We start from the raw sequence: 86788 nt of genomic DNA, 5'->3' as shown, positions 1-86788 counted from the left end.
CGAGCGCGAGCACCGGCTGATCCTCGCCGGGGGCGGCGGGCTTCGGCGCGACCAGCGCCGCCTTGCGATCGGCGGAGGGCTGGGTCGCGGTGCCGTCGCGGCGCGAGGTGAAGGTGGCGAGCGCCGATTCCGCCTGCCGCGCGGCATTGGCGACCTCGTCGAGCTTCTTCTCGAGCGACTGGCCGGCGCGGATCTGGTTCTGGTTGAGCCAGGCCGAGCGCATCGCCTCGACCGAGGCCTTCAGCGCCTGCGCCTCGGCGCGCATCTCGCGCGCGGTGCGGGCGGTGACCGCGGCGACCCAGATCATCACGACGGGCAGCACGATGCCGACCACCGTCATCACCAGCGAGGCGGCGTCGATCCCCGAACCGCTATGCGGCACGAAAAGCCAGAACAGCGCGACGAGGCCGAGCCAGACGGCGGAAAGCAGCAGCGCCAGCCATTCCGTCGCGCTGACCCGCGCGGCCTCGGGCGCACGCGGGGAAAGGCCCGCGACCGGGGCCTTTTCCATCGGTTTCTCTGCCTTGGGCTCGCTCATGCCGGTGCCCTTCGCTCAGGTTCGTCAGATGAAGCGGACGGTCAGAATCTCATAGCTGCGCTCGCCGCCCGGGGTGCGGACCTCGACGCTGTCGCCTTCGTCCTTGCCGATCAGCGCGCGCGCGAGCGGCGACTTGATGTTCAAGAGGCCGCGTTCGAGATCGGCCTCGTGCTCGCCCACGATCTGATAGGTGCGTTCTTCGCCGCTGTCCTCGTCGACGATCGCGACGGTGGCGCCGAACTTGATCGAGCCCGAGAGCTTCAGCGTGTCGATCACCTCGGCGCGGCCGAGCACCGCCTCGAGTTCCTTGATCCGGCCCTCGACGAAGCTCTGCTTCTCGCGGGCGGCGTGATATTCCGCGTTTTCCGACAGGTCGCCATGTTCGCGCGCCTCGGCGATCGCCTTGATCACCGTGGGGCGTTCCACCGTCTTGAGCGTCTTGAGTTCGGCGTCGAGCACGTCATACCCGGCGCGCGTCATCGGTATCTTTTCCATGAATGCCTGCCTGCGCTATGCGATTTCCGTCCGGCCTGGTCAGTGTAAATCCGCCTTGCCGCAACAAAGTCAAGAGCGTGGCCCGAATTTCGTCATGATCCGCGGCTAGCAGGGAAGCGGTTTCCCCCGTCAAGGTCCGCCGCATGAAACAGATCCTTCTCGCCGCACTCGCCTATCTCGCCGTCACGCTGGCGCTTGGCCTCGCCCTCGCGCCCGGCGGGCAGGCGGAAAGCGCCGCGACGGTCGCGCGGACGCTGGCGATGACCGGGCAGTTCCTCGGGCAATGGACGGGATTCGGTCTCGCGCTGATCGGCGTCGCCGTCGCGCTGGAGCGGCGCCGGCTGATCGAACGCGCCGGGCCGATCCTGATGATGTTCGCCGCAAGCCTCTGCCTGCATGTCGGATTCGTCTTTCTCAAGGGCACGATCCCGGCGCTGATGCCCTATTGGGCCGATCCGGCGCTGGCCGATCTCGAGCGCGGGATCCTCGGCACCGACGCCTGGCGGATCGCCCATGCGCTGGTGCCGCAGCTGCCCGGCTGGATGCCGGATTTCTACCTCGGGATCTGGGCGCTCGCCGCCGTCGGCTTCCCGATTGCCCTTGCCGCGCTCGACCGCGACGCGCAGCGGGCGCAGCGCTACCTCTGGCTCTTCTTCGGCGCCTGGGTCGTCGTCGGCTGGGCGATGGCGGTGCTCGGCGCCTCGGTCGGGCCGGTGTTCTACGACCGGCTCGAGGGCGGCAGCCGCTTCGCCGATCTCACGGCCGCACTCGCCGCGAGCGGCATCGCCGGCTCGAAGATCGGCGCGGTGCAGGCGGATCTCTGGGCGGCCTGGGAAAACGGGCGGCAGAGCTTCTCCCCCGCGATGTCGGCCTTCCCCTCGATGCATGTCGCGGTGGCGACGGTCACCGCGCTCTACCTCGCGGAGCGCTCGCGGCTCCTTGGCCTTCTTGGCGCGGCCTTCTGGGCGGTGGTGATGTTCCTCTCGGTCTATACCGGCTATCACTACGCGCTCGACGGTATCGCGGCGACCGCTGCGGTCCTTGCGCTGCGCGCCGCGATCGGGGCGCTGCAGAGCCGCGATCTTCCGTCGCGGAACCCCGCGATTTACGCAAGAATGTTGCGCGCGATCGCTGCGTCACAATTGCTTCGTTCCGTCAGGTAAGCTAGTCACTTCGGCGAAGCGCAAGCAATCCGAAGGAGCCAGCCATGGCCGAGATCGAACGGGAATCGATGGAATATGATGTCGTGATCGTGGGCGCGGGGCCTTCGGGCCTTTCGGCGGCGATCCGGCTGAAGGAGATCGATCCGGAGCTCACCGTCGTCGTGCTGGAAAAGGGCTCGGAAGTCGGTGCGCATATCCTCTCGGGCGCGGTGCTCGATCCGGTCGGCATCGAGGCGCTGTTCCCCGACTGGAAGGAGCGCGGCGCGCCGATCAAGACCGAGGTGAAGAAGGACAATTTCTACATCCTCGGCCCGGCCGGTCACATCCGCATCCCGAACTGGCCGATGCCGCCGCTGATGTCGAACCACGGCAAATACATCGTCTCGATGGGCAATGTCTGCCGCTGGCTCGCCGAACAGGCCGAGGCGCTCGGCGTCGAGATCTTCCCGGGCATGGCCTGTTCGCAGCTCGTCTGGGGCAAGGACGACAAGGGCAATGACGTCGTCGCGGGCGTGGTCGCCGGCGAGATGGGGCTCGAGGCCGACGGCACGCCGGGCCCGAATTACGAGCCGGGCATGGAGCTGCGCGGCAAATATGTCTTCCTCGGCGAGGGCGTGCGCGGCTCGCTCACCAAGGAAGTCATGGCGAAGTTCAACCTCTCCGAAGGCCATTGCCCGCAGAAGTTCGGTCTCGGCATGAAGGAGATCTGGGAGATCGACCCGGCGAAGCATCGCGAGGGCACGGTGACCCACACGATGGGCTGGCCGCTCGGCGGCAATGCGGGCGGTGGCTCGTTCATCTACCACGCGGAAAACAATCAGGTTTTCATCGGCTTCGTGGTGCACCTGAACTACGAGAACCCCTATCTCTATCCCTATATGGAGTTCCAGCGCTTCAAGCATCACCCGATCGTGGCGGATCTGCTCGCAGGCGGCAAGCGCGTGGCCTATGGCGCGCGCGCGATCTCGGAGGGCGGCTGGCAGTCGATCCCGAAGCTGACCGCGCCGGGCGTGGTGCTTCTGGGCTGTGCGGCGGGGCTCGTGAACGTGCCGCGCATCAAGGGCAACCACAACGCGATGCTGTCCGGCATCGCGGCGGCGAAGGCGGCGGCCGAGGCGATCAAGGCCGGTCGCTCGGGTGACGAGCTCGTCGCCTACGAGGCCGATCTGCGCTCGGGCCCGATCGCGGCCGACCTGAAGAAGGTGCGCAACGTCAAACCGATGTGGTCGCATTGGGGGATGATCCCCTCGCTGATCCTCGGCGGGCTCGACATGTGGACGAACAACCTCTTCGGCTTCTCCTTCTTCGGCACGCTCAAGCACGGCAAGAACGATGCGGCGCATACCGGCGAGGCGAAGAAGTTCAAGCCGATCGAGTACCCGAAGCCCGATGGCAAGATCAGCTTCGACCGGCTGACGGATGTGAGCTTCTCCTTCACCAACCACGAGGAAAGCCAGCCCTGCCACCTGAAGCTGACGGATCCGACGATCCCGATCCGGGTGAACCTGCCGAAATACGCCGAGCCCGCGCAGCGCTATTGCCCGGCGGGGGTTTACGAGGTGATCGAGGGCGAGGAGGGGCCGCGGTTCCAGATCAACTTCCAGAACTGCGTGCATTGCAAGACCTGCGACATCAAGGATCCGTCGCAGAACATCACCTGGACCACGCCGCAGGGCGGCGACGGCCCGAACTACCCCAATATGTGACGCTGAAAATCGTCACAACGACGTGTTGCGGGGGGCCTCTTGTGCCCCCCGCATTGCCTTGACGGCACCGGCTCGTTACCTTCGGCGCAAGTCTCGGAAAGGATTGCCCCTTGCCCTTCATGCTCCGGCCGCGTGCCGCCGCTCTCCCGCGCCTCGCCCTGATCGCCGGCCTGCTTGCCTCTGCCGCCGCGCTGCCCGCGCGGGCCGATCTCGCCGGCCCCTATCTCGCCGCGCGCGCGGCCTCCGCGGCCAATGACTATGCCGCCGCGGTGACCTATTACGACCGGCTCCTGCTCAATGCGCCCGAGGATCTCGACGCGCAGGAAGGCGCGCTGATGACCCATGTCGCGCTTGGCGATTTCGACCGGGCGGCGGCGCTGGCCGATGTGATGATCGGGGCGAAGGATCCGTCGCAGATCGCGGTGCTCGTCGCGCTCGCGCAGGATGCGAAGAGCGGCGATTTCGCCAAGGGCGTCGCGCTGCTCGACGGTGGCGCCGATGGCGGGCAGCTCGTCTCGGGCCTTTACCGGGCCTGGGCGCTGGTCGGTCAGGGGCAGATGGCAGAGGCGACGAAGGCCTTCGACGCGCTCGCCAAGGAAAAGGGGCTGATCGGTTTTGCCAGCTATCACAAGGCGCTCGCGCTGGCGATGGTGGGCGATTACGAGGGCGCGGACGAGATCTTCTCGGGCAAGCTTGCCGATCTTCTGCATGGCACCCGGCGCGGGGTGCTCGCCCATGTGCAGATCCTCTCGCAGCTCGAACGCGATCCGGATGCGGTGAAGCTGCTCGACAGCGCGTTCGGCTCCGGGCTCGATCCGGAACTGAAGGCGCTGCGCGAGGGGCTCGTCGCCGGCGAGACGCTGCCCTTCACGGTGATCGGCTCGGCGACGGATGGCGTGGCCGAGATCTTCTATGCCGTGGGGCAGGCGCTCAACAGCGATGCGCCCTCGCCCTTCGCGCTTCTGCATGCGCGGCTCGCCACCTGGCTGCGCCCCGATCACGTGGAGGCGGTGCTGCTGACCGCCGCGATCCTCGAGACGGAACAGCAATACGATCTGGCGATCGACGCCTATGCGCAGGTGAAGCCGGAGAGCCCGGCCTTCCACGCCGCCGAGCTTGGCCGGGCGGAGGCGATGGTCGCCGCCGGGCGCAGCGATGCGGCGATCGAGGTGCTGGAAAAGCTCTCGCGCACCCATCCCGATCTGCCCGGGGTCTGGACCTCGCTTGGAGACAACCTGCGCCGCGAGGAGCGGTTCAAGGAGGCGGCGGAGGCCTATGACAAGGCGATCGCGCTGATGGGCGAGCCGAAGCCCGCGGACTGGTTCGTCTATTACGCGCGCGGCATCGCCGAGGAGCGTTCGGACCAGTGGGCGAAGGCCGAGCCCGATTTCCGCGAGGCGCTGAAACTCAGCCCGGATCAGCCTTCGGTGTTGAATTACCTCGGTTATTCCTATGTCGAGAAGAAGCAGAACCTCGACGAGGCGCTCGGCATGATCGAGCGCGCCGTCGCTGCGCGCCCCGATGCGGGCTATATTCTCGACAGCCTCGGCTGGGCGTTCTATCGCCTCGGCCGCTATGACGAGGCGGTGGCGCAGATGGAAAAGGCGGTCGAGCTCGAACCGGCCGAGCCGCTGCTCAACGATCACCTCGGCGATGTCTATTGGGCGGTCGGGCGCAAGCGCGAGGCCGAATTCCAGTGGCGCCGGGCGCTCAATCTCGGGCCGGGGGAGGCGGGGGAGCTCGATCTCGACCGGGTGCGCCACAAGCTCGAATTCGGGCTCGATCAGGTGCTGAAGGACGAGGGGGCGCCGCCCTTGCACCCCGCGCAGGCCGATGCCGCGGAGTGAGGTCTTCGCCCCGGCCAAGATCAACCTCGCGCTGCATGTGACGGGGCGGCGGGCGGATGGCTATCACCTGCTCGACAGCCTCGTCGCCTTTGCGCCCTTCGGCGACCGGCTGACGCTCACGCCCGACGACGGGCTCTGGCTGCGGGTGACCGGGCCGGAGGCGGCGGGGGTGCCTGAGGACGCCAGCAATCTGGTGATGCGGGCGGTCGATCTGATGGGGCCGGGGACGGGCGCGCGGATCACCCTCGACAAGCATCTGCCGGCGGCCTCGGGCATCGGCGGCGGTTCCACCGACGCGGCGGCCGCGCTGCGCGGCATGGCGGCGCTGCGCGGTGACCCCGCGCTGCCCGCAGGGCTCGAACGGCTTGGCGCCGATGTGCCGATGTGCCTCGATCCGCGCCCGGCGCGGACCCGCGGCATCGGCGAGGAGCTGACGCCCGTGACCTTGCCGCCGCTGCCTGCGGTGCTGGTGAACCCGCGCGTCGAGGTTTCGACCCCCGCGGTGTTCAAGGCGCTCGCCTGCCGCGAGAACCCGCCGCTGCCCGAGATCCCGCGCTTCGCCACGGTGCGCGATTGCGCGCGCTGGCTTGCGGCACAGCGCAACGATCTCGAAGTGCCGGCGATGGGGATCGCGCCGCAGATCGCCGAGGTGCTCGCCGCGCTCGGCGCGACCGAGGGCTGCCTGCTCAGCCGGATGTCGGGCTCCGGCGCCACCTGTTTCGCGCTTTACGAAAGCGAGGCCGCCGCCGCCGAGGCGCAGGCCGAAATCGCCGCCGCCCGCCCCGATTGGTGGAGCGCAAGCGGCACGCTCGGCGATCAGTCCGCCGCAGCGCGCCCGCGCCAAGTCTAAGTTTCTACAGAGAAAAATATCCTCGGGGGTCCGGGAGCAGAAGGCCCCCGGTCTATTTCACCCGCGCGACGACGTAATCGGCGAGATCGGAGAGCATCTCGCGCAGCGGATGCTCGGGCAGCGCCAGCAGCGCGGTACGCGCCTTGCTCGACCAGGCCAGCGCCTCGTCGCGCGTCGCCTCGAGCGTGCCGTGCCTGCGCATGATCTCGAGCGCCTGCTCGAGATCACCGTCGCGCTGGTCGCCCTTCTCGATCACGCGGCTCCAGAAGGCGCGTTCGGTCGCATCGGCCGCCGCCACCGCCTTGATCACCGGCAGCGTCAGCTTGCGCTCCCGGAAATCGTCGCCGGTGTTCTTGCCGATCACCTCGCTCGCCCCGCCGTAATCGAGCAGGTCGTCCGCCATCTGGAAGGCGATGCCAAGCGCGTCGCCATAGTCGAACAGCGCCCGCACCGCCGGTTCAGGCGCGCCCGCGATCACGCCGCCGACCTCGGTCGCGGCGGAAAAGAGCGCGGCGGTCTTGCCGCGGATCACCTTGAGATAAGTCTCCGCATCGGTGCGCAGATCCTGCGCCGCGGTGAGCTGCAGCACCTCGCCCTCGGAGATCACCGCCGAGGCGTTCGACAGGATCGAGAGCACCCGGATGTTGTTGGTGTCGGTCATCAGCTGGAAGGCGCGCGCGAGCAGGTAGTCGCCCACCAGAACCGAGCTCTTGTTGTCCCAGAGCAGATTCGCCGTCGGCCGCCCACGGCGTTGCTTGCTCTCGTCGACGACGTCGTCGTGGAGCAGCGTCGCGGTATGGATGAATTCCACCGTCGCGGCGAGATACACGTGGAACGGGCCCTCGTAGCCGCAGACGCGCGCCGCGGCGAGGGTGAGCATCGGGCGCAGCCGCTTGCCGCCGGCCTCGACCAGATGGGCGGTGATCTCGGGGATGCGCGGTGCATGTTCGGAGCGCATCCGGTCCTGGATCAGCGCGTTCACCGCCTCCATATCCGCGGCCAGGGCCTGCGCCAACCGGTCGTGCGGCTTTGCCGTCTTGTCGTCGAGGCTCATCATTCTTCCCTTCCGAACTCCCGGCCGGATCGCCGGCCGCATTCCCCGGCTCGACAGGCTGTTACACTGCCCTTAAGTCAGGGGGTATGAAAGAGCTTCTGCGCACCACGAACCCGGTGAAACTCGCCATGGCGACGGCCCTTCTCAAGGGCGAGGGTATAACGGCCTTCGAAATGGACGTCCATATGAGCGTGCTCGAAGGCAGCCTCGGGATCCTGCCGCGGCGCCTGATGGTGCGCGATGGCGACATGTTCATGGCGCAGGCGATCCTGCGCGACAATGAGATCGGGTCGGATTGATGTTCGCGCCGGGCGAGCTGACGCGCGACCGCTTTCTCGACGGGCGGCTTTTGGTGGCGCAGCCGCGGTCTGGCTATCGCGCGGCGATGGATCCGGTGCTGCTGGCGGCGGCCTGCCCGGCGCGGCCGGGGCAATCGGTGCTCGAACTCGGCTGCGGCGTGGGGGTCGCCTCGCTCTGTCTTGGGCGGCGGGTCGCGGGGCTGCGACTCACCGGGCTCGAATTGCAGCCCGAATATGCAGCACTGGCGCGTGAAAATGCCGCAGCCAATGAGATCGGTCTCGAGGTGGTCGAAGGCGATCTCGCTGCGATGCCGCATGAATTGCGGGGGCAGAGCTTCGATCATGTGATCGCGAACCCGCCCTATTTCGCCCCCGAAAGCGGCACTGCCGCCGCCGATCCGGGGCGCGAGACGGCGCAGCGCGAGGCGACGCCGCTCGCGGCCTGGATCGCGGCGGGGTATCGGCGGCTTGTGCCCGGGGGCTGGATCACGGTGATCCAGAATGCCGATCGGCTGCCCGATCTCCTTGCCGCATTGGCGCTTGGCGGTGGCTCGATCGCGGTGCTGCCGATCGCGCCGCGCGCCGGTCGGGCGGCCGGGCGGGTGATCGTGCAGGCGCGCAAGGGTGGGCGTGGGCCCTTCCGCCTGCTTGCGCCCTTCGTGCTGCATGCGGCGCCCGATCACGCCGGCGATGCCGAGGATTTGACAGATCTTGCGCAGGCGGTGCTGCGCCGCGGCGAAAACTTGCCCGTTTCCGATTAAAGCTTTCGCAAGATTTCGCGGGCCACCCTGTCACCCGTGCGCGAGCATTGCGACAAACTCGTGACACGACTCAAAAAACGTGCTGCACTTCACTTACTGAAACAGAGAGGAGACTGCCATGTCGCTTGGTTCGCATATCACCGAACTGCGCAAGAAACATGAAGCCCTGTCGGTCGAGGTCGAAAGAGCGACCCGGAGTCCCGGCTCCGATGACCTTCAGATTTCCGAACTGAAGAAGCAGAAGCTCCGCATCAAGGAACAGATCTCGCGCCTCGAGGCCGCCGCGATCTGACCTCGGAGCCCGCCCGAGGCGGAAGAATTAGCGCGATTTGCTCGCCATGGCGGCAAGAAAGGCCCCGGCAGCGATCATCGCAGCGGCCAGAATCAAGGATGAGCTGGCCGCTGCGACGCCCGCCCCCACGAGGGCGAGCGTCGAGAGGAGCGGGGCCGCGTAGGAGGCCGTTCCGAGGAGTTGAATGTCGCCGCGTTTGACGCCGACATCCCAGGTGTAGAAGGCAAGGCCCACCGGCCCGATCCCCAAAGCGAGAACCGAAGCCCAGCCCGTGGCCGTTGCCGGCCAGAGGGTGTCTTCGAGGGCGAGATGCGCGAGGGTGGAAAGCGCCGCCGTCGCAAGGCAATAGACCGCGACCGCCGCCGTCGGCACCGCGCCGAGGCGACGCGAGATCAGCGAATAGCCCGACCATGTCAGCGCGCAGAGAAAGGCGAGCCCGTAGCCCGGCAGCGCCGAGGCGCTGGCCGAGACGCCGCCGCGGGCGACAATCAGCGCCGCCCCGGCGAAGGCGATCAGCGCGCCGAGGATATGCAGCGGGCGCAGGCGCTCGCCCGGCAGCAGGCCGGAGAAGAGCACGATGAAAAGCGGCCAGAGATAGGCGATCAGGCTCGCCTCGGCGGGCGGGGCGAGGCGCAGTGCGGTGAAATAGAGCAGGTGATAGCCGAAGAGCCCCACGGTGCCGAAAGCGTAGACCTTCCTGGAGATCCGGCCGAGCACCGCGAAACCATCGGTCGCCGCGACCCAGATCAGACCGATCACGCCGCCGATGGCGAAGCAGATCGCGTTGAGCTGCAATGGCGGCACCGGCGCCGAGCCGACGGTGAAGAGCGCCAGCAGCGCCCAGAGTGCGACGGCGGAAAATCCGATCAGCGTGGCCCGATTGCGCGACATGTGCCCCCCGAATGAAAGAGGCCCGCAAGATGCGGGCCTCGGGAGCGTTTGCCAAGGGCGAAAGCGCTCAGGTCAGATATTGGCCGCCATTCGCGGTAATCGTCGAACCGGTGATGAAGCTGGCTTCGTCCGAGGCGAGGAAGACGACACAGCGCGCGATGTCCTCGGGTTCGCCCAGACGGCCGACCGGGATCGTCGCGATGATCGATTCGCGCACCTTCTCCGGCACCGCCATCACCATTTCCGTCGCGATATAGCCCGGGCAGATCACGTTCACGGTGATCCCGGCGCGCGCCCCCTCCTGCGCCAGCGCCTTGGTGAAGCCGATGTCGCCCGCCTTCGCCGCCGAGTAGTTCGCCTGACCGAACTGGCCCTTCTGCCCGTTGATCGACGAGATCGAGATCACGCGGCCGAACTTGCGCTCGCGCATGCCGGGCCAGAGCGGGTGGGTCATGTTGAACAGACCCGAGAGGTTCGTGTCCATGACCTGCTGCCACTGCTCGCGCGTCATCTTGTGGAAGGGCGCGTCGCGGGTGATGCCGGCGTTGTTCACCAGCACGTCGACCGGGCCGAGATCGGCCTCGACCTGGGCGATGCCGGCGGCGCAGGCGTCGTAATCGGCGACCGACCACTTGTAGGTCTTGATCCCGGTCTCGGCGGTGAACTTCGCCGCGGCCTCGTCATTGCCGGCGTAATTCGCCGCGACGGTATAGCCCGCGTTCTTCAGTGCCATCGAAATGGACGCGCCGATGCCGCGCGACCCGCCGGTAACCAGTGCAACTCTGGACATGATTCCTCCTCCGGATATCCCTTTGAAATCCTGTTACCGAAAAGAACCTTGACGCGCAACAATGTTGCGCGTCAATTTTGCATTTGCAGCGAGCCCGCTCAGAGCCCTTCGAGGCACATGGCGACGCCCATGCCGCCGCCGATGCAGAGCGTGGCGAGGCCCTTCTTCGCGCCCGAACGCTTCATCTCGAAGAGCAGCGTATTGAGGATGCGCGCGCCCGAAGCGCCGATCGGGTGGCCGATCGCGATCGCGCCGCCGTTCACGTTCACCTTCGAGACGTCCCAGCCCATGTCGCGGTTCACCGCGATCGCCTGCGCGGCGAAGGCCTCGTTCGCCTCGACGCGGTCGAGATCGGTGGCCTTCCAGCCGGCCTTTTCCAGCGCCTTGCGCGAGGCCGGGATCGGGCCGGTGCCCATGATCTTCGGGTCGACGCCGGCGGTGGCGTAGGAGGCGATGCGCGCGAGCGGGGTCAGGCCGCGTTTCGCCGCCTCTTCCTCGGTCATCAGCAGCACGCCCGCGGCGCCGTCATTGATGCCCGAGGCGTTGCCGGCGGTGACGGTGCCGTCCTTGATGAAAGCGGGACGGAGCTTTTGCATCGACTCGAGCGTCGCGCCCTGGCGGATGTATTCGTCCTTGTCCATCACGATGTCGCCCTTGCGGGTCTTGATCGTGAAGGGGACGATCTCCTCGGCGAACTTGCCGGCCTTTTGCGCGGCTTCGGCCTTGAGCTGGCTCGCGAGGGCGAATTCGTCCTGCTCCTCGCGCGAGATCTGCCACTGCTGGGCGACGTTCTCGGCGGTCTGGCCCATGTGATAGCCGTTGAAGGCCTCCCAGAGGCCGTCCTTGATCATCGAGTCGATCATCTTCATGTCGCCCATCTTCTGGCCGGCGCGCAGATGCGCGACATGGGGGCTGAGCGACATGCTTTCCTGGCCGCCGGCGACGACGATCGCCGCATCGCCGCACATGATGTGCTGCGCGGCGAGCGCGACCGAGCGCAGGCCCGAGCCGCAGACCTGGTTGATGCACCAGGCGGCCGATTCGATCGGCAGGCCGGCGTTGATATGGGCCTGACGCGCGGGGTTCTGGCCCTGGCCGGCGGTCAGCACCTGGCCCAGGATGGTTTCGGAGACATCGGCCTTCTCGATGCCGGCGCGGGCGACAAGCGCCTCGATCATCGCGGCGCCCAGCTCATGCGCCGGGATGTTCGCGAAGGAACCGTTGAAACTCCCGACGCCCGTACGGGCCGCCGAGACGATGACGACATTGGTCATGAATCCTCTCCTCACAGGATGCGGGGCGCGCGCGCTTGCGTAACGGCCCCTAGCCGGTGCGCAGCATGCCCCAAGGAAAGGGCAGGTCAAGCAAATTTGCCATGTTTGCGCCAGCGGTGCGGCAATATTCTTTCGCGCCGGATCGGTCACGCAAGACAGCCCGCCCCGGCCGATGGCGCGGGAACGGGGCCGGCTTCGACCCGGCCGGGATGCCGGTTGTCAGGCGCGCATCGCCTGCTGCGACGGTGTCTTCCACGGCGGCATGATCGTCGGCGCACCGAAGTAGAAACCCTGCATGCAGTCGACCCCGACCCGGGTCAGATATTCGGCATCTTCCGCGCTTTCGACCGCCTCCGCCACGGTGAACATGTCGAAGTGACGCGCGATCGACAGGATCGCGTCGGTCAGCACCTGATTGTCGGGGTTGCGCGAGATGCCGGTGATGAACTGGCCGTCGATCTTGAGAATGTCGAAATAGAACTCGCGCAGGTAGCGCAGCGAGGTATAGCCCGCGCCGAAGTCGTCGAGGGCGAAGGAAACGCCGCGCATCTGCAGCTCCTTCATGAAGACGGCGACGAGCTCGGGCATCGTCATCGCCGAGCTTTCGGTGATTTCGAGAATCAGCCGTTCGGCCACGGTATCCTCTCGCGCGAGGCCGCGTTCCAGCACCTTCGTCCAGCGCCCATAGCCGATCGAGCGGGCCGACATGTTGACCGAAAGGCGCAGGTGCAGATCCTCGGCGAGGGCGGTCAGGCCCATCTCGAGGGCGAGGCAGTCGAGTTGACGGCCGAGCTCCGTGCTTTCGACCGGCTCGATGAAATCCTTCGCCGGGATGATGCGGCCGGTGTCGTCGAGCACGCGGATCAGCCCCTCGTAGAATGCGGGGCGATCGGGGCGGGCGGTCTGCACCACCGGTTGAAACGCGAGCACCACGTCGCGGCGCTCGACGGCCCGGCGCACCATGCCCAGCGTATCCTTGTCGCGCTGGGCCACGGCAAAGTTGAGCGGGCTCGAGACGCTCGGGTCGAGGGGTTCCTGAAACGGATTCTCGCGATGCGACATCTGCCTCTCCATTCGGTTCCTGCCCAGATTCGGACAATTGACCTAACAAGGTGTAAAACATCGAATTTTCCGGGTTCCGTGGTTAATGCGATGGCCCGCGCTCATAAACCTGTTGCTAACGATGTGGCGCTAGCATGGGGGCAGATGATGGATCTCCGGGGTTCCCATGAACGTTCAGACAGGTATCGCGCCCGCCCAGTCCGGCGAAGTTCCCTTCGGTTTCGACGAGCTGTTTTATTCCCGCACCGATTCGCGCGGGGTGATCCGGGCGGGCAACCACGTGTTCCAGCGCGTCGCCGGCTATGACTGGAGCGAGCTGCTCGGCGCTCCGCATCGGGTGGTGCGCCACCCCGACACGCCGCGCGGGGTGTTCCGCATCCTCTGGGATGCGCTGGGCAACGGCAACCCGATGGGGGCCTATGTCAAGAACCGCACGAAATCGGGGGGTTACTACTGGGTCTTCGCGGTGCTGATGCCGATCCCGGACGGCTATCTCTCCGTGCGGCTGAAGCCCTCGAGCGCGCTGTTCGACCGGGTGCGGGCCTTCTACGAAAGCCTCAGCGCGCGGGAACGCGCCGAGAAGATGGATCCGGAGGAAAGCGCCGCGATCCTGCGCAAGAGTGCGGAGGCGGAGGGGTTCTCCTCCTACACGAGCTACATGGCGCATGCGCTCGGGCTCGAGCTTGCGGGGCGCGATCAGCGCAACGGGCAGACGATGGAGCAGCGCACGCGCACGCTGATCGACATGAACGGCCAGCTGGAGAAGACCACGCAGGAGCAGCGCAAGCTGCTGCGCAGCTTCGAGGCGCTGCAGTCGATCCCGAACAACATGCGAATCGTCGCCTCGCGGCTGGAGCCGTCGGGGGGGCCGGTCTCGGCGATTTCGGAGAATTACAAAGCCTCCTCGATGGTGATCTCGGAACGGTTGCGCGGGTTCGTCGCCGGGCGCGACAATCTGTGCAGCCGGGTCTCGCGCGAGGCGGCGAAGGCGCTTTTCCTGATGGGCGCGAACCGCGTGTTGAACGAGATGAACCGCAATTTCGTCGTCGCCGATCCGGTCGAGGGGATCGACTGGGAGCAGGAACGCGCGCTGCTGCTCGATCTGGAGAAGAGTTCGGTGGCGCAGATGCATGAGTCGATGCGCCGCGCGGTCGAACATTCGGAAACGCTGAACCGCTCGAGCGCGGAGATCCGGCGCCAGATGCTCGGGCTCGACACGATCCGGGTGCTGGGCCGGGTCGAATGCGGACGGATGCGCGATTCGAGCGGCGGGCTGTCCGCCACGATCGACCAGCTCGACACTTTCCATGCCGATATCAAGAACCGGCTGGAGACGATCATGCGCCTGTCGGAGGCGATCAGCGCGGCGATGAACGGCTATATGCGCAGCGAAGGGTTCTAGCCCGCGGCTCAGGGCGCCTCGGCGATCAGCGCGTCGATCACCGCATGGGCCTCGGGCGCGTTCCAGTCGGCGGGGCCCACGAGGCGCGCGACCTCATGGCCGCTGCGGTCGATCAGCACCGTTGACGGCTGCCCCATGATCCCGAAGGCGGAGGCGAGACCGAGGCGGATATCGGTGTAGCGCGGCAGATGCGTGATCCCGGCCTTGTCGAAGAACCGCCCGATCACCGGCTGGGAGGAGGTGTCGACGGCAAGCGTCAGCACCTCGAAATCCTTGCCGCCCTTCGCGGCCTGAAGCGCGTCGAGATCGGGCATCTCGATGCGACAGGGCACGCATGACACCCCCCAGAAATTGAGCAGCACGACCTTGCCGCGGAATTCGGCCAGCCGGTGTTCCTGGCCCTCGGCGTCGCGGAACGGCAGCTCCGGCGTGCCGAGCGGCTGGTCGTAGACCACGAGTTTTTTCATGTCGCCCGCCTTCAGCGCGGTCAGATCGGCGGCCGCGGCGGCATTTGCGCAGAGGCTCAGGGCCGTATAAAGGACGATCAACCGCAGCATGCTGCCTCCTGACAAAGGGCCGAACGATGACCGACAGCAAGGGAAAATCCTCGAACGCCATGTGGGGCGGGCGCTTCGCCGCCGGTCCGGACGCGATCATGGAGGCGATCAATGCCTCGATCTCGTTCGACAAGCGGCTCTACGCGCAGGATATCCGCGGCAGCCGGGCCCATGCGGCGATGTTGGCCGCCACGGGCATCCTCAGTGATAAAGACGTCGCGGCGATCCGGGAAGGCCTGCTCACGGTCTTGTCAGAGATCGAGGCGGGCGATTTCCCGTTCTCGACCGCGCTCGAGGACATCCACATGAATGTCGAGGCACGGCTGAAGGAGATCATCGGCGAACCGGCCGGGCGGCTGCACACGGCGCGGAGCCGCAATGACCAGGTGGCGACCGATTTCCGCCTCTGGGTGCGCGATCAATGCGACGCGGCGGGCACCGCACTCGAGGCGCTGATGCGCGCGCTGCTGACCCAGGCCGAGGCTCATGCCGACTGGGTGATGCCCGGCTTCACCCATCTGCAGACGGCGCAGCCGGTGACCTTCGGCCATCACATGATGGCCTATGTCGAGATGATCGCGCGCGACCGGAGCCGTTTCGCCGACGCCCGCAAGCGGATGAACGAAAGCCCGCTGGGCGCGGCGGCGCTTGCCGGGACCGGTTTCGCGATCGACCGCCACATGACGGCCGAGGCGCTGGGCTTCGACCGGCCGATGGCGAACTCGCTCGATGCCGTGTCCGACCGCGATTTCGCGCTCGAATTCCTCTCCGCCTCCTCGATCTGCGCGGTGCATCTGTCGCGCCTCGCCGAGGAGCTGGTGATCTGGTCCTCCGCCCAGTTCCGCTTCGTCGCGATGTCGGACAAGTGGTCGACCGGCTCGTCGATCATGCCGCAAAAGCGCAACCCCGACGCGGCGGAGCTGATCCGCGCGAAGATCGGGCGCATCCTCGGCGCGACCGTCGCCCTCTTCACCGTGATGAAGGGGCTGCCGCTCGCCTATTCGAAGGACATGCAGGAGGACAAGGAGCAGGTCTTCGACGCCGCCGACACGCTGATGCTGGCGCTCGCCGCGATGACCGGGATGATCTCCGACCTCACGGTGAATCGCGCGAAGCTCGAGGCCGCGGCGGCGAACGGCTTCTCGACCGCGACCGATCTCGCCGACTGGCTCGTGCGCGAGGCCGGGCTGCCCTTCCGCGACGCGCATCACGTCACCGGAATGCTGGTCGCGATGGCCGAAAAGAAGGGCTGCGATCTGCCCGAGCTGACGCTGGCCGAGATGCAATCGGTCAACCCCGCGATCACCGAGGCGATCTTCGGCGTGCTTGGCGTGCACAATTCGGTCGCCTCGCGGCAAAGCTATGGCGGCACCGCGCCCGATCAGGTCCGCGCGCAGATCGCGCGCTGGAAAGCGGCGCTGGGCTGAGGGGGTGGCGATGAAACATCTTGTCCGCCTCGCCCTCATCGCGGCGCTGGCCGCCGGGATCGCCGCCTGCGGCGTCAACGGCGCCCCGGTGCCGCCGGGTTCTGTCTCGACACAATAGTTCGCTTCCCCCGCTTCCGGCTTCGCGCTAAACGGGGCGAAACCGGAAAGGGGCGACGATGGACCATTTTCTCTACCGCAACGGCGTGCTCCATGCCGAGGACGTGGCGCTCCCCGAGATCGCGGCTGCGGTCGGCACGCCGTTTTACGTCTATTCCGCGGCGACGCTGACGCGCCATTTCCGCCTCTTCGACGAGGCGCTGGCCGCGGCGATGCCGGAAAACGGCCATCTCGTCTGTTTCGCGATCAAGTCGAATTCGAATCTCGCCGTGCTCAAGCTTCTGGGCGAGCTCGGCGCCGGGATGGATGTCGTCTCGGGCGGTGAATATCGCCGGGCGAAGGCCGCCGGCGTGCCGGGCGCGCGGATCGTCTTTTCCGGCGTCGGCAAGACGCGCGAGGAGATCCGCCTCGTGCTCGAGGGCGGCATCCGCCAGTTCAACGTCGAGAGCGAGCCGGAGCTGCGCGCGATCTCCGAAATCGCGAGCGAAATGGGTGTGACCGCGCCCGTCGCGCTGCGCATCAACCCCGATGTCGACGCCCATACCCACGAGAAGATCGCGACCGGCAAGTCGGAGAACAAGTTCGGCATTCCGATCGCCAAGGCGCGCGCCGTCTATGCCGAGGCGGCGGGTCTGCCTGCGCTCGACGTGATCGGCGTCGATGTCCATATCGGCTCGCAGCTGACCGAGCTTGCGCCCTTCGCCGCGGCTTTTGCGAAGGTGCGTGAGTTGACGCTTGCGCTGCGTGCCGACGGCCATGACATCCGCCGCCTCGACCTCGGCGGGGGCCTTGGCATCCCCTATGCGCGCTCGAACGAGGCGCCGCCGCTGCCCGTCGAATATGTCGGGGTGATCCGCGACACGCTTGGCGATCTCGGCTGCGAGATCGAGATCGAGCCGGGGCGGCTCATCTCCGGCAATGCCGGGCTGATGGTGAGCTCGGTGATTTATGTGAAGGAAGGCGAGGGGCGGGATTTCCTGATCCTCGACGCGGCGATGAACGATCTCGTGCGGCCCTCGATGTATGGCGCGCATCACGACATCGTGCCGGTGATCGAGCCGGCGCCCGGCACCGCGCCCGCGCGTTATGACGTCGTCGGCCCGGTCTGCGAGACGGGCGATACCTTCGCCAAGGCGCGCGATCTTGCGCCGCTCGCGCCCGGCGATCTCGTCGCCTTCCGCTCGGCCGGCGCCTATGGCGCGGTGATGGCCTCGGAATACAATTCGCGGCCGCTGATCCCCGAGGTGCTGGTGCAGGGGGATCACTTTGCGGTCATTCGGCAAAGACCGAGCTTTGAGGAAATGCTCGCGCGCGATAGCATCCCCGCGTGGCTCTGAGCGATCGCGCCCGGGCCGGAAAGGAATGATGCTGCGCCGCGCCCGACCCGAGACTGACGATGCGCTTGCCGCCTTCGCCCGCCCGATCGCGCTGACGCGGGCGGCGATGGCGCTCGAGCGCGGGCTGCGCGCCTTCTGGCCGCTGCTGAGCTTCCTTGCCCTGATCTTCGCGGCGCTCGCCTTCCGCCTTCGCGATCTGCTGCGCCCGGTCGACTGGAGCACCGGCGTCGGGCTTGCCACCTTCCTCGCGGTGATCCTTTTTGGTGTCGGTCTGCGCCGCTTTCGCTGGCCGCGCCGGGGCGAGGCGGTCGCGCGGCTCGATGCGACGCTGCCGGGGCGGCCCTTCGCGGCGCTGACCGATGCGATGGCGCTGGGCGGCGGCGATCCGGCGGCCCGCGCGCTCTGGGCGGCGCATCGCGCGCGGATGGAGCGTGCCGCCGCCGCCGCGCGCCCGCTCCCGCCCGAGCCCGATCTTGCCCCGCGCGACCCTTTTGCGCTGCGGCTTACGGCGCTTACCGCGGTGGTCGTCGCGCTGATCTTCGGCACGCCCTCCGCGCTGCTCGAACCCGCCGCGCGCCCCGGCGCCCCGGGCACGGCCGAGGCCGCGGTCGGGCCGAGCTGGGAGGGCTGGGCCGAGCCGCCGCGCTATACCGGCAAGCCCGGCCTCTATCTCAACGCATTGGAACAGGACGAGATTTTCCTGCCCGAGGGCACGAAACTCTCATTCCGTTTCTATGGCGCGCCGGGCTCGGTGCCCTTTGACGAAAGCGTCTCGAGCCCCGCCGCCACGCCCGACACGGCGGCCACGAGCGACGTGCAGCGCCGCGATCTCGTGGTGATGCAATCGGGCCGCCTGCATCTGGGCGGCCCCGCCAGCCGCACGTTCCGCATCACCATGCTCTCGGATGCGGCGCCCGAGATCACCCTCCTCGGCACCGCCGAGCGGCGCGCCGACGGCAAGCTTTCGCAGCCCTTCCACGCGAGCGACGATTACGGCGTGATGAAAGGGCAGGCGCGGATCACGCTCGACCTCGCCAGGGTCGACCGCCGCTATGGTCTCGCCACCGAGCCCGAGCCGCGGGAGGCGCTGATCTACGATCTGCCGCTGCCGATCTCCGGCTCGCGCGCCGATTTCACCGAGGCGCTGGTCGAGGATGCGGCGAAGCACGCCTGGGCGAACCTGCCGGTCAAGCTCACGCTCGAGGTCGAGGACGGGCTTGGCCAGGCCGGCACGACCGGCGAACAAAGCCTCGATCTGCCCGGCAAGCGCTTCTTCGACCCGCGCGCCGCCGCGCTGATCGAGATGCGGCGCGATCTCCTGTGGTCGCGGGCCAATGCGCAGCGCAGCGCCGAGGTGCTGCGCGCGATCGCGAACCGGCCCGAGGAGGTCTTTCCGAATGCCGAGATGCCGGTGACGATCCACCTCGTCGTCACCATGCTCGAGACGCCCGATCTCACGCCCGAGGCGCGTGACAAGATCGCCGATATCCTGTGGCAGCTGGCCGAGATGCTGGAGGACGGCGGGCTCGCCGATGCGCTCGCCGCGATGCAGCAGGCGCAGGAGCGGCTGAGCGAGGCGATCCGCAACGGCGCCTCGAAGGACGAGATCGCCAAGCTGATGCAGGAGCTGAAGGAGGCGACCGACAACTACATCAAGATGCTCGCCGAGCGGAACCAGCAGGAGGAGCAGGGGCCGCAGTTCGGGCAGAAGCAGCCCGACAGCCAGCGCATCACCGGCGATCAGATCCAGCAGATGATGGATGCGATCCAGAAGCTGATGGAAGAGGGCAAGATGGCCGAGGCGCAGGAGCTGCTCGATCAGCTGGCGCGGATGATGGAGAACCTGAAGGTCACGCAGGGCCAGGGCGGCGAGGGCGACATGCCCGGCGGTCAGGCGATGAAGGATCTCGGCCAGACGCTGCGCGATCAGCAGAAGCTTTCCGACGATGCCTTCCGCGACATGCAGCAGCCGCCCGGGCAGGGGGGGCAGGGGCAACGCGCCGATCCCGATGCGCAGGGGCAGGACGGTCAGGCCCCGGGGCAGCAGCGCGAGGGCCAGGGCGCGCAGGGGCAGCCGGATCAGGCCCAGAACGGGCAGGGCCAGAACGGGCAGGGCGCGGGCAATCAGGGCCAGAACCTCGCCGATCGGCAGCGCGCGCTGCGCCGCGAGCTCGACCGGCAGAAGGGGCTGATGCCGCGGCTTGGCGGCGAGGCGGGCGATGCCGCGCGCCAGCGCCTCGACGAGGCCGGGCGCGCGATGGACGGCGCCGAACAGGCGCTGCGCGAGGGCAATACCGGACAGGCGATCGACCGTCAGGCCGATGCGATCCAGGCGCTGCGCGAGGGCATGCGCAGCCTCGGCGAGGCGCTGGCGCAGGAGCAGGGGCGCAGTGACCGGCAGGGCGCGCAGGGCAGCGAGGGCGAGCAGCGTTTCGGCGATGCGATGGGCGGGCATGGCGCGCGCGAGCTGCCGCGCGATCCGCTTGGCCGCGCGACGGGCGAGGGCGGCCAGATCGGTTCCGACCGCAATCTTCTCAATGGCGAGGACGTCTATCGCCGCGCGCGCGATCTGCTCGACGAGATCCGGCGGCGCTCGGCGGACCGGCTGCGCTCGGCCGACGAGCTCGATTATCTCAAGCGGTTGCTGGAGCGGTTCTGACGGCGGGGGACGGGCTCAGCTGAGCCCGGTGCCCGGCCCCTGCAGCCGCTCGATCACCGCGCGCAGCTGCGCGTCGAGTTGCAGTCGCAGCGTATCGACCCAGGCGACATAGGCCTCGAGCGCGGGCGTCGCGGCGGGCAGCGCGGCCTCGAGTTTCGGCGCGAGCGCATAGGCCGCGACGGCCAGCGCGGCGAGCGCCATCACCAGCGAGAAACCGAGCCGGAAGCCGGAACGCGAGCGCGCCCGTACCTGCGGCGAATCCCAGGCGGCGGCCTCGCCGCTGCGATCGGCGCTGGCGCGCAGCGTCGAATTGATCTCCTCGACATCGGGCAGGCGCTGGCTGCGCGCGGCATGCGCCTCCTCGGGGGCGCCCTCGCTCAGATCGGCGATGCGCTCCTCGCCCTCCTCCGCGGCCCAGTCGGGATCGTTCAGATCACTGAAATCGGGGGCGGAGGAGCCCCGCTGCGCGGGCCCCGGCAGCACGGCGGAGCCGGCGGCGGCAAGCTTTGCTGCGGCGCGGGTCGCGGCGGCGGCGGCGCTGGCCGGTTCGAGGTTCATCTCCTCCTGCCGCTCGAGAGCGGTGCCTTCGGTGCGCCGCGCGGCGGCCTCGCGTTCGGCCTCCTCGCGCAGGATGGAGAGCAGCGAGTCGTCGATCGGGCGGCGCGGCACGGTGCCCGCCGCGGGGGCGGGGGCGACCGGCGGCGCGGCCTCCGTCTCGGCCTCGGCGGCTGCGGTCGTCGCCGCGCTCGGGGCCGGCGCATGTTCCGCCATCAGCGCCGAGATGGCGGAGGTCACGTCCTCTTCCTCGGCCTGAGCGGTCTCTTCGGCGTCCGGCTCGACCATGAACGGAGGGTCGGGGAGTTCGGGCTCCGGTGCCCAGTCGGGTTCGAACTCCGGCTCGGGCACGATCTCGGGCTCCGGCGCGGGGATCTCCGGCGGCACCGGCGCGGGGGCTTCGGGCGCGGGTGCCGGCAGCTCCGGTTCGGGTTCGACGAAGGGGTCCGGTTCGGGCAGCTCGGGCTCGGGCTCGGGTTCCGGGGCGGGGGCTGGAACCGGTGTCGGCTCGGGCTCCGGCTGCGGTTCGGGCTCCGGTGCGACCTCGGGCTCGACGTCCCAGTCCACCGTCAGCTCGGCATCGAGCGCGGCCTCCGCCTCCGCCGCGGCAAGCGCGGCCGCCCCCTGCTGGAACCAGGTCTGACCGCAGGCGGAACATTGCACGTCGCGGCCACTTTCGGGGATGACGCTATCGTCAACCTCGTATTGCGCACCGCAATTCGGGCATATCAGCCGCATCGCCGTTCCCACCTTCGCCTGTCATCGCCATTCTGGCATTTTCTCTGCATATGTTGTAGCAAGCGCCGGACTATTGTCCAAGAGTTTGCGGCGATCAGGGGAAATGTCCGTGGCGAGTGCGTCATCCGAAGGGGCTCGGCGGTGATCGAGCTGCAAAATGTCGCCGTCGGCTATGGCGGAACCGAGCTGCTGGCGGAGATGACGCTCAAGCTCGTCCCCGGATCGTTCCATTTCCTGACCGGTCCCTCGGGCGCGGGCAAGACCACCTTTCTCAAGCTGTGCTACGCGGAATTGCTGCCCTCGGCGGGGCAGCTGATGCTCTTCGGGCAGGATGCGCGGCTGATGGCGCGCGACGACATCGCGCGGGTGCGCCAGAAGATCGGCGTGGTGCACCAGGATTGCCAGTTCCTCGATCATCTGCCGCTGGCGGAGAACGTCGCGCTGCCGCTGACCGTGGCGGGGCGCGGCGCGGATGCGGGGGAGCTGCGCGAACTGCTCGGCTGGGTGGGCCTGCGCGCGCAGGCCGGGGCGCTGCCGCCGCAGCTTTCGGGCGGCGAGCGTCAGCGCGCGGCGCTGGCGCGGGCGGTGATGATGTCGCCCGAAGTGATCATCGCCGACGAGCCGACCGGCAACCTCGACTGGGAGATGTCGCTGCGGCTGCTCTCGCTGCTGGTGGAGCTGAACCGGATGGGCAAGACCGTGGTGATCGCGACGCATGATCTCAACCTGATCCGCCAGGCGAAGGCGCAGGTCTCGGCTCGGGTGTTGCGGATCGCGAACCGGCGGCTGCATCTGGCGGGGGCGGATCTGTGATGCGCGCGCGTCTGAATTTCCTGCGCGCGGATCTGAGCGCCACCGACCGCGTCGTGCCGCCCTCGGGCTACACCGCCAATCTCACCGTGCTCACCGCGGCGGCGATGGCCTTTCTCGCCGTCTTCGCGCTGGCGCTGTCGCTGGCGACCGGGCGGCTCGCCGATCGCTGGTCGGAGGCGCTGGCGCGCTCCGCGACGATCCGCATTTCCGCTCCGCCTGAGCAGATGGACGCCCAGCTGAAGGCGGTGCTCGACACGCTGGCGACGACGCCGGGGGTGGAAAGCTACCGCGCGCTCGACGATGCCGAGATGAAGAAGCTGCTCGATCCCTGGTTCGGGGCCGATCTGCCGGTCGAGAGCCTGCCGCTGCCGAAGCTCGTCGAGATCACCGAGACAAGCCAGGGCGTCGATGCCGAGGGGCTGCGGCTGCGCCTTGCCGCCGAGGCGCCCGGCGCCGTCTTCGACGACCACACCCGCTGGCGCCGGCCGCTGGTGGCGGCGGCCGGGCGGCTGCGCTTCCTCGGCGTGATGTCGCTTTTGCTGATCGGCGGGGCGATGGCGGGGATGATCACGCTGGCCGCGCAGGCCGCGCTGGCCGCGAACGGGCAGGTGATCCGCACGCTGCGCCTCGTCGGCGCGCGCGACGCCTTCATCGCCCGCGCCTTCGTGCGCCGCTTCACCCTGCGCGGGCTGATCGGGGCTGGTGCGGGCACGCTGCTTGGCATGGCCGCCGTCGCGCTTTTGCCGGCGACCGATGCGGCGGGGGGCTTCCTCACCGGGCTTGGCTTCACCGGCGCGGGCTGGCTCTGGCCGCTGATCATTCCGCCGCTCGCCGCGCTCGTGGCCTGGGGCGCCACGACCCATGCCGCATTCCGCATGCTCAGGGAGGTGCGCTGATGTCCGCCACCGCGACGCGCCCGGGCAAGGTGACCGCGCTCACCTATGTCCGCACCGCGATCTATTACGTCCATATCGCGCTTGCCACGCTCGCGATCGGCAGCTGGGGCCTTGTGTTCCAGGCGCTGCCGCACGGCCGCAAGGGCGTGCATCGCGTCGCCTCGCGCTGGTCGCGCCAGCTGCTCTGGGCGGCGAAGATCTGGCTGAACCTGCGCTTCGAGATCCGCGGCATGCCGCCCACGGGCGATTGCCTGATCGGCGCCAAACATCAGAGTTTCTTCGACATTCTGATCATCGCCAGCCTCGCGCCGGAACGCGCCTTCATCATGAAGAAGCAGATCCTGCGGGTGCCGATCATGGGCTGGTTCGCCTGGAAGGCGGGCTGCATCCCGATCGACCGCGAGAAGGGCTCGGAGGCGATGAAGATCATGCTGGCCGAAGTGCGCGCGCGGCAAAAGGGCGAGGGGCTCGGCCAGCTCATCATCTACCCCGAGGGCACCCGCGTGCACCCGGGCGAGAAGCGGCGCTACAAGCCGGGCATCGGTGCGGTCTACGAGGCGACGGGCCTGCCGGTGGTGCCGGTGGCGACCAATGTCGGGCTGTTCTGGAACAAGCGCGGCTATCCGATCCGTTCGGGCGTGGGCGTCGTCGAATACCTGCCGCCGATCGCCCCGGGGCTGAGCCCGCTCGCGCTGGTCGAACGGCTCGAGGCGGAGGTCGAGGGCACCTCCGACCGGCTGATGGCCGAGGCCGGTTTCACCTCGAAGGGCTGAGCGCTCAGGCGAGCTTGAGCGCCGCGATCCCGCCGACGATCAGCAGGATGCCGAGCACGCGCATCGCGTTTACCGGCTCGGCGAAGAGGATCACGGCAAAGATCGCGGTGCCGAGCGCGCCGATCCCGCTCCAGACCGCGTAGGCGGTGCCGACGGGGATCGCGCGCATCGCATGGGACAGGATCACTACGCTGATCGCGGCGGTGACCACCGTCAGCACCGCCGGGATCGGCTTGGAAAATCCGTCGGAATATTTCAGGCCGAGCGCCCAGCCGATCTCGCAGAGGCCCGCGATGAACAGGAGCGCCCAGGGGCTCATGCGGCGAGGCCCTTCGACCCCATGTCGAGGAATTTCTTGCGCCGGTCCTTGATGAGTTCGGCGGGCTTCTTGCCCTTGAGCTCGTCAAGCATCGTCGCGATCTCGGTTTCCACCGCGGCGAATGTCGCGATGCGGTCGCGCTGCGCGCCGCCAAGCGGTTCCTTGACGATGCGGTCGATCACGCCGAGCTTTTTCAGATCCTGCGCGGTGAGGCGCAGCGCCTCGGCGGCCTCGCGCATCTTCTCGGCATCCTTCCACAGGATCGAGGCGCAGCCCTCGGGCGAGATCACCGAATAGACCGAATGTTCGAGCATCGCGATCCGGTTCGCGGTGGCGAAGGCCACGGCGCCGCCCGAGCCGCCCTCGCCGGTGATCATCGCGATCAGCGGCACGCCGATCTGCAGGCATTTCTCGGTCGAGCGCGCGATCGCCTCGGCCTGGCCGCGCTCCTCCGCGCCCTTGCCCGGATAGGCGCCGGGGGTGTCGACGAGGGTGATGACCGGCAGCTTGAAGCGATGCGCCATGTCCATCAGCCGGATCGCCTTGCGATAGCCCTCGGGGCGGGCCATGCCGAAATTGCGCTCGATCCGCGAGGCGGTGTCATTGCCCTTCTCATGGCCGATCACCACCACCGGCGTGTCGTGGAAGCGCGCCAGACCGCCCATGATCGCGTGATCGTCGGCGAAATTGCGGTCGCCGGCGAGCGGCGTGTATTCGGTGAAGAGCGTCTCGATATAGTCGCGGCAATGCGGCCGGTCGGGGTGACGCGCGACGAGGCATTTGCGCCAGGGGCTCAGATCCTTGTACAGATCCTTGAGCAGCTGCGCCGCTTTCTTGTCGAGCGCGGCGGCCTCCTTCTCGACATCCATCTCGGCATTCGCCCGGGCCAGGGCCCGCAGTTCCTCCGCCTTGCCTTCGATCTCGGCCAGCGGTTTTTCGAATTCGAGATAGGTCGTCATCCGGATCCCTCCGTTACGCATCGGGGACTATATGACCGTGCGGGACGGGATTTGCAACGCCCCGGGCGGCGGTGGGTGACGTTGCGGCCTGCGACGTCGCGGGGGCTGGCCTGCGGTGGGGGAGAGGTCTATGCCAGCAGGCCCCGGGGCAAACAGAAACGCCCCGATCCGAAGACCGGGGCGTCCCGATTTCCCTCATGCTGGCCGGGCCTCCCCTCCCGACCGCTCCGGGATCCGAAGCGATTCGCGTCAAACGCGAATCGTTTGCAGAGTGCTCAAGCTTTAATCATTTCAGACTGTCTGACAATAACCTCGGCCTGCCTGATCGACGCAATATCGACAAGACGGCCCTTGTAGACGGTCGCACCGGTGCCTTCGGCCTTCGCTTTCTCCATCGCGGCGAGGATTTCGCGCGCTTCGGTCACCGCCGCCTCGGAGGGCGTGAACACCTCGTTGGCGAGCGCGATCTGCTTCGGATGGATCGCCCATTTGCCGACCATGCCCAGCGTGGCCGAGCGCAGCGCCTGCGCGCGGAAGCCGTCGTCGTCCGAGAAATCGCCGAACGGGCCGTCGACCGGCAGGATGCCATGGGTGCGGCAGGCGGCGACGATCGCGGTCTGCGCCCAGTGCCAGGGGTCCGACCAGTATTTCGCGCCCTCGCGCAGCATGTAGTAGTTTTCCTGCGTGCCGCCGATGCCGGTCGTCGCCATCCCCATCGAGGCGGCGAAATCGGCCGCGCCAAGGCTCATCGCCTGCAGCCGCGGGCTCGAGGCCGCGATTTCCTCGACATGGGCGATCCCGGCGGCGCTTTCGATGATGACCTCGAGCGAGACCTTCTTCGTGCGGCCCTTCGCGGTCTCGATCGCGGTGATCAGCGCGTCGACGGCATAGACGTCGGCGGCGCAGCCCACCTTCGGGATCATGATCTGGTCGATCCGCTCGCTGCCCTCTTCGAGCAGCTCGACGACGTCGCGATACCAGTAGGGGGTGTCGAGCCCGTTGATGCGGACCGAGAGATACTTCGTGCCCCAGTCGATCTCATGGCTCGCCTGGATGATGTTGCGCCGCGCCTGCGGCTTGTCGGCGGGGGCGACCGAATCCTCGAGGTCGAGGTTGATCACATCCGCCGCCGAGGCCGCCATCTTCGCGAAGAGCTTGGTGTTCGAGCCGGGGCCGAAAAGCTGGCAACGGTTCGGGCGGGCGGGGGCGGCAGGCTGGGTGCGGAAGCTCATGGCTCTCCTCGCAAGTATGTTTCGAGATTTGCTTGTGTTCCGATATATTGTTGCGCGCCTAAGTTCAAGCCTGTTTCGCAGCTGCAGAATCGGGGCGTGGTATCGGGCGGCGGCGCTGCAATGATGCTGCCTGTGCAAAAGGATCTGCATCATTCTTCGGCAATCTTTCTCAATCGTCGAAGAATCTTCGCACCTGCTGAAATTCGAGGCGTGTTTTTCCGCGAAAGCTCCGGGGGTGGCGCGCTACCTTTGCGCTCATGCTTCCCCAGCCTCCGAGGTCCGTGCCATGGCGATGATCGAAACCCCCTATCTGCTGTTTCTGGGCGATGCGCCCGACCAACTCGCCGCGAAAGTGGCGCAGGGCATCAAGGACTGGCGCCCCGAATTCGCCGTCGGTCAGTACCGGATGGAGGGTTGCAAGGCCGATATGGGCCTGCCGGACATGAACCTCGCCACCGCGAAGGCCGCGGGCTGCAAGACGCTGGTGATCGGCGTCGCGAACCGTGGCGGCATCATCTCGCCGGCGTGGAAGAAGGTTCTGGTCGCCGCGCTGGAAGAGGGGTTCGACCTCGCCTCGGGCCTGCACAACCTTTTGCGCGACGAGCCGGAGCTGGTCGAGGTGGCGAAGGCCTGCGGCCGCACGCTGCATGACGTGCGCGTGCCCGCGGTGCAATATCCGATCGCGAGCGGGGTGAAGCGCACGGGCAAGCGCATGCTTGCCGTCGGCACCGATTGCTCGGTCGGCAAGATGTACACCGCGCTTTGCGTGGAAAAGGAAATGCGCGAGCGCGGCATGAAGGCCGATTTCCGCGCTACCGGCCAGACCGGCATCCTGATCACCGGCGACGGCGTGCCGCTCGACGCGGTGATCGCCGATTTCATGGCCGGCTCGGTCGAATATCTGACGCCGGACAATGATGCCGATCACTGGGATCTGATCGAGGGGCAGGGGAGCCTGTTCCATGTGAGCTATTCCGGCGTGACGATGGCGCTGGTGCATGGCGGCCAGCCCGATGCGCTGGTGCTTTGCCATGAGCCGACGCGCCCCCATATGCGCGGCCTGCCGGGCTACAAGCTGCCCGCGCTCGCCGATCTGCGCGATGTGGCGCTGACGCTCGCAAAGGTCGCCAACCCGGCCTGCAAGGTCGTCGGCATCTCGGTCAACACCCAGCACATGGCCGAGGAAGAGGCGAAGACCTATCTCGCCGCGCTCGAGGCCGAAATGGGCCTGCCCGCGACCGATCCCTTCCGCTTTGGTGCGGCGAAGCTGGTGGACGCGCTCGCCGCGATCTGACAGCGTGGCGCCTGCCCGCCGGGGGATGCCTCCGGCGGGGATATTTTGCTCTCTGTAGAAGGGGGAAGCGATGCTTTCCGTGACAGCGGATGTGTTCCGGCTGGCCGAGGTCTTCACCATCTCGCGCGGCTCGCGGACCGAGGCGAAGGTGCTGACGGTGAAAGTCAGCCGTGGCGGCATCACCGGCTGGGGCGAATGCGTGCCCTATGCGCGCTACGGCGAAAGCCTCGAAAGCGTGACCGCGCAGATCGAGGCGCTGCCCGAGGGCATCACCCGCGCCGCGCTGCAAGACGCGCTGCCCCCCGGCGCCGCGCGCAATGCGGTCGATTGCGCGCTTTGGGATCTCGAGGCGAAATCCGCGGGCGCGCGCGCCTGGCAGCTGGCCGGGCTCGCCGCGCCGCGCCCGGAGGTGACCTGTTTCACCCTCTCGCTCGATACGCCGGAGAACATGCGCGCGGCGGCGGCGAAACATGCCGATCGCCCGATTCTCAAGATCAAGCTTGGCACGCCCGACGACATGCCGCGGCTCGAGGCGGTGCGCGCCGGTGCGCCGCGCGCGAAGATCGTCGTCGATGCGAACGAGGGCTGGACGGCGGAGGTCTATTCCGATCTCGCGCCGCATCTGCTGCGCCTCGGCGTCGCGATGGTGGAGCAGCCGTTGCCGGCGAAGGACGACGAAGCGCTGATCGGACTTTCCCGCCCGGTGCCGGTCTGCGCCGACGAAAGCTGTCATGACCGGGCGAGCCTCGCGCATCTGGCCGGCAAATACGACCTCGTGAACATCAAGCTCGACAAGACCGGCGGGCTGACCGAGGCGCTCGCCCTGCGTGCGGCGGCGCTCGCCGGGGGCTATGGCGTGATGGTCGGCTGCATGGTCGGATCGAGCCTCGCGATGGCGCCGGCGGTGCTGGTCGCGCAGGGGGCGGCGATCGTCGACCTTGACGGGCCGCTCCTTCTGGCCGAAGACCGCGACGAGCCGCTGCGCTACGCCGACGGCATGGTTTTCCCGCCCGAACCGGGCCTGTGGGGCTGAACAGGAGATCGTGATGAGCCGCATCGTCTATCTGAATGGTGAATATATCCCCGAGGAGGAGGCCAAGGTCTCGATCTTCGACCGGGGCTTCGTGATGGGCGATGCCGTCTACGAGGTGACCTGCGTGCTCGACGGCAAGCTGACCGATTTCGAGGGCCACATGGCGCGGCTCGCGCGCTCGCTCAAGGAACTCGCGATCACCTGCGACATCAGCCGCGACGAATGGCTGGAGATCCACCGCAAGCTCGTCGCCGAAAACGGGCTCGAACTGGGCGGCGTCTATCTGCAGATCACCCGCGGCAATGCGGGTGACCGCGATTTCCACTACCCGCCGGCCGGCACCCCGCCGACCGTCGTGCTTTATACTCAGGAACAGCCCCACATGCTCGACGGCCCGAAGGTCGAAAAGGGCGTGAAGGTGATCTCGGTGCCGGACCTGCGCTGGCATCGCCGCGACATCAAGACGGTGCAGCTGCTCTGGGCCTCGATGTCGAAGATGGCCGCCGAGGCCGCGGGCAAGGACGACGCCTGGTTCGTCGAGGACGGTTTCGTCACCGAGGGTTCGTCGAACAACTGCTACATCGTGAAGGGCAACACGATCATCACCCGCCCGCTTTCGAACGACATCCTGCACGGGATCACCCGCGCCTCGCTGTTCCGGATGTGCGCAGAGCACCAGATCAAGATCGAGGAACGCGCCTTCACCATCGCCGAGGCGCAGGAAGCGGACGAGGCCTTCTACACCTCCGCCTCGGCTTTCGTGATGCCGATCGTCGAGGTCGACGGTGTGGCGCTTTCGGGCGGCAAGCCGGGTCCGGTGGCGAAGCGCCTGCGCGAGATCTACATCGACGAGGCGCGCAAGGCCGCGATCTGATCGCAGCCCGGTAAGACGAGAAAAGCCCCGGCCCAGCCCTGGCCGGGGCTTTTTCGTGCCTCCTCCGCCGTTCAGGCGGGGAGACTGCGGAAGCGGAAAATCTCGGGCGTGAGGCTCGTGGCCTTCGCCCGGGCGAGGATCAGCGCCGGGATCCCCTCGATCAGCACGCGCACGTCGCGCCCGGCCTGTTCGAAGCGGATGTCCTCGGCGCGGGGGGCGGGGCCCTCGAGTTCGAGCTCGATCACGTCGCCGGGGGCGAAACCGCCGATCCGCGGCAGCGGGTCTTCGGTGGTGCTTTCCCGGGCGGTTTCGGGCGTGGCGACCGGCGCGACCGGCGTCGGTGCCGGGGGTGCGGCCGCCGGTTCGGCCAGCATCGCGGCGATGCGCGCCATCACCGCATCGTCGCCCTCGGGGGTGGCAAGCGGTTCGGCCTGCGACTCCGCCGCGGCGGGGGCCTTCTGGCGCTGCACCACATCCTCGAAATGCGGCAGGTCCGCCACTTCCGCCGCCTTCGGGGCGGTTTTCGCGCGGGGGCCAAAGCTCGGGCCCAGCTCGGCCCAGAGCAGGAGCGCAACCGCGACCGTCAATGCGAGAAACAGGGCAAACATTTGATCATCCTCGTCTTTCGTCAAAGGATGAGGAAGGCCCACGATGCAATCAAGTCGTTTGCGGCGCGGAGGTGGCGGCATTGTTAACCGCCGCTTCACCAATATTTTGCCCTGCGCCGGATTGCCTCTGGCTGCAGGACCAGTCACCCGCAAGGGATGGCGCCTTGCCATTTTTCGCGCTGCGGCAAGCGGCAAGGTGCCGCAAGAGACAGCTCTGCCGCGCCCGACGATTCGAGCGCGGCGGCGGCAGGCCGGCCTGGCCAGGCGCGTCTCAATTCGTGGGGATCAGAACGATGTCGTCCAGGCTGACATCTGCGCTGCTGACGCCGCGCAGGAGCACGCGATCGACGCCGCCGACCTGAACCATGGTGCCGTCAGCGGTATCGGTCAGCGTGATCTCGGTCTCGGACTGGCCGGCGGGATAGATGCCGGAGGGCGGGAGCTCGAGCTGGATCATGTCCTCGCCGGGGGTGAAATCGGTGATCTCGAAAGTGTAAGGCGGCCAGGTCTCGAGGCTGGTTTCGCTGCCGCCGAATGCCCCTTCGAAGACATCCGCGCCGCTGCCGCCGGTCACGGTGGAGGTGATCTGCACCGACAGGTAGTCGTTGCCGTCGCCACCATCGAGGACGGCGTTGTAGCTGTCGTCGCTCGTCGAGATTTCATCGTCGCCTGCGCCACCAAGCACGGTGCACCCGTAGCCCCAGACCCCGATCGTATCGTTGCCGTCGCCGCCATCGGCGAGGCTCAGGTCGCTTGGGCCGTAGGTGTTGCCGAGGCTCAGATCGTCATCGCCGGCGCCGCCAACGAGGGTCTCGTCCGCACCCGAGGCGGACATCACGTCGTCGCCCTCGCCCCCGAGGAAGCTTTGCCCGAGGCCATAATAGCCGATGATCGTGTCGTCGCCGGCGCCGCCGTCGATCTGCGAGATGTCTTCGCCGGCCAGCAGCAAATCGTTGCCGCCGAGGCCGAGGATCTCGCCCGAAAGATCCCTCGCGTCGAGGCTGTCGTCGCCCTCCGAAAGAACGTAAGGGGCGGCGAGGTCGATCGACTGGTCCGTCTCGCTGTCGATGATCTGCACGTCAACGGAGAGCGCATCGAGCGACACCCCTTCGAGCAGAACGCTCTGCGTGCCGTTCACCCAGACCATGACCCCCGCATCCGTCTGTTCGAGATAGGAGGTCTCGGAATCGACATTCTCCGCGGTGATCGAGATCTGTTCGGGCAGGACCGAGGAAAGCCCGTCGTCGCCGGTGATGGTGTCGTTCTCGTAATCGGTGATCGTGGTGAGGGCGGTGCCGCTCTCGTCGATCGCGCCCTGCGTCAGGTCGATGGCAAAGCTGTCCGTGCCCGTGCCCCCGGTCAGCGTATCCCCGGCAAGACCAAAGAGCGCGTCGTTCCCTGCGCCGCCGTCGAGCAGGGCCGTGCCTTCGCCGATGCCGTCCCGTTCCACATGAACGAGCAGATCCGAACCGTCGCCCCCGGACAGTATCCCGGCGCCGTCGTCGAGTTCGAGCGTGTCCTGGCCCGCGCCGCCGTCGAGCGTGTCGTTGCCGCCGCCGCCCTGGATCTCGTCGTCGCCGTCGTCGCCCAGCACGAGGTCGTTGCCGTAGCCACCGTCAAGGACGTCGTCGCCGTCGCCGCCCGAGATCGTGTCGTCACCGATGTCGCCGAAGATCGTGTCGCTGCCCGCGTCGCCGTAGAGCGTGTCGCTGCCGCTGTATCCGTTGATGCTGTCGTCGCCGGTGCCGCCATATGCCAGGTCATCGCCCACTCCGGCGTGGAGGCTGTCGTTACCGGCATTGCCAAGGAGCGTGTCGTTCCCGCCGGCATCGTAAAACCTGTCGTCGCCGAAACCGCCGCTGAGCTGGTCGTCGCCGATGCCGCCCTGCAGCGTGTCATCGCCAAGACCGCCCAGAAGTGTGTCATCCCCTGCATGGCCGTCGAGGCTGTCGTCCCCCGCAAGCCCGGACAGATAATCGTTGCCATCTTCGCTGATCTGGTTGCCGTTCACGCCGAGGATCACGTCGTCGCCGGTGGTCCCGATCAGGGTATCGTCGCCGGCGGTGCCCGAGATCGTATCGCTGTCTTCGTTGGGGGTGTCGTCGTCGGACTTGCTGTCGCCGGATCCGTCGCCCCAATCAAGCAGCATCGCCGCGAAACCGAAGGGCAGAAGCCCCAGAAGCAATACCATATCCATCGCAACCCCCACACCAATGTTCCTATTGCTCTCGGGTTGGTGGGGGTTGTCAAGGTGCGTGGTAAAGGAACCGTGATCGCGGCGGCGAAGTGGAAACAGTTCGGCGCGGCTTGCCGGGATTGTTTCGTCTCTAAAGGGCGCTCTCCGCCAGCACTCGCCTCAGCACCGGGGCCAGACGGTCGGCCCAGGCGATCTGCCCATCCTCGGCGGCGATCAGGTCGTTGCGGACCTCGATCAGCACGTTCGGGCGATGCGGCGCCAGCGCGTGGCGGTCGATGCTGTCGCCGTCGAGATGGCCGTCATAGGGCTCGTTGTCGCCCACGATCAGCCCTTCGGCGGCGAGCGCGGCGATCAGCGGTTTCGCCAGCCGCCCGTCGCGGTGGGAATGCAGCACGCCGACCTGCCAGGGCCGCGGCGGGCGGCCGCGCAGGCAGGGGGTGAAGGAGTGGATCGCGCAGATCACCCGGTCGGGGCGGGCGGCGGCAAGCCGCTCCAGCGCGTCGTGATAGGGGCGATGCAGCCGGGCGAGGCGCTCCTCGGTGGCGGCGTCGGAGATGCCGCGGTTCGCCGGGATGATCGTGCCGTCGTAAAGCTGCATCACCAGCGTCGGGTCGTCCTCGCCGCGGTTCGGGTCGATCACCAGACGCGAGAAATCCGACCAGATCGCCGGCGCGTCGAGCCGTTCCGCCAGCCGCCGGCCAAGGCCGAGCGCGCCCACGTCCCAGGCGATGTGGCGCGCCATGTCCTCGGGCGCGATGCCGAGATCGCCGCCGCTCACCCAGTCGGGCACCCGGTTCGTCGCGTGATCCACGGTGACCAGCCAGCGCGCCCCGCGCGTTTCGCCTTCGGTGTGAAATGCCGCTTCCTGTGTCATGCTGCCTTCGCCTTGATCGTTCACCAAAGAATTACGCGACCGCGGCGGGGAGTGCCAGTTGCCCTGTGCCCCGAATTGGGCCATAGCTGAACGCGGCCCACGAAGTGAACGAAACCAACAGGATCCGAGGACGCATGAGACGGCTTCGCAACGTCAAGATCGTGGCCACGCTGGGCCCCGCCTCTTCCGACTACACCACCATCCGCGCGCTTTTCGAGGCGGGCGCCGACGTGTTCCGCCTGAACATGAGCCACGGCACCCATGAGGAGCAGCGCGCGCGCTTCGACATCATCCGCCAGATCGAGCGCGACACCGGCCGCCCGGTCGCCGTGCTCGCCGATCTGCAGGGGCCGAAGCTGCGCGTCGGCACCTTCTCCGCCGGCGCCGCCGATCTGGAGGAGGGCGACCGCTTCCGCTTCGACCTCGACCCGACCGAGGGCGACGGCCATCGCGTCTGCCTGCCGCATCCCGAGATCTTCGCAGCGCTCGTGCCGGGCACGCGGCTTCTGGTGAACGACGGCAAGATCCGGATGCGGGTCGATTCCTGCGGCCCCGATTTCGCCGATTGCGTCATCACCACCGGTGGCACGATCTCGAACCGCAAGGGCGTGAACGTGCCCGACGTGGTGCTGCCGCTCGCCGCGCTGTCCGACAAGGACCGCAAGGATCTCGAATTCGCCTGCGATCTCGGCGTCGACTGGCTCGCGCTGAGCTTCGTGCAGCGCCCCGAGGACGTGCTCGAGGCGAAGAAACTCGCCCGGGGCCGCGCCGCGGTGCTTTCGAAGATCGAGAAGCCCGCCGCGGAAAAGGCCTTCGAAGAGATCCTCGCGGTTTCCGACGGGATCATGGTGGCGCGCGGCGATCTGGGCGTCGAGCTGCCGGTGCAGGCGGTGCCGCCGATCCAGAAACGCCTCGTGCGCAAGTGCCGGGCGGCGGCGAAACCGGTGATCGTGGCGACGCAGATGCTCGAAAGCATGATCGAAAGCCCGATGCCGACGCGCGCCGAGGTGTCGGACGTCGCGACCGCGATCTACGAGGGCGCCGATGCAATCATGCTGAGCGCGGAATCCGCCGCCGGGCGCTACCCGATCGACGCGGTGCAGACGATGAGCGCGGTGGCCGAGTCGGTGGAGAACGATCCGACCTATCGCGAGATCATCGAAAGCTCGCGCTCGGTGCATCGTCAGACAGTCGCCGACGGCATCGTCGCCGCCGCGCGCGAGATCGCCGAGGCGACCGATATTTCCGCGATCTGCTGCTATACCCAGTCGGGCAAGACCGTCGCCCTCGTCGGCCGCGAACGCCCGCGGGTGCCGATCGTCGCGCTCTCGCCCGAGACGAAGACGCTGCGCAAGATCTGCCTCACCTGGGGCGTGCATGCGGTGCTTTGCGAGGAGGTCGAGCGCTTCAAGATGGCGGTGGTCAACGCGGCGCGCGCCGCGCGCGACTACGGTTTCGCCGACGAGAGCAATCAGATCGTGGTGATCGCGGGCGTGCCCTTCAACGTGCAGGGCACCACCAACATCCTGCGCGTGGCGCCTTGTGACGAGCGGTTGATCTTCCGCACCGACCCCGAGTAACCTTTCGGCATTGGTTGCAGGGTTTCGGGGGCGTCCATGCTGGACAGCGATCAGTTTTTGGTTCTTGGCATCATCGTCGCGGCCTTTGCGATCCCGGCGGTGATCTCGGCCTTCTCCGACAGCCGCCCCCCGCGCGCCGCGGCGCTTGCGGTGCTGGTGGGCGGCGGGCTGATCCTGCTCGCCTTTCTGTCGCGGCCCGGCGGCTACACCCCCGCCGAGATCCCCGAGGCCTTCGCGCGCGTGCTCGCGCGGATGCGCTGAGGCGATTTTCCCTTGCCAATCCCGGCGCGGCGCTTTATTGAGCGCCACCTACCCCGTACGGCCGGCCAAAGCGGCATGCCGAGTCGTGCGTTCACTACTCGCCAAGAGGAGATGAAAATGCCCAAGATGAAGACCAAATCCGCTGCCAAGAAGCGGTTCAAGTTCACCGCGACCGGCAAGGTCAAGGTCGGTGCCGCCGGCAAGCGCCACGGCATGATCAAGCGTACGACGAAGTTCATCCGCGACACCGCGGGCACGATGGTCCTGGCCGATTGCGATGCCAAGATCGTCAAGAAATACATGCCCTATAACCGCTGATCGGAGGCCTGAACTATGTCCCGCGTCAAATCCGGCAAGGTCACTCACGCCTCGCACAAGAAGGTTCTGAAGAAGGCGAAAGGCTACTACGCCGCCCGTTCGCGTAACTTCCGCACCGCCACCCAGGCCGTCGACAAGGCCAACCAGTATGCCACCCGCGACCGGCAGCAGCGCAAGCGTAACTTCCGCGCGCTGTGGATCCAGCGCATCAACGCCGCCGTGCGCGCGTATGATCTGGAAATGACCTATTCGCGCTTCATCAACGGCCTCGCGCTCGCCGGCATCGAAGTGGACCGCAAGGTTCTCGCCGATCTCGCGATCCACGAGCCGGAAGCCTTTGGCGCCATCGTCGAACAGGCGAAGGCTGCCGCGGCTGCGTAATCTCCCGTAAGGGATTGCACTACAGACCCCCGCGTCGGCATTCGCCGAGGCGGGGGTTTTCGTTTCACGCGCTTGAAATCGGGCCGGGGCAAGGCTAGCACAGCCCGGACCACGCGAAGGAGATCAGGATGGACGCGCTCGAGCCGCTCAAGGCCAAATATCTCGACGGCATCTCCGGGGCCGGCGACGAAGCCGCGCTCGAGGAGCTGCGCCTCGCCGCGCTCGGCAAGAAGGGCGAGATCAGCCTGCGCATGCGCGAACTGGGCAAGATGTCGCCCGAGGAGCGCCAGACCACCGGTGCCGCGCTGAACCGTCTCAAGGACGAGATCGACGCCGCGCTGCGCGCGAAGAAAGAGGCGCTGGCCGATGCGGCGCTCGACGCGCGGCTGCGCAACGAATGGCTCGACGTCACGCTGCCCGGCCGGCCGCGCCCCGCGGGCACGATCCACCCGGTTTCTCAGGTGATGGACGAGGTCACCGCGATCTTCGCCGACATGGGCTTTGCCGTCGCCGAGGGGCCGCAGATCGAGGACGACTGGCACAATTTCGACGCGCTCAACATCGCGCCCGAACACCCCGCGCGGCAGGAGCACGACACGTTCTTCATGGCGCGCGACGCCGCCGATCCGCGCCCGCCGCATGTGCTGCGCACCCATACCTCGCCGGTGCAGATCCGCGCGATGCTGGCGCAGGGCGCGCCCATTCGCGTCATCGCCCCGGGCCGCGTCTATCGCATGGACATGGACCAGACCCACGCGCCGATGTTCCATCAGGTCGAGGGCATGGCGATCGGCAAAGACATCTCGATGGCGAACCTGAAATGGGTGCTCGAGGAGTTCTGCAAGGCCTTCTTCGAGGTGCCGAATGTCGAGCTGCGTTTCCGCGCCTCGCATTTCCCCTTCACCGAACCCTCGGCCGAGGTCGATATCCGCTGTTCCTGGGAAGGCGGTCAGCTCAAGATCGGCGAGGGCAATTCGTGGCTCGAGATCCTCGGCTCCGGCATGATGCACCCGAAGGTGCTGGCTGCGGGCGGGATCGACCCGGCCGAGTGGCAGGGCTTTGCGTTTGGGATGGGGATCGACCGGATCGCGATGCTGAAATACGGCATCCCCGACCTGCGCGCCTTCTTCGAGAGCGACCTGCGCTGGCTGAAGCACTACGGTTTTGCCGCGCTCGACCTGCCGACGGTGTTCGGGGGGTTGAGTAAGTGAGTGAGACGATCACGGCATGTGAAAACGTGTGCCGCGATTTTTCGTGGCTGGGGCGCATTGACCCCAGAGTCGTTCAAGGAATACTTACCCTTCTTGCAGCTTTGGTTGCGTCGGCGACTGCAATCTACATCGCCAAGTGGGTATACCCTCAACAGAAAAACATCGATCGTAGTAACGAGGTGTTTAACGAAAGACGCGAAGCGTACCGCAAATTTTTGACGGCGATGAACTCCTTGTATACCGCGGTACTAGATAAGGACAAAGCGGGTGCATTGACGAGGATGCTAGATCTGCATGCCGTAGCTAGCGACATGGCATGTTTTGCTTCGCCGGGGGTTGCGGTTTTTGCTCGGGATTATCTGGACAAGGTTCAGAAATTTCGAAGCATTGCGTTTGCGTTGACACCTGAAGGCAAACTTAAGTTACCAAGAGAATGGAGCAAGGCGAAGGCAGAGGCGGAGCAAGCTCGCGTAAAAGTCATTGCCGCTATTCGAATGGATCTTTTTGAAGGTTCGGCCATAGAGACGCAGAGTGTGGTCGCTGCCTTCTTCCCTAAATCCTATAAAGGTGAGGACTCCAAATGAAATTCACCCTCTCCTGGCTGAAAGACCATCTCGAGACCTCGGCCTCGGTGGACGAGATCGCCGATGCGCTCACCGACCTCGGGCTCGAGGTCGAGGAGGTCGTGAACCCGGCCGCCAGGCTCGCCCCCTTCACCATCGCCAAGGTGCTCTCCGCCGCGAAGATGGAGAACTCCGATCACCTGCAGGTCTGCAACGTGCTCACCGACGAGGGCGAAAAGCAGATCGTCTGCGGCGCGCCGAATGCGCGCGCGGGGATCACCGTGGTGCTGGCGAAGCCCGGCGACTATGTGCCCGGGATCGACGTGACGCTCGGCATCGGCAAGATCCGCGGCGTCGAAAGCCACGGCATGATGTGTTCGGAGCGCGAGCTGCAGCTTTCGGACGAGCATAACGGCATCATCGAGCTGCCCGAGGACAGCCTGAATTCCGAGGTCGGCTGCACCTTCCTCGACTGGCTGGCGGAAAACCGGCCCGAGTCGGTCGATCCGGTGATCGAGATCAAGATCACCCCGAACCGCCCCGATGCGCTGGGCATCCGCGGCGTCGCGCGCGACCTCGCGGCGCGGGGGCTTGGCGTGCTCAAGCCGCTGGAGATCGAGGCGGTGCCGGGGGGCTTCCCCTGCCCGGTGGCGGTGGAGATCGACGCGGCGCTGAAGGAAAAGGGCTGTCCGCTTTTCGCCGGGCGCCTGATCCGCGGCGTGAAAAACGGGCCCTCGCCCGCCTGGCTGCAGGCGCGGCTGATCGCGATCGGGCTGCGGCCGATCTCGGCGCTCGTCGATATCACCAACTTCTTCACCTATGACCTGAACCGCCCGCTGCACGTTTTCGATGCCGCGAAGGTGCAGGGCAAGGTGCGGATCATCCCGGCCCAGGGCGGCGAAGAACTGCTCGCGCTCGACGGCAAGACCTACAGCCTGCGCCCCGGCCAGATGGTGATCGTCGACGATAAGGGGCCGGAAAGCCTCGCCGGCATCATGGGCGGGGAGCTTTCGGGCTGCGACGAGGGGACGGTGGATGTCTTCCTCGAGAGCGCCTATTGGGATCCGATCACCATCGCCGCGACCGGCCGCGCGCTGAAGATCACCTCGGATGCGCGCTATCGCTTCGAGCGCGGCGTGGATCCGGAATTCACCCTGCCGGGGTTGGAACTGGCGACGCAGATGGTGCTCGACCTCTGCGGCGGCGAGGCCTCGGAAGTGGTGATGGACGGCGCCGTCCCCGACACCGCGCGCGCCTATCGGCTCGATCCCGCGCGGGTCATCAGCCTGGTCGGCATGGAGATCCCGGAGGAGGTGCAGCGCAAGACGCTCACCGATCTCGGTTTCCGGCTCGAGGGCGACATGGCCTGGGTGCCGAGCTGGCGCCCCGACGTGCTGGGCGAGGCCGATCTCGTCGAGGAAGTGGCGCGCATCGCCTCGCTCACGAAGCTTGCGGGCAAGCCGTTGCCGCGCGAGGTCTCGGGCGTGCCGGGGGCGATCCTGACGCCCGCGCAGGTGCGCGAGAAGACCGCGCGGCGCACGATCGCGGCGCTCGGCTACAACGAATGCGTCACCTACAGCTTCATCGACGCGAAGGCGGCGGCGCTGTTCGGCGGCGGTTCGGAAGCGACGCGGATCGAGAACCCGATCTCCTCGGAAATGACCCATATGCGCCCCGACCTGCTGCCCGGTCTTCTGGCGGCTGCGGCGCGCAATCAGGCGCGCGGCTTTGCCGATCTCGCGCTTTTCGAGGTGGGCCCTGTCTTCACCGGCGGCGAGCCGGGCGATCAGGTGATCGTGGCGACCGGGCTTCTGGTCGGGGCCGCTGCGCCGCGCGATCCCTGGGGCTCGCGCCGTCCGGTCGACGCCTATGACGCGAAGGCCGATCTCGAGGCGGCGCTGAGTGCGATCGGCGCCCCCGCGCGCATGCAGATCAACCGCAAGCTCGACGGCTGGTGGCATCCGGGGCGGTCGGGCAATATCGCGCTTGGTCCGAATGTGCTGGGCACTTTCGGCGAGGTGCACCCGAAGGTGCTGCGCGAGATGGGCGTGAAGGGGCCGGCGGTCGCCTTCACCCTGCGCCTCGCCAATGTGCCCTTCCCGAAGGCGAAGGTGCCGACGCGCCCGGCGCTGGTGCTCTCCGATCTGCACGGGGTCGAGCGCGACTTCGCCTTCGTCGTCGACAAGGGCGTCGAGGCGATCACCGCGGTCAATGCCGCGATGGGCGCCGACAAGGCGCTGATCGAGGCGGTCTCGGTCTTCGACCAGTTCACCGGTGCGAAGGCCGAGGAGCAGATGGGCGCAGGCAAGAAGTCGATCGCGCTTTCGGTGCGGTTGCAGCCGCGCGACAAGACGCTGACCGATGCCGAGATCGAGGCGGTTTCCGCGAAGATCGTCGAGAAGGTGACGAAGGCCACCGGCGGCGCCCTGCGCAAGTAACGACACGTCACGCTTTGCGGCGGCGAATTTGCGATTAGGCTCCTTCCCCACGGGGGAGGAGCCTCATGATTTTCGACTATGTCATTCTGGGCGGCGGTTCGGCCGGCGCCACTCTGGCCGCGCGGCTGAGCGAGGACGCGGGCGTCACCGTCTGCCTCGTCGAGGCGGGGCGGGAGGCGCGCGACATCTTCGTGCGCGCGCCGGCGCTGGTCGCGGCGATGGTGCCGGGGCGGCCGCCGATCCACAACTGGGCGCTGAAGACCGTGCCGCAGCCGGGGCTGAACGGGCGGCGCGGGTTCCAGCCGCGGGGCAGGGGGCTTGGCGGCTCCTCTGCGATCAATGCGATGCTTTACGTCCGCGGGCGGCCCTCGGATTACGACGGCTGGGCCGCGGCGGGGGCGGAGGGCTGGGACTGGGCCTCCTGTCTGCCGTATTTCCTGCGCTCCGAGCGCAACATGCGCGGCGCCTCCGCGCTGCATGGCGATGCCGGGCCGTTGCAGGTGGGCGATCAGCGCCGCCCGCGCGCGATCACCCGCGCCTTCGTCGAGGCCTGCGCGGCGGTCGGCTGCGCGGCGAACGACGATTTCAACGGGGCCGAGCAGGAGGGCGCGGGGCTTTATCAGGTCACGCAATTCTGGGACGGGCCGCGCAAGGGCGAGCGCTGTTCCGCGGCGGCGGCCTATCTGCACCCGGTGATGGGGCGCGGCAACCTCGTGGTGATGACGCGGGCGCGGGCGGAGAAGATCCTGATCGAGCATGGCCGGGCGGTGGGCGCGCTGGTGCGTCGCGGCGGGCAGAGCCTGCGGCTCGAGGCGCGGCATGAGGTGATCCTGTGCGCGGGGGCCTTCGGGTCGCCGCAGCTTCTGATGCTGTCGGGCATCGGGCCCGCGGCGCATCTGCGCGATCACGGCATCACGCCGGTGATCGACCTGTCCGGGGTGGGCGAGAACCTGCATGACCACCTCGATTACATCGTCTCCTACACCTCGCCGCGGCCCGATGTGGTCGGGCTGAACCCCGCGGGGATCTGGCGGATGGCGCGGGCGGCGGGGTTCTGGCGGCGCCATGGTGAGGGGCTTTTCGCCTCACCGATGGCGGAGGGGGCGGCCTTCCTGCGCTCCGGACCGGGGCTGGCCGAGCCTGACCTGCAGCTGCATTTCGTCGTCGGCATCGTCGATCAGCACATGCGCAAACCGCATCTCGCCGATGGCTGGTCGGCGCATGTCTGCGTGCTGCGGCCGTTCTCGCGCGGCACGCTGCGGCTGGCCTCGGCCGACCCGTTCGCCGCGCCGCTGATCGACCCGGCCTTCCTCGCCGATCCGCGCGATGCGGCGCTGCTGCTCAGGGGCGCGCGGCTGCTGGACACCATCGCCGGGGCTGAGCCGCTCGCGCCGTGGCGGGGGCGACGGCTTTACCCGCATGACGGCACCGACGCCGGGCTGATGGCCGATATCCGCGCGCGCGCCGACACGATCTATCACCCGGTGGGCACCTGCCGGATGGGGCGCGACGCGATGGCGGTGACCGATCCGAAGCTGCGCGTGCGGGGGCTGCGGGGGCTGCGCGTCGTCGATGCCTCGGTGATGCCGGCGCTGATCGGCGGCAATACCAACGCGCCGGTGATCATGATCGCCGAGCGCGCGGCGGAATTCATCCGCGCGGCGCGCTGAGCTCAGCGCCTCCGTCTGGGGACCACGGGGATCGTGGTGCGGACATAGTCGATCGAGGGATGCGGCGGCAGGCCGCGGGTGCGGCCCCAGAAGCCGGGGCCGCCGAGGCGCAGGAAATGCGGCGTCATCATCAGAAGCCCCGCGACGAAACCGCCGATATGCGCCCAATAGGCGACGCCGCCGCTGCCCAGGTCGGCGCCGACGCCGTTCACCAGTTGCAGCCCGAACCACAGGCCAAGCACGATCCAGGCGGGGATCGTGAAGATCTTGAAGAAGACGATGAAGATCACGAGGATATCGACGCGGGCGCGCGGGAAGAGCAGCAGATAGCCCCCCATCACCGCCGCGATCGCGCCCGAGGCGCCGACCATCGGGATCTCGCTGCCCGGATCGGCGGCGATCTGCACGAAGGCGGCGGCGAGTCCGCCCGCGAGGTAGAAAAGCAGAAAGCCGATGTGACCGAGCTGATCCTCGAGATTGTCGCCAAAGACCCAGAGGAAGAGCATGTTGCCCGCGACATGCATCAGGTTCGCATGCAGGAACATGTGGGTGATGAGACCGATCAGGTCGCGCCCGTGGCTGACCTCGCCCGCGTAAAGCGCGCCCGAGGTCCAGAGACCGGCCATCTGCCCGCCCCAATCCGCCGTCAGCAGATAGATGAAGAGATTGAGCGCGATGATGCCCCGGGTGACCCAGGGCGTCGAGAGCGAGGGGTTGTGGTCGCGGATCGGGAACATGGCGCGAGATTTTCCGATCCGCGCCGCCCCGTCAAGCGCGGCCGGATGCGCCGGTCACTTCGTGGCGCGGATCAGCACCTTGCCCGCGGCATCGGTGATCTCGAGCGCATCGCCCGTGGCGCTCGCCTGTTTTGCGCGGGTCAGCGCGGCGTGGAAATTGCGCTCGGTCTGCATCTGCGCCTCGGGGCACATCATCCGCGTGCCGGCCAGCTCGCCCAGATGCAGCGCGCCGTCGACGACGTTGATCCGCCCGTTGTAGCGGTTGCAGCCGCCCGAACCGCCGAGCAGCCCCTCCTCGCGGATTTCCATCGTCACCGAGGTGTCCGTGGGCACCGGCTGGCCGGCGATCTCGGTCACATGCCATTCGACGTTGCGCCCGAAGGCGGCGAGCGGATCGCCCGCGACGGCGTCCTGCTTGCAGGCGGTGAGGGCGAGGCAGGCAAGGGCGGAGATCATCAGAAGGCGCATCGGGGATCCTCTCATCTTCTGGCGTGACCATGGCCCCGCGCGGCGCGGACCCGCAAGCCCCCTCACGGAACCGTGTCAGAAGGTCGGCGGCGTGTTCACCCAGATCACCACCGTGCGCCCGTCGGCGGCATTGGCCCAGGCATGGGGGCGGCGGCTTTCGAAATAGATCGAATCACCCGGGCCGAGCTCGTGCACCTCGTCGCCGTCGAGGGTGATGCGGAAGCGCCCCTCGATCACGGTGATGAACTCCTCCCCCTCGTGGTCGTAGCCGCCCTGCGAGGCGGCGCCGGGGGCGAGGACGAAGCGGTGACAGTCCATCTGCCGCCGGCCCTCGGCGAGCACCTCGACGCGCACCCCCTCCACCGGCATCGGCCAGATCCGCGCCTGTCCCGCGCGCACCACGGCGCCGCCGGGCGCGTCCTGCCCCGACAGTTCGGAGACGGTGGTGCCGTAATATTGCGCGAGATCGGCGAGGATCTTGAAGCTGACGCCGGCGCCGGTGCGCTCGAGCGTGGAGAGCGCGGAGGGCGAAATCCCCAGTCTTTGCGCCACTTCGTCGAGCTTTTCGCCGCGGGCAAGCCGGCGCGCGCGCAGCGCTGAGGCGAGGGTCTCGTTCGCGATCGCGATATCCTCGGGATCGCCGCCCTCGGCCTCGAGCGTGGCGCGGATCGCGGCGGGGTTCAGCCCGGCCTCGCGACGCAGGAAGGCGATGCGCTGCAGCCGCGCGACATCGGCCGTGGAATAGAGCCGCTGCCCCGAGGCGCGGCGCTGCGGCGCGACCAGACCCTGCGTCTCCCACAGCCGCAGCGTCGAGGAGGCGACACCTGCGGCCCGCGCGGCTTCGGTCACGCGGAACATCGGTTCGTCGGGGGAGGTGGGCTCGTCCATATGCCTCATATAGCAGCGTTTGAAAATTTCTTCCATTTTTTCTGTAAGAAATTTCTTGCAGAAAAAATGCAAAGTGAGATTGTGGGTCATCCCGAATCGGAGTTTCCCATGACCGTGCAGACCAATCCCGAACTCACCAGCCGCAAGAATGCCGCGATCGCCAAGGGCGTCGGCATGTCGACGCAGATCTATGCCGCCAAGGCGGAAAACGCCGAGATCTGGGATCAGAACGGCAAGCGCTTCATCGACTTCGCCGCCGGCATCGCCGTGGTGAACACCGGCCACCGCCACCCGAAGGTGATCGAGGCGGTGAAGAAGCAGCTCGACTGCTTCACCCACACCTGCCACCAGGTCGTGCCCTACGAGAACTATGTCGTTCTCGCCGAGCGCCTGAACGCCAAGGTTCCGGGCGACTTCGAGAAGAAGACGATCTTCACCACCACCGGCGCCGAAGCCGTCGAGAACGCGGTCAAGATCGCGCGTCACTACACCGGCCGCTCGGGCGTGATCGCCTTTGCCGGCGGCTTCCACGGCCGTACCTTCATGACGATGACGCTCACCGGCAAGACCGCGCCCTACAAGGTCGGCTTCGGTCCGATGATGAACGACGTCTGGCACCTGCCCTACCCGAACGAACTCCACGGCATCTCGATGGAAGACTCGCTCGAGGCGCTGACCCGTCTGTTCAAATCCGACGCCGATCCGAGCCGCATCGCCGCGATCATCCTCGAGCCGGTGCAGGGCGAGGGCGGTTTCGTTCCGGCGCCCGAAGGCTTCATGAAGAAGATCCGCGAGATCTGTGACGAGAACGGCATCATGATGATCGCCGATGAGGTGCAGACCGGCTTCGCCCGTACCGGCAAGCTCTTCGCGATGGAGCATCACGGCGTCGCCGCCGACATCACCACCATGGCCAAGGGTCTTGGAGGCGGTCTGCCGATCTCGGCGGTGACCGGCCGCGCCGAGGTGATGGACCACGCCCAGCCGGGCGGCCTTGGCGGCACCTATGCCGGCAACCCGCTCTCCGTCGCGGCGGCGAATGCGGTGCTCGACGTGATCGAGGAGGAAGACCTCTGCGCCCGTGCCGAACGCCTTGGTGGCCGGCTCAAGCAGCGCCTCGCCGCCGTCGCCGACAAGGTGCCGGAGATCGTCGAGATCCGCGGCCCGGGCTTCATGAACGCGGTCGAGTTCAACGTCGCCGGCACCAAGACGCCGAACCCCGACTTCGTGAAGAAGGTCGTGGAAGAGGCGCTGGAGCGCGGGCTGATCCTGATCACCTGCGGCGTCTACGGCAACGTGATCCGCTTCCTCGCGCCGCTGACGATCCAGGACGCGGTCTTCGACGAGGCGCTCGACATCATCGAGGCCTCGATCCTCGCCGCGAAGAAGGGCTGAGCCATGTGGGGCGAGGCCACGACCCGGGCCGAAAGGCTCGACGAGACCGATCAGCGCCTGATCGCGGCCCTGCGCCGCGACGGGCGGGCGGCGGTGTCGGACCTCGCCGCACATCTCAGCCTGTCGCGCGCCACCGTGCGCGCGCGCATCGAACGGCTGGTGTCGCGGGGGGAGATCTCCGGCTTCACCGTGCTGACCCGGGCCGATGTTTCCAGCGCGCCGGTGCGCGGGATGATGATGCTCACCATCGAGGGGCGGGCGACCGATCGCGTCGTCAGCCGGATGCTCGGCCTGCCCTCGGTGCAGGCGGTGCATACCACGAACGGGCAATGGGATCTGATCGCGGAGCTTGGCGCGCGCTCGCTCACCGAGCTCGACGAGACGATCCTGCACATCCGCCGCATCGAGGGGGTGCAGCGCACCGAAACCAACCTGCAGCTCTCGACCCGGCGCCCCTCGGCGCGGCTCTGACCCGAGACCACAGGACGAAATGAAAAGGGCCGGGGAAACCCGGCCCTTTGCTTTGTGCGGGGGGAGGGCGCTCAGCCCGTCATCCCGTCGGTGAACTGCAGCTTCGCCAGCTCGGCATAAAGCCCACCCTGCGCCACCAGTTCCTCATGCGTGCCCTGCGCCACGATCCGGCCGTCGTCGAAGACGACGATGCGGTCGGCCTTCTTCACCGTGGCGAGCCGGTGCGCGACGACCACCGTCGTGCGCCCGACCGAGAGCCGGTCGACCGCCGCCTGCACCTCGCGTTCGGAGGCGGCGTCGAGCGCCGAGGTCGCCTCGTCGAGGAGCAGGATCGGCGCGTCGCGCAGGATCGCGCGGGCGATGGCGATGCGCTGCTTCTGCCCGCCCGAAAGCATCACGCCGCGTTCGCCGACATAGGTGTCGAACCCGTCGGGCAGCGCCGAGAGGAAGTCGAAGGCATGGGCGGCGCGCGCGGCCTCCTCGACCTCGGCATCGCTGGCCTCGGGACGGCCGAAGCGGATATTCTCGCGCGCGGTGGCGGCGAAGATCACCGGATCCTGCGGCACGAGCGCGATCGCATGGCGGAAATCGGCGCGCGCAAGCTCGCGCAGGTCATAGCCGTCGATCGTGACGCGGCCCGTCTCCGGATCCCAGAAGCGCTGGATCAGCTGGATCACCGTGGTCTTGCCCGCGCCCGAGGGGCCGACGAGGGCCACGGTCTCGCCCGGGGCGATCGAAAGATCGACCCCCTCGAGCGCCGAGGTCTCGGGCCGGGAGGGATAGTGGAAGGTGACGTTCTCGAGCGCGATCGCGCCCTTCGCGGGCATCGGCAGCGGCACGGGGTGTTCGGGGTCGATCACCGTGTCGGAGGTGCCGAGCAGCTCGACGAGGCGCTCGGTCGCGCCGGCGGCGCGTTGCAGCTCGCCCCAGATCTCGGAGAGCGCGCCGACGGAGCCCGCCACCATCACCGCATAGATCACGAACTGCACCAGCTCGCCCACGGTCATGTCGCCCTGCCGCACGTCGCGCGCCCCGATCCAGAGCACGCCGACGACGCCGGCGAAGACGAGGAAGATCACGATCGCGGTCATGATCGCGCGGGTGGTGATGCGCTTTTGCGCAGAGTCGAAGCTTTTCTCGGTCACGTCGCCAAAGGCGGCGCGGGTGCGGCCCTCATGGGTGAAGGCCTGCACCGTCTGCACCGAGAGCAGCGCCTCGGAGGCGGAGCCGGAGGAGGAGGCGATCCAGTCCTGGTTCTCGCGCGAGAGCACGCGCAGCCGCCGCCCCATCACGATGATCGGCACCACGACGACCGGCACGATCAGCAGCACGAGGCCGGTGAGCTTGGCCGAGGTGAAGAGCAGCGCGATCATCCCGCCGATCAGGATCAGGAAATTGCGCAGCGCCACCGAGACCGAGGAGCCGATCACCGAGAGGATCAGCGTGGTGTCGGTGGTGATGCGCGAGATGATCTCGCCGGTGAGGATCTTCTCGAAGAAGGCGGGCGACATCGAGATCACCCGGTCGAAGACCGCCTTGCGGATATCGGCGACGACGCGCTCGCCGAAGCGGGTGACGAGCCAGTAGCGCGCCCCGGTGCCCAGTGCGAGCAGGAGCGCGATGAAGAGGGCGGCGCCGAAATACTGGTCGAGCAGCGCCGCGCCCTTCTGGAAGCCGTCGACGACGCGCCGTACCGCAAGCGGCAGGATCAGCGAGATCGAGGCGGTGAGCGTCAGCGCGGCGAGGGCGGCGGCGGCCATGCCCTTGTAGGGCGTGACGAAGGGCGCGAGGCCCCTGAGCGCGCCGATGCGCTTCGTGGTGGGCCGATCCTCGATCGGGGCTTGCGGTCTGCGTGCCATGGGCTCCTCTCCCTTCGTTTGGCTCCGTTTAGGCACTCCGGGGGCGGCGAGGCAAGCGCGGAGTCGTCCGGCGGCGGGGATGCACGGCTCTGTGAAGAGGATCGGGGGCGCTGGTGCGGGCGACCGGACTCGAACCGGTATGGGCTTGCGCCCGAGGGAGTTTAAGTCCCATGCGTCTACCATTTCGCCACGCCCGCGGCCTGACCTGCCTAGCGCGCGGGGCGGGGCCCGGCAAGGCCCCGCAAGATATGTGCGCGGGGGCTCAGCGCCCCTCGAACCGCGGCGCGCGTTTCTCGAGGAAGGCGGCGACGCCCTCGCGGAAATCATGGGTCACGCCGAGTTCGCCCTGCAGCTGCGCCTCGAGTTCGAGCTGCGCGGAAAGATCGTTCGCATAGGAGTTGCGCAGCGCCTTCTTCACCGCGCCGAAAGCCGCCGTCGGCCCCTTGGCGAGATGCGTCGCCCGGGCGCGCCAGTGATGCTCGAAATCGACGTCGGCGATTGCCTCCCAGATCAGCCCGGCGCGCGCGGCCTCCTCCGCCGTCATCTTCTCGGCGAAAAGCGCGAGCCCCATCGCGCGGGCAAAGCCCACCTGCCGCGGCAGCCAGTATGTGCCGCCCGCGTCGGGCATCAGCCCGATCCGGGTGAAGGCCTGCAGGAAGACCGCCGATTGCGTCGCGATCACGACGTCGGCGGCCAGCGCGAGATTGGCGCCGGCGCCGGCCGCGGCCCCGTTCACCGCAGCGATCACCGGCAGCGGGCTCTCGTAGATCGCCTTCAGCATCGGCTCGTATTCCTCGCGCAGCACCCGCTCGAGATCGAGCGCGGCCCCCGCGGCATCGGCACCGAGATCCTGCCCCGAACAGAAGGCGCGCCCCGCACCGGTAAGCACGATCGCCCGCGCCTCGCGCGTGGCGCGGCCGAGCGCCTCGAGCAGCTCGGCGCGCATCTCGGTGTTGAGCGCGTTCATCACCTCGGGGCGGTTGAGGGTGATGACGGCAAGATCGTCGGAAATGTCGTAGCGGATCGCCTGATAGGGCATCGGTTCCTCCCATTGTCGCGGCGAGAGTAGCGGCAGTGCCCGCGAAAGCGAACCGAAACCCCGCGTCATTGAAGCTTCGCGCGGATGGAGAGGGGGGACGCTCCGCGGGGGATATTTTGTCTCTGTAGAATGCGGTTTCTACAGAGCCGAAATATCCCCGCCGGAGGCATCCGCCATTGCCGCGAGCGCCTCAGCCCTTCAGAAGCTCCTGCACCCGCGCCTCTTCCTCGGCGCTGAGCGCCGCGGTCGCCGGGGCGTCCTTGCGGCGGGAGCGGATCCAGACGAAGACGCCGCCAAGCGCGAGCACGAAGGCGATCGGGCCGGCCCAGTAGAGGATCAGGTTCGCGCCGGTCTTCTCCGGTTCGAAGAGGACGTATTCGCCGTAGCGATCCTTGATGTAGTCGATCACCTGGGTGTTGCTGTCGCCTTCCTTCAGCCGCTCGCGCACGAGCAGCCGCAGATCGCGCGAGACCGAGGCATTCGATTCGTCGATGTTCTCGCCTTGGCAGACCGGGCAGCGCAGCACCTGGGAGATCTGCCGCGCCCGTGCCTCGAGCGCGGGATCGGATAGCACCTCGTCGGGTTGCACCGCATGGGCGGGGGAGGCGAGCAGCAAAAGCAGGGCAAGACGTTTCAGCATCGGTTCACTCCGCGGGCATCGCGGCGGCGGGCGCCGATTTGCGCGCCCCGGCAGCGACGCGATAGCGCCGGTCGGAAAGGCTCAGCGTGCCGCCGAAGGCCATCAGCAGGCAGCCCGCCCAGATCCAGTTGGTGAAGGGCTTGATATAGGTGCGGATCGCCCAGCCGCCGCCTTCCTGCGGATCGCCGATCACCAGATAGACGTCGCGGAAGATGCCCTGGTCGATGTCGGCCTCGGTGGTCGGCATCGCCTGCACCGGGTAGATCCGCTTTTCGGGGTGCAGCGTGGCGACGAGCTTCTCGCCCTGATGCACCTCGATCGTCGCGGTGGTGGAGGTGAAGTTCGGCCCCGGCACCTGTTCGACCTTGTCGAGGGTGATGGTGTAGCCCGCGACATCGAAGCTCTCGCCGACATGGCCGACGCGGATGTCCTCGATCTGGCCGGCCATCAAAAGGCCGATGCCGGCGAAGACCACGCCGAGCCCGCCATGGGCGAAACCCTTGCCCCAGTCGGCGCGCGGCAGGCGCAACAGGCGCGCGGGGGTATGGCCGGCGCGTTGCCAGAGCTCGGCGGCGGCGCCGAAGACGAGCCAGGAGCCGAGGCCGGAAGCGACGAGGGCGAGCACCGGGCGCCCGGTTTCCAGCGTCCAGGCAAGGCCGGCGACGGCGACGGCCAGCACCGCAGCGGGGGCGAGCGGGCGGATCAGCTTCGAGAGCTTCGCGCGTTTCCAGGGCATCATCGCGCCGATCGGCAGGATGATTGCGAGCAGCACCATGAAGGGGGTGAAGGCCTTTTCGAAGAAGGGCGCGCCGACCGAGAGCTTGCGCCCCCAGGCGAATTCCGCGACCAGCGGCCAGATCGTGCCGACGAAGACGACGAGCGCGGCGGTGGCGAGAAGGATGTTGTTCACGACGAGCGCGCTTTCGCGGCTGACCATCGAGAAGATCCCCTTCGCCTGCATCGCCCCGGCCCGCGCGGCATAAAGCGTCAGCGCGCCACCGACGAAGACGGCGAGGATGAGCAGGATGAAGACGCCGCGCGCCGGGTCGTTGGCGAAGCTGTGCACCGAGGAGATCACGCCAGAACGCACGATGAAGGTGCCGATCAGCGAGAAGCCGAAGGCCATGATCGACAAGAGGATCGTCCAGCTTTTCAGCGCCTCGCGCTTTTCCACCACGATCGCGGAATGCAGCAGCGCCGCGGCCAGCAGCCAGGGCATGAAGGAGGCGTTCTCGACCGGATCCCAGAACCAGAAGCCGCCCCAGCCGAGCTCGTAATAGGCCCACCAGGAGCCGAGCGCGATGCCGATGGTGAGGAAGATCCAGGCGGCGAGCGTCCAGGGCCGCACCCAGCGCGCCCAGGCGGCGTCGACACGGCCCTCGATCAGGGCGGCGACGGCGAAGGAGAAGGCCATCGAGAGGCCGACATAGCCGAGGTAGAGGAAGGGCGGGTGGAAGGCGAGGCCGGGATCCTGCAGCAGCGGGTTCATGTCGCGCCCGTTGAAGGGCGGCTCGGCCAGGCGCACGAAGGGATTCGAGGTGAAGAGGATGAAGGCGAGGAAGGCGACGCCGATCCAGGCCTGCACGCTCAGCACGCGGGCGCGCAGCCGCGGCGGCAGCGCGCCGCCGAACCAGGCCGCGGCGGCGCCGAAGAGCGACAGGATCATCACCCAGAGGAGCATCGAGCCCTCGTGATTGCCCCAGATGCCGGTGACCTTGTAGAGCATCGGCTTGTCGGTATGGGAATTCTGATAGACCACCTGCAGCGAGAAATCCGAGGTGACATAGGCATACATCAGCGCGAAGAAGGCGACCGCGATCAGCAGAAACTGCGCCGAGGCGGCGGGGCTTGCCACGGCCATCCAGCCGGACCACCCCTTCTGCGCGCCGACAAGCGGCACCACGGCCTGCACGAGCGCCACGCAAAGCGCCAAGATCAGGGCAAAATGGCCGAGTTCTGCAATCATCCGGGGGTTCCTCCTGTTCGCGTGGGGATCATAGAGGGCGAAGCGCGATCGGCCAAGGCGGATGCGCGCCAATGTCGCGCCCCGGCGCCGATCGCACGCGATGGTGATGGCGCCAAAGGTCTTCGGCGGGGAAATTTTCCCCTGTCCCGCCCCTGCGGATCGGTGCAGGTTGTCCGCGGCGCCCGGGGTCATGCCCGCTGCGCGGTATCGGAATGGTAGCAAAGAGGAGGCCGGGATGGGTCTGTGGAATTTCGTCAAGGGCGCGGGGAAATCGCTTTTCGGCTCGAAGGCGGAGGCGGCCGAGGCGCCGAAGGAAGAGGTGCTCAAGGCCGAGCTGAAGGATCTCGGGCTCGATGCCTCGGGCGTCGATCTGAAGGTCGAGGGCGACAAGGTCGTTGTCTCGGGCAAGGCGGTGACGCCGGAGGTCAAGGAGAAGATCATCCTCGCGGTCGGCAATGTCGACGGCGTCGCGCAGGTCGAGACCGATCATGACGACGACACCCGGGACGCGGTTTTCCACACGGTGGTGAAGGGCGACACGCTGTCGGCGATCGCGAAGAAGACGCTCGGCAATGCCAACCGCTACATGGAGATCTTCGAGGCGAACAAGCCGATGCTGACCCATCCGGACAAGATCTATCCGGGCCAGGTGCTGCGGATCCCGGGCGGCAAGGCCTGAGCCGCACAACCCATTGGCGAAAGGCCGGGGTCGGCCCGGCCTTTCGCGTCACGCATTGCTGCCATGCCCTCGCGTCATGTCGCGATGACGTGACGTTTCGGAAGGCCCCGCCCTTGCCCGCTTGCGGCGTTTCGGCGCATCTTCCGCATAAGCGCCCGGAGAGGAACGGGCGGGGGAGGATGCATGACGGAGACTTTTGCCAGCGTCGCCGACCGGGATCGGGTCGAGCGGGAAATGCCCTGGGCAGAGCGCGATCGCGCCACGACGATCTATGAATTCCTGACGCGGGCGAAGACCGCGCATGGCAAGCGCCCGGCGCTGAGCTTCCAGATCACCTCCGGGCCGAAGGATCCGGCGGTGACGCTGAGCTGGGACGAGCTGCATGCGCAGGTGACGCAGGCGGCGAACCTGTTCCACAGCCTCGGCGTGCGCGAGGGTGACACCGTCGCCTATATCCTGCCGAACTGCCTCGAGACGGCGGTGACGCTGCTTGCGGGGGCCACGGCGGGGATCGTGAACCCGGTCAACCCGCTGCTCGAGGCCGAGCAGATCGCCGCGATCCTGCGCGAGACGAAGGCGAAGGTCGTCGTCACGCTGAAGAGCTTTCCGAAGACCGACATCGCGCAGAAGGCCGCGGAGGCGGTGAAACATGCGCCGAACGTGCAGGCGGTGCTGCAGATCGATCTCAACCGCTACCTGACGCCGCCGAAAAGCTGGATCGTGCCCTTCGTCCGGCCGAAGACGCCGATCCGCCATCACGCGGACATCTACAGCTTCCATCGCGAATGCGCGAAGATGCCGGGCGACCGGCTGATCTTCACCGACCGCAAGGCCGATCGCGTCGCCGCCTATTTCCACACCGGCGGCACCACCGGCATGCCGAAGGTGGCGCAGCACAAATATTCGGGGATGATCTACAACGGCTGGCTCGGCGGCACGCTTCTGTTCGACGAGACCGACGTGATGATCTGCCCGCTGCCGCTGTTCCACGTCTTCGCGGCCTATCCGATCCTGATGTCGGCGATCGCATCGGGCGCGCATGTGGTGATGCCGACCCCCGCGGGCTATCGCGGCGAGGGTGTCTTCGACAATTTCTGGAAGCTGATCGAGCGCTGGAACGTCACCTTCCTGATCACCGTGCCGACCGCGATCGCCGCGCTGATGCAGCGCAAGGTCGATGCCGACATTTCCAGCCTGCGCACCGCGATTTCGGGCTCGGCGCCGCTGCCGATCGAGCTTTACAACCGCTTCAAGGAAGCGACCGGGGTCGAGATCTGCGAGGGCTACGGGCTGACCGAGGCGACCTGTCTCGTCTCGGTGAACCCGGTCGACGGGGTGAAGAAGGTGGGTTCGGTCGGTATCCCGCTGCCCTATACCCATGTGCGCATCCTGACGAAGCGCAACGGCGGTTACGAGGAGCGCGGCGTGGACGAGGTGGGCGAGATCTGCGTCGCCAACCCCGGCGTGTTCGAGGGCTCGACCTATACCGAGCCGGACAAGAACCACGACCTCTTCGCCGAGGACCGCTTCCTGCGCACCGGCGACCTCGGCCGGATCGACGGCGACGGCTATCTCTGGATCACCGGGCGCGCAAAGGATCTGATCATCCGCGGCGGCCACAACATCGACCCCGCCGAGATCGAGGAAGCGCTGCTGATCCACCCGGCGGTGGCCTTCGCCGGCGCGATCGGTCAGCCCGACACATTCGCGGGCGAGCTGCCCTGCGCCTATGTCGAGCTGGTCGCCGGGGCGACGCTGGGCGACGACGAGCTGATGGCCCATGCGAAGCGCCATATCCACGAACGCGCCGCGATCCCGAAGCATATCGAGATCATGGACGAGCTGCCGAAGACCGCGGTGGGCAAGATCTTCAAGCCCGACCTGCGCAAGAAGGCGATCGCCCGGGTGCTCGACGCCGCGCTCGCCGAGGCGGGGGTGGCGGCGCATGTCGTCGCCGTGGCCGAGGACAAGAAGCGCGGCCTCGTCGCGCAGCTCGCCTCGACCGGGACGGTGGACGAGGAAAAGCTGCGCCATGTGCTCGGCGCCTTCACCGTGCCCTGGGACTGGGCGGCGTGATCGCGGCCTCTGCCGCAACCGGAACCGTAAAGGGGGCCTTTCGGCCCCCTTTCGCGTCTCAGAAGACGTGGAACAGATAAAGAAGGATGATGATCGGAATCGGGATCCCGATCGCCCAGGCGAGGATGCCTTTCATCGGACGCTCCTGTCGGTTGCTGCGGGTCTGGTCTGGGTGATGCCGGCTTCGTGAGGAGAACGCGCCTGCCCGCGATCGGTTCCCCTCTTGACGGAATCCCGGCGCCGCGCGAGAGCGGAGCGGTCCCTCAGCCCCGGTAGATCATGCGCCAGCCGCTGCCCTGAACGCGTTCCGAAACCGATCCTCGTTGTGTTTGCGGAGCCGTCCCATGTCTTCCCCCCTTCAGTTTTCCTCCGGCGATCTGATCGCCGATCGCCGTGCGGATTATGCCGAGGGCCTGCTCGCCGCGGGCGAGGCCGAGGCCGCCGCCGATCTTTACGCCCAGGCGCTCGAGGTCGCGCCCGGCTGGGTCGCCGGCTGGTATCGGCTGGGCGAGATCCGGGCCGCGCATCGCCTGCCCGGCGCGGCGGAGGCCTTCGCCGAGGCGCTGCGCCTCGATCCGGCCGATGTGATGGGCGCGGCGCTGCAGATCGACCTGATGCGCAGCCATCCCGCCGCCGAGACGATGCCCTCGGCCTTCGTCGAGACGCTCTTCGATCAATATGCCGCCCATTTCGACCATGCGCTGGTCGAGACGCTCGACTATCGCGCGCCGGAGCTGCTTGGCGCGGGGTTGGGCGCGCAGTACGGGCGCGCGCTCGATCTCGGCTGCGGCACCGGGCTGATGGGGGCGGTGCTGCGCCCGCGCGCGGCCGATCTCGAGGGCTGGGACATTTCCGCCGAGATGCTGCGCGAGGCCGGGGCGAAGGGCCTGTATGACCGGCTGGAAAAGCGCGATCTGGGCGCGCTGCCGCTGCCGGGCACGGAATGGGATCTGATCACCGCCGCCGATGTCTTCGCCTATCTCGGCGCGCTCGAGCAGATCACCGGCTGGGTCGCGCTTGCGCTTGCGCCGGGGGGGCGTTTCGCCTTCACCACCGAGGCGCATGACGGGCCCGAGCCGCTGATCCTGCGCGAAAGCCGCCGCTACGCCCATTCGGAGCCCTATCTGCGCGACCTGCTCGCCGCCGCCGGCTTCGAGGCGCGGATCGCGCGCGGGGTGATCCGGATGGACCGCGGCGCGCCGATCATGGGCTTCGTCGTGCAGGCCGAGCGCGTCACCCCGCCGCTGCGCCGGCAGTCGGATGGCGAGGATATGGCCTTCGCCTGAGGCCGCGGGGCGGCTATGCTCCCGCCCAACGACGGGAGGGGACGATGTGGCTGATCTATGAGCATTACGCCTATGCGGCGGTGGCGGCCTTCGGCACGCTGGGGGCGGTCTGGCTGGTCGACCGGCTGGCGCATCGGCCGGCGATCGCGGCGCGGCTCGCGCGCTATCAGGGCGTGGTGCCGCCCTTCATCAACGTCAATGCGATGCTCTTCGGGCTGACGCTTGCCTTCATCGCAGCCGATACCTGGTCGGCGCGCGACCGGGCGATGGACGCGGTCTATCGCGAGGCCGACGCGCTGCGCAGCCTGAGCGTGCTGGTCGAGGATCAGCCCGAGCCGCTGCGCACGGGGCTTTCCGAGGCGATCCACGACTATGGCCGGGCGGCGGCGCATGAGTTCGCGGCGCTGCGTGCGCGCGAGGCCGATCCCGCGGCGCGGGCGGCGGCGGATCACCTGTTGCGGCTGGTGGCCGAGCCCGAGGTGGAGGCGGCGGCGGGGCAGGCGGTGCATGCGGAGATGCTGCGCAAGGTGATGGCGCTGCGCGACGACCGCGATCTGCGGGTCTCGCTCTCGCGCACGCACCTAAATCCGTTGAAATGGCTCGGCATGGCCTCGCTCGGCTTTCTGACGATCCTGTCGATCTGGGCGGTGCATCTCGACCGGCCGAAGGCGGGGACGCTTGCCATCCTGCTTTTTGCGCTGGCGGCGGCGCCCTCCTCGGCGATCGTGCTGGTGCAGGGCAACCCGTTCCAGGCGCCGGCCGCGATCTCGGCCGAGCCGCTGTTGGAGGCGGTGGAGTAGGGGCGCTGCCCCTCGGCGCTGAGCGCCTCACCCCGGGATATTTTTCTCTGTAGAAAAGCCCGGGTGCAGGCGCCGAGCGCGCGCGCTCACTGCCTGTTGAGCCTTTGCTGGGCGCGAAGCCGCATGATGCTTTGCACCGCGGCAAGATTGTGGTGGCGCGCGTGCAGCGAGCCACGCTCAGCGTCCGATGCCTGAAGAAGAAGGTCATACCAGTAGGCGAGAAGCGCCCTGCGGACGCCCTCGAGAGAAAGGAACTCGCGTGCTTCTGGCAGTGTGCCGGCGAAGATGACGGGAAATTGTCGGTCCAGACCGGAGGGATAGTCGTAGCCGAGCGCCTCGATGTGATGTGAGAACAGCCAATCCCGGACCGCAGGAAACTCCCAGACCAGTGGATCAAGCATCAACATGTGCCTGGCTGGACGCCCTTCTCTGGGAAGGGTTGAAAAGGCGACTTCATGCCGGTCGATGTTGAGCGTGAAATAGCGCCCGCCCGCGGTCGCGGGAAACAACGACAAGGTCCATATGCCTTGTTGGGCCAGCATGTGTTCGAGGCCCGAGGCCCGAAAGATGTCGGCGAGGTAGCTTTCGAGCGTTTCGGTCGTGTGCAACCGGGCAACCCGGTCGAAGCCGCGAATTTCCGCTTCGGGGATCTGATCGAAAAGCGCGAGAGCGGATGCTGGCGCCAGTTCGAACAGCTCCTTGCAGCCGGGAAACTCGGCGGAGTTCTTCTCGCGGATCGATCGGTGAAGGAAGGTTTCGACCTTCACCGCGTCGACGACTTCGAGAAACGAAATAATCTCCCACGGCCCGAGCGGGCCGTAGTTTTCGCTCGTGTTGAGTTCCCGAAGGCGCCGATAGGGCAGCGTATTGCTGCGTCCGACCTTTACAAGAGGGCAATGGTCGGAGCGCAGCGCATACACATATCCGGCTGTCACCGCGTGAACTTCTTGTACTTCACCCGCTTCGGCTCCGCCGCATCCGGGCCGAGGCGCCGGATCTTGTCGTTCTCGTAATCCTCGAAGTTGCCCTCGAAGAACTCGACATGCGCCTCGCCTTCGAAGGCGAGGATATGGGTGCACAGACGGTCGAGGAAGAAGCGGTCGTGCGAGATGATCACCGCGCAGCCCGCGAAATCCTCGATCGCCGCTTCCAGCGCCTGCAGCGTTTCCACGTCGAGGTCGTTCGTCGGTTCGTCGAGGAGCAGCACGTTGCCGCCCGACTTGAGCAGCTTCGCCATGTGCACGCGGTTGCGTTCACCGCCCGAGAGCAGGCCGACCTTCTTCTGCTGGTCCGAGCCCTTGAAGTTGAAGGCGCCGACATAGCTGCGCGAGGCGACCGAGGCATCGCCAAGCTGGATCAGTTCGGCCCCGCCCGAGATCTCCTCCCAGACGTTCTTTTCGGGGTCGAGCGCGTCGCGCGACTGGTCGACATAGGCGAGCTTCACGGTGTCGCCCACGACGATCGTGCCCTCATCGGGCTTTTCCGTGCCGACGATCATCTTGATCAGCGTCGACTTGCCGGCGCCGTTCGGGCCGATCACGCCGAGGATGCCGCCCGGCGGCAGGCTGAACGAGAGATTCTCGATCAGGAGCTTGTCGCCCATGTGCTTCTTGAGGTTCTCGACCTCGATCACCTTGCCGCCAAGCCGCGGCCCGTTCGGGATGATGATCTGCGCCTTGCCGACCCGGTCCTTGACCCCCTCGTCGGCCATCTTCTCATAGGCCGCGATACGCGCCTTGGATTTCGCCTGACGCGCCTTCGCGCCGGCGCGGATCCATTCGAGTTCCTTCTCCATGACCTTCTGCTTGGCCTTGTCCTCGCGCGCTTCCTGTTCGAGGCGCTTGGCTTTCTGCTCCAGCCAGGCCGAGTAGTTCCCCTCGTAGGGGATGCCGCGGCCGCGTTCGAGCTCGAGGATCCACGAGGTGATGTCGTCCAGGAAATAGCGGTCGTGGGTGACGCAGAGGATCGTGCCCTTGTATTCGATCAGGTGCTTTTGCAGCCAGGCGATGGTTTCCGCGTCGAGGTGGTTCGTCGGTTCGTCGAGGAGCAGCATGTCGGGCGCCTCGAGCAAGAGCTTGCAAAGCGCGACGCGGCGGCGCTCACCGCCCGAGAGGGTGGCGACATTGGCGTCGTCGGGCGGGCAGCGCAGCGCCTCCAGCGCGATGTCGACCTGGCTGTCGATGTCCCACAGGTTTTCGGCGTCGATCTCGTCCTGCAGGCGGGCCATCTCCTCGGCGGTCTCGTCCGAGTAGTTCATCGCAAGCTCGTTGTAGCGTTCGAGCTTCGCGGTCTTTTCCGCGACGCCTTCCATGACGTTCTCGCGCACCGTCTTCGACTCGTCGAGATGCGGCTCCTGCGCGAGGTAGCCGACCTTGGCGCCCTTCGCGGCCCAGGCCTCGCCCTGGAAATCCTTGTCCATGCCGGCCATGATCTTGAGCAGCGTCGACTTGCCGGCGCCGTTCACGCCGACGACGCCGATCTTCACGCCGGGCAGGAAGTTCAGCCGGATGTTCTCGAAGCACTTCTTGCCGCCCGGATAGGTCTTCGAGACGCCATCCATGTGATAGACATATTGATACGAGGCCATCGGCGCACCTTTCGGGGAAATCTGGGTTTGCGCCTAGATAGGCGAAAGCGCGCGCGCGCGAAAGGGGCGCGCGGGGCGCAAAGACAAGCTTTCCGTCGCTCACAGATGTGTGCACTTGGTTTTTGTGCGCACATTATCATGACATTTTGTGGAGTTTTCAGCGAAAACGCGCAGGACTATATCCTCCTCATGCAAAGGGAAACGCCCAAAGCAAACAGATAACAAACTGAAAATACTAGGAAATGGAGATCTTCCATGCGTAACGTTCTCGCTTCTACCGCCTTCGCTCTCGCCCTCTCTGCCGGTGCCGCTTCGGCCGGTGGCACCAATGCGGGGATCGACCAGATCGCGCAATATCTCGGCGTCAATGCCGGCGCTTACAGCTCGGTCGAGCTGCATCAGCTGCTCGCGGCGCGCAATGCCGGCGACCAGTCGACCTACGCCTACCTGCTCGCCCATGGCGACCGCTCGTCCGACACCGCGGCGACGGGTGGCAAGGAACAGCTCGCGGCGCAGGCCGGGCTGAACGCGAATGACTACACCGCGGCGGAACTGATCCGCGTGCGGGACGCGCAGCTGCGCGGCGACCTGCAGGAGGTCAACTTCGTGGTCTCGCATCAGAACCGCAACAGCATCGTCAACCCGCAGGTCCAGGTCGGCCGCAACAGCTGATCCCGGGCTCAGATCACTCCGCACAAAGGGCGGCTCCGCAAGGAGCCGCCCTTCGTCGTTTCTGGTTCCCCGCAGCCCGGACTCCGTCGTTCACAGATGCGTGCGATTGGTTCACTGGCGCACATTGTTACGATAATTGCGGCAGTTTTCAGCTTCAAAGCGCAGGTCTATATCCACTGCATGCAACGGGATACAGACCCAGCACACAGACAACAGACTGAAAAAACAAGGAAATGGAGATCTTCCATGCGTAACGTTCTCGCTTCTACCGCCTTCGCTCTCGCCCTCTCTGCCGGTGCCGCTTCGGCCGGTGGCGCCAATGCGGGGATCGACCAGATCGCGCATTATCTCGGCGTCAATGCCGGCGCTTACAGCTCGGTCGAGCTGCATCAGCTGCTCGCGGCGCGCAATGCCGGCGACCAGTCGACCTACGCCTACCTGCTCGCCCATGGCGACCGTTCGTCCGACACCGCGGCGACCGCCGGCAAGGAACAGCTCGCGGCGCAGGCCGGGCTGAACGCGAATGACTACACCGCGGCGGAACTGATCCGCGTGCGGGATGCCCAGCTGCGCGGCGACCTGCAGGAGGTCAACTTCGTGGTCTCGCATCAGAACCGCAACAGCATCGTCAACCCGCAGGTTCAGGTCGGCCGCGACAGCTGATCCCGGTTCCGGATCGAAACGGCAGAGGGCGGCTCCCGACGGAGGCCGCCCTCGTCCATTCCGGGGCAGGGAAAACCTTCCCGGGCTCTGCAAGGCAGATCCTCGAAACCCGCGGCGCGCCGCCCGCTGTTGACAGGCCGGGGCCAGATCGGCAAGCCGGACAGGCCCCGCACTGCCGAGACGAGGAGGCCATATGCTGCGCAAGATCCGCCTGCTTTACGAAGGGAATTCCCGGCGCGCGCATGGATTCCGATATGCGCTGCTGATCTTCGATCTCGTCACGATCGCCTTCGTCATCGTCACCTCGTTCTTCCCGCGGGTGCTGGCGGTCGAGGTGATCGACGCTCTGATCGGCCTGGTGATCGTCGCCGATTTCGCCGCGCGTTTCATGATCGCGCCGAAGAAATTCGCGTTCTGGATGCGCCCGGCCACGCTGGCCGATGTGGTGGCGATGGTCTCCTTCCTCGCGCCGATCGCCGGCGAGAGCTTTGGTTTCCTGCGCGTGCTGCGGACCTTGCGGCTGTTGCACACCTATCAGCTGCTGACGCGCCTGCGGCAGGATTTCGCCTTCTTCCGGCGCCAGCAGGAGGTGATCCTCGCCGCGATCAATCTCGGCGTCTTTCTCTTCGTCATGACCGGGCTGATCTACACCACCCAGCATCTGCACAATCCGCAGATCGGCAATTATGCCGATGCGCTCTATTTCACGGTGACGACGCTGACGACCACGGGTTTCGGCGACATCACGCTGCAGGGCACGGCGGGGCGGCTTTTGTCGGTCGCGATCATGATCTTCGGGGTGACGCTGTTTTTGCGTCTGGCGCAGGTGCTGTTTCGCCCGACGAAGGTGCATTACAAATGCCGCAGCTGCGGGCTGAGCCTGCACGATGCCGATGCGATCCACTGCAAGCATTGCGGTGCGGTGGTGCATATCGACACCGAGGGGCTCTACTAGGGTTAGCCGGCCAGATCCTTCAGCCAGTTGCCATGCACCCAGCCCTGCGGCGATTCGGGCGTCGGATATTGCCTGGCGCCGCGGCAGAAGGTGCGCGAGCGCGCGCCGTAGATCACGCCATGCCAGGGGCCCTTGCGCTGCAGGGTAAAGACGACATCGCCGTTATGCAGCTCGTCGATCTTGGCGTAATTCGAGCCGGGCCCGCTGCGCACCGCCAGAAAGCCGTCGCCATTGGCCTTCAGCCCGGTGACGGTGCTGGAAAACATGTCGGCCGCCTGGCCATCGCCGCAGATGCCGACGACGGGCACATCGAGCGGCGGCTGGGCGGTGGCGGTCAGGGGCGCGAGCAGCGCGACGGACAGTGCCAGCACAAGGCGGGTTCGGGGAGGTCTGGGCATCGGGCGGCTCCGGGGCAGGGGGCGATCGTGGGCAGGATGCCACGGCCCGGATCGGCGCCCAAAGCCAAAGCGTGCGTGCCCCCCGGTGGGCCGCCGCCCGCGCGAAAAACAGGCGCGGCACGGTGGGACGATGCCGGAAAATATGGCGCCGGGCAGCGGAGCGGGCGGCTAGACGGGGCGGCCCCAAAGATCGTATTCGCTGGCTTCCTCGACCTCGACCGTGACCATGTCGCCGGGGGCCAGATCCTCGAACCCCTCGTCGATGAAGAGATTGCCGTCGATCTCCGGCGCATCGGCGCGGGTGCGGCAGGTGGCGCCCTCGTCATCGACGGCATCGACGATCACCTGCTGCAGCGTGCCGACCTTGGCCGCCAGCTTCGCCTCGGAGATCGCCTGCGCCTTTTCCATGAAACGCTCCCAGCGCTCCTGTTTCAGCTCCGGCGCGACGTGATCGGGCAGCGCGTTCGAGCGCGCGCCCTTGACGTTCTCATACTGGAAGCAGCCGACGCGATCGAGCTGCGCCTCGTCCATCCAGTCGAGCAGATACTGGAATTCCGCTTCCGTCTCACCGGGATAGCCGACGATGAAGGTCGAGCGCAGCACAATCTCGGGGCAGTCGCGGCGCCAGGCGGCGATCTCGTCGAGCGTCTTCGCGCTCGCCGCCGGCCGTGCCATGCGTTTGAGCACGTCGGGGTGCGCATGCTGGAACGGAATGTCGAGATAGGGCAGCACGCCGCCGCCCGCGCCGGTTTCGGCCATGATCGGGATCAGGTCGCGCACATGGGGATAGGGGTAGACGTAATGCAGCCGCACCCAGGCCTCGGCCTCGCGCGCCATCCGGCCCATCTCGCGCGCGAGATCGGTGATATGGGCGCGCACCTCGCCGCCTTTCCAGGGGCTTGCGGCATGTTTGCGGTCAAGCCCGTAGGCGGAGGTGTCCTGCGAGATCACCAGCAGTTCGCGCACCCCGGCCTCGAGCAGCTTTTCCGCCTCGCGCAGCACGGCATGGGCGGGGCGCGAGACCAGTTTCCCGCGCATGTCGGGGATGATGCAGAACTTGCAGGCGTGATTGCAGCCCTCGGAAATCTTGAGGTAGCTGTAATGCCGCGGCGTCAGTTTCACCCCGGTCGCAGGCAGCAGGTCGATGAACGGATCGGGCGCGGGCGGCACCGCGCCATGCACCGCGTCAAGCACCTGCTCGTATTGCTCGGGCCCGGTCACCGCGAGCACCTTCGGATGCACGCCGGTGATGAACTCGGGCTCGGCGCCGAGGCAGCCGGTCACGATCACCTTGCCGTTTTCTTTCAGCGCCTCGCCGATCGCCTCGAGGCTTTCGGCCTTGGCGCTGTCGAGAAAACCGCAGGTGTTCACGATCACCGCCTCGGCGCCGGTGTAATCGGGCGAGATCGCGTAGCCCTCCGCGCGCAGCCGCGTCAGGATCCGCTCGCTGTCGACAAGCGCCTTCGGGCAGCCGAGCGAGACCATGCCGATCGTCGGCTGGCCGGGGCGCGGCGCCTCGTCGAAGCGCGCGGCGGGGGCGAGATCGGGGCGGAGGGAGGGAGGATTCTGGCTCATGGGGCGGCATATACACCGGGAAGGGACGGGGCGGAAAGCGCCTTGAAACCCCCGGCTGCGCTTCGCATGGTGGCCGCCGACGCCAGAAAAGGGTCACGAATGAGTTTTTCGATCACGTCGCGCCAGAGCGCAGAGCCGCAGTTCCATTTTCGCGAAGAAATTCCGATCCTGTTCCAGGTTCTCGAAATCGTCGAGGCCAATGCGTCCTGCCCGGCCTCGACGCTCTATTCGACCTTCGAGACGGGGCGGCATGGCAGCCGGAAGTCCCGCACGATCGACGCGCCCTGCCCACAATTGAAGGCGGTTCAACGCGCCCTGCTCGACAAGATCTTGTGTATGGTTTCACCGCATGAGGCGGCGATGGCCTTCTGCCCGGGCCGCTCGATCGCGATGAATGCGCGGCTCCATCACGGGGCGCCGCATCTGTTCACGACCGACATCCGGTCCTTCTTTCCCTCGATCAGGACGCATCATCTGCGCGAGATGCTCGACCTCCGCTTCCCGCATCTCTCGGCAGAGGTTCGTGCCGAAATCACGCGGATTGTCACGCGCGATGGCCAGCTGCCGCAGGGCGCGCCGACGAGCCCGCATCTCGCCAATCTGGTGATGGCCAGCTTCGATGGGCTGTGCGAGGAGGCGGCCAGCAGTGCGGGGGCGCTTTATACGCGCTACGCGGATGACATCTGCATCACCGCGCAAGACGCGGTCAGTCTGCGTCGCCTCGAGCATGTCGTGCGGATGGGGCTGGCCGCGCTCGGGATGGAAATGCACCCCGAGAAGACCCGGCATCTCGGCCCGAACCAGACGAGGCTCGTCACCGGGCTGGACATCGGCGGCGCCCGGCTTCGCCCGACCAAGGCGTTCCGGAAGAAAACCGCTGCACTGGTGCGGATGGCGGTGAAGTATCCGGAGAAGATGCAGCGGCAGCGCCAGAGGATCCGCGGATATCTCGCGTTCTGGCATGACGTCGATGCCGATGATCCGCACCTCCGGGAGCTGCTGCTGCAGATGGGATTTTCGCGATGGGCGGGGCAGGCGATGGATCGCGCCGAAATCACGCGGACGGATCCATCCGCCGTTTCGAACGCTGCCGGCCCGGGGGCGTGACGGGGCGTCGAGAGGCGCCAAAGGCAACAGTGTAAACCGAGGAGCGAAGCGACGGTCACATGATCGAGGCCGGCCGATGGACCGACAGCTTGCCTTTGGCGCCTGGACGCCAGGCTAGGCAAGACCGGCGCCTGGGGCAAGGGCTGATCCCTTCCGGCGGTGACCTGGTCATATGCAGGTATTTTCTGATCTGGATCACAGAATTGTTAAACGTTCTGTGGTTTCAGACTCGCATGCGACGCTCCGCCGGAGGCTCGCGTCCCTCTCCCATCATCCGGCACGACTGGAGGTTCCCATGTTCAGTTCCGCGAAGCGGCGGCTGGCAGGGTCTGTTGCTCTGGGCCTGGCCGCCCTTGCACTGCCCCATGCCGCACTCGCTACCGAAGGCTATTTCTCACTCGGCTATGGCGTCCAGCAACAGGGCGTGGCCGGGGCCGGCGTCGCCTGGTCACAGGATGCGATGTCGGGCTCGATCAACCCCGCGGCGGTCGCCTCGGTCGGCAAGGAGCTGAGCTTCGGCATGCAGCTGTTCTCGCCGATCCGCTCGGTGACCGGCAAGGGCACGATGTTCGTTGCCCCCGGCACCACGAAAAGCGGGCACGACTACTTCCTGATGCCGAACTTCGCCTACAATCTGCCGCTTGCGAATGGCGGGGTGCTGAACGTCTCGGCCTATGGCAATGGCGGCATGAACACCTCCTATCCGGCGGTGGCGAACGCGAATTGCGGCGGCGGCACCGGTGTGTTCTGCGCCGGCAAGGCGGGTGTGAACCTCGAGCAGCTGTTCGTTTCGGTGGGCTACGCCAAGAAGGAGGGCAATTTCAGCTGGGGTGTCGCGCCGACGCTCGCGGTGCAGGCCTTCTCGGCCCGCGGTCTTGCCGCCTTCAGCACGATGTCGGTCAATCCGGCGAAGCTGACCAACAATGGCACCGATATCTCGACGGGCTTCGGCCTGCGCGCCGGCTTCCAGTATGAGGTCACGCCGCAGGTCGCCTTCGGCCTCTCCGGGCAGACGAAGTTCCACATGTCGAAGCTGAAGGACTATGCCGGTCTGTTCGAGAACGGCGGCTCCTTCGACATCCCGGCCGCGATCACCGCGGGCGTGGCCTTCCATCCGCGGTCCGACCTGACGCTGCTGCTCGACTATGAGCGGATCTTCTACAGCGACGTGCCTGCGGTGGCCGATCCGATGACCTCGGGCGCGCTGGGCGCCAAGGGCGGTGCCGGTTTCGGCTGGGACGATGTCGACGTGATCCGCATCGCCGCGGAATGGCAGCAGACGCCGGACATGACCTGGCGCGTCGGTTTCGCGCATGCGACCAATCCGGTGGGCACCGATGACGTGACCTTCAACATCCTCGCGCCCGGTATCGTGCAAGATCACTTCAGCTTCGGCGGAACGAAGAAGCTGAACGATCGCGATCGTCTCGATTTCGCCTTCTCCTATGTGAAGAAGAACACCGTGAGCGGGCCGGAAATGACCTCGATGGGGCCGACGGGCGGCACCGTGAAGCTGAAAATGCATCAGGTGAGCGCCTCGATCGGCTGGACCCGCAGGTTCTGAGCTGTAGAGAGCCAACTGAAAGGGCGCCGAAAGGCGCCCTCTTTTTCATGCTGTTCCTGTAGTGCTTTGCGGGGTGGGGTCGGCTCAGCGCCGACGATCCCGAAGCCCTGACGCCTTGCCGGGCCTCGCCGGCTTAGCGCCGACGATCCCGGCGGGCGCTCATCGGCTGGAACGCGACCGAGACATGCGCCTCGCAATAGGGTTTGCCGGGCTGGCTCGGCAGGCCGCAGAAATAGAAATTGTCGGTCGCCGGGTCGCCGATCGGCCATTTGCAGGTGCGCTCGGTCAGCTCCATCAGCCCGATCTTGCGCGAGCGCTTCTCGACCTCGCGCACCGAGGCGAGGGTCTCCGGGCTGATCTCGTTGAGCGAGGGCTGCGGCGGCAGCGGCTGGCCGGCGGGCACCATCGGCTTGCGCAGCGCCGGGGTGGCGGCGGGGGCGGGGGCCGCGGCGACAGGCTGCGGCACCGGGCGGATCGGCGTGGGCGCAGGCGCGGCCGCGGCGGGGCGCGGCGGCTCGGGCGCGGGCTCGACCGGGCGGGCGGCCACGGCGGGCGCCTCGACCGGCTTCGCCGCGGGCGCGGGGGCCGGAGCGGCCTCGGGCGCGCTGCCTTCGGGGCCGCCGACGCGGTTCGAGAGGCCGAGGCGATGCACCTTGCCGATCACCGCGTTGCGGGTCACGCCACCGAGTTCCTTGGCGATCTGGCTTGCCGATTGGCCCTCGGTCCACATCTTCTTCAGAAGTTCGACGCGTTCATCGGTCCAGGACATCGGCACACCTCGTTTGGCCCTTGCGGGCGTTTCGCCCCATTCTAGTCGGGACAGGGCGAGATACAAGCGCCGGGCCCCGATTTCAAGGGGCGGACCGATTGCGGGCGCACGCCGGGGCGGGTAGGCAGGGCCAAAACGGGAGGGGACGATGCGCGAGATGGGGGTGCGCCGCTTCGGGCGGGTCAACGGGCTGGGCCTTGCCACGCTGGCCGGGCGCGAGGTGCGCCGCTTCGTGGCGGTCTGGCAGCAGACGTTGCTCGCCCCGGTGATTACCGCGGCGCTCTTCCTCACCGTCTTCGCGCTGGCCTTCGGGGCGGCGAAACGCGGCGAGGTGCTCGGCGTGCCCTTCCTCGACTTCCTCGCCCCCGGCATCCTGATGATGACGGTGATCCAGAACGCCTTCGCCAATACCTCGAGCTCGATCGTGATCGCCAAGGTGCAGGGCAATATCGTCGACACGCTGATGCCGCCGCTCGCGCCCTGGGAGATCCTCGCGGGCTATCTCGCCGGGGCGGTGGCGCGGTCGCTCGCGGTGGCGGTGCTGATCGCGGCGGGGCTGTTCCTCGCGCTCGGGATCGGGGTGGCGCATCCGCTCTGGGCGCTGCTCTGGATCGTGCTCGGCGCGGCGTTGCTCGGCGGGCTTGGTGTCGTCGCGGCGATCTGGGCGAACAAGTTCGACCAGATGGCGGCGATCACCAATTTCATCGTCACGCCGCTCTCGTTCCTGTCGGGCACCTTCTACTCGGTGGAGACGCTGCCCCCCGCGTTTCGGAGCTTCACCCATTTCAACCCGGTCTTCTATCTGATCGACGGGGCGCGCTATGGCTTTCTTGGCACCTCCGACGCCTCGCCCTGGCAGGGGCTGGCCGTGGTGCTGCCGGCGCTTGCGCTCGTGCTCGGCCTCGCCTGGGCCTGGCTGCGCGCGGGGTACCGGATGAAGGCCTGAGCGCGAGCCGATTTCCTTTGACATCGCACAGGCGCGGCGATACCTGCGCCGCATGATCACCCGGACCGCCCTTATCGCCCGTCCGCGACGTCGCCGCCCCTGCGTCTGACGTCCGATCTGCCGTGGCGGCTTGCCACATCCCCGTCAAAACCTGCCGATAATCCCGGGTCCACGCGCCGAAACCGTTGACAGATGCCCGGTCGCGTTGCACCCCTTGGCCTTCCATTCATGGAGCAGAAAATGATCGCTTCCGTCCTTCCGACTTACAACCGTGCGCCGCTCGCCTTCGTCAAAGGCGCGGGCTCCTGGCTCGAGACGGCGGATGGCGGACGATATCTCGACCTCGGCGCGGGGATCGCGGTGAATGCGCTCGGCCATGCCGCGCCGGAACTGGTCGAGGTGCTCACCGCGCAGGCGCACAGGCTCTGGCATGTGTCAAACCTCTACCAGATCCCGGAACAGCAACTGCTGGCCGACCGGCTGGTCGAGGCGACCTTCGCCGACACCGTCTTCTTCACCAACTCGGGCACCGAGGCCTGCGAGCTCGCGCTCAAGATGGCGCGCAAGTACTGGTATGACAAAGGTCAGCCGGAGCGGATCGAGGTCATCACCTTCGAGGGCGCCTTCCACGGCCGCTCGACCGGCGCGATCGCCGCCGCCGGCTCGGAGAAGATGGTGAAGGGCTTTGGCCCGCTGATGCCGGGGTTCGTGCATCTGCCCTGGGACGACATCGAGGCGGTGCGCGCGGCCGTCACCGAAAACACCGCCGCGATCCTGATCGAGCCGGTGCAGGGCGAGGGCGGCATCCGCCCGGCCTCGGACGCCTTCATGCAGGCGCTCAAGCAGATTTCGGAAGAGACCGGGACGCTTTTGATCTTCGACGAGGTGCAATGCGGCATGGGTCGCACCGGCCGGCTTTTCGCGCATGAATGGACGGGGGTGACGCCTGACATCATGATGGTGGCGAAGGGCATCGGCGGCGGCTTCCCGCTCGGCGCGGTGCTGGCGACCGAAGAGGCCGCCTCGGGCATGACCGCGGGCACCCATGGCTCGACCTATGGCGGCAACCCGCTCGGCTGTGCGGTGGGCGCGAAGGTGATGGAGATCGTTTCCACCCCCGAGTTCCTCGCCGCGGTGCATGCGAAGGGCGGTTTCCTGCGCCAGAAGCTCGAGGCGCTCGTCGCCGCGCATCCCGATGTCTTCGAAGGGGTGCAAGGGCAGGGGCTGATGCTTGGCCTCAAGTGCAAGGTCGCGCCGGCCGAGGTGGTGCAGGCGGGCTATGCCGAGAACCTGCTCACCGTGCCGGCCGCGCATAACGTGCTGCGCCTTCTGCCCGCGCTGACCATCTCCGAGGCGGACATGGCCGAGGCCGTCCGCCGCCTCGATGCCGCCGCCGCCGCCCTCGACCACAAACCGGCCTGATTTCTTCTTGGCCGAAATACTCCGGGGGTCCGGGGGCAGCGCCCCCGGCTTCCGCCAGAAAGACGAAACGATGCCCAATTTCCTCGACCTGCACACCACCGACGCCAGCGACCTGCGCAAGATCATCGATTCTGCCCGCGCGATGAAGGACGCCCGTCAAGGCCGCCCGAAGGGCGCACCCGACGACGACATGCCGCTCAAGGGGCATATGGTCGCGCTGATCTTCGAAAAGCCCTCGACCCGCACCCGCGTTTCCTTCGACGTCGGCGTGCGCCAGATGGGCGGGCAGACGATGGTGCTCTCGGGCAAGGAAATGCAGCTCGGCCATGGCGAGACGATCGCCGACACCGCGCGGGTGCTGAGCCGCTACGTCGATCTCATCATGATCCGCACCTTCGAGGAGGCGACGCTGCTCGAGATGGCGGAATATGCCTCCGTCCCCGTCATCAACGGGCTGACGAACCGCACCCATCCCTGCCAGATCATGGCCGACATCATGACCTACGAGGAACACCGCGGCCCGATCAAGGGGCGCAAGGTGGTCTGGTCGGGCGACGGCAACAACGTCTGCGCCTCGCTGATGCAGGCGGCGGGTCAGTTCGGCTTCGACTTCACCTTCACCGGGCCGCAGACGCTCGACCCGGAACGCGACTGGATCGACTTCGCCCGCGCGAAGGGGGTGACTGTCGAGATCGAGCGCGATCCGGCGAAGGCGGTCGCGGGCGCCGATCTGATCGTCACCGACACCTGGGTCTCGATGCACGATCCGGAATCGGCGAAGGAGCGGCGGCACAACCAGCTGCGCCCCTATCAGGTGAACGAGGAGCTGATGGCGAAGGCGAAACCCGACGCGCTCTTCATGCATTGCCTGCCGGCGCATCGCAACGACGAGGCGACCTCGGCGGTGATGGACGGGCCGCATTCGGTGATCTTCGACGAGGCGGAAAACCGGCTGCACGCGCAGAAGGCGGTGATGCGCTGGTGCCTCGGCAAGTAAGACGCGGGCGGGGGCGCCGCCCCCGCACCCCCGGAGTATTTTGACCAAGAAGAAGATCCCCATGAGCAAGAGCGCGCTTCTGATCATCGACATGCAGATGGATATGCAGGCGCGGCTCGATGCCGGGCGCGACGCGGTGAACCCCGATGCGCCGGCAAAGATCGCGGCGCTGGCCACGGCCTGCCGGGCGATGGGGGGCGAGGTGGTGCATGTGCGCCATCACGAGGCCGATCCCGCTTCGGGCTTTCACGCCGACGCGCCGGGCGCGCAGCCGATGCAATGCGATACGGCGCTGCCCGGGGAGGCAGTCTTCATCAAGTCGACCTCCTCGGCCTTTGCCTCGACCGATCTCGCCGCGCATCTGCGCGCGCGCGGCATCACCCGGCTGATCGTCACCGGTGCGGTGCTTGGCTTTTGCGTCACCTCGACGGTGCGCGCGGCCTGTGACCTCGGGTTTCAGGTGGTGCTGCCGACCGATGCGGTGCTGGGCTTCGATCTGCCGATGATGGGGCTCGGGGCGGAGCAGATCGCCGCCGTCACCTTCGGCCTGCTCGGCGCGGATTTCGCCACGCTCAGCGATGCCGCCTCGGTGATCGCGGACCTCTAACCCTCGATCAGCGCGATCAGCGCCGCGGCCGCGCGGCTGCGGTGACGCTGGGGATGGCTCAGCATCGCGAAGGGCCGTTCGGGTTTGGCGACCCAGCTCACCGGGCGCAGCACGACACGCGCGCCCCCCGCCTGCGCCGCGCGCTCGGAGAGCATCGCGACCCCGCCGCCCGCCGCCACCGCCGCGAGCACGGCCTCGTTCGAGGGGAATTCGAGCGCAACTTCGAGATCGGTCAGCGCAAGCCCCATCGTTGCGAAATGCTCCTCGGTCTTTGCCCGCGTGCCCGAGCCCGGCTCGCGCAGGATCCAGCGCAGCGCGCGGTAATCGGCGGCGGTCAGCGCCAGGCGCTCCGCCCGCATCTCGCCGCGTGGCATCACCAGCACCAGCTCGTCGCGCGCCACCACCCGCCGCACGAGATCCTGCTGCGTGACCTCGCCCTCGACGAAGCCGAGATCGGCGGCGCCCTCGGCCACCGCGGCGGCGACCTGCGCGGTGTTCTCCTGCGTCAGCACCAGCTCGACCCCGGGATGCGCCGCCTTGAGCCGCGCGAGATAGGGCGGCAGCCAGTAGCTCGCCACCGTCTGGCTCGCGTGGATGCGCAGCCGCCCGCGGGTTTCCTGCACGAGATCGTCGAGCACCGATTGCGCCGCCCCCGCCGCGTTCAGCACCGCCTGCGCCGCGGGGATGAAGGCGCGCCCGGCCTCGGTCAGCACGATGCCGCGGCCGACGCGGTCGAAGAGCTTGACCCCGTGGCGGGTCTCCAGCGCCGAGACCGCCGCCGAGACCGCCGATTGCGTCAGGTTCAGCGCGCGGGCGGCGCGGGTGACATGGCCTTCGGCGGCGACGGCGAGGAAGATGCGGAGCTGATCGAGCGTCATGGAAAATTGATAAGCAATTCCGAATGAAATCAGAAGAACAATCTGATTTTTCGATTGCAGCATCGGAGGCATTCTGCACCGAACCAAGGAGTCCCCGATGTCCGAAACCACCGCCCCCGTCCCGCCGCAGAATTTCCTCGGCCGGATCACGCCGCTTCTGCCCGGCCTCGCGCTTGCCGCGGGGCTTGCCGCCGTCTCGGTGCCGATCCCGCATCTGCTGGGCATCAAGGCGCTGTCGCCGCTGATCGTGGCGATGGTTCTGGGCATCGCGATCCGCAATACCGCGGGGTTCCTGCCCGCCGCGCATCCGGGCATCGCCTTCTCACTCAAGCGCGTGCTGCGTTTCGCGATCATCCTGCTCGGTTTCCAGCTCACGCTGACCGAACTCGACCAGATCGGGCTGAGCGGCATCGCCGTCGTCGTCGCGACGCTGAGCGCGACTTTCGTCTTTACCAAGTTCATGGGGCGGCTGCTCGGCGTCGACCGGCAGCTTGCCGAACTGATCGCCGCCGGCACCTCGGTCTGCGGCGCCTCGGCGGTGATCGCCTGCAACACGGTGACGCGCGGCAGCGACGAGGATGTCGCCTATGCGGTGGCCTGCGTCACGATCTTCGGCACGCTTTCGATGATTTTCATGCCGATGCTGGCCGCGCCGCTCGGCCTCGTGTCGCAAAGCTACGGGATCTGGGTCGGCGCCTCGGTGCATGAGGTGGCGCAGGCGGTGGGGGCGGGATTCGCGCTCGACGATCACGCCGGGCAGATCGGAACGGTGGCAAAGCTCGGTCGCGTGATCCTGCTCGCGCCGCTGATCCTGAGCCTTGGCGCGATCGCGGCGCGGCGCGCGGAGGAGGCCTCGACCGCCCGCCCCCCGATGCCCTGGTTCGTCTTCGGCTTCATCGCGGTGATGCTGGTCAACTCCGCGGTGAAGGTGCCCGAGGCGGTGAGCCATCAGATCGTGATGGTGACCTCCTTCCTGCTCGCCATGGCGCTCGCCGCGATGGGGCTGGAAACCGACGTGCGCAAGCTGCGGCTGAAGGGGCTGCGGCCGCTCGCCCTTGGCGCGATCGCCTGGCTCTTCATCGTCGGCTTTGCGCTGATGATGGTGAAGGCGCTGGTGGCCTAGGTGCCGCGGGGCTTCGCGCGCGTCGTCGGATCGGCCTCGCGCGGGTTTTCGGGCCAGGGATGGCGGGGGTAGCGCCCCCGCATTTCCTTGCGCACCTCGGCGTAGGAGCCATCCCAGAAACCGGGCAGATCCATCGTGACCTGGATCGGTTTCGCGCCCGGCGAGAGCAGCGCGATGCGCAGCGGGTGGCGTTTTTGTCCGACGGTGGGGTGGGTGGTGAGGCCATACATCTCGGGCAGTTTCACCTCGATCGTCGGCACCTCGCCCGAGTAGTCGATCGGCACGCGGCGCCCGAGCGGGGTTTCGAAATGGCTTGGCACGAGGCGGTCGAGCTCGGCCATCTGACCCCAGTCGAGCTGCGCGCGCAGCGCCTCGGTGAGGTCGAGATTGCGCAGATCGCCCTCGGTCCGCGCCTTCGTCAGGAAGGGCAGCAGGGCGTCGCCCGCGAGGAGCGCTTCGTCGGAAAGGTCGGGCAGATCGGGGTTCCCCTCGCGCGCGATCACGACGCGGGCGCGGAACCGCGCGGCGGCGGGCGAAAGCGTGAGCCCGATCTGGCGCAGCCCGTCGAGCGCGCCGCGCGCCAGCGCCGCGGGCGGGGCCTCGGGCCAGTGACGGTCCTCGAGCACGAGGGCGCCGAAGCGCTCCTGCCGGCGCGCCACGACGCGGCCCTCGCGCTTCGACCATTCGCAGACATCCTGCCAGCGGATCTGATCGGCATAAAGACGGCGCAGCTCGGCGTCGGCGAGCGCGACGCCCTGGCGCAGGCGCGCCTCCCGCGGGTCGCCGTCGAGATCGGAGGCGACGATCAGGCGGTGTTTTCCGAGCGCGTCGCTCTCGTCGACCACGGCACCCTTGCCGCCCGAAAGCACATAGCGCGCGGCCTCGCCCTTGCGGCGCAGCCCGATCCGGTCGGGGTAGGCGAGCGCGAGTTGCTCGGCCAGCGAGAAGCGCTCGGTCCCGGGCGTGACGAGGCGGGCGAGGCGTTTCGCCTCGAGGCGGATGCGCTCCACCGCGCCGCGATGCACCGGCCAGGGGTGATCGGCCTCGAACCGGCCGGGATTGGCGATCGCGGCGAGGCGCAGCGCAAGGTCCGCAGGCGCGCCGCGGATCGGGTCGCGCTCTTCCAGCGCGGCGGCGAGCGTCGCGGCCTCGGGCCCGGCGGTGACGAGCATATGCGCGAGCCGCGGGTGCAGCGGCAGGGCGGCAAGCGCGCGGCCATGGGCGGTGATCCGCGTGCCCTTGAGCGCGCCGAGGTTTTCGAGCAGCGCGCGCGCCTCGGCCAGCGCCGGGGGCGGGGGCGGGGTGAGAAAGGCGAGATCGCTGCCGTCCGAACCCCATTGCGCAAGTTCGAGCGCGAGGCCGGCAAGATCCGCCACCGCGATCTCGGGCGGGGCGAAGGCCGCGAGCGCGCCCTCCTCTCCCTTCGTCCAGAGCCGGTAGCAGATCCCTTCCGCCACGCGCCCGGCGCGGCCGCGGCGTTGCTCGGCCTCGGCGCGCGAGACGCGCTCGGTCACCAGACGCGCCATGCCCGAGGCCGGGTCGAAGCGCAGCCGCCGCGCGCGCCCGGCATCGACGACGGTGCGGATGTCCTCGATCGTGAGCGAGGTTTCGGCGATCGCGGTGGCGAGGACGACCTTGCGCCCCGCGGTGACAGGCGCGATCGCGGCGCGCTGGGCGGCGAATTCCATCGCGCCGAAGAGCGGGCGGATCGCGACCTCGGGCGGCAGGCGGTTTTTCAGCAGCGCCTCGGTGCGGCGGATCTCGCCCTCGCCGGGGAGGAAGACGAGCACGCCGCCAGTGGTTTCGGCGACCGCCTCCTCGATCAGCGCGGCGGTTGCCGCCTCAAGCCGCAGCCCGGGGGCGAGCGACCGGCCAAGCCAGCGGGTTTCCACCGGAAAGGCGCGGCCTTCCGAGCGGACCACGGGCGCATCGTCGAGCAGAGCCGCCACCGGTTCGGCGTCGAGTGTCGCGGACATGACCAGCAGTTGCAGATCGGGGCGCAGCGCGCCGCGGGCCTCCCAGGCGAGGGCAAGGCCCAGATCGGCGTTGAGCGAGCGCTCGTGGAATTCGTCGAAGATGACGAGGCCGACGCCGGTCAGCTCGGGGTCGGATTGCAGCATGCGGGTGAGGATGCCCTCGGTCACCACCTCGACCCGGGTGGCCTTCGAGAGTTTCGCCTCGCCGCGGATGCGATAGCCGACCGTCGTGCCGACGGCCTCGCCCAGCGATTCGGCCATCCGCTCGGCCGCGGCGCGCGCGGCAAGGCGGCGGGGTTCGAGCATCACGATCCGCCCGGCGATCTGATCCATCAGCGCAAGCGGCACCCGCGTCGTCTTGCCCGCGCCGGGGGGCGCCATCAGCACGGCACGGCCCGCCCGCGCGAGGGCGTCGCGCAGCTCGGGGATCACGTCGTCTATGGGCAGCCTGTGGTTCACCCGGCCCTTATCGCCGTTTCAGCCGGCCTTTGCCAAGGATCGTATCGGTCTCGATCTCGACGACCTGCAGGCGCTGGCCGTCGGGGGTGGGGGCATAGGTCAGGGTGAAGGGGAAGCGGCTCTTCTCCGCCATCTCCTTCTTCGAGAAGCCCTCGAGCCGGCGGTATTCGCCGGTGCAGACCACGCCCTTGCCCTTTTCCACCGGCGCCGAAAGCGCCACCTGCGAGCGTTTCGCGCCGTCGAACATGGTTACGGTGAGCTTGCAGGCATCGCTGCGGTCGACGTCGCGCAAGACCGCGTAAAGCGCGGTGAGCGGGTCGATCGTGCCGGCCTGTTTCGCCGGGTCGACATCGGTCGCGCGCGGTTTGCGCGGCGGCTCGCGGCTGACCGAAACGGGCACGCCGCCCTGATAGACGATCACATGCCTGGCCTTGTCGTCGCCGCGCTCGGCGGTTTCCTCGAAATGCGTCGGCGTGAAGGCGCCATTCGCGAAACTGCCGCTCACCGAGGCGTCGTAGCGGATCGTGCGCAGCATCGCGGCGAGGCCGGTCGTCTCCATCGTGCCATTGGCGCCGTAGGTCGCGCCGGTGATCTTGCCGTTGATGCTGAGCCGGCCGGCGGAGACACCCTTCAGCACCACGTCGAAGACGATGCGGTCGGTCTGGTCGGCCTGCAGCGGCGCCGCGGCGAAAAGACCGAGCGCCAGCAGGGCGCTGCGGGCGGCGGCCCGCGAAAGGGTCGGGGTCATGCGGATCATGGCTTCCTCGCGATTGGCCTTGGCTCTGGACATACACCGCCCGAAGAGGGCATGAAACCGAAACAGTGTCACGACGGATGACGCTTTCGTCAGATCCGTCCTCCTCAGCAAAGGCTTGCCGATGCAACCCGTTTCCGCCTCCCCCGCCCAGACCGAGGATCTCGCCACGCGAATCATCGCCGGAGAGCGCCGCGCGCTTGCCCGGGCGATCACGCTGGTGGAATCGGGGCGCGCCGATCACCGCGCGCAGGCGACGGCGCTGCTCGACCGGATCGCGCAGAGCGGGCGGCAGGCGCTGCGGATCGGGCTTTCGGGCACGCCGGGGGTGGGCAAGTCGACCTTCATCGAGGCCTTCGGCATGATGCTGACGGCGCAGGGGCTGAAGGTGGCGGTGCTGGCGGTCGATCCGAGTTCGGCGCGGTCGGGCGGCTCGATCCTCGGCGACAAGACGCGGATGGAGCGGCTCTCGCGCGATCCGATGGCCTTCATCCGGCCCTCGCCGAGCCAGGCGCAACTGGGCGGCGTGGCGCGGCGCACGCGCGAGGCGGTGGCGCTTTGCGAGGCGGCGGGTTTCGACGTGGTGCTGATCGAGACGGTGGGCGTGGGCCAGTCGGAGACGCTGGTCGCCGAGATGACCGATCTTTTCATCCTGCTGATGGCGCCGGCGGGCGGCGACGAGCTGCAGGGGGTGAAGCGCGGCATCATGGAGATGGCGGACATGATCCTCGTGAACAAGGCCGATGGCGATCTGAAGCCTGCGGCGATGCGCACGGTCAGCGATTACGCCGGGGCGCTGCGGCTTTTGCGCAAGCGGCCGCAGGATCCGGAGGGCTTTCCCAAGGCGTTGCCGGTCTCGGCGCTGGCGGAGGACGGGCTCGCCAAGGCCTGGGAGGAAATGCGCACGCTGGCCGATTGGCGGCGGGCGAATGGCGCCTTCGACCGGCGCCGGGCGACGCAGGCGCGCCACTGGTTCGAGGCGGAAGTGCGCGAGGGGCTGCTGGCGCGGCTGACCGCGGATCCGGCGATCCGGGCGAAGATGGGCGCGCTGGGCGAGGCGGTGGCCGAGGGGCGGACCGCCCCGGCGGTGGCCGCGGCGGAAATGCTCGCGACGCTCGGGAACTGAGCGCCGCGAGACGGGATCAGTTCGCGGGCATGCCCTGCATGCCGCCCATGCCGGGCATCGCCGAATGGTCCATGCCGTTCATCTGCATCGTGCCCATCGGCGAGGCGGTCTTGACGGGCACGTCGACGGCGACCTCGCCTGCCTGTTCGAAGGTCAGCACTAGATGCACGGTGTCGCCCCCCGTCAGCGGCTGGCGCAGGCCGAGGAACATGATGTGATCGCCGCCGCGGGCGAGCGCATGCTTGCCTTCGGCCGGGATCTCGAAGCCCTCGGGCACCTCGAGCATCTGCATCACGCCATTGGCGCCGGCCTTGTGGGTATGCAGCTCGACGCGGTCGGCGATGTCGGAGGAGGCTTTCACCAGCCGGTCGGCAGTGGCGGAAGCGTTGTCGATCTCCATGAAGACGGCGCCGGATTTCGACATCGGGGTCGAGGCGATCGCATAGGCATCGACGATGGTGATGCTGTCCTGCGCGAAAGCGGCGGGGGCGCAGGCGAGAGGGGCGCAGAAAACGGCCGCGGCGGCCAAGGCGCGGGGGAAACGGAACATTTTTTCTCCAGTCGGTCCAGGTTGTCTTGAGACGAAGGTCAGACAGTGGCCGGCGGATCGCGCGCACGCGGCTGCGGCACCTGCGTGCCGCGCAATTGCATCGGCTCGACCGGCTCGATCCGCTCCACCCGGCCTTCGGGACGCGTGAAGACCGGGGGCGGGGTGTCGAGCGCGGCCATCATGCCGAGCACCATGTCGGGGCAGAGGTGGACAGGGCCTGTGGGATTGCCCTCTTCGTCCACCGTGACCGTGGTGATGCCGTAGCCGGTGCAGATGACGATCTCGGTGCCCACGCGCGTCTCGCCGCGGGCGACGGCCATGGTCAGGCTCGTCACCGCGAGGATCGCCGCCATTGCGGCGCTCAGGACGGATCGCATCACGCGTTGGGTCATGGCGCGAGAGTAGCGGCGGGGCGCGGGGGGCGCCAGAGGCTTCGCGCGGGGGAGGGCGATTCGTCGCCTGCCCGGCCAAAAGAAAAGACCCCGCGCGGAAGCACGGGGCCCGTTCAATGCGTCGAAGGCGCGATCAGGCGGCGGCCTGGGCCTTGAGGATCGCCTTCTTGATCTTGAGCGCGTTTTCCGACAGCTCGCAATCCGAGGCCTTCGCGAGGAAGGCGTCGAGCCCGCCGCGGTGGTCCACGGTGCGCAGGCCGGCGGCCGAGACGCGCAGCTTGAACGACTGGCCGAGCACGTCGGAGATCAGGGTGACATCGTTCAGGTTCGGCAGGAAGCGGCGACGCGTCTTGTTGTTCGCGTGGCTGATGTTGTTGCCCGACATCGGGCCCTTGCCGGTCAGTTCGCAGACGCGCGACATGGCGTTATCCTTCGTTTCCTCGGGGCGCGCACGGCAGCCCTATTCCAACAATACGAACGCCGCGCAAGGCGACGCCCGGAAATCTGTCCGCGGGGCATAAGGGCAAAGCGGCCCCGCGTCAAGCGATTCATGCGCCTCTCGCGCGCAGCCCGGCCACCCATTCGGGCACCACGGTGGTCGCCGGGCCGTGGCGGGCCTCGTCGAAAAGCCGGGTTCCGGCGGAGGGTTCGAGGTTGAGCTCGAGCGTCGGAACGCCCGCGTGCATCGCGTCGGCGACAAATCCCGCGGCGGGATAGACATTGCCCGAGGTGCCGATCGAGACGAAGAGATCGGCCGCGCGCAGGGCCGTCCAGATTTCCTCCATCCGATAGGGCATCTCGCCGAACCAGACGATGTCGGGGCGCGTCGCGGGGCGGCCGCATTCGGGGCAGGGGTCGGCGGGGCGCATTTCCATCGGAGCGGGCCAGCGCGCGCCACAGGCGGCGCAAAGCGCGCCGGCAAGCGTGCCGTGCATGTGGATGACGTTGTGCGAGCCGCCGCGCTCATGCAGGTCGTCGACGTTCTGCGTCACCACCAGCACCTCGAATCGCGGATCGGCCTCAAGCTCGGCCAGCGCGCGATGCGCGGCATTGGGCGCGGCCGCCGCCGCCGCCGCCCGGCGCGCGTTGTAGAACCGATGCACCAGCGCCGGATCGCGGGCGAAACCCTCGGGCGTGGCGACATCCTCGATCCGGTGCTCCTCCCAAAGCCCGTCCGAGGCGCGGAAGGTGCGGATGCCGCTTTCCGCCGAGATCCCCGCGCCGGTCAGAATCACGATCTTTGCCATCGGCCGATCCTCCGCTACATCTTCTCCCATGCGTATCCTGTTTCTCTGCCTTGGCAACATCTGCCGCTCGCCCGCCGCCGAAGGCGTGTTCCGCTCGCTCGCTGACGAGGCCGGCTTTGTCGTCGAACTCGACAGCGCGGGCACCGGCAACTGGCATCTCGGCCATCCGCCCTACGGGCCGATGATCGCCGCGGCTGCGATGCGTGGCCATGACCTGCACGCGCTGCGGGCGCGCCAGCTCACGCGCGAGGATTTCGACCGCTTCGATCTGATTCTCGCGATGGACCGGCAGAACCTGCACGACGCGCAGGCGCTGGCGCCGGCAGGGTCACGCGCGCAGATCGCGCTGTTCCTCGACGGCGAAACGGGCCCCCATGAGGTGCCCGATCCCTATTATACCCGCGATTTCGATGGCTGCCTCGACATCGTCGAGGCGGGGGCGCAGGCGCTTCTCGTCCGGCTTCAGCGCGCGCAGAGCGATTCGGCGTTCTGAGCGAAGCTCTTGTAGCGGTTCCAGAAATCCTCGTCCGAGGCGCGGTCGGACATGCGCACTTCCTGGGCCTTTTCCGGATCCTTGAAGAAGGCGGCGGCGCGGCGCTGGTCGGCGCTCGTCAGCGACATGTCGGCGACCTGCTGGATGCAGCCGCACAGGGCGCGGTCCGCGGTGCGGCCGGCGCGCATGCAGGCGCTTTCCACCGGGCCGGCCACGGCGGCGCTGCCCATGACAAGGAATGCGATCACGATCGGGAGTTTTTTCATCTGCTGCCTCATGTCCGCGGGCGAAGTCGGTGCTGCGCCCGTCAATTTGCAGCGGATTCTAACGGATTCGGCAAGAAATCTCAATGCGGTGAGCGGATTTCCGCCGCCCGCGCGCGCCTTGCAACCCGTGGTGGGGCAGGGGCGCGAGGCCCCAAGCCCTTGGGTCAGGCGATCACCTCGGCCTCGTAGCCCGCGGCCTTGAGCGCGGCGAGCACGGTTTCCTCGGGCAGGCCGTTCACCTCGACCTCGCGGTCCTCGAGGCTGACGAGCGCCTTGCCGCCGACTTCGGTGATCGCCGATTCGACGGCGGCCTTGCAATGGCCGCAGGTCATGTTCGGAACGGAAAGGATCATGGCGTTTCTCCGGCTTTGGATGCGAATGATCTGCGCCCGTGCAGGGCGCGCGTCAATGGGGTTTTGCGGCCTCGGCGCGGGCGCGGCGCAACCGCCACAACATCGCCCGGACGATGAAGCGATGCGCCGGTCCGACGGGCAGCATGTAGAGCCGCCCGAAGAGGTTGTGCGTCACCACAGAGGAGGTGATCGCGACCTCCGTCCCCCCGGCGACGGGCGTGGCGGTGACGCAGGTCATCACGTCGAGATGGCGGTCGCGCGCGGTGAGCAGGAGGCGTTCGGGGCGCGCCTCCTCGACGAGGAAGAAATCGAGTTTTTCGCCCGCGGCGATGTGGCTGCGTTGCGCGCCGCTGAACCCTTCGATGCGCTCCACCCCGAAGCGCGCGGAGATCGCGTCGCGGATCTTCACCGCAAGCGCAAAGCCCGGCAATCGCCGCGCCATCACCGCGTTCCAGGCTTCGAGCGCGTCGAGAGGGCCGGCGACGGTAACGCGCGAGACATGGCAGAACCGGCAGTCCTGCGCCGGCGCGAGCAGCCTTGCGGCGCCCGGAAAACCGGCAGGGGCGGGGAAGGTTGCGGGGAACATCGGCAGCACCTTTCGCAGTTGCGGCAAGCGCCAGCCTGACACAGCGGCGCGGGCGCGCAAAGCCCCTTCCCGGCCCTTGTTTTTACGGCTATACGCCGCCCCATGACCCAGCTCGACCTGATCCGCAATTTCTCCATCGTGGCGCATATCGACCACGGCAAATCCACCCTCGCCGACCGTCTGATCCAGCTGACGGGGACGGTGGCTGCGCGCGACATGAAGGCGCAGATGCTCGACAGCATGGATATCGAGCGCGAGCGTGGCATCACGATCAAGGCGAACACCGTGCGGATCGAATATCCGGCGAAGGACGGCAAGACCTATATCCTGAACCTGATCGACACCCCCGGACATGTCGACTTCGCCTATGAGGTCAGCCGCTCGATGCGCGCGGTCGAGGGGTCTCTGCTCGTCGTCGACGCTTCGCAGGGCGTCGAGGCGCAGACGCTTGCGAACGTCTATCAGGCGATTGATGCCGGCCACGAAATCGTGCCGGTGCTGAACAAGATCGACCTGCCCGCCGCCGATCCCGACGCAGTGAAGGCGAATATCGAGGACGTCATCGGCATCGACGCCTCGGATGCGATTCCGATCTCGGCGAAGACCGGGCTCGGCATCCCCGACGTGCTCGAGGCGATCGTGCACCGCCTGCCCGCGCCGAAGGGCGAGCGCGAGGCGCCGCTCAAGGCGATGCTCGTCGACAGCTGGTATGACCCCTATCTCGGCGTGGTCGTGATGATCCGCGTGATGGATGGCGTGATCCGCAAGGGCGACCGGATCAAGATGATGCAGACCGGCGCGATCTACGGCATCGACAAGCTCGCGGTGCTGAAACCGCAGATGGTCGATATCGCCGAGCTTGGCCCGGGCGAGATCGGCGTCTTCACCGCCTCGATCAAGCAGGTGCGCGACACCCGCGTCGGCGACACCATCACCCACGAAAAGAAGGGCTGCGAGACGCCGCTGCCGGGCTTCAAGCCGGCGCAGCCGGTGGTGTTCTGCGGCCTCTTCCCGGTCGATGCGAACGACTTCGACGCGCTGCGCGACGCGATCGAGAAGCTCGCGCTGAACGACGCCTCCTTCTCCTATGAAATGGAGACCTCGGCGGCGCTGGGCTTTGGTTTCCGCTGCGGCTTCCTGGGGCTTTTGCACCTCGAGGTGATCCGTGACCGGCTGGAGCGCGAATACGATCTCGACCTGATCACGACGGCGCCCTCGGTGGTGTTCAAGCTGCATATGAAGGACGGCGAGGTCCGCGATCTGCACAACCCCGCAGACATGCCCGACCTGACCTATGTCGACCATATCGAGGAGCCGCGGATCAAGGCGACGATCATGGTGCCCGACGAATATCTGGGCGACGTGCTGAAGCTCTGCCAGGATCGTCGCGGCATCCAGCTCGACCTGACCTATGCCGGTTCGCGCGCGATGGTGGTCTATGACCTGCCGCTTTCCGAAGTGGTGTTCGACTTCTACGACCGGCTGAAATCGGTGACCAAGGGCTATGCGAGCTTTGACTATCAGCTGAGCGAGTATCGCGAGGACTTCATGGTCAAGATGTCGATCCTGGTGAACGACGAGCCGGTCGATGCGCTTTCGATCATGGTGCACCGCGACCGCGCCGAAGCGCGGGGCCGCGCGATGGTGGAAAAGCTCAAGGAGCTGATCCCGCGGCACATGTTCAAGATCCCGATCCAGGCGGCGATCGGCGCGCGGGTGATTGCGCGCGAGACGCTCAGCGCGATGCGCAAGGACGTGACGGCGAAGTGCTACGGCGGCGACGCGACGCGCAAGAAGAAGCTGCTCGAGAAGCAGAAGGCCGGCAAGAAGAAGATGCGGCAGTTCGGCAAGGTCGAGATCCCGCAGACGGCGTTCATCGCCGCGCTGAAGATGGATGAGTGAGCACCGACGGGGGCCTTGGCCCCCGGCAAAACGCTCCTGCGGAGCGTTTTGAGGTGCGAACGCCCGAGCAAGCCTGCGAGAGCCAGCCGACCCCGCCTCTGGCGGGGTCAATTCTTTTCAGGGACATGATTCAGCGTCCGGCGCGACCGACACCTTGGGCAAGCGCAGCGGGGACGGAAAAGCCGGTTCGGCCATCGGCAGTCGAGTCACCCGTCTGGACGCCCCTGCGCATGAAAAAGCCCCGGTACGACCGGGGCTCAGGTCATTCGCTGCGAGGGGTTTCCTCACATGTCGCTTTGCGCCTTGCCGGCCTCTCGCGTCACCGCCGCGCCGGCGGCCTGCATGTCTCGGCCCGCGCCCTTGACGGTTTCGCAGGCGGCCAGCGCGCTCAGCGCCAGCATCAGGATCAGGGTCTTGCGCATCTTTCTCTCCATCAAACTCTTCCCGAACGCCTCCGCGCCGATCGGGTTCCTGCGCAGCCTAACCAAGCCTGCGGCCGGACAGAAGCGCTTTGTCGCCAGAGGGTTTCACGGAGGGGAGAGGAGGGCGGCGGGGCGCCGGCCGAGGCCGGGCGCCTCACCCCGCGGTGGCGCGAGATGAGGCGGCGGGGTCGGAGGTGCGCTCAGATCACCAGCAGAGGCACCCCCGATGTCGCGCCCGTTTCCAGCGCATGTTGCGCGGCCGCCGCTTCGGTCAGCGGAAACCGCGGCCCGGGCGCGACCGCGGATGGCCGCTGCAAGGCGCGCAGCACATCCGGTGCGGCGGCTTTGTAGGTTGCGGGGTCGGCCAGATAGGCCATCACGCTGGGGCGGGCGAGGGCGAGGCTGCGCAGGGGGCCGAGGCTGTCCAGCGTGATCGGGCCGGCAGGCCCGCCGGCCTGACCGACGCTTGCGATCATGCCGAATTTCGCGGTGGCGTTCAGCGAGGCCTCGAGGGTCGGGCCGCCGATCCCGTCGATGGTGAACTCCGCCCCCTTGCCGTCGGTCCAGTCGCGCACCGTTTGCGCGATATCGGCATTGCGCCCGACGATGACCCGTTCGGCCCCGTAGCGGCGTGACAGATCGGCCTTCTCCTCGGAGCTTGCCGTCGAGATGACCCGCGCGCCCAGCTGCCGTGCCCAGGGGATGACGAGGCTTGCCAGCCCGCCCGCCCCGGCATGGACGAGAATGGTCGTGCCGTGTTTCACCGGATAGACCCGCTGCAGCAGCATATGCGCGGTGAAGGCCCGCAGCAGGCTGCTGGCGGCGATCTCGGTCGGGAGCGCGTCGGGCAGGGGGATCGCCCGCCATGCCGGCAGCAGCCGCACCTCGGCATAGCCGCCGGGAATGCCCGCATAGGCCACACGCTCGCCGACCGCCAGGCCTTCGACATCCGGGCCGAGCGCTTCGATCACCCCCGCGCCCTCGACCCCCAGAATGGCCGGCATCGGCAGGGGGTAGAGCCCCGTGCGCTGATAGATGTCGATGAAATTCACGCCCGCCCCCAGTTGGCGCAGACGGATTTCTCCCGGACCCGGTTCCCCGGGATCGCGGCGCGTGGCGGAGAGGTTCTCGATGCCTCCCGGCGCGGAAAGTTCGATGGTCAGGCTCATCACAGGCTCCTTGTTGACCGCCGCACTCTCGCAATCGGCTCTGTGATTTGTAATGCGCAAATGATGCATATTATTGTTGCGAAAATCGTACATTTGGTCGGAAGGGGCGTTGCATGGACTGGGAAGATCTCCGGCATTTTCTGGCGGTCGTCGACAGCGGCAGCCTTGCCGGCGCGGCGCAGATTATGGGGACGCAGCGGACGACCGTGTCCCGCCGGATCCGCGCGCTGGAAGACGACAGCGGGCTGGTCCTCTTCGACCGCCGGGGCCGACGGCTGCAGTTGACCGCGGCGGGGCATGACCTCGCGGCGACAGCGCGGCCGATGCGCGATGCCGCCTTGCGGGCGAGCCGGCTGGCGGCGGGGTTGAAGCCCGGCATGCGTGGACGGGTCCGAATCTCCGCCCCGCCCGCGTTGGCGGCGGCGCGTCTGGTGGCGCCGCTTGTCCGGCTGGAGCGCCAATATCCGGAGCTCGAGATCCAGCTCGTCGGCGAGATGCGCGCCGTTTCGCTCAGCCAGGGCGAGGCGGATATCGCCGTCCGTCTGAGCCGGCCCGAAACCGGCGATCTGGCGATCTCGAAACTGGGCGAAATGGTCTTCCAGCTTTATGCGCATGCCGAGTATCTGCGTGACACCCCGGCCTCGGCGTATCGCTATGTCGGTCAGGGGGATGTGCCCTAGGCCCTGCCGCAACAGGTGCTCCTGAACCGGATCGCCCAGGGCAATTTTGCCTTCTATGCCGATGACATCCAGCTCCAGGCGGCGGCGGCTTCGGCGGGGGCGGGCATCGCCGTGCTGCCCGATTTCGTCGCCGAGGATCGTGCGGAGCTTGCCCCGGTTCCCGCGACCGATCCCGTGCTCGTCCGGGAAATCTGGCTGGTCACCCATGCCGAGCAGCGCCATCAGGAGCGCATCCTGCGCGTCACCGAGGCGCTGCGCGCCGCGTTGAAAGGTCGTGGCGCCTGAGTTGGGGCAGGGCTTGGATGGGAAGGGGGGCTGTGGTTGCGGCCCCGCCTCGCGACACCGATGGCGGCCGCATGGCGTCGGGATCCCCGGCGGATCGGCCGGGGCGGCACGACGCGACCCCGCGCCGCCGCAGCCGTGAAGATCTGTCCCGAAACATAAGAGACCAAGGCACCGCAGAGGGTGACGCGGCTGTGTCGGGAAGGGGATGTCGCTGTCTGGAGGATCTGGAGGCGGGTACCGGAATCGAACCGGTCTTCACGGATTTGCAATCCGCTGCGTAACCTCTCCGCCAACCCGCCGCCTCGAGGTCGCTCTCCCCTACCCAATCACGCGCGCGGGCGCAAGTGTCTGTGCAACAGTGCCGATCAATTCCGCCGCCCGGCCCGTTGCCCCGCCCGGTCTTCTGTGGCAAAACCGATCCTAGGATCACCAGACCGAAGAGTTCAGATCATGCAAGATTTCGCCACGCGCCGCATCATGATGGTGGATACCCAGGTCCGCCCCAATGACGTGACGAAATTCCCGATCATCGCCGCCATGCTCGAGGTGCCGCGCGAGGAATTCGTGCCCGCCGCCAAGCGCGAGGCCGCCTATATCGGCGAGAATGTCCCGTTTGCGCCCGGTCGCGTGCTGCTCGAGCCGCGCAGCTTCTCGAAGATGCTCGACGCGCTCAACATCCAGCCGAGCGATCTCGTGCTCGATGTCGGCTGCGGGCTCGGCTATTCGAGCGCGGTGATCGCGCGCATGGCCGAGGCGGTGGTCGCCCTCGAGGAGGCCGATTTCGCGAAACAGGCCGAGGCCGCGCTGGCGCAGGTCGGGGCCGACAATGTCGCCGTGGTCGCCGGCACGCTGACCGCCGGGGAGCCGGCGCATGGCCCCTATGACGTCATCATCGTCGAGGGCGGGGTCGAGGATCTGCCCGCCGCGCTGCTCGATCAGCTCAAGGAAGGCGGCCGGATCGCCGCGATCTTCATGCAGGGCGCGCTCGGCATCGCGCGGATCGGGCGCAAGATCGACGGGCTCGTCGCCTGGCGCGACGCCTTCAACGCCACCGCGCCGGTGCTGCCGGGATTCGCTGCGGCAAAAGAGTTCGTGCTCTGATCGCGCAATCGCGGTATCAGGGACATATCGACGGAATTGAATATGCGGGGCGTATCACAACGGCCCGCATGACCGGGCCGCCGCCAGAAGCGGCTTGCAGCAACCTTGAGGACTGAGGCATGACCCGCAAGATACTGAAACCGCTCCTGCTTGCCTCGGTGGCGAGCCTTGGCCTGATCGGCAGCACGCTTGCCGTTTCCGCCGAAACCCTCGCCGATGCGCTGGTCTCGGCCTATCGCAATTCGCATCTGCTCGAACAGAACCGCGCCACGCTGCGCGCCGCCGACGAAGATGTCGCGCAGGCCGTCTCCGATCTGCGCCCGGTGCTGCAATGGACCGCGAATTACGGCTA

At 67.6% G+C, this 86788-nt stretch carries 85 protein-coding genes, 2 tRNA genes and 2 pseudogenes (1 of these 89 running past the window's edge); 48 read left to right on the top strand and 41 right to left on the bottom strand.

What is annotated here, in order from left to right:
* Both AB7U46_RS02065 and greA read right to left on the bottom strand, forming a co-directional pair.
* Positions 1-538, bottom strand: a pseudogene (locus tag AB7U46_RS02065) (hypothetical protein); the annotation flags it as partial.
* Positions 539-562: 24 nt separating this feature from the next.
* Positions 563-1033 carry a transcription elongation factor GreA gene (gene greA, locus AB7U46_RS02060; RefSeq protein ID WP_428335262.1) on the bottom strand — a complete coding sequence of 157 codons (471 nt, stop codon included), beginning with the start codon at positions 1031-1033 and terminating at the stop codon, positions 563-565.
* A 143-nt stretch (positions 1034-1176) separates the two neighbouring features.
* Here greA and AB7U46_RS02055 point away from each other — a divergent pair, with 143 nt between their 5' ends.
* From AB7U46_RS02055 to AB7U46_RS02040, 4 genes are all read left to right on the top strand, one after another.
* Positions 1177-2196, top strand: a complete 1020-nt coding sequence (locus tag AB7U46_RS02055) for a phosphatase PAP2 family protein (protein ID WP_428335261.1) — start codon at positions 1177-1179, stop codon at positions 2194-2196.
* A 44-nt stretch (positions 2197-2240) separates the two neighbouring features.
* A complete protein-coding gene (locus AB7U46_RS02050) occupies positions 2241-3902 on the top strand; it encodes a 4Fe-4S dicluster domain-containing protein (RefSeq protein WP_428335260.1) in 1662 nt (553 codons plus the stop codon).
* Between the two features lie 119 nt (positions 3903-4021).
* On the top strand, positions 4022-5749 hold the full coding sequence (locus AB7U46_RS02045; RefSeq protein ID WP_428335259.1) for a tetratricopeptide repeat protein: 1728 nt from the start codon (positions 4022-4024) through the stop codon (positions 5747-5749).
* Entirely contained in the window at positions 5736-6599 is an 864-nt protein-coding gene (locus tag AB7U46_RS02040; RefSeq protein ID WP_428335258.1) for a 4-(cytidine 5'-diphospho)-2-C-methyl-D-erythritol kinase, read from the top strand. The genes AB7U46_RS02045 and AB7U46_RS02040 overlap by 14 nt, the downstream gene beginning before the upstream one ends.
* Positions 6600-6651: 52 nt before the next feature.
* Here the strand turns inward: AB7U46_RS02040 and AB7U46_RS02035 are convergent, their stop codons facing one another.
* Positions 6652-7653, bottom strand: a complete 1002-nt coding sequence (locus AB7U46_RS02035; protein WP_428335257.1) for a polyprenyl synthetase family protein — start codon at positions 7651-7653, stop codon at positions 6652-6654.
* Between the two features lie 86 nt (positions 7654-7739).
* Here AB7U46_RS02035 and AB7U46_RS02030 point away from each other — a divergent pair, with 86 nt between their 5' ends.
* The 3 genes from AB7U46_RS02030 (at position 7740) to AB7U46_RS02020 (ending at position 9005) form a co-directional block, all read left to right on the top strand.
* Positions 7740-7952: a DUF2007 domain-containing protein gene (locus AB7U46_RS02030; RefSeq protein ID WP_428335256.1), complete on the top strand. Its 213-nt coding sequence runs from the start codon at positions 7740-7742 to the stop codon at positions 7950-7952.
* Positions 7952-8713, top strand: coding sequence for a tRNA1(Val) (adenine(37)-N6)-methyltransferase (locus AB7U46_RS02025; RefSeq protein WP_428335255.1), 762 nt, complete (start codon positions 7952-7954; stop codon positions 8711-8713). Before AB7U46_RS02030 ends, AB7U46_RS02025 begins: the two co-directional genes overlap by 1 nt.
* Positions 8714-8831: 118 nt before the next feature.
* Entirely contained in the window at positions 8832-9005 is a 174-nt protein-coding gene (locus tag AB7U46_RS02020) for a YdcH family protein (RefSeq protein WP_428335254.1), read from the top strand.
* Between the two features lie 27 nt (positions 9006-9032).
* Here the strand turns inward: AB7U46_RS02020 and yddG are convergent, their stop codons facing one another.
* The 4 genes from yddG to AB7U46_RS02000 all read right to left on the bottom strand — a co-directional run bounded on the left by yddG (position 9033) and on the right by AB7U46_RS02000 (position 13022).
* Positions 9033-9896: an aromatic amino acid exporter YddG gene (gene yddG / locus AB7U46_RS02015; protein ID WP_428335253.1), complete on the bottom strand. Its 864-nt coding sequence runs from the start codon at positions 9894-9896 to the stop codon at positions 9033-9035.
* A 67-nt stretch (positions 9897-9963) separates the two neighbouring features.
* Positions 9964-10686 carry a beta-ketoacyl-ACP reductase gene (locus AB7U46_RS02010; RefSeq protein ID WP_428335252.1) on the bottom strand — a complete coding sequence of 241 codons (723 nt, stop codon included), beginning with the start codon at positions 10684-10686 and terminating at the stop codon, positions 9964-9966.
* 98 nt (positions 10687-10784) lie between these two features.
* Entirely contained in the window at positions 10785-11960 is a 1176-nt protein-coding gene (locus tag AB7U46_RS02005) for an acetyl-CoA C-acetyltransferase (RefSeq protein ID WP_428335251.1), read from the bottom strand.
* Positions 11961-12179: 219 nt separating this feature from the next.
* Positions 12180-13022, bottom strand: coding sequence for an EAL domain-containing protein (locus AB7U46_RS02000; protein ID WP_428335250.1), 843 nt, complete (start codon positions 13020-13022; stop codon positions 12180-12182).
* 166 nt (positions 13023-13188) lie between these two features.
* On the opposite strand from AB7U46_RS02000, the gene AB7U46_RS01995 reads away from it, so the two are divergent.
* On the top strand, positions 13189-14424 hold the full coding sequence (locus tag AB7U46_RS01995) for a PAS domain-containing protein (RefSeq protein WP_428335249.1): 1236 nt from the start codon (positions 13189-13191) through the stop codon (positions 14422-14424).
* A gap of 8 nt (positions 14425-14432) precedes the next feature.
* On the opposite strand, the gene AB7U46_RS01990 is transcribed toward AB7U46_RS01995, so the two are convergent.
* On the bottom strand, positions 14433-14981 hold the full coding sequence (locus AB7U46_RS01990) for a TlpA family protein disulfide reductase (protein ID WP_428335248.1): 549 nt from the start codon (positions 14979-14981) through the stop codon (positions 14433-14435).
* 26 nt (positions 14982-15007) lie between these two features.
* Here AB7U46_RS01990 and argH point away from each other — a divergent pair, with 26 nt between their 5' ends.
* The 4 genes from argH to AB7U46_RS01970 are packed head-to-tail and all read left to right on the top strand — an operon-like array spanning position 15008 to position 20521.
* Positions 15008-16408, top strand: a complete 1401-nt coding sequence (argH, locus tag AB7U46_RS01985) for an argininosuccinate lyase (protein WP_428335247.1) — start codon at positions 15008-15010, stop codon at positions 16406-16408.
* A 10-nt stretch (positions 16409-16418) separates the two neighbouring features.
* The gene (gene lptM, locus AB7U46_RS01980) at positions 16419-16526 is read left to right on the top strand and encodes an LPS translocon maturation chaperone LptM (protein WP_428335246.1); all 108 of its coding nucleotides are present in this window, start codon (positions 16419-16421) and stop codon (positions 16524-16526) included.
* Positions 16527-16584: 58 nt separating this feature from the next.
* Entirely contained in the window at positions 16585-17862 is a 1278-nt protein-coding gene (lysA, locus tag AB7U46_RS01975) for a diaminopimelate decarboxylase (protein WP_428335245.1), read from the top strand.
* A gap of 28 nt (positions 17863-17890) precedes the next feature.
* Entirely contained in the window at positions 17891-20521 is a 2631-nt protein-coding gene (locus AB7U46_RS01970; RefSeq protein WP_428335244.1) for a DUF4175 domain-containing protein, read from the top strand.
* A 15-nt stretch (positions 20522-20536) separates the two neighbouring features.
* On the opposite strand, the gene AB7U46_RS01965 is transcribed toward AB7U46_RS01970, so the two are convergent.
* Positions 20537-21814, bottom strand: a complete 1278-nt coding sequence (locus AB7U46_RS01965) for a zinc-ribbon domain-containing protein (protein ID WP_428335243.1) — start codon at positions 21812-21814, stop codon at positions 20537-20539.
* Between the two features lie 141 nt (positions 21815-21955).
* On the opposite strand from AB7U46_RS01965, the gene AB7U46_RS01960 reads away from it, so the two are divergent.
* Genes AB7U46_RS01960 through AB7U46_RS01950 form a run of 3 tightly spaced genes read left to right on the top strand, consistent with a single transcriptional unit; the run spans position 21956 to position 24296 of the window.
* Entirely contained in the window at positions 21956-22627 is a 672-nt protein-coding gene (locus AB7U46_RS01960) for a cell division ATP-binding protein FtsE (protein ID WP_428335242.1), read from the top strand.
* Positions 22627-23523 (top strand): cell division protein FtsX, encoded by an 897-nt coding sequence (locus AB7U46_RS01955; RefSeq protein WP_428335241.1) that lies wholly within the window; start codon positions 22627-22629, stop codon positions 23521-23523. Before AB7U46_RS01960 ends, AB7U46_RS01955 begins: the two co-directional genes overlap by 1 nt.
* The gene (locus AB7U46_RS01950; RefSeq protein WP_428335240.1) at positions 23523-24296 is read left to right on the top strand and encodes a lysophospholipid acyltransferase family protein; all 774 of its coding nucleotides are present in this window, start codon (positions 23523-23525) and stop codon (positions 24294-24296) included. The genes AB7U46_RS01955 and AB7U46_RS01950 overlap by 1 nt, the downstream gene beginning before the upstream one ends.
* Before the next feature lie 4 nt (positions 24297-24300).
* Here AB7U46_RS01950 and AB7U46_RS01945 read toward each other — a convergent pair whose 3' ends face one another.
* From AB7U46_RS01945 to AB7U46_RS01935, 3 genes are all read right to left on the bottom strand, one after another.
* On the bottom strand, positions 24301-24615 hold the full coding sequence (locus tag AB7U46_RS01945; protein WP_428335239.1) for a DMT family transporter: 315 nt from the start codon (positions 24613-24615) through the stop codon (positions 24301-24303).
* A complete protein-coding gene (locus AB7U46_RS01940; RefSeq protein ID WP_428335238.1) occupies positions 24612-25574 on the bottom strand; it encodes an acetyl-CoA carboxylase carboxyltransferase subunit alpha in 963 nt (320 codons plus the stop codon). The genes AB7U46_RS01945 and AB7U46_RS01940 overlap by 4 nt, the downstream gene beginning before the upstream one ends.
* Before the next feature lie 275 nt (positions 25575-25849).
* Positions 25850-26806 (bottom strand): L-malyl-CoA/beta-methylmalyl-CoA lyase, encoded by a 957-nt coding sequence (locus AB7U46_RS01935; RefSeq protein ID WP_428335237.1) that lies wholly within the window; start codon positions 26804-26806, stop codon positions 25850-25852.
* Between the two features lie 292 nt (positions 26807-27098).
* Here AB7U46_RS01935 and dgcN point away from each other — a divergent pair, with 292 nt between their 5' ends.
* The 3 genes from dgcN (at position 27099) to AB7U46_RS01920 (ending at position 30007) form a co-directional block, all read left to right on the top strand.
* Positions 27099-28100, top strand: coding sequence for an N-acetyltransferase DgcN (gene dgcN, locus AB7U46_RS01930; protein WP_428335267.1), 1002 nt, complete (start codon positions 27099-27101; stop codon positions 28098-28100).
* 70 nt (positions 28101-28170) lie between these two features.
* Positions 28171-29133 (top strand): N-acetyl-D-Glu racemase DgcA, encoded by a 963-nt coding sequence (gene dgcA, locus AB7U46_RS01925; RefSeq protein ID WP_428335236.1) that lies wholly within the window; start codon positions 28171-28173, stop codon positions 29131-29133.
* Positions 29134-29146: 13 nt separating this feature from the next.
* Positions 29147-30007 (top strand): D-amino-acid transaminase, encoded by an 861-nt coding sequence (locus tag AB7U46_RS01920; protein ID WP_428335235.1) that lies wholly within the window; start codon positions 29147-29149, stop codon positions 30005-30007.
* Positions 30008-30078: 71 nt separating this feature from the next.
* On the opposite strand, the gene AB7U46_RS01915 is transcribed toward AB7U46_RS01920, so the two are convergent.
* The 3 genes from AB7U46_RS01915 to AB7U46_RS01905 all read right to left on the bottom strand — a co-directional run bounded on the left by AB7U46_RS01915 (position 30079) and on the right by AB7U46_RS01905 (position 33686).
* A complete protein-coding gene (locus tag AB7U46_RS01915) occupies positions 30079-30615 on the bottom strand; it encodes a hypothetical protein (protein ID WP_428335234.1) in 537 nt (178 codons plus the stop codon).
* Positions 30616-30886: 271 nt separating this feature from the next.
* Positions 30887-32812 carry a calcium-binding protein gene (locus AB7U46_RS01910; protein ID WP_428335233.1) on the bottom strand — a complete coding sequence of 642 codons (1926 nt, stop codon included), beginning with the start codon at positions 32810-32812 and terminating at the stop codon, positions 30887-30889.
* A gap of 130 nt (positions 32813-32942) precedes the next feature.
* Positions 32943-33686, bottom strand: a complete 744-nt coding sequence (locus AB7U46_RS01905) for an N-formylglutamate amidohydrolase (RefSeq protein WP_428335232.1) — start codon at positions 33684-33686, stop codon at positions 32943-32945.
* Between the two features lie 134 nt (positions 33687-33820).
* Between AB7U46_RS01905 and pyk the strand changes: the two genes are divergently transcribed.
* The 8 genes from pyk to AB7U46_RS01865 all read left to right on the top strand — a co-directional run bounded on the left by pyk (position 33821) and on the right by AB7U46_RS01865 (position 42108).
* Positions 33821-35266 carry a pyruvate kinase gene (pyk, locus tag AB7U46_RS01900; protein ID WP_428335231.1) on the top strand — a complete coding sequence of 482 codons (1446 nt, stop codon included), beginning with the start codon at positions 33821-33823 and terminating at the stop codon, positions 35264-35266.
* Between the two features lie 36 nt (positions 35267-35302).
* Positions 35303-35527, top strand: coding sequence for a hypothetical protein (locus AB7U46_RS01895; RefSeq protein WP_428335230.1), 225 nt, complete (start codon positions 35303-35305; stop codon positions 35525-35527).
* 117 nt (positions 35528-35644) lie between these two features.
* Positions 35645-35845, top strand: coding sequence for a 50S ribosomal protein L35 (rpmI, locus tag AB7U46_RS01890; RefSeq protein WP_428335229.1), 201 nt, complete (start codon positions 35645-35647; stop codon positions 35843-35845).
* A gap of 15 nt (positions 35846-35860) precedes the next feature.
* On the top strand, positions 35861-36226 hold the full coding sequence (gene rplT, locus AB7U46_RS01885) for a 50S ribosomal protein L20 (RefSeq protein WP_428335228.1): 366 nt from the start codon (positions 35861-35863) through the stop codon (positions 36224-36226).
* 128 nt (positions 36227-36354) lie between these two features.
* The gene (gene pheS / locus AB7U46_RS01880) at positions 36355-37437 is read left to right on the top strand and encodes a phenylalanine--tRNA ligase subunit alpha (protein ID WP_428335227.1); all 1083 of its coding nucleotides are present in this window, start codon (positions 36355-36357) and stop codon (positions 37435-37437) included.
* Entirely contained in the window at positions 37434-38021 is a 588-nt protein-coding gene (locus AB7U46_RS01875; RefSeq protein ID WP_428335226.1) for a hypothetical protein, read from the top strand. Before pheS ends, AB7U46_RS01875 begins: the two co-directional genes overlap by 4 nt.
* Positions 38018-40438, top strand: coding sequence for a phenylalanine--tRNA ligase subunit beta (gene pheT, locus AB7U46_RS01870; protein WP_428335225.1), 2421 nt, complete (start codon positions 38018-38020; stop codon positions 40436-40438). The genes AB7U46_RS01875 and pheT overlap by 4 nt, the downstream gene beginning before the upstream one ends.
* A 65-nt stretch (positions 40439-40503) precedes the next feature.
* Complete coding sequence (locus AB7U46_RS01865) at positions 40504-42108, top strand: GMC family oxidoreductase (RefSeq protein ID WP_428335224.1); 1605 nt, start codon at positions 40504-40506, stop codon at positions 42106-42108.
* Between the two features lie 2 nt (positions 42109-42110).
* Here AB7U46_RS01865 and AB7U46_RS01860 read toward each other — a convergent pair whose 3' ends face one another.
* The 3 genes from AB7U46_RS01860 to AB7U46_RS01850 all read right to left on the bottom strand — a co-directional run bounded on the left by AB7U46_RS01860 (position 42111) and on the right by AB7U46_RS01850 (position 44201).
* Positions 42111-42845: a rhomboid family intramembrane serine protease gene (locus AB7U46_RS01860; protein WP_428335223.1), complete on the bottom strand. Its 735-nt coding sequence runs from the start codon at positions 42843-42845 to the stop codon at positions 42111-42113.
* A 54-nt stretch (positions 42846-42899) separates the two neighbouring features.
* Positions 42900-43313, bottom strand: a complete 414-nt coding sequence (locus AB7U46_RS01855) for an META domain-containing protein (RefSeq protein ID WP_428335222.1) — start codon at positions 43311-43313, stop codon at positions 42900-42902.
* Between the two features lie 75 nt (positions 43314-43388).
* On the bottom strand, positions 43389-44201 hold the full coding sequence (locus tag AB7U46_RS01850) for a MerR family transcriptional regulator (protein ID WP_428335221.1): 813 nt from the start codon (positions 44199-44201) through the stop codon (positions 43389-43391).
* 108 nt (positions 44202-44309) lie between these two features.
* Here AB7U46_RS01850 and AB7U46_RS01845 point away from each other — a divergent pair, with 108 nt between their 5' ends.
* Complete coding sequence (locus tag AB7U46_RS01845; RefSeq protein WP_428335220.1) at positions 44310-45596, top strand: 4-aminobutyrate--2-oxoglutarate transaminase; 1287 nt, start codon at positions 44310-44312, stop codon at positions 45594-45596.
* A 3-nt stretch (positions 45597-45599) separates the two neighbouring features.
* A complete protein-coding gene (locus AB7U46_RS01840) occupies positions 45600-46067 on the top strand; it encodes an Lrp/AsnC family transcriptional regulator (protein WP_428335219.1) in 468 nt (155 codons plus the stop codon).
* Between the two features lie 71 nt (positions 46068-46138).
* Here the strand turns inward: AB7U46_RS01840 and AB7U46_RS01835 are convergent, their stop codons facing one another.
* The 5 genes from AB7U46_RS01835 to AB7U46_RS01815 form a co-directional block, all read right to left on the bottom strand.
* On the bottom strand, positions 46139-47926 hold the full coding sequence (locus AB7U46_RS01835; RefSeq protein ID WP_428335218.1) for an ABC transporter transmembrane domain-containing protein: 1788 nt from the start codon (positions 47924-47926) through the stop codon (positions 46139-46141).
* Positions 47927-48037: 111 nt separating this feature from the next.
* Positions 48038-48123 (bottom strand) — tRNA-Leu (locus tag AB7U46_RS01830).
* 65 nt (positions 48124-48188) lie between these two features.
* The gene (locus AB7U46_RS01825) at positions 48189-48965 is read right to left on the bottom strand and encodes an enoyl-CoA hydratase-related protein (protein WP_428335217.1); all 777 of its coding nucleotides are present in this window, start codon (positions 48963-48965) and stop codon (positions 48189-48191) included.
* 190 nt (positions 48966-49155) lie between these two features.
* Positions 49156-49605 carry a cytochrome c-type biogenesis protein gene (locus tag AB7U46_RS01820; RefSeq protein WP_428335216.1) on the bottom strand — a complete coding sequence of 150 codons (450 nt, stop codon included), beginning with the start codon at positions 49603-49605 and terminating at the stop codon, positions 49156-49158.
* A gap of 4 nt (positions 49606-49609) precedes the next feature.
* On the bottom strand, positions 49610-51571 hold the full coding sequence (locus tag AB7U46_RS01815; RefSeq protein ID WP_428335215.1) for a heme lyase CcmF/NrfE family subunit: 1962 nt from the start codon (positions 51569-51571) through the stop codon (positions 49610-49612).
* A gap of 235 nt (positions 51572-51806) precedes the next feature.
* Here AB7U46_RS01815 and lysM point away from each other — a divergent pair, with 235 nt between their 5' ends.
* From lysM to AB7U46_RS01795, 4 genes are all read left to right on the top strand, one after another.
* Positions 51807-52250 carry a peptidoglycan-binding protein LysM gene (gene lysM / locus AB7U46_RS01810; protein ID WP_428335214.1) on the top strand — a complete coding sequence of 148 codons (444 nt, stop codon included), beginning with the start codon at positions 51807-51809 and terminating at the stop codon, positions 52248-52250.
* A 183-nt stretch (positions 52251-52433) separates the two neighbouring features.
* Positions 52434-54326, top strand: coding sequence for an acyl-CoA synthetase (locus tag AB7U46_RS01805; protein ID WP_428335213.1), 1893 nt, complete (start codon positions 52434-52436; stop codon positions 54324-54326).
* Between the two features lie 344 nt (positions 54327-54670).
* The gene (locus AB7U46_RS01800) at positions 54671-55612 is read left to right on the top strand and encodes a methyltransferase domain-containing protein (protein ID WP_428335212.1); all 942 of its coding nucleotides are present in this window, start codon (positions 54671-54673) and stop codon (positions 55610-55612) included.
* Between the two features lie 44 nt (positions 55613-55656).
* Positions 55657-56412: a hypothetical protein gene (locus AB7U46_RS01795; protein ID WP_428335211.1), complete on the top strand. Its 756-nt coding sequence runs from the start codon at positions 55657-55659 to the stop codon at positions 56410-56412.
* Between the two features lie 86 nt (positions 56413-56498).
* Here AB7U46_RS01795 and AB7U46_RS01790 read toward each other — a convergent pair whose 3' ends face one another.
* Together AB7U46_RS01790 and ettA are read right to left on the bottom strand one after the other, a co-directional pair.
* Entirely contained in the window at positions 56499-57347 is an 849-nt protein-coding gene (locus AB7U46_RS01790; protein ID WP_428335210.1) for a GIY-YIG nuclease family protein, read from the bottom strand.
* Positions 57344-58999 carry an energy-dependent translational throttle protein EttA gene (gene ettA, locus AB7U46_RS01785; RefSeq protein WP_428335209.1) on the bottom strand — a complete coding sequence of 552 codons (1656 nt, stop codon included), beginning with the start codon at positions 58997-58999 and terminating at the stop codon, positions 57344-57346. Before ettA ends, AB7U46_RS01790 begins: the two co-directional genes overlap by 4 nt.
* A gap of 255 nt (positions 59000-59254) precedes the next feature.
* Between ettA and AB7U46_RS01780 the strand changes: the two genes are divergently transcribed.
* From AB7U46_RS01780 to AB7U46_RS01770, 3 genes are all read left to right on the top strand, one after another.
* Positions 59255-59671, top strand: a complete 417-nt coding sequence (locus AB7U46_RS01780; RefSeq protein WP_428335208.1) for a hypothetical protein — start codon at positions 59255-59257, stop codon at positions 59669-59671.
* Between the two features lie 246 nt (positions 59672-59917).
* Entirely contained in the window at positions 59918-60334 is a 417-nt protein-coding gene (locus AB7U46_RS01775) for a hypothetical protein (RefSeq protein WP_428335207.1), read from the top strand.
* A 193-nt stretch (positions 60335-60527) separates the two neighbouring features.
* Entirely contained in the window at positions 60528-61289 is a 762-nt protein-coding gene (locus AB7U46_RS01770; protein WP_428335206.1) for an ion channel, read from the top strand.
* 2 nt (positions 61290-61291) lie between these two features.
* Here the strand turns inward: AB7U46_RS01770 and AB7U46_RS01765 are convergent, their stop codons facing one another.
* Together AB7U46_RS01765 and rimO are read right to left on the bottom strand one after the other, a co-directional pair.
* Entirely contained in the window at positions 61292-61687 is a 396-nt protein-coding gene (locus AB7U46_RS01765; RefSeq protein WP_428335205.1) for a hypothetical protein, read from the bottom strand.
* A 168-nt stretch (positions 61688-61855) separates the two neighbouring features.
* Positions 61856-63262, bottom strand: coding sequence for a 30S ribosomal protein S12 methylthiotransferase RimO (gene rimO / locus AB7U46_RS01760; protein WP_428335204.1), 1407 nt, complete (start codon positions 63260-63262; stop codon positions 61856-61858).
* Positions 63263-63361: 99 nt separating this feature from the next.
* On the opposite strand from rimO, the gene AB7U46_RS01755 reads away from it, so the two are divergent.
* Positions 63362-64369 carry a reverse transcriptase domain-containing protein gene (locus AB7U46_RS01755; RefSeq protein ID WP_428335203.1) on the top strand — a complete coding sequence of 336 codons (1008 nt, stop codon included), beginning with the start codon at positions 63362-63364 and terminating at the stop codon, positions 64367-64369.
* Positions 64370-64664: 295 nt separating this feature from the next.
* A complete protein-coding gene (locus AB7U46_RS01750; RefSeq protein ID WP_428335202.1) occupies positions 64665-65933 on the top strand; it encodes an OmpP1/FadL family transporter in 1269 nt (422 codons plus the stop codon).
* Between the two features lie 133 nt (positions 65934-66066).
* Here AB7U46_RS01750 and AB7U46_RS01745 read toward each other — a convergent pair whose 3' ends face one another.
* Positions 66067-66702, bottom strand: a complete 636-nt coding sequence (locus AB7U46_RS01745; protein WP_428335201.1) for a GcrA family cell cycle regulator — start codon at positions 66700-66702, stop codon at positions 66067-66069.
* A gap of 157 nt (positions 66703-66859) precedes the next feature.
* On the opposite strand from AB7U46_RS01745, the gene AB7U46_RS01740 reads away from it, so the two are divergent.
* The 4 genes from AB7U46_RS01740 (at position 66860) to AB7U46_RS01725 (ending at position 70674) form a co-directional block, all read left to right on the top strand.
* The gene (locus AB7U46_RS01740) at positions 66860-67648 is read left to right on the top strand and encodes an ABC transporter permease (protein WP_428335266.1); all 789 of its coding nucleotides are present in this window, start codon (positions 66860-66862) and stop codon (positions 67646-67648) included.
* 240 nt (positions 67649-67888) lie between these two features.
* Positions 67889-69070, top strand: a complete 1182-nt coding sequence (locus AB7U46_RS01735; protein WP_428335200.1) for an aspartate aminotransferase family protein — start codon at positions 67889-67891, stop codon at positions 69068-69070.
* Between the two features lie 70 nt (positions 69071-69140).
* Positions 69141-70067, top strand: a complete 927-nt coding sequence (gene argF / locus AB7U46_RS01730; RefSeq protein ID WP_428335199.1) for an ornithine carbamoyltransferase — start codon at positions 69141-69143, stop codon at positions 70065-70067.
* A 61-nt stretch (positions 70068-70128) separates the two neighbouring features.
* Complete coding sequence (locus tag AB7U46_RS01725) at positions 70129-70674, top strand: isochorismatase family protein (RefSeq protein WP_428335198.1); 546 nt, start codon at positions 70129-70131, stop codon at positions 70672-70674.
* Here the strand turns inward: AB7U46_RS01725 and AB7U46_RS01720 are convergent.
* The gene (locus AB7U46_RS01720; RefSeq protein WP_428335197.1) at positions 70671-71552 is read right to left on the bottom strand and encodes a LysR family transcriptional regulator; all 882 of its coding nucleotides are present in this window, start codon (positions 71550-71552) and stop codon (positions 70671-70673) included. The genes AB7U46_RS01725 and AB7U46_RS01720 overlap by 4 nt on opposite strands.
* Before the next feature lie 97 nt (positions 71553-71649).
* Between AB7U46_RS01720 and AB7U46_RS01715 the strand changes: the two genes are divergently transcribed.
* Complete coding sequence (locus tag AB7U46_RS01715; protein WP_428335196.1) at positions 71650-72675, top strand: YeiH family protein; 1026 nt, start codon at positions 71650-71652, stop codon at positions 72673-72675.
* Here the strand turns inward: AB7U46_RS01715 and hrpB are convergent.
* Together hrpB and AB7U46_RS01705 are read right to left on the bottom strand one after the other, a co-directional pair.
* Positions 72672-75110: an ATP-dependent helicase HrpB gene (gene hrpB, locus AB7U46_RS01710; RefSeq protein ID WP_428335195.1), complete on the bottom strand. Its 2439-nt coding sequence runs from the start codon at positions 75108-75110 to the stop codon at positions 72672-72674. The genes AB7U46_RS01715 and hrpB overlap by 4 nt on opposite strands.
* 7 nt (positions 75111-75117) lie before the next feature.
* Complete coding sequence (locus tag AB7U46_RS01705) at positions 75118-75867, bottom strand: DUF3108 domain-containing protein (protein ID WP_428335194.1); 750 nt, start codon at positions 75865-75867, stop codon at positions 75118-75120.
* Positions 75868-75988: 121 nt separating this feature from the next.
* Here AB7U46_RS01705 and meaB point away from each other — a divergent pair, with 121 nt between their 5' ends.
* The gene (meaB, locus tag AB7U46_RS01700; protein ID WP_428335193.1) at positions 75989-76990 is read left to right on the top strand and encodes a methylmalonyl Co-A mutase-associated GTPase MeaB; all 1002 of its coding nucleotides are present in this window, start codon (positions 75989-75991) and stop codon (positions 76988-76990) included.
* 16 nt (positions 76991-77006) lie between these two features.
* On the opposite strand, the gene AB7U46_RS01695 is transcribed toward meaB, so the two are convergent.
* The 4 genes from AB7U46_RS01695 to AB7U46_RS01680 all read right to left on the bottom strand — a co-directional run bounded on the left by AB7U46_RS01695 (position 77007) and on the right by AB7U46_RS01680 (position 79179).
* Positions 77007-77540, bottom strand: coding sequence for a copper chaperone PCu(A)C (locus AB7U46_RS01695; RefSeq protein WP_428335192.1), 534 nt, complete (start codon positions 77538-77540; stop codon positions 77007-77009).
* A gap of 38 nt (positions 77541-77578) precedes the next feature.
* A complete protein-coding gene (locus AB7U46_RS01690; protein WP_428335191.1) occupies positions 77579-77920 on the bottom strand; it encodes a hypothetical protein in 342 nt (113 codons plus the stop codon).
* A gap of 145 nt (positions 77921-78065) precedes the next feature.
* Positions 78066-78353 carry a 50S ribosomal protein L28 gene (gene rpmB / locus AB7U46_RS01685; RefSeq protein ID WP_428335190.1) on the bottom strand — a complete coding sequence of 96 codons (288 nt, stop codon included), beginning with the start codon at positions 78351-78353 and terminating at the stop codon, positions 78066-78068.
* 127 nt (positions 78354-78480) lie between these two features.
* A complete protein-coding gene (locus AB7U46_RS01680) occupies positions 78481-79179 on the bottom strand; it encodes an NAD-dependent deacylase (protein ID WP_428335189.1) in 699 nt (232 codons plus the stop codon).
* 28 nt (positions 79180-79207) lie between these two features.
* Between AB7U46_RS01680 and AB7U46_RS01675 the strand changes: the two genes are divergently transcribed.
* Positions 79208-79672, top strand: coding sequence for a low molecular weight protein-tyrosine-phosphatase (locus AB7U46_RS01675; protein ID WP_428335188.1), 465 nt, complete (start codon positions 79208-79210; stop codon positions 79670-79672).
* Here the strand turns inward: AB7U46_RS01675 and AB7U46_RS01670 are convergent.
* The 3 genes from AB7U46_RS01670 to AB7U46_RS01660 form a co-directional block, all read right to left on the bottom strand.
* The gene (locus AB7U46_RS01670; protein WP_428335187.1) at positions 79642-79938 is read right to left on the bottom strand and encodes a hypothetical protein; all 297 of its coding nucleotides are present in this window, start codon (positions 79936-79938) and stop codon (positions 79642-79644) included. The genes AB7U46_RS01675 and AB7U46_RS01670 overlap by 31 nt on opposite strands.
* Positions 79939-80102: 164 nt before the next feature.
* Complete coding sequence (gene copZ, locus AB7U46_RS01665; protein WP_428335186.1) at positions 80103-80291, bottom strand: copper chaperone CopZ; 189 nt, start codon at positions 80289-80291, stop codon at positions 80103-80105.
* 52 nt (positions 80292-80343) lie between these two features.
* Positions 80344-80877: a DUF2867 domain-containing protein gene (locus tag AB7U46_RS01660; RefSeq protein WP_428335185.1), complete on the bottom strand. Its 534-nt coding sequence runs from the start codon at positions 80875-80877 to the stop codon at positions 80344-80346.
* A gap of 102 nt (positions 80878-80979) precedes the next feature.
* Here AB7U46_RS01660 and lepA point away from each other — a divergent pair, with 102 nt between their 5' ends.
* Positions 80980-82779 carry a translation elongation factor 4 gene (gene lepA / locus AB7U46_RS01655; protein ID WP_428335184.1) on the top strand — a complete coding sequence of 600 codons (1800 nt, stop codon included), beginning with the start codon at positions 80980-80982 and terminating at the stop codon, positions 82777-82779.
* Between the two features lie 284 nt (positions 82780-83063).
* Here the strand turns inward: lepA and AB7U46_RS01650 are convergent, their stop codons facing one another.
* Both AB7U46_RS01650 and AB7U46_RS01645 read right to left on the bottom strand, forming a co-directional pair.
* The gene (locus tag AB7U46_RS01650) at positions 83064-83201 is read right to left on the bottom strand and encodes an entericidin A/B family lipoprotein (RefSeq protein ID WP_428335183.1); all 138 of its coding nucleotides are present in this window, start codon (positions 83199-83201) and stop codon (positions 83064-83066) included.
* 200 nt (positions 83202-83401) lie between these two features.
* On the bottom strand, positions 83402-84370 hold the full coding sequence (locus tag AB7U46_RS01645; RefSeq protein WP_428335182.1) for a quinone oxidoreductase family protein: 969 nt from the start codon (positions 84368-84370) through the stop codon (positions 83402-83404).
* Positions 84371-84483: 113 nt separating this feature from the next.
* Here AB7U46_RS01645 and AB7U46_RS01640 point away from each other — a divergent pair.
* A pseudogene (locus AB7U46_RS01640) lies at positions 84484-85335 on the top strand (LysR family transcriptional regulator).
* Positions 85336-85560: 225 nt separating this feature from the next.
* Here AB7U46_RS01640 and AB7U46_RS01635 read toward each other — a convergent pair.
* Positions 85561-85634, bottom strand: a tRNA-Cys gene (locus tag AB7U46_RS01635).
* Between the two features lie 151 nt (positions 85635-85785).
* Here AB7U46_RS01635 and AB7U46_RS01630 point away from each other — a divergent pair.
* Both AB7U46_RS01630 and AB7U46_RS01625 read left to right on the top strand, forming a co-directional pair.
* Entirely contained in the window at positions 85786-86436 is a 651-nt protein-coding gene (locus AB7U46_RS01630) for a protein-L-isoaspartate O-methyltransferase family protein (protein WP_428335181.1), read from the top strand.
* A gap of 119 nt (positions 86437-86555) precedes the next feature.
* A protein-coding gene (locus AB7U46_RS01625) for a TolC family outer membrane protein (RefSeq protein WP_428335180.1) crosses the window boundary here: on the top strand, positions 86556-86788 show its start. 1168 nt of this gene lie beyond the right edge of the window; the window shows 233 of its 1401 coding nt (coding positions 1-233); it begins with the start codon at positions 86556-86558; the stop codon falls past the right edge of the window.

This window comes from Paenirhodobacter sp. (assembly GCF_050177655.1).
GTDB lineage: Bacteria > Pseudomonadota > Alphaproteobacteria > Rhodobacterales > Rhodobacteraceae > Rhodobacter.
Note: the sequence above shows the minus strand (reverse complement) of the source record. Positions and strands in the feature narration are given on the sequence as shown.

Excerpts from the sequence above, each read along its gene's own strand:
- greA (WP_428335262.1), bottom strand. The coding sequence starts at position 1,033 with ATGGAAAAGATACCGATGACGCGCGCCGGGTATGACGTGCTCGACGCC.
- AB7U46_RS02055 (WP_428335261.1), top strand. The coding sequence starts at position 1,177 with ATGAAACAGATCCTTCTCGCCGCACTCGCCTATCTCGCCGTCACGCTG.
- AB7U46_RS02050 (WP_428335260.1), top strand. The coding sequence starts at position 2,241 with ATGGCCGAGATCGAACGGGAATCGATGGAATATGATGTCGTGATCGTG.
- AB7U46_RS02045 (WP_428335259.1), top strand. The coding sequence starts at position 4,022 with ATGCTCCGGCCGCGTGCCGCCGCTCTCCCGCGCCTCGCCCTGATCGCC.
- AB7U46_RS02040 (WP_428335258.1), top strand. The coding sequence starts at position 5,736 with ATGCCGCGGAGTGAGGTCTTCGCCCCGGCCAAGATCAACCTCGCGCTG.
- AB7U46_RS02035 (WP_428335257.1), bottom strand. The coding sequence starts at position 7,653 with ATGAGCCTCGACGACAAGACGGCAAAGCCGCACGACCGGTTGGCGCAG.
- AB7U46_RS02030 (WP_428335256.1), top strand. The coding sequence starts at position 7,740 with ATGAAAGAGCTTCTGCGCACCACGAACCCGGTGAAACTCGCCATGGCG.
- AB7U46_RS02025 (WP_428335255.1), top strand. The coding sequence starts at position 7,952 with ATGTTCGCGCCGGGCGAGCTGACGCGCGACCGCTTTCTCGACGGGCGG.
- AB7U46_RS02020 (WP_428335254.1), top strand. The coding sequence starts at position 8,832 with ATGTCGCTTGGTTCGCATATCACCGAACTGCGCAAGAAACATGAAGCC.
- yddG (WP_428335253.1), bottom strand. The coding sequence starts at position 9,896 with ATGTCGCGCAATCGGGCCACGCTGATCGGATTTTCCGCCGTCGCACTC.
- AB7U46_RS02010 (WP_428335252.1), bottom strand. The coding sequence starts at position 10,686 with ATGTCCAGAGTTGCACTGGTTACCGGCGGGTCGCGCGGCATCGGCGCG.
- AB7U46_RS02005 (WP_428335251.1), bottom strand. The coding sequence starts at position 11,960 with ATGACCAATGTCGTCATCGTCTCGGCGGCCCGTACGGGCGTCGGGAGT.
- AB7U46_RS02000 (WP_428335250.1), bottom strand. The coding sequence starts at position 13,022 with ATGTCGCATCGCGAGAATCCGTTTCAGGAACCCCTCGACCCGAGCGTC.
- AB7U46_RS01995 (WP_428335249.1), top strand. The coding sequence starts at position 13,189 with ATGAACGTTCAGACAGGTATCGCGCCCGCCCAGTCCGGCGAAGTTCCC.
- AB7U46_RS01990 (WP_428335248.1), bottom strand. The coding sequence starts at position 14,981 with ATGCTGCGGTTGATCGTCCTTTATACGGCCCTGAGCCTCTGCGCAAAT.
- argH (WP_428335247.1), top strand. The coding sequence starts at position 15,008 with ATGACCGACAGCAAGGGAAAATCCTCGAACGCCATGTGGGGCGGGCGC.
- lptM (WP_428335246.1), top strand. The coding sequence starts at position 16,419 with ATGAAACATCTTGTCCGCCTCGCCCTCATCGCGGCGCTGGCCGCCGGG.
- lysA (WP_428335245.1), top strand. The coding sequence starts at position 16,585 with ATGGACCATTTTCTCTACCGCAACGGCGTGCTCCATGCCGAGGACGTG.
- AB7U46_RS01970 (WP_428335244.1), top strand. The coding sequence starts at position 17,891 with ATGCTGCGCCGCGCCCGACCCGAGACTGACGATGCGCTTGCCGCCTTC.
- AB7U46_RS01965 (WP_428335243.1), bottom strand. The coding sequence starts at position 21,814 with ATGCGGCTGATATGCCCGAATTGCGGTGCGCAATACGAGGTTGACGAT.
- AB7U46_RS01955 (WP_428335241.1), top strand. The coding sequence starts at position 22,627 with ATGCGCGCGCGTCTGAATTTCCTGCGCGCGGATCTGAGCGCCACCGAC.
- AB7U46_RS01950 (WP_428335240.1), top strand. The coding sequence starts at position 23,523 with ATGTCCGCCACCGCGACGCGCCCGGGCAAGGTGACCGCGCTCACCTAT.
- AB7U46_RS01945 (WP_428335239.1), bottom strand. The coding sequence starts at position 24,615 with ATGAGCCCCTGGGCGCTCCTGTTCATCGCGGGCCTCTGCGAGATCGGC.
- AB7U46_RS01940 (WP_428335238.1), bottom strand. The coding sequence starts at position 25,574 with ATGACGACCTATCTCGAATTCGAAAAACCGCTGGCCGAGATCGAAGGC.
- AB7U46_RS01935 (WP_428335237.1), bottom strand. The coding sequence starts at position 26,806 with ATGAGCTTCCGCACCCAGCCTGCCGCCCCCGCCCGCCCGAACCGTTGC.
- dgcN (WP_428335267.1), top strand. The coding sequence starts at position 27,099 with ATGATCGAAACCCCCTATCTGCTGTTTCTGGGCGATGCGCCCGACCAA.
- dgcA (WP_428335236.1), top strand. The coding sequence starts at position 28,171 with ATGCTTTCCGTGACAGCGGATGTGTTCCGGCTGGCCGAGGTCTTCACC.
- AB7U46_RS01920 (WP_428335235.1), top strand. The coding sequence starts at position 29,147 with ATGAGCCGCATCGTCTATCTGAATGGTGAATATATCCCCGAGGAGGAG.
- AB7U46_RS01915 (WP_428335234.1), bottom strand. The coding sequence starts at position 30,615 with ATGTTTGCCCTGTTTCTCGCATTGACGGTCGCGGTTGCGCTCCTGCTC.
- AB7U46_RS01910 (WP_428335233.1), bottom strand. The coding sequence starts at position 32,812 with ATGGATATGGTATTGCTTCTGGGGCTTCTGCCCTTCGGTTTCGCGGCG.
- AB7U46_RS01905 (WP_428335232.1), bottom strand. The coding sequence starts at position 33,686 with ATGACACAGGAAGCGGCATTTCACACCGAAGGCGAAACGCGCGGGGCG.
- pyk (WP_428335231.1), top strand. The coding sequence starts at position 33,821 with ATGAGACGGCTTCGCAACGTCAAGATCGTGGCCACGCTGGGCCCCGCC.
- AB7U46_RS01895 (WP_428335230.1), top strand. The coding sequence starts at position 35,303 with ATGCTGGACAGCGATCAGTTTTTGGTTCTTGGCATCATCGTCGCGGCC.
- rpmI (WP_428335229.1), top strand. The coding sequence starts at position 35,645 with ATGCCCAAGATGAAGACCAAATCCGCTGCCAAGAAGCGGTTCAAGTTC.
- rplT (WP_428335228.1), top strand. The coding sequence starts at position 35,861 with ATGTCCCGCGTCAAATCCGGCAAGGTCACTCACGCCTCGCACAAGAAG.
- pheS (WP_428335227.1), top strand. The coding sequence starts at position 36,355 with ATGGACGCGCTCGAGCCGCTCAAGGCCAAATATCTCGACGGCATCTCC.
- pheT (WP_428335225.1), top strand. The coding sequence starts at position 38,018 with ATGAAATTCACCCTCTCCTGGCTGAAAGACCATCTCGAGACCTCGGCC.
- AB7U46_RS01865 (WP_428335224.1), top strand. The coding sequence starts at position 40,504 with ATGATTTTCGACTATGTCATTCTGGGCGGCGGTTCGGCCGGCGCCACT.
- AB7U46_RS01860 (WP_428335223.1), bottom strand. The coding sequence starts at position 42,845 with ATGTTCCCGATCCGCGACCACAACCCCTCGCTCTCGACGCCCTGGGTC.
- AB7U46_RS01855 (WP_428335222.1), bottom strand. The coding sequence starts at position 43,313 with ATGCGCCTTCTGATGATCTCCGCCCTTGCCTGCCTCGCCCTCACCGCC.
- AB7U46_RS01850 (WP_428335221.1), bottom strand. The coding sequence starts at position 44,201 with ATGGACGAGCCCACCTCCCCCGACGAACCGATGTTCCGCGTGACCGAA.
- AB7U46_RS01845 (WP_428335220.1), top strand. The coding sequence starts at position 44,310 with ATGACCGTGCAGACCAATCCCGAACTCACCAGCCGCAAGAATGCCGCG.
- AB7U46_RS01840 (WP_428335219.1), top strand. The coding sequence starts at position 45,600 with ATGTGGGGCGAGGCCACGACCCGGGCCGAAAGGCTCGACGAGACCGAT.
- AB7U46_RS01835 (WP_428335218.1), bottom strand. The coding sequence starts at position 47,926 with ATGGCACGCAGACCGCAAGCCCCGATCGAGGATCGGCCCACCACGAAG.
- AB7U46_RS01825 (WP_428335217.1), bottom strand. The coding sequence starts at position 48,965 with ATGCCCTATCAGGCGATCCGCTACGACATTTCCGACGATCTTGCCGTC.
- AB7U46_RS01820 (WP_428335216.1), bottom strand. The coding sequence starts at position 49,605 with ATGCTGAAACGTCTTGCCCTGCTTTTGCTGCTCGCCTCCCCCGCCCAT.
- AB7U46_RS01815 (WP_428335215.1), bottom strand. The coding sequence starts at position 51,571 with ATGATTGCAGAACTCGGCCATTTTGCCCTGATCTTGGCGCTTTGCGTG.
- lysM (WP_428335214.1), top strand. The coding sequence starts at position 51,807 with ATGGGTCTGTGGAATTTCGTCAAGGGCGCGGGGAAATCGCTTTTCGGC.
- AB7U46_RS01805 (WP_428335213.1), top strand. The coding sequence starts at position 52,434 with ATGACGGAGACTTTTGCCAGCGTCGCCGACCGGGATCGGGTCGAGCGG.
- AB7U46_RS01800 (WP_428335212.1), top strand. The coding sequence starts at position 54,671 with ATGTCTTCCCCCCTTCAGTTTTCCTCCGGCGATCTGATCGCCGATCGC.
- AB7U46_RS01795 (WP_428335211.1), top strand. The coding sequence starts at position 55,657 with ATGTGGCTGATCTATGAGCATTACGCCTATGCGGCGGTGGCGGCCTTC.
- ettA (WP_428335209.1), bottom strand. The coding sequence starts at position 58,999 with ATGGCCTCGTATCAATATGTCTATCACATGGATGGCGTCTCGAAGACC.
- AB7U46_RS01780 (WP_428335208.1), top strand. The coding sequence starts at position 59,255 with ATGCGTAACGTTCTCGCTTCTACCGCCTTCGCTCTCGCCCTCTCTGCC.
- AB7U46_RS01775 (WP_428335207.1), top strand. The coding sequence starts at position 59,918 with ATGCGTAACGTTCTCGCTTCTACCGCCTTCGCTCTCGCCCTCTCTGCC.
- AB7U46_RS01770 (WP_428335206.1), top strand. The coding sequence starts at position 60,528 with ATGCTGCGCAAGATCCGCCTGCTTTACGAAGGGAATTCCCGGCGCGCG.
- AB7U46_RS01765 (WP_428335205.1), bottom strand. The coding sequence starts at position 61,687 with ATGCCCAGACCTCCCCGAACCCGCCTTGTGCTGGCACTGTCCGTCGCG.
- rimO (WP_428335204.1), bottom strand. The coding sequence starts at position 63,262 with ATGAGCCAGAATCCTCCCTCCCTCCGCCCCGATCTCGCCCCCGCCGCG.
- AB7U46_RS01755 (WP_428335203.1), top strand. The coding sequence starts at position 63,362 with ATGAGTTTTTCGATCACGTCGCGCCAGAGCGCAGAGCCGCAGTTCCAT.
- AB7U46_RS01750 (WP_428335202.1), top strand. The coding sequence starts at position 64,665 with ATGTTCAGTTCCGCGAAGCGGCGGCTGGCAGGGTCTGTTGCTCTGGGC.
- AB7U46_RS01745 (WP_428335201.1), bottom strand. The coding sequence starts at position 66,702 with ATGTCCTGGACCGATGAACGCGTCGAACTTCTGAAGAAGATGTGGACC.
- AB7U46_RS01740 (WP_428335266.1), top strand. The coding sequence starts at position 66,860 with ATGGGGGTGCGCCGCTTCGGGCGGGTCAACGGGCTGGGCCTTGCCACG.
- AB7U46_RS01735 (WP_428335200.1), top strand. The coding sequence starts at position 67,889 with ATGATCGCTTCCGTCCTTCCGACTTACAACCGTGCGCCGCTCGCCTTC.
- argF (WP_428335199.1), top strand. The coding sequence starts at position 69,141 with ATGCCCAATTTCCTCGACCTGCACACCACCGACGCCAGCGACCTGCGC.
- AB7U46_RS01725 (WP_428335198.1), top strand. The coding sequence starts at position 70,129 with ATGAGCAAGAGCGCGCTTCTGATCATCGACATGCAGATGGATATGCAG.
- AB7U46_RS01720 (WP_428335197.1), bottom strand. The coding sequence starts at position 71,552 with ATGACGCTCGATCAGCTCCGCATCTTCCTCGCCGTCGCCGCCGAAGGC.
- AB7U46_RS01715 (WP_428335196.1), top strand. The coding sequence starts at position 71,650 with ATGTCCGAAACCACCGCCCCCGTCCCGCCGCAGAATTTCCTCGGCCGG.
- AB7U46_RS01705 (WP_428335194.1), bottom strand. The coding sequence starts at position 75,867 with ATGATCCGCATGACCCCGACCCTTTCGCGGGCCGCCGCCCGCAGCGCC.
- meaB (WP_428335193.1), top strand. The coding sequence starts at position 75,989 with ATGCAACCCGTTTCCGCCTCCCCCGCCCAGACCGAGGATCTCGCCACG.
- AB7U46_RS01695 (WP_428335192.1), bottom strand. The coding sequence starts at position 77,540 with ATGTTCCGTTTCCCCCGCGCCTTGGCCGCCGCGGCCGTTTTCTGCGCC.
- rpmB (WP_428335190.1), bottom strand. The coding sequence starts at position 78,353 with ATGTCGCGCGTCTGCGAACTGACCGGCAAGGGCCCGATGTCGGGCAAC.
- AB7U46_RS01680 (WP_428335189.1), bottom strand. The coding sequence starts at position 79,179 with ATGGCAAAGATCGTGATTCTGACCGGCGCGGGGATCTCGGCGGAAAGC.
- AB7U46_RS01675 (WP_428335188.1), top strand. The coding sequence starts at position 79,208 with ATGCGTATCCTGTTTCTCTGCCTTGGCAACATCTGCCGCTCGCCCGCC.
- AB7U46_RS01670 (WP_428335187.1), bottom strand. The coding sequence starts at position 79,938 with ATGAAAAAACTCCCGATCGTGATCGCATTCCTTGTCATGGGCAGCGCC.
- copZ (WP_428335186.1), bottom strand. The coding sequence starts at position 80,291 with ATGATCCTTTCCGTTCCGAACATGACCTGCGGCCATTGCAAGGCCGCC.
- AB7U46_RS01660 (WP_428335185.1), bottom strand. The coding sequence starts at position 80,877 with ATGTTCCCCGCAACCTTCCCCGCCCCTGCCGGTTTTCCGGGCGCCGCA.
- lepA (WP_428335184.1), top strand. The coding sequence starts at position 80,980 with ATGACCCAGCTCGACCTGATCCGCAATTTCTCCATCGTGGCGCATATC.
- AB7U46_RS01650 (WP_428335183.1), bottom strand. The coding sequence starts at position 83,201 with ATGCGCAAGACCCTGATCCTGATGCTGGCGCTGAGCGCGCTGGCCGCC.
- AB7U46_RS01645 (WP_428335182.1), bottom strand. The coding sequence starts at position 84,370 with ATGAGCCTGACCATCGAACTTTCCGCGCCGGGAGGCATCGAGAACCTC.
- AB7U46_RS01630 (WP_428335181.1), top strand. The coding sequence starts at position 85,786 with ATGCAAGATTTCGCCACGCGCCGCATCATGATGGTGGATACCCAGGTC.